The organism is Kineococcus sp. NBC_00420, assembly GCF_036021035.1.
GTDB lineage: Bacteria > Actinomycetota > Actinomycetes > Actinomycetales > Kineococcaceae > Kineococcus.
Genome location: NZ_CP107930.1, coordinates 1,151,078 through 1,265,145, shown reverse-complemented (window position 1 = coordinate 1,265,145; position 114,068 = coordinate 1,151,078). Strand labels below are relative to the sequence as shown.

Genomic DNA, 114,068 nt, shown 5'->3' with positions numbered 1-114,068 from the left:
CTGCCTCGTCCCGGTCGACGCCTGGTACGAGTGGCAGACCAGCGAGAGCGCGACGGGCGGGGACGGCAAACCGCTGAAGCAGCCGTTCGCCGTGGCCAACGCCGACGGGTCGGTGCTGTCGCTGGCCGGGATCTACGAGTTCTGGAAGGACGACACCAAGGCCGCGGACGACCCGACGCGCTGGCTGGTGTCCTTCGCCATCGTCACGACGGCGGCCGAGGCCGGTCTGGACCGCCTGCACGAACGGATGCCCCTCGTCGTCCCGCGCGACCTGCGCGACGCGTGGCTGGACCCCTCCCTCGACGACCCGGAGGAGGTGCAGGCCCTCCTCGACGCCGTCCCGCGCGATCTCTTCCTCGGCGGCACCCTCGACGCCCACCCCGTCTCGCGCCGGGTCGGCAACGTCCGCAACACCGACGACGACCTGCTCGCCCCCGTCCCGCCGGACGAGCTCGAGGGGGCGGTGGACCTGCGCACGGGTGAACTGCTCGGGGTGTGACGGAATGCTCACCCGGGTGCCCGCGTTGATCCGGACATGTCGTTCGCACCACCTCTCGAGCCTGCGCGCCGGGTCGAACCGCGCGTCAGGCAGCGCCCCAGTGCCGGTCCGCCGACGCGTCGTGACGTCCGTGGCCGCCGGGCCGCGAGCGGTGCCCCCGCGCAGGGCCTACCCTCGAACGCGATGACCGAACAGACCGATCGGGCTCCGTCCGAGGAGAGCACCGACGAACGCGCAGCGCGCTTCGAACGCGACGCGCTGCCCTTCCTCGACCAGCTCTACTCCGCAGCCCTGCGCATGACGCGCAACCCCGCCGACGCCGAGGACCTCGTCCAGGACGCCTTCGCGAAGGCCTACGGTGCCTTCCACCAGTTCACGCCGGGGACGAACCTCAAGGCGTGGCTGTACCGGATCCTGACGAACACCTACATCAACACGTACCGCAAGAAGCAGCGCGAACCGCAGCAGTCGCACGCCGACGAGATCGAGGACTGGCAGCTCGCGCGGGCCGAGTCCCACCAGTCGACGGGGCTGCGCTCGGCCGAGACCGAGGCGCTGGAGCACCTGCCGGACTCCGACGTGAAGCGGGCCCTGCAGCAGGTGCCGGAGGACTTCCGGCTGGCGGTGTACCTCGCCGACGTCGAGGGCTTCGCCTACAAGGAGATCGCCGAGATCATGGGTACCCCGATCGGGACGGTCATGTCCCGGTTGCACCGGGGCCGTCGACTGCTGCGGGAGCTGCTGCGCGACTACGCCGTCGGTCGTGGTGTGTCGGGTGCCGTACCGGAGACGGAGGGAGCGTCGTGAGCGCCTCGGAACCGAGCACGTCGGAACTCGGCCACTGCCGGGAAGTCCTCGAGCGGGCCTTCGAGTACCTCGACGGTGAGATGGCCGAGCTCGACTGCGCGCACCTGCAGGCCCACCTCGAGGAGTGCGCCAGCTGCCTGGCGCAACTGGCCGAGGACGAGAAGCTGAAGCAGGCCATCCGCGCCGGGTGCCCGTGCGAGGAGGCCCCGCAGGCCCTGCGCGCGAAGATCCTGGTGCAGATCACCGAGGTCAGCGTCCACTGACGCCCCGCCCGTACGACGAAGGCCCCGGACCGTTCGGTCCGGGGCCTTCGTCGTACGTGAGCTGCTCGCTCAGGCGTTGGGGCGCTTGCCGTGGTTCGCGCCGTTGCCCTTGCGCGAGCGGCGCTTGCGGCCTCGCTTGCTCATGAGCTCCTCCTCCATCGCTCGGTGGGTACCCGGCGAACCGGGCGTCTGTTCGTCGTCCATCGTCCCACGGGGTGAGGGGTGCTCAAGGTCGCGCCCGCGAGACCCGATGCCGCAACGGTGACGATCACGCAGGGGACCGACGCCGGCACGACGAGCGGGCCGGGGGCGGGCCACGTCGCGGCCCCCGTGGAGCCCCTCATCACGCCGTACCTGCGCGCCCTCGTCGACCTGCGCGGCTCCGACCTGCACTGCAAGGCCGGGTCCCCGCCCCGGATCCGCATCGACGGCCGGTTGCGGGCGCTGCAGGCCCCCGTCCTGACCCCGGACGTCACCGAGCGGATGCTCGAGCAGATCCTGCGCGCCGACCTCATCGAGGAGTTCGCCCGCACCAACGAGGCCGACTTCGCCTACAGCCTGCCCGGTGGTGCCGGCCGGTTCCGCGTCAACGCCTTCCGCCAGCGCGGCTCCGTCGGGCTGGTGCTGCGTCGCGTCGCGGCGCAGGCCGTCCCCCTGGCCGGGCTCGGCGTGCCGCCCGTCATCGAGCAGCTGGCCCTCGAGCACCGCGGGCTGCTGCTCGTCACCGGTCCCACCGGCTCGGGCAAGACGACCACGCTGGCCGGGATGATCGACCACATCAACAACGTGCGCGAGTCCCACATCGTGACCATCGAGGACCCGATCGAGGTCCTGCACACCGACAACCGCTCGATGATCAGCCAGCGCGAGGTCCGTCTCGACACCGCCGACTTCGGGACCGCGCTGCGGGCCGCGATGCGTCAGGACCCCGACGTCATCCTCGTCGGGGAGATGCGCGACCAGGAGACCGTGAAGGCGGCGTTGTCCGCGGCCGAGACCGGTCACTTCGTGATGTCGACCCTGCACACCATCGACGCGGCGGAGACGATCTCGCGCATCATCGACTTCTTCCCCCCGCACGAGCAGAAGCAGGTCCGCCTGGCCCTCGCGGGTTCGTTGCGCGGCATCGTCTGCCAGCGGCTGGTCCCGCGCGCCGACGGTGCGGGTCGGTGCGTCGTGATGGAGATCTGCGTCAACACCGGGCGCATCGCCGACGCCATCGCGGACCCGGACAAGACGAACCTCATCACCGACCTCATCCGCGAGGGGCAGTACTACCAGATGCAGACGTTCGACCAGCACCTCGTGACGCTGGTCCGCGACGGTGTCGTGACGCTGGAGGACGCCCAGATGGCCGCCTCCAGCCCGCACGACCTCGCGGTGGAGCTGCGCCGCCTGGGCCTGGTCGCCTAGTCCTCCTGCCGCTGCTGCCCGCTGCCCGGGGGGACGACGAGCCGCCGCGCGACGCGCCAGCCTCCCGCTTCCCGGCGCAGCACGTCGTGGTGCACGACGGCGGTCACGGTCCGGTCGGCCATGAGCATCAGCCCCTTGGAGTCCACGGCCACCTCGTCGCCGTCCTCGGCCCCGCTGTCCGCCCCGCTGTCCACGCCACCCCGGTCGAGCACGACCACGTTGCTCACGTGGTGGGAGATCGGGCCGTGGGCTCCCAGTTGCCGGGCCACCTCCCGCGCGGCCTCGATGCCGTGGATCACCGGCATCCCCACCGCACTCATGTCGTAGACGACGTCGGAGGTGAAGACGGTGTCGATCTCGTCCAGCCTGCCCTCGTCGAAGACGTGGCCCACCGAGCTCAGCGTCTCGGTGATCGCCCAACGGTCCTCGGTGTCCATGGTCCGTCCTCCCGTTCGTGCCGGTTCCCGATGACCCGACCTCCAGGATGGTACTCAGTACCAAACTGAACGCAACCCCTTCGGGAACGCGAGACCGTCAGGGTCCCGGTGCTCTACGCTGCGCCGATGACCTCGGCCCCCTCCCTCGTCGAGCGCAAGCAGCGCGCGGCCCGCGAACGCATCGTGCGTGCCGCGGCGGAACTCTTCGCCGAGCGTGGCTTCGACGACGTGTCGGTGTCCGACATCGCCGAGCGGGCCGAGGTCGGGCGGACGACGTTCTTCCGGCACTTCGGCGACAAGCAGGAGGTCGTCTTCGCGCGGGAGGAGGCGTTGCTCGACGCCCTCACCGCGGAGAACCTCGACCCCGCCCCTCCCGGCGGTCGGTCCGCGCGAGGTGCCGTCCAGGCGCTCCGGCCCCTGGTGCTGCGCCTGTGCGCGCACGTCTGCGAGGACCCGGAGGAGTACCGCCGCCACGAACGGCTGGTCGAGGGACACGTGGAACTGCGGGGACGCAGTGCGGTGAAGGCCCAGCTCATCGCCCGGCGGCTGGGGGTGCTCCTGGCGGAGAACGGGTGGAACGAGGACACCGCCGCCCTCGCCGGACAGCTCGCGTCGGCCTGCTGGGCGACGGCCCGCGCGTCCTCCGACCGCCCCGAGGACCTCGTGGAGGCCACCCGCGCGGCGTTCGAGCAGGTCCTCGGTCTCGGCGTGGACGCGCCCTGACCCCGTCGTGTCGTCGAGGTGGGGCCCGCGCGGCGACCTCAGGGCGTGAGGCGGCCGGCGAGGAGCTCCGTGGCCCGCGCGGCGTCGCCGGTCACGACGAGCCCGGCCCCTGAGAGGTCGCTCCGTCGCCACAGCAGCCGCAGGAGGTCGGCGTCGGCGCCCGCGACGGCGGCGACCAGCGGACCGTCGCCGAGCACCCAGCGCCGGGAGCCGAGCAGTTCGACGCTGACGTCGGGGCCGGGTGTCCGGCCGAGCCGGACCTGGCGCGGGTGCAGCGTGTCGAGGACCTCCTCGACGGCGTCGGCCACGACCTCCGGCGGCCCCCACCGGGGCAGGCCGCCGGCGTCGGCCAGGTCCCAGGTGTGGACCAGTGTCTCGTGCAGCTGACGACGGGCCCAGTCCCGCCGCCGCCCGGCTCCGGTGAGGGTGCGGCAGGGCCGGTCGGGATCCTCGTCCAGGACGGCGAGCAGGTCCGCGGCGGCTGCGCGGTACTCCTGCGCGGCATCGCGCGCCACCGGTGGGTCGGCGTCGTCGGGCACGTCGTCGGGCACGTCGTCGGTGCCGGGGGCCGTGCGCGACATGGCCGCGGCCCAGCGGTGGACGCCGGTCAGGTGGGCCGTGAGGTGCGCGGCGTCCCAGTCCGGGCAGCCGGGAACCCGGGCGGTGGGCTCGACGTGGCGGAACAGCGCCAGGAAGGTCGCCTGGGTCTGCGCCAGGGTGGCCCGGTGGTCCAGGGGCACGATCGTGTCGACGCTCATCGATCTGCACCGGGGTGGTCGGCACCGGGGTGGTCGAGGGGACCCTCCGGCGACCACTCCCGCGAGCGGCGGCTGTCGACACCCCAGCGGGGCGCCAGGACGGCGAGGGCGACGAGGACGAGGAGCACCACCAGGGCGGTGAGGTCGGTGGACACGGCTCCAGCGTGCTCGGCGCGACCGCAGCCGCCGAGTGGCAGCCCTGCCGACGTTCGTCCAGATCCTGCCAAGCCGTCCGAAGGCTGGCAGACTGCCCGCCATGGGTGCTCCGGGTGACCTCCACGACGTGGCCGTCGTCGTCGGCGAGGGGTTCTCGGCCTTCGAGTTCTCGGTGGCCTGCGAGGTGTTCGGCATCGACCGGACCGAGGAGGGCGTTCCCGCCTTCCGGTTCGCGGTGTGCACGGAGGGTGCCGGCCCGGTCGGTTCGCGACAGGGGTTCAGCCTCACCGCCGACCACCGCTTCGACCGTCTCGACACCGCCGACCTGATCATCGTCACCCCCACCAAGGCCCACCGCGGCCCGGCGGGGGAGGCGCTGCACGAGAAGCTGTACGCGGCGGTCGACCGCGGGGCGAGCGTCGCGAGCTTCTGCAGCGCGGCCTTCGTGCTCGCCCACGCCGGGTTGCTCGACGGGCGCCGGGCGACGACGCACTACCGCTACGCGGCCGAACTCGCGCAGCGCTTCCCGCTCGTCGAAGTGGTCCCCGACGTCCTCTACGTCGAAGACGGTCCGGTCGCGACGAGCGCCGGGACCTCCGCCGGCATCGACCTGTCGCTGCACCTGGTGCGACGCCACCACGGGAGCGCCGTCGCGACGGCGATCGCGCGCCGGATGGTCGTCCCGCCGCACCGCGACGGTGGCCAGGCCCAGTACCTCGAGGCTCCCGTCCGGGCCTGCGGCGACGAGTCGCTGCAGAACGCCCTGACCTGGGCCGTGGCACACCTCGACCAGGACATCGACGTCGCGGGCTGGTCGCGGACGGCGACGATGTCGGCCCGCACCTTCGCCCGCCGCTTCCGGGCCGAGACGGGAGTCACCCCGCACCGGTGGTTGCTGGAGCAGCGGGTCTCGGCGGCGCGGAACCTGCTGGAGGACGGCGACGAGACCATCGACGAGGTCGCCCGCCGCTGCGGGTTCGGGTCCGCGGCGATGCTGCGTCAGCACTTCCTGAGACTCGTCGGGACGACCCCCACGGCCTACCGGCGCACCTACCGCGGGTCCCGTTCGCCCGAAGCCGTCCGCCTCCTCCCGGCCGGCGCGTGAGGCGCTCCCGGGCGGGCAGCTGGCTGAGAGCGCTGTTCGCCGACGTCCACACGCGCCTGCAGGGCCACGACCTGTTCCTCATCTCGGCGGGCGCGACGTTCTACGCGTCGATGGCGCTCGTCCCCTCGCTCGTCGTCGTGGTGCGCCTGCTCGCGGCGCTGATCGGCGCGGACCGGGTCCTCGACCTCGCCGACTCCGTCGGACGTGCGCTGCCCTCGGCCCAGGGCGCCGGCGACGTGGTCCGCGGCCTCGCCGCGACCGCCGTCCACGTCGGGTGGCTGCCGGTGCTCGTCGCCCTCATCCCGGCGACGGTCTACGGAGAGGGGCTGCGCCGGGGTTTCGCCCGCGTCAGCGTCCGCTACCCCGAACCCGCCCCGCCGGCGGTGCGGGGCAGGACCGGGGCCTGGCGGATCAGGGTGAAGGCGCTGCCGCTGCTGCTGCTGGCGCCCGTGGGTTTCCTCGCGGTGCTCGAGGTCGCGCCGTTCCTGGTCCGGTTGTTCGGTGCCGGGATCCCGGGGTCGACGCTCGCGGTGTACATCGCGCTGAACGTCGACTGGCTCGTCGTGTCGCCCGTCCTGGTCTACGTCTACCGGGTGCTCGGCCCGGTGCGTCCCGGGTGGTGGGCGGCGGTGTGGGGAGGGTTCTCGACCGGGGCGTTCGTGTCGGGGTTCCTGCAGGGCTTCGTGCTGTTCCTGGCGATCCCGGTCGACCTGGGGTCGCCGTTCGGCGGCTACACCCAGGTCGGTGCGGCGGTGGCGGTGTGCCTGTGGTTGTGGGTGTTCACCGCGCTGACGATCTACGGCTACGCGCTCACGCTGGAACTCCAGCGCCGTCGCAGCCCGGAACTGGTCAGCGCAACGTGAACTGACGCACCTGCTCGTCCAGGGTCCCGGCGACCGCGGCGAGGTCGTCGACCTGGTTCCGGACCGAACGGACCTCCTCGGTCGTGCCCTGGACGGCCCCGGCGGTCCCCTCGAGCGCGACCGCGATCCCGCTGGACCGTTCCGCCGCGGCGTGCAGGGTCCCGCTGACCGAGGTGGTCGTCGCGAGCTGCTCGGCGACGGCCGCGGCGATGGTGGCCTGCAGTTCGTCGATGTGCGCGATCGTCTCGGAGATCCGGGCGATGTCGGAGCGGACGGCCGCCGCCTCCGCCTGCACGGCGTTCAGGGTCGGCGCGATCTCCTCGGTGGCCTGCGCGGTCTGGCGGGCCAGTTCCTTGACCTCGTCGGCCACGACCGCGAAACCGGCACCGGCCTCCCCGGCGCGGGCGGCCTCGATGGTCGCGTTCAGCGCCAGCAGGTTCGTCTGCGCGGCGATCGCGGTGATGGTGCGCAGGACGTCCGCGATCTGCTGCGAACTCGCCCCGAGCCGTTCGACGGTGCCGGTGGCGGCGTGCGCCAGCTGCACCGCGTCGGCCGCGACGACGGTCACGGTGCTCGTCGTCGCGGACACCTCGTCCGCGGCCGCACGCAGCTGCTCGACGGCGTCGGAGACCTCGTGGACCCCGGCGGAGACGGACGTGGCGTCCCCGGTGACCCGGACGATCTCCTGCGCGGTGGAGTCGGCCGCACCCGCCAGCCGGTCGCCGGCCCCGTCGAGGGCACCCGCGGCGCCGGTGACCCGGGCGGCGCCCGAACTCATCGCGCTCAGCGCGTCGCGGACGGCGCCGGTGGCCTCGTCCAGCGCCCGACCCATCGCGCCGAGTTCGTCGTCGGCGTGCTCGGTGCCGGGTTCGAGGACCTCGGCGGAGAGGTCGCGGCCGGCGACGCGGCGCAGGACCTCGGTGAGCCGGCCGATCCGGCGGACCAGCGTGCGGGCCATCGCCGCGATGACGCCGGCCATGAGCAGGGCCACCACGACGCCCAGCACGATGGTGTTGCGGACCAGGCTGTGCCCGCCCGCGGTGATGCGGTCGGTGACGGCGGCGGTGTCGGCGTCGGGCAGCCAGCTGGTGATGACCCAGTTGTAGGCCGGGTAGCGGGAGAGGCCGACGGTGTAGCCGCCGGAGTCCAGGGTCACGTGCTTCGTCGTGAACTCCCCGGCCGGCAACCCCTTCGCGGTCGCGAGCAGGTCCTTCACGTACGGCTCGCCGTCGGCGTCGGTCGCGTCGGCCATGGCGTCACCGTCCTGGCCGCCCTTCGGCGCGACGACCGCGGTGCCGCTCGAGGCGGCCCCGTCCGAGAACACCGCGTAGTAGCCGCTGGACCCGACCGTCGCGCCCGTGAGCGCCTTGCGCAGCTCGGCGGTGACGTCGGCCTGGGGGAGACCGACGAAGACCGCGCCGACGACCTCGTCGCCGACCTTCAGCGGCTCGTAGACGGTGACGTACGGCTTGTCGACGACGGTCGCGGTGCCGTGGTAAGTCTCGCCGGCCATCAGTGCCTTGACGACGGCGTTCTGGGCGCCGTCGGCGTTCGTGGCCGGGATGTACGTGCCGATGGCGCGGGACCCGCTGGTGCCGACGACGGTCGTGGCGACCCGCAGCATGTCCCCGGCGTCGTTCATCTTCTGGAACACCGTCGTCGCCGCACCCGTCAGGCGGGCCGCCTCGTCCAGACCCGGCACCGTGGCCGCCGGGTCTGCCTGCTGACCGAGCCACGTGCCGCCGAACTCCAGGCGGGGCAGCGTGACCGACGTCTTGTCCTTGGTGGTCTGGTTCGTGGCCGTCCAGGTGGCGGTGTCCACCAACGACGGCGCCCCGTGCTGCGCGAGCCGGTCGGTGGTGACGCGCAGGTCGGAGTCCAGCATCGACTGCACGGCCGAGGCCTGGGTCGCCACGGTGGTCTGGACCTGGGTCCCGGCGTCGTGCAGCGACTGCTCCGACAGCGTGCGCACGTCGGCGGCGGTGTCCCGCGACAGGCCACCGACCTGCACCGCCGACAGCGCGCTCATCAGACCGGCGGTGACGACGACGGCGCCCACGCCGGGGAGCAGGAGCTGGGAGCGCAGGGTTCGGGGTCGGAAGGAGAAGGCCACGTGGTCTGATCGGCGGCTGGCGTTGAGGACTTCAGTCCCGATTCAGGAGACGTCGGTGGTGAACTCCCGGTGATCGCCCGTCCGGCCGTCGACGAGTTCGCGGACGAGGTCGGCGTGACCGGCGTGGCGGGCGGTCTCCTCGATCATGTGGATCAGGACCCAGCGCATGGTCACGCGGTTCCCGTTCCAGGACGTCCCGCGTTCGGTGACCTTCAGCTCCCGGATGGCCTCGTCGGCCGCGGCACGGGCCCGCTCGTAGTACGACAGGACCCCCTCGGTGGTCTCCCACGGGTGGATCCGCCAGTCGGCCTGCGGGTCCTCGTCCAGCACCTCGGACGGGATCTCGTCGCTGGGGCGGTCGAACGTCGAGCAGAACCAGCTGTACTCCGTGGAGGCGAGGTGCTTCACCGTGCCGAGCAGCGTCATGTCCGAGCCCACGACCCGCCGTCGCAGTTGTTCGTCGTCGAGGCCTTCGAGCTTCCAGAGGACCGCCTCGCGGTGACGCTGCAGGCTGGCCACCAGACTCGGCTTCTCTCCCGCGGTGTAGGGAACGAGCGTCATGTCCAGGAATCTACGAGACGGCCCGGAGCTGGGCCACCGGTGCCGCGTCGGGGACCATGACGGGGTGGACGGACCCGCCGGGAGAGCGCTCGCGCACGTGCGCAGCCTCGCGCGCGGTGGACCGCTCGACCCCTCGGTCCGCGTGACGGTGCACTTCCACCCCGACCGCGACGCCGGTGGGCGCAGCACCCTGCAGGCGTTGCTCGACGAGGGGGCCTACCTGTCCCAGTTCGTCACGGGCACCTCCAACGGCGGGCTCACCGCTCACCCCGGCGGGGAGCGGTGGACCGGGGAGAGCCGCCTCTTCGGCGCCGCCTACGACGACGCGCCGCCCACCGCCCGACCGGTCTACGGATCGCTGAACCACCGTTCCCGCCCCGCGGGGGGATCCGTCCGGTTCGGGTCCGCGCACCTGCGGCTGAGGCCCGAGGTGCTGGCGCGCACCACCTTCTGCTTCCCCGACTCCGCCGCGGAACCGGTCGACGTCGGGGTGCGCGAACGGTGCGACCTCACGGCGCTCGCGGACACGTCCGGGCGCGACGTCCTCGACGACTACGTCGAGGCCCACGTGCACGGGGGTCTGCGCCTCGACCGCGACGTCGAGGCGCTGGTGCTCGACCCGTCGTTCACCGGCGAGACCCGCGGGTTCCCCGCACCCGTCGAGCGGCACCCGGGGTTCGCGCTGTCCCGCCGCGACTTCTCCCGTCCCGAGGTGCGTGCGTTCCGGGGCCCCGAGGTCGCGGCGGTGGGCGCGTCACTGGCGGCGGTGGTGGACCCGACCGTCATCGGTGCCGCGAGCTGGACGGGTGAGCACGACGGGCAGACCCTGAAACGGGTCTGGCACTGCGTCGCGCGGTTCGGGTACAACGGAGACCATGGCCGACCGGGCGCTGCCGAACCTCCCCTCCCGTGACCTCGACGCCACGGTGGCGTTCTACGGCGCGTTCGGTTTCGAGGTGGCGTTCCGCGACGAGGGCTGGTTGATCCTGCGCCGGGGCGAGGTGCAGCTGGAGTTCTTCCCGTTCCCCTCGCTGGTGCCTTCCGAGAGTTCGTTCATGTGCACGATGCGGGTGGCCGACGTCGACGCGCTCTGGTCGGCCATCGCCGCCTCCGGAGTGCCGCAGACCCGGCGAGGCATCCCGCGTCTGGTGCCCGTCGAGCAGCAGACGTGGGGGTTCCGCTCCGGGGCCCTCATCGACCTCGACGGGACCCAGTTGACGCTCATCGAGGACGCCGGGTAGGCCTCACGGCCAGAGCGCGTCGAGGAGAGGGGAGTGACGAGTTGGCCCTCGCAGCTCCCGATGAGCACCGCGCGGTCCCCGTCGACGAGGACCGCGTGTGCACCGCTGACGGGCACCTGCCCGTGGTCGTGAGGTTCGTCGTCGACGACGCTGATGAGGTGGAACGCCCCGTAGGCGCAGACCCACGCGTCCTCACCGTCGACGTTCAGCGCGTAGCGGTCCCAGATGGGTGGGAGTTCTCTCCGCTCCACCTGCGTCGGGTAGCGCCACGTCCGCGTGAGGTCCGGCGCGAACCGGGCCAGCCCGGCCGCCCCCGCCCCGAAGATCGCCTCGTCCCCGTACCCCGCCCAGAGCTCGTCCGCAGCGGTGGCCAGGACGCGGCTCGGGTTGCCGATCGAACCGCGGTGGACGACCTCGCCCGTTCCGGTGCGGACGCCGGCGTGCATCGGGTGCCGGCCGTCGTTCCACGTGACGAGCCAACGTTCGTCTGTGAGGGGGTGAACGCCCCAGACCCGTGGCCCGAGTTCGACCTGCGTGGTCGACTCGAGGCTGCCGTCGGGCGCGAACCTGGCGACGTCGGCGGCCTCCCCGTCGTCTTGTCAGACGGCCATGGGTTCCCCGGTCGTGCCGATCCCGACGCAGCGGGGAGCGCCCGTGCGGTGCGGGTGGGAGAGCTCGGATCGCCGCACGACCGGTCTCGCGCTTCTCGTCCCATCGACGCAGCATGGCCCGCTTGGCGTCCCGATCACCGCTGCGATGGACATCGCGTGACTCGTCGCTGCTGGTCTGGGCACGTCGTGCGTGCTCGGCGAACCACTCGGTCCACCGCGCGTCGCCCCAGCCCCGCATCTCCTCCCGTCACAGTTCCCACACCGTCCCATCGTGATCCACGGGCGGGTCGTCGGGAACGCCGGCCGGTGCCGAACGGGTGATCGTGGTGAGGTGTCGGGTCGCGGCTGCCGAAGAGGCGGGGTGAGTTACGACATCGTGCTCTCGGCGAAGCCCGAGGAGGACCCGGACGCCGGTAGTGTCGCGTTGAACGCTGAGCGACTCGCGCAGTGGGAGCGGATCCAAGCGGAACTCCGGGAGAGCCTCCCCGGTCCGGTCGAGTCGGGCGTGTCCGACACGGAGGCCCAGTTGACCTGTCTGGACCACGGGTTGCAGGTGAGCTTGTTCGCTGAGGAGGCCTTCGTCTCGTTCCCGTACTGGGAGCAGGAGGACTCCGCAGCTCTGCACGCGCAGGTGCGAGCAGCCGTGGCGGTGGTGTCGCGGATCACCGGGTGGCGTGCGTGGGACCCGCAGACGAATGCCCCCTTCAACGGGATCATCCATGACGGTGCCGGCTTGCGGGCGATCCAGGAGCTCGGGCTCAGCGCCGCGGAACGACGCAGCCTCCGGGGCCGCTTCTGGCGGTGGCTGGTGTGCGGCCTCGCCATCTTCTGCATCTCAGCCATCCTCGTCCTCGGTAGCGAGTTCTCCTGGCGGAGCCTGGGGGTCGTCCTGGGGCCTCTCTACGTTGCGAACGCCCTCCGGTTGCGCCGTCGACTCACGTCTCCACCCGGTAGGTGAGCGAGAGCTCGTCCCCCGGTCGGCCGCGGATCCCCCAGTCGTGGCGTGGGGTCTCGACGATGGTGATCTCGAGGTCCACGGGTTCGATGGCGAGGTGTTCGGCGAAGTCCGCGAACAACCGTCGGTAGAACGCCTTCTTGGTCTCGACCGTGCGGCCGGCGAACATCGTCACCTCGACGATGGTGTACCGCTCGCTGCGGCCCTCCGGCGTGGGGAAGTCCTCGGCCGACAGGGGGAAGAAGCGGTGGAACCGCTTGGTCACCGGGAGACCGAGCACGTCCACCGCTGCGGCGTGCAGGGTGTCGGACAGCGCGGAACGCAACGGGCGCAGCACGTCGTCGCGGCCGTAGACCGTGAACTGAGCCATGGGGATCCTTTCTCGGAGTTCAGGCGGCGACCACGAAGTCACTCGCCCGGCGGCCGGACGTCCGGCGTTCGGGCAGGGTGAGGTGCCCGAGGGCCGGTGGTGGTTCTCGACGGTACCGGTGGCCGGTGCGGGTGATGAACGTCGTCACTCGGGTCTCCGGGTCGTAGAGGGTTCTGAACCCGGGGAGGTCCTTGGTGTAGTTGCACCGGGCGCAAAGGCCTTGGCCGTTGTCGAGGGTGGTGCTTCCGCCCTGGGACCAGGGTTGGACGTGGTCGATGTGCTGGACGGGGGCGTCGCAGTAGGGGGTGGCGCAGCGTTGGTCGCGAAGCCGGATGAACCTGGCGAGGCCCTTGGTGAAGAGGCGCCTCGTGGAGTCCATCGCGAGGAGGGTGTTGTGGTCGGGGGTGGTGTAGACGCGCCGGATCCAGGCTTGGTCGCTGTCGGCGGCGTGGGCGACGAGTTCGCGGGCGTGGGCGGCGGCGAGGGGACCGATGCCGACGAAGGAGGCCGACGCGTTGCCGCCGCGGAGGAGGGTTTCCTCGGTCATGATGAGTTGGACCTCGACGGGGACGGCGTCGGTGACGATCTGGGCGCCGGTGACGCGTTCGTAGAGGAGGTCGGCCTTGATCTGGGATTCGGTGCGTTCCTCGTCGGGGTTCTCGAGGAGGGCGCGGGCGTCGCGGCGCAGGGTGATCTCGCAGGCGATGCCGCGGTCGACGGGGAGGACGGCGCGCAGGATGGTCATGGAGTCTTCGCCGGGGCTGAGGGTGACGCAGCGGTTGCCTTCGGCCCTGCGGCGGCGTTCGACGGCGGCGGCTGGGTCGAGTTGGTCGGCGAGGGCGCGGGCGGAGCCCCTGATGGCGTGGCGGGTAGCGCCGGCGCGTTGGAACTCCCTGGTGAGGGCAGCGTCGACGATCGCTCGGTGTCCGGCGCTGACGTGGGTGGTCTGGGCGACGACGTCGCGGGCGGTGAGTTCGCAGATCCTGCCGTCGCGCAGGGCTTGGACGGTGTGGGGCATCTCTGTGGTGAGGGCGTCGGCGACGCCGAGCCAGGTGCCGCCGGTGTGGGGTGAGCACTTGCGGGCGAGAGCGACCTCGCGCGAGATGGCGGCGGAGGTCTTGTCGCGGTTTTCCTCCGCGTCACGGACCTGGATGGCGTAGGCGGCGGTGGCCTTGGCCTGGAGGGCGGCGTGGGCGCGTTTGCTGTTCTCGAGGGCGGTGATGATGTCGATGAGTTCGGCGGGGGGCAGGCCGGAGTCGATGCGGGTCTCGAGGTCCGCGAGCGATTCCGTGATCCCGTCCACGGGGTCGATGGTACCCGAACCTGCATCGATGGACAAGGGTACATCCGTTGCAGTGCAACGGTAAAATCCTCGGAGAGCACCCGGATCAGTTCTACCAGCCACCACCGACACGACGCCGAGGTCTGCGCCGGGTCGTCCACAGGATCGCCGCCGCGGCGCTCAGCCCTCCGACCACCAGCGAGAATCCGGGCGAGGTGAACTGCGAGACGGCCCCCGTCCGGAGGTTCCCCAGGCCGGGTCCGGCGACCCCGACGACTCCCTCCAGCGCGCTGACCCTCCCCAGCACCTCGTCCGGCGCGTGCCGTTGCACGAGCGATCCGCGCGCGATGACCGAGACCGTGTCGGCGGCGCCGGCCACGACGAGCAGCAGCAGGGACGGTGCAGGGGAGTCGACGAACCCGAAACCGGCCAGGGCGAGACCCCACGCGACGCCGCCTGCGACGACGAAGCGCACCGGTCGCGGCGACGAGGTGATCCGGGAACTCAGCAGTCCGGCGGCGACACCCCCCACGGCCAGCGCGGTGAGGAAGAACCCGAACGCCGCGCCGTCGCCGAACCGTGCCGCGGCGACCTGGGGGAACACCGCCACCGGCATCGCCAGGACGGTGGCCAGCAGGTCGCACAGCAGGACGGCGCGCAGCACCGGACGTCGCCACACCTCGGAGACCCCTGCGAACGGAGAGCCCGCGGTGGAACCCGGCCGGCCGCGCGGCAGTCCCCGCAGGAACCCCAGCGCGAGGACGGAACTCGCGGCGTCGACCACGAACGCGGGCGTCGGTCCGTTCGTGGCGAGCAGGAGGGCGCCGACGGCGGGACCGCCGAGCAGGGCGATCTGGAACGAGAGGTGCAGCAAGGCGACCCCGGCGGGAACGAGGGGGTTGGGGAGGAGGCGCCGGAGGAACGTCCGTCGGGCCGGAGCTCCGCACGATCCCGCGAGGGTCTGCAGGAACACCAGGCAGAACAGGACCTCGATCCGTCGCCCGCTCGCCGCGGCGGCGATCCCCAGCGCGGCGAGCGCCGAGATCGACGTGGTCGCCAGCACGACGGTCCGCCGGTCGAAGCGGTCCGCCAGCGCCCCGCCCGCGAGGTTCCCCACCACGGTGGCCGTGGCCGTCAGGGCCCCCACCGAGCCCGTCAGGAGCGTGTTCCCGGTGCTCGTCTGCACCTGGAACAACAGCGCGGTGCCGGCCAGCTGGGCGGAGATCCCGGTGACCGTCGACGACACCCACAGCCGCCGGAACCCCGCGTGGCGCAGCGGGCGCAGGTCGATCACCGGTGGCTCACAACCGGCGGGCGATCCGCTCGCCGAACGAGGTGCGGGCCAGGGCCGCGTGCATCTCGTCGACGCTCTGCTGCAGGGGGTGCGCGATCTCGGCCTGCAGTTCGTCCCAGGCCGCCTCGGTGGCCCGCCACTCCGCGTCCAGGAAGTCCACGACGGAACGTGCCGCGTCGGTGAGGTCGACGGTCCGGGTCCGGGCGTCGGCGCCGGGGGAGGAGTGCACCAGACCTGCCGTCCGCATCGCCGCGACGGTCTGGCTCATCGCCGACTGGGTCACGTCGACGGCGCCGGCGAGGGCCCGCACCGTCATCGGTCCGGCGTGGTGCAACCGCAGCAGCGGGAGGACGAACCGTGGCCGGACGTGCCCCATCCCGCGCTCGACGTAGAGCCGGGCGATCTCGTCGTCCATGGCGGCCAGCAGCCGCAGGACGGGCTTCGGGCCGGAGGGTTCCAGGGTCGGGTCGGAAGGTGTCACAGCACTGATACAACAGCACTGTCACACCTGACGGCAACCCGCTGAACGGGAATTCCAGGTGTTACACAGATGAAACCTCCACGAAACCCGTCCTGGTATACCGTCCAGCTCGTGTCCTCCTCGTTCCGCCTCGTCGGGGTCTTGCACCTGCCGCCGCTACCCGGTGCCGTCAACTACGCCGGCACTCCCGTCCGCGAGATCGCCGCTCGCGCCGTCGAAGATGCCCTTGTCCTGCAACGGGCGGGCTTCACCCACGTGATGGTCCAGGACGCCAGCGACATGCCGCAGGCCGTCCGGGTCGACGCTCCCACCGTCGCCGCGCTCTCGGTGGTGGGTGCCGCCGTGACCAACTCGGTATACCTCCCTGTCGGGGTCGTCGTGGGCCACAACGACGGACCGAGCGCCGTCGCGATCGCCCACGCCGTCGGAGCCAGGTTCGTGCGGGTGAAGGTCCTCACCGGGGTCTCGATCGGCCCGACCGGCTGGATCGAGGGCTGCGCGCACGACGTCGCCGCGGTGAGGCGGCGGATCGGTGCCGACGTCGAGGTCTGGGCCGACGTCCACGAGGCCACGAGCCTCGCCCTCGCCTCCACCCCCGGGTGGGCCGCCCGGGAGGCCCGGGACTTCGGCCGCGCCGACGTCCTCGTCGTCACCCGCGACAGCGGCGTGCCCGACGCCCTCACCGACATCGCCGAGCTGCGCGCGCTCGTCCCCGACGTCCCCTTCGTCGTCGGCGGGCGCGTCTCCCTCGCCACCATCGACGCCACCGTGGCCGGTGCGGACGGCGCGATCCTCGGCAGCGCCATCAAGCGCTCCAGCGCCCCCGACGCCCGCGTCGACCCCGAGGTCGCCGCCCGCTTCGGCGCCGCCCTCCCGACGGGAACCCCGTGAACGACCGATCCAGCCAGACGGAGCCCCCTGTGACCAGCACGCCCCCCAGCCCCTTCATCGGCCCGAACAGCCCCCTCGACGCCCGTCAGCAGGAGGTCGTCCAGCGCGTCTCCGCCGCCGAGCACGCCTCGATCGTGGCCCTGCCCAGCGACCACCCGCTGGACCCGAAGCGGCGGGCCCGCGACGAGGCCACCTACCCGGAACTCCTGGCCCAGCCGGAGCGGATCCGGGAGACCCTCGCCGCCAACGACACGGCTCTCGCCGAGCTCGCCGGGCTGATCGCCGGGCACGACCTCGACCGCGTGTTCGTCACCGGTGCCGGGGACTCCCTCGCGGTCGCCATCGCCGCCCGCCAGACGCTCGAGCAGATGCTCGGCGTCCCCTGCGAACCCGCGCAGAGCCTCGACCTGGCCTACTACCTCGCGCCCCTGCTCACCCCGCGCAGCCTGGTCATCGCCCTCTCCAGCTCTGGTGAGACGACGCGGACCGTCGAGGCGGCCCTGGTCGCCCAGCACGCCGGCGCCCTCACGGTCGCGATCACCAACACCCCGGGCTCGACGCTGGACGCCGAGTGCGGCCGGACCCTGCTGCTCAAGGCCACGCGGGTCGGCTGGCCCACCCAGTCCTCCACGACGGCCCTGGCCCTGCTCCTCGACCTCGCCGTCCGGGTCGGTCGGACCACCGGCCGGCCCGGAGCGGAGGAACTCGCGGCACACCTCGAACGCGTCCCGGACCTCATGGAACGCGTCATCGCCGACGTCGAGGAACCCCTCGCGGTGATCGCCGAACGGGAACGGGACGCCGACACGTTCCTGTTCTCGGCGGCCGGCCCGAGCTGGGGTTCCGCCGTCATCGGCGCGGCCAAGGTCAAGGAGTGCACCCCCGACCACGCCGAGGCGGTCCAGGTCGAGGAGTTCCACCACTACAACTCCCTCAAGGCGGGGGAGCCGATCTGGATCATCGCGCCGGCCGGCCCGTCGGTGCCGCGCGCCGTGCACACCGCCGCCGAGGCCAAGCGGTTCGGGGGTCGCGTCTACGTCATCACGACCGAGGGGGTGACCGGGTTCGACGAGGTCGCGGACCGGGTGATCACCGTTCCGGCGGTCCCGGAGGCGCTCAGCCCGCTGCTGACCGTCCTCCCCGCGCAGCTCACCGGCTACCTCCTGGCCATGGCGCAGTTCCGCGCAGCGGAGAACCCCGGTGACTGACGCGTCGCTGCTCTGCGTCGGGAACCTCACGATCGACGACCTCGTCATCGACGGACGGGAGACGACCGCCCTCGGCGGCGACGCCCTCTTCGCCGCGCTCGCCGCGCGTCGCACGCTCACCGACGTGCGGATGCTGGCGCCGATGGGTTCCGACCTGCCGTCGACGTTGCTGGGAACCGTCGCGGAACTCGGCATCAGGGTGGAGACCAGCCGGCCGCGGACCATCCCGACCGTGCGCAACCGCGTCGAGTACGCCGCCGACGGGTCGCGCACCTGGCACCTGCTCAGCGGTGAGGAGGCCTTCGACGTCCTCTCCGTGTACCCCGCGGACGTCACGGGTGAAGCGCTGTCCGCGAACGGGATCCTCGTCTCGGCCATGAGCCTGCGTTCCCAGCTCACCCTGGGGCCGTGGCTGCGTGCGCAGACCGACGCGACGATCTACCTGGACCTGCAGGAGGACTACGTCGCGGGGAACGAGCGGGAACTCCTGGACCTGCTGGCGACCTGCGACGTCTTCCTGCCCAGCGAGGTCGAGGCCGTCGCCCTGGCCGGCACGACCGATCTGGAGCGGGCGGCGGAGATCTTCCGCGACGCCGGCCCGGACGTCGTCGTCGTCAAGACCGCCGAACGCGGCTGCGTGATCGCCACCGCCGACCGGACGGTCCTCCTGCCGACCGAGGCCGTCGTCCCCGTCGACTCCACCGGGGCCGGCGACGCGTTCTGCGGGGGTTTCGCCGCCGCGCACGTCGCCGGTGCCGATCCGGTCGAGGCGGCGGGCGCGGGTGCCGCCGCGGCCCGGGTCGCGATCGGCGGCCACGGCGTCGCCGGTCTCCTCGCCGACCTCGCCGATCTGGGGAGCCTCGCGTGAGCCACGTCCGGGTCCTGAACCCGAACACCAGCGTCGCCATGACGGAGGTCGTGCTCGCGGCCGCCCGTGCCGTCGCCCGCCCCGACACGCACGTCAGCGCCACCTGCTCCCGCCGCGCCCCCGCCACCGTCGAGACCCACGTCGACGAGGTGTTCGGCGCCGCCGGGATCCTCGAACAGGTGGAACGGGGTGAACGCGACGGCGTCGACGGCTACGTGATCGCCTGCTTCGGGGACACCGGTCTGCCGGCCGCCCGGGAACTCGCCCACGGACCCGTCGTCGGCATGACGGAGGCCGCGCTGCAGGCCGCCTCGCTGCTCGCGCACCGGTTCAGCGTCATCACCATGCCGCCGCGGACGATCGCCATGACGGACCGCGTCGTGCAGGAACTCGGGTTGGCGCACCGCTGCACCGTCCGTGCCGTCGACGTCTCCGTCGCGGAGATCGAGACCGGCGCCGGACCCGCCTTCGACGCCTTCGCCCGCGAGGCCCGCGAGACCCTCGTGGCGAAGCGCGCCGAGGCCGTCGTGCTCGGCTGCGCCGGCCTCACCGACCTCGTCGACGGTCTGCGCGCGGCCCTGGGGGTTCCCGTGATCGACGGCGTCGCCGCCGCGACCACGGCGCTCGAGGGGTTGCTCGCGCAGGGCCTCACGACCTCCCGGGCGAACACCTGGGCCGAACCCGTCGGTTCCCCGACCACGAGCGAGGTGTGGGGATGAGCGTCCTGTTCACCGATGTCCTGGTCTGGGCCCCCGCCCAGCCCTCGGCGATGGTCGGCCCCACCGACCTCCTCGTCGACGGCGACGTCATCGCCGCGATCGGGGAGCAGGCGCGGGGACTCGCCCCCGCCGACGCCCGCACCGTCGACGGCGCCGGTCACCACGTCCTCGTCCCCGGTCTGGTCAACGCGCACTTCCACTCGCCCGCGAACCACCTCAAGGGCGCGTTCCGCAGCCGTCCGCTCGAGACGTTCATGCTCTACGAGTCCCCCGCCGACCCGGCCCTGACGCCGACCCCGCGGGAGGCGTACCTGCGCACGATGCTCGGCGCGCTGGAGATGCTGCGCACCGGGACGACGAGCGTGCAGGACGACGCGTTCCTCATGCCGACCCCGGACCCCGAGATCATCGACGCGGTCATGCAGGCCTACGCCGACAGCGGGATCCGCGCCTCGGTCGCCCTGGACCAGCCCGAACTCCCGGACGCGGACAAGCTCCCGTTCCTGGCCGGGGCCGACGAGGGTTTCGCCGCGGCGTTGAACACCCCCGCCCCGGCCGCGGCCCCGGAACTCCTCGCGGCCTACGACCACCTCGTCGGGAACTGGCACGGGAGCCACGGCGGCCGGCTCACGGCCGCGGTGTCGATCTCCGCCCCCCAGCGGGTCAGCCCCGAGTACTTCGCGGCCCTCGACGACCTCAGCCGCCGTCACGACCTCCCGTTGTTCGCCCACTTCCTGGAGACCCGCGTGCAACGGGCGCTCTCGGTGCCAGGCACCGGGCAGGAACGCTTCGCCGGCCGCAGCCTGGTCCGCTACACGGCCGACCTCGGGCTGCTCAGCGAGCGGGTCAACGTCATCCACGCCGTCTGGGTCGACGACGACGACCTGGACCTCATCGCCGACGCGGGCGCCGTCGTGGCCCACAACCCCGTCAGCAACCTGCGCCTGGGTAGCGGGGTCATGCCGTTCCGGGCCATGCGCGAGCGGGGCATCCCGATCGCGCTCGGCGTCGACGAGGCGATCTGCGACGACACCGTGAACACCTGGGGCGTCGTCAAGGCCGCGGGGCTCGTGCACAACGTCTCGGGGCTCGACGCCGAGGACTGGCCCAGCACCACCGAGGTCCTCGAGGCCCTCTGGGAGGGCGGCGCGGCGGCCATGCGCCAGACCGGCCGGATCGGTCGCGTCGACGTCGGCGCCCAGGCCGACCTCCTCCTGCTCGACCTGCACGCCCCCGCGTTCACCCCCTTCAACGACCTCCGCGGCCAGCTCGTCTACTGCGAGAACGGGGGCAGCGTCGCCATGACCCTCGTCGCCGGTCACGTCGTCGCCGAGGCCGGCCGGGTGGTCTCCGTGGACGAGACCGAACTGCTGGCGGAGGCGCGTGAACTGCACGCCGCCCGTCTTCCCGCTCTCCAACGCACGTGGGCCGCGGCCGACGCCCTGCTCCCGGCCTACGACGCCGTGGTCCGCCGGGCCGCCCGCACCGACGTCGGAATGAACAGGTGGATCGCATGACGCACGACGAGAAGTCTCCCGGCCACGCCGTCTGGGAGTACCAGCCCATCACCGCCGCCCCCGGCCCGGACTGGCCGGACGGCCGCCGCCTGGCCGTCTACGTCGCCCTCGGTCTCGAGGAGTACCGGTTCGGCGCGGGCCGCACCGAGGACATCGTCCCCGAGGTCGGCGCCCCCGACCTCGTGAACACCTCGTGGCGCGACTACGGCAACCGCGTCGGTGCGTTCCGGTTGCTGGAACGCCTCGAGCGCGCGGGAATCCCGCCGACCGTCCTGCTGAACACCGCCCTCTACGACACCGCCCCGGAACTCCTCCAGGCCGCGCGGCGCCTCGGTGCGGAGTTCGTCGGCCACGGGATCTCCAACTCCGACTCCCTCGAGGGGATGTCCGCCGCCGGCGAGGCGGACTACCTCGCGGCCGTCGCCGCCCGCATCGCGGCGGAGGAGGGAACCGCGCCCGGCGGCTGGTCCAGCCCCTGGCTGACCCACACGACCTCGACGCTCGACAACCTCGTCGCCACCGGGTACCGGTACCTGCTCGACCTGCGCCTGGACGACCGGCCGGTGCCGATCGCGACGGTGTCCGGGTCGATCCTCGCCCTGCCCTACGCCCTGGAGGTCAACGACAGCACGACCGTCGTCGGCCGCGGCGCCTCGGCCGGGGAGTTCGCCGACATGATCGTCGACGAGTTCGACGAACTGCTGGAACGCTCCGAGGAGCAGCCCCTGGTCATGAGCGTCGTCCTGCACTCGTTCATCTCCGGTGCCCCGTTCCGGTTGCGCGCCCTGGACCGGGCGCTGCGGCACCTGAGCGCCCACCGCGACCGCGTCTGGTTCACCCAGCCCCGGGCGATCGCCGCGCACCTGCCTGCGGCGCAACGGGTCGGGGGAGGAGTCGCGTGAACCCCACGGCTACCGTGCGGGACCTGCACGTGTCCCTGGAACGCGACGGCGTGCGCTCGGAGGTGCTGCGCGGCGTCGACCTCGACATCGCCCGCGGTGAGATCGTCGGCCTCGTCGGGGAGTCCGGTTCCGGCAAGAGCATGCTCGCGCTGAGCGTCCTCGGGCTGCTGCCCGACGCCGCCCGCCCGCACGTCACGGGCGAGGTGCGGGTCCTCGACACCGACATGGCCCACGGCACGGAGACCGCACGACGCCAGGCCCGGCGCAGCGCGCTCGGGGCGATCTTCCAGGACCCGATGACCTCGCTGAACCCGACGATGCGCGTCGGCCGCCAGATCGTCGAAGCCGGTCAGGACCGTCCGGGGGCGATCGCCCTGCTGGGCGCGATGGGTGTCCCCGAACCCGAACTGCGGTTCCGGGTCTACCCGCACGAACTCTCCGGAGGTCTGCGCCAGCGCGTCATGGCCGCGATCGCGATGGCGGGCCGTCCCGCCCTCGTCGTCGCGGACGAACCGACGACGGCGCTCGACGTCACCGTGCAGGCCCAGCTGCTCGACCTGCTGCGCGAACTGCGCGACGACCACGGCTGCAGCGTCCTGCTCATCACCCACGACCTCGGCGTGGCCGCGCAGATCGCCGACCGCATCGCCGTCATGTACGCGGGCCGGTTCGCCGAGGTGGGCCCCACCGAGCAGGTGCTGAACGAACCCTCGCACCCCTACACGGCGGGTCTGCTGCGGTCGCGGCTCTCGCTGCAGGTCGCCAAGGACCGCCGGCTGCCCACGCTGACCGGCGACACCCTGACCCCCGCGGAACGTCTGCACGGCTGCGCCTACCGGGGCCGCTGCCCGCTGGCGGTGGCGCGCTGCACCACCGACACCCCGGACCTCGACGCCTCCCGGCCGAGCGCGGACCACGGCGCCGCGTGCTGGTTCCCGACCGAGGACGTGGCGCGGTCCGTGACCGTCGCGGCGACCGCCCCGGTGCGGGCCGCGCGGGTGTCGGACGACCTCGCGGTGCTCCTCGAGGACGTCGTCTGCACCTACACCGTCGGTCACGGGCGCCGGCGCCGCAGCGTCGAGGCCGTGCGCGGGGTGGGTTTCGGCGTCCCCGCGGGGGAGGCGCTGGCCATCGTCGGCGAGAGCGGCTCCGGCAAGTCGACGATCCTGCGAGCGATCGCGGGCCTCGTCCCCGTCCGCTCCGGGCGCATCACCGTCGCCGCGGGCGGCGCCCAGATGGTGTTCCAGGACGCCGGTTCCTCGCTCACCCCGTGGCTGAGCGTGGGGGAGACGCTGCGGGAACGCCTCGCCCCGCTGCGACTGGGGCGCGCCGAGGCCGACCGCCGGGTCGCGGCGGCCCTCGAGGCCATCTCGCTGCCGGCCTCGCTCGCCCGCTCACGACCCGCGGACCTCTCCGGCGGACAGCGTCAGCGGGTCGCCCTGGCCCGGGCGACCATCCTGCGCCCCGCCGTGCTGCTCTGCGACGAACCGACCAGCGCCCTGGACGCCTCGCTCGCGGCCACGACCCTGAACCTCATCCGGGACATGCGGGAGGAGCTCGCCATGACCGTCCTCTTCGTCACCCACGACCTCGCGGTGGCCCGGCTGATGGGGGACCGCATCGCCGTCGTCGAAGCGGGCCGGATCGTCGAGCTCGGCGACGCCGACGCGGTCATCGGAAACCCCCGCGAGCCCTACACCCGGGCGCTCGTCGCCTCCGTCCCCGAGATCGGGGTGGTCGCGTGAGCTCCGTCCTGGTCACCCGCCGGCTCACGGTCCCGGTCGTCACCGGCCGCGGTCGCAGCGGCCGCCGGCTCGCCTGGTTCCTCGTCGCCCTGCTGGGCGCGCTGACCGTCCTCGCGGTGTTCGCCCGCTTCCTCGCCCCGGCCGACCCGATCCAGCCGGTGGCCGCCCCGCAACTGCCCCTCGGGTCGGCGGGCAACCTGCTGGGCACCGACTCCATCGGCCGCGACATCCTCTCCCGCACCCTCTTCGGCCTGCAGACCTCGTGGTTCTCCGCCCTCGCCGTCGTCGCGATCGGGTTGCTCGTCGGTGGGGTCGTCGGGGTCGCGTCGGGGGTGGCCGGCGGCTGGGTCGACACGGTGCTGATGCGCCTCACCGACCTGTTCCTGGCGCTGCCCTCGACGCTGGTCGCCATCGCCCTCGTGGCGGCGCTCGGGCCGGGTCTGCGCAACACCCTGCTCGGGATGTCGATCGTCTGGTGGCCCTACTACGCCCGGTTGATCCGGTCCGAGGTCCGCTCGATCGTCACCCGTCCGCACGTCGAGGCCGCCCGCGTCGCCGGGGTGGGCCGGGCACGCCTCGTCCTGCGCCACGTCCTGCCGGGGGCGGTCCCCACCGCCGTCGTCACCGCCAGCCTGGACATCGGCAACGTCGTCCTGCTGCTGGCCGGACTCTCCTTCCTCGGCCTGGGACAACCCTCGCCCGCCGCGGAACTCGGGGCGGACACCGCCGCGAACACCCAGCTCCTGCTCAGCGCGTGGTGGGTCCCCGTCGTCCCCGGCGCGGCGGTCCTGCTGCTCAGCCTCGTCGCGAACCTCGCCGGCGACGGCATCCGCACCCTGCTCGGAACCCGGAGGTGAACCCCGTGCTGCGCTTCGTGGTCCGTCGGCTCGGTGCGCTGGTCGCCGTGCTCCTCGTCCTCAGCGCCGTCGTGTTCGCGCTGCAGCAGATCTCCCCCGGGGACCCGGCCCGGGCCGCGCTGGGGGCCAACGCCTCCCGCGCGGCCGTCGACGCCGAACGTCACCGGCTCGGCCTCGACGACCCGTGGCCCGTGCAGTTCCTGCGGTTCCTCGGGCACGCCGTCCGGGGGGACTTCGGCACCTCCTACCGGACGCACCGCCCGGTGGCGACCGACCTCGCGTCGGCGTTCCCGGCGACGCTGGAACTGGTGCTGGCCTCCTTCGTCGTCGCCCTGCTGCTCGCGACCCTCTTCGCGGCCTCGGCCGCGTTGCGCTGGCGGTTCGCCGGCGTCTACCGCGGGGTGCTGCTGGTGGCCGCCACGGCTCCACCGTTCCTGCTGGCGCTGGCCGGGATCATCCTGTTCTACGCCCGGCTGGACTGGCTCCCGGGGTCCGGGCGCGGTGAGGGCGGTCCCGGGTCGGAACTCCAGCACCTCGTCCTGCCGGCCACCGTGCTGGCCATCGCCCCGGCGCTGGCGATCGGCCGGATCCTGCGGTCGGGGTTGGAGACCACCCTGGCCGCCGACCACGTCCGCACCGCCCGGTCCAAGGGACTCGGGGAGGCGAGCGTCCTCGCGCGGCACGTGGTCCGCAACTCCATCGGCCCGTCGGTGTCGATGGCGGGCCTGCAGCTGGGTTTCCTCTTCGCCGGGACCGTCGTCGTCGAGAAGGTCTTCAGCTGGCCCGGGATGGGGAACTACCTCGCCAACAGCATCCCGACCTCGGACTACCCCGCCATCGCCGCCGTGACCCTCGTCCTCGGCGCCGTCTACGTGGTCGTGAACACCCTCGCCGACGTCCTCCAGACGGCGGCGGACCCGCGACTCGCCTGATTTCCCCCCTCACCCCCGAACTCCCCACCCCCCACCTGAGGAGAACCCATGAGGTTCAGCTCGTTCAGCCGGCGGACGCGCACGTTGCTGGCCACCGCCGCCGCCGTCCCGCTGATCGCCCTCTCCGCCTGTTCCGGCGGGAGCAGTGACGACCAGGGGGCCGCGAACGCCGCCCCCACCGACGGGACCCTGACCGTCGGTCTGCTCGGGGACATCGGCCAGCCGCCGGACCCGGACGTCTACTACGCCAACAACGGGCTCGCGATCGTCCTCAACACCTACGAGGGGCTGGTGCAGTACGCGAACGACAAGGACTCCGTCGAGATCGCGCCGCGGCTCGCCACGTCCTGGGACGTCAACGCGGACAACACCGTCTACACGTTCCACCTGCGTGACGGGGTGACCTTCCACGACGGGACCCCCTTCACCTCGGCCGCCGTGAAGGTCGCCTTCGACCGTCGCATCGCCGTCGAAGGCGGGGCGGCGTACATGGTCGAGGGCGTCCAGGACGTCGCGACCCCCGACGACCTCACCGCCGTCGTCACGCTCAAGGCGGCGAACTCCGCGTTCCTGGACTACCTCGCCTCGCCGTTCGGGCCGAAGATGGAGTCCCCGACCGCGTTGCAGAGCAACGCCGGGTCCGACGACGCGCAGACCTACCTGCAGACCCACGACGTCGGCACCGGGCCCTACACGATCTCCGACGCGCAGCCGGGGACGTCCTGGACGCTGAAGCAGTACGACGGGTACTGGGGCGACAAGTCGCCGTTCACCACGGTGAAACTCCCCATCTACTCCGACGTCTCGGCCCTGCAGCTGGCCTTCGACCAGGGGGACGTGTCGGCCGTCGTCGCCGCGCTGCCGTCCTCCAGCCTGAAGAAGTACGAGAAGTCCACCGACTACGCCAGCTACATGCTCCCGACCCTGCAGTCCGCGCTCGTGACGCTCAACCCCTCGAAGGACTTCTTCAAGGACCAGGACGCGCGACTGGCGTTCCTGCAGAGCATCGACCAGAAGTCCCTCGTCGACCAGGTCCTCGGCAGCCGGTCCGAACCGGCGACCACCCTGTACGCCAAGGGCATGATCCCCGGTGGGGCCGACAAGCAGGAACTGACCTACGACCCCAGCGTCCTCACCGCCTACGCCAAGACCCTGCCGGCGGGAACGGCCATGACCATCGGTTTCGCGAGCGGGAACACCAACGCGGAGCAGATGGCGAACATCCAGGCCGCGAAGCTCCAGGCGCTGGGCGTGAAGGCGACCGCGGTGTCCTACCCGACGTCGCAGGTCTTCGGCTGGATCAACGACCCCACGCAGGGGCCGGACGCGTTCTTCGACGGCAACAACGGCCCCGACGGTGGGTCCCCGTACATGTGGGGTCACGTGTTCTGGGACGCCTCCGGCGGGATCAACTACTTCGGCTGCGAGGTCGCCGACGTCAACGCCCAGCTCGACCAGGCGGTCGCCACCGGTGACGACGCCCTCTACGTCAAGGCCGCGGAGGAGTACGCCAAGACGGGGTGCTACTACAACCTCTCCTACAACAAGGACTGGGTCCTCGCCCAGAAGTGGCTCACCGGGGTGGCCGCATCGCACAACATCGGGGCCAACGAGCTCGACTTCAGCAAGCTCGGTCTCGAGAAGTAGTTCGTCGGGCCGCTAGGTTCGACGCGACGGCCCGGTCCGGTGGACCGGGCCGTCGCAGGCGCGAGGCCCTCGGAAGAACGACGACCCCGGAAGAACAAGGTTGATGACTGCCGCACCCAGTGAGCCGCCCTCGCTCTCCCGCCAGATCCACGCGCGGCTGCGCGAACTCATCATCCGCGGGGACTACCCCCAGGGCCACAAGCTCGTGGAACGCCGCATCGGCGAGGAACTGGGCGTGTCCCGGGTTCCGCTGCGCGAGGCCGTGCCGATGCTGGAGATGGAGGGTTTCGTCGTCACCTCTCCCCAGCGCGGGGCGGTGGTGACGACGTGGAGCACCCAGCTGGTCAACGACCTCTTCGACCTGCGGGAGGTGCTCGAGGTGGGTGCGGCCGGCCACGCCGCCCGGGCCGTCGCGGCGGGGGCGTCGACCGCGGCGCTGGAGGACGCCGTCGAGCACTCCCACCGCGTCGTCGAGGAGGGCGACCCCTACCGCATCGCCGAGGCGAGCACCCGCTTCCACGAGGTCGTCGTCGAGATGACGGGCAACGTGCTCATGCAGGCCTCCATGCGGTCGGTGTCGGGGCGGGTCCAGTGGCTCTTCCACCTGACCTCCGAGCTGGACGTCCACAACGCCTTCCAGGACCACGTCGAACTCGCAGCGGCGGTCGCCAGAGGTGACGTCCGGATGTCCGAGGCCCTGGCCTTCGCCCACATCGAGCGGGACCGGGAACCGTCGCTGGCCGTCCTGCGCCACGAGCGCTGAGGGGCGCCCCGGACACTCGCTACCCTGGGGCCGTGGCAGCGCGCGTCGAGGGACTCTTCGTCTACCCGGTCAAGGGCATGACGCCGCAGCCGCTCACCCACGTCGACCTGACCGCCGGGTGCGGGGTCCCCTTCGACCGCACGATCGCGCTGGCCCGGCCGGGCGGGGCCTACGAACCCGGGCTGGGTCACGGCATCTCCAAGCGGGAGTTCTTCGTCCTCGTCGCCGAGGCCCGCCTCGCGGGGCTGAGCACCCACCTGGAACCGACGTCGGGCGTCTACACCGTCGACGTCCGCGGCCACCGGGTCCTCACCGCGGACCTGGGCACCGACGGAGGACTGGCGGAGCTGCGGAGCTTCTACGCCCGCGTCCTCGACCTGCCGCCGGGCACCGAACCCGTGGTCGCCCGCGAACCGGGACGCCGGTTCACCGACACCGCGCACGGCTCCGACCGCGCGATGGAGTTCGTCTCCTTCGTCAACCTGGGATCGGTCCGCGACCTCGCCGCCCGCGTCGGGCACGACGTCGACCCGCTGCGGTTCCGCGCGAACGTCCACCTCGAGGGTCTGGCGGCGTGGAGCGAGTTCGACCTCGTCGACCGGGAGTTCACCCTCGGCGACGTCCGGTTCCGCGGTACCCAGCGGACCGTCCGGTGCGCGGCGACCGAGGTCGAACCCGGCACCGGGAAGCGCGACCTGCCCGTCCCGCAACTGCTCTCGACCACCTACGGCCACGAGTCCATGGGTTTCTACGCCGAGGTCCTCGACGGCGGGACCCTGCACGACGGGGCCGAACTCACCGTGGGAGAACGCGTTGCCTGACGTCCTGAACCTGCTCGTCGCCGAACGCGCCGACCTCACCCGCGACGTCACCCGGTTCGTCCTGCGCGATCCCGCCGGGGGAGCGCTGCCCGGCTACCGCGGCGGCGCCCACGTCACCGTGACCACCCCCGCGGGCCCGCGCCGCAGCTACAGCCTCGTCGACGCCGGTTCCCGGGCCCCGCGCGAGTACGCGATCTGCGTGCGTCGCGACGCGGGCGGCCGGGGTGGTTCCGTGAGCCTGCACGACGACGTCCGCGTCGGCGACGTCCTCGAGGTCACCTGGCCCGCCAACAACTTCGCGCTCAAACGGGCGAAGCGCTACCTGTTCATCGCCGGTGGCATCGGCATCACCCCGATCCGCGCGATGGTCGGGGAACTGCGGGCCCGCGGCGGCGCGGAGATCGAGGTCCTCTACCTCAGCCGCAGCGCCGCGGACACGGCGTTCCTCGACGAGTTCAGCGCCGACGGGTCGCTGCTGCACCACAGTTCCACCCACGGCCGCCTCGACCTGTGGCCGTACCTCGCCGACCCCCACGGCGGCGACGCGTCGGACACCCGCGTCTACTGCTGCGGGCCGACCGCGCTCATCGACGAGGTCCTCGCCCTGACGATGCACTGGCGCCCCAGCCGGATCCACGTCGAGGACTTCGCCGGTGTCGACGCCCTCGGCGCTCGCCCGGTCCCGTTCACCGCCGTCTGGGCCCCCACCGGAGCCCGGGTCGAGGTCCCCGCCGACCGGTCGCTGCTGAGCGCCCTGCGCGCCGAGGGGCTCGACGTCGACTCCTCCTGCGAGTCCGGTACCTGCGGCACCTGCCGGCTGGGTCTCGTGGCGGGGGAGGCCGACCACCGCGACCTCGTCCTGACCCAGGACGAACGTGCCCGCTCCGTCATGCCGTGCGTCTCTCGCGCGCTCACCGCGGAGATCACCGTCGCCCCCGCTTGACCTCCAGCGCGCTGGAGGGGGCAGGGTCGTCCGCATGGCGATCACGACTGGCTACACGCTTCCGGACCTTCCCTACGACTACTCCGCGCTCGAACCCCACATCTCCGGGGCGATCATGGAGCTGCACCACGACAAGCACCACGCCACCTACGTGGCCGGCGCGAACACCGCCCTGCAGAAGCTGGCCGAAGCCCGCTCCAGCGACGACTTCGCCACCGTGAACCTGCACGAGAAGAACCTCGCGTTCAACCTCGGCGGACACGTCAACCACTCCGTCTTCTGGCCCAACCTCAGCCCCGACGGCGGCGACAAGCCGGTCGGTGAGCTCGCCGCGGCCATCGACGACAGCTTCGGCTCCTTCGAGGGCTTCCAGAAGCACTTCACCGCCACCGCGCTGGGCATCCAGGGCTCCGGCTGGTCGATCCTGGCCTGGGACTCCATCGGGCAGAAGCTCGTCAACGTCCAGCTCTACGACCAGCAGTCCAACATCGCCCTGGGTCTGGTGCCGGTGCTGGTGCTGGACATGTGGGAGCACGCCTTCTACCTGGACTACAAGAACGTGAAGCCGGACTACGTCAAGGCCTGGTGGAACGTCGCGAACTGGGCGGACGCGGCCTCGCGCTTCGAGCGTGCGCGCAGCCGGACCGTGGGCCTCATCGTCCCCTGACCGCTGCGGTTCAGCGGGAGCGGCGCCAGGCCTCCAGGGCCTCGCGCTGCTCCTCCAGCGCCTGCCTGCCGCCGGCGGTGAACGTCGTGCGCATCGACGCGTCGATCGTGACCAGGCCGCCCGAGCGGTCGAGCACGGTCAGGACCTGCCCGAGCCGGGCCGGGTTCCCCGTGGGGCGCCCGACGCGGACGCTCTCGACCTGCGCGCGTTCCAGCCGGCGGGTGGAGAGGACGTTGTGGACGGTCAGCGTGGATCCCGACGCCGTGGCCCGGGCCCGCACCGAGCGCAGCACGAGGGCCTCGCCGACGAGGAACATCATGACGATCACCGCGACCCCGCCGGGCTGCCCGCCCCGGACGGCCTGGACGGCGAACGTCGACAGCAGGGCGAGCCAGACGACGCCGAACAACCCCAGGTAGAGACGCCAGCCGAGGGGCACGCGCAGGTGGACGGGGTGCGGGGAGGACGTCACGGGGGACATCTCAGCACGTCAGGCTAGGCTTCCCCGCCCTCGGAGTGGCACGCTCACTCGTGTGGACACGTTGACGACGGACCGCATCGCCGGCCTCGCCGTGCGCCGGACGGGAACCGGCGAACCGGTGCTCGCCCTGCACGGGTCGGGCGGTGGGTTGCACACCTTCGCCCCGCTCGCCCGGGCACTGCCCGACTTCGAGGTGTGGCGCTGCGCGCGGCGCGGGTACCCACCGAGTCCCGACGCCCGGGGCACCCGCACCTTCGTCCAGGAGGTGCACGACGTCCACGACCTGCTGGCCACGATCCGCGCGGTCACCGAGTCCGACGTCCACCTCGTCGGGGTCGGCTACGGCGCGAGCCTCGCCCTGCACACGGCCCTGGCGGAACCCGCCGGGATCCGCTCGCTGACGGTGATCGAGCCGCCGCTGCTGCTGGTCGGTCCGCACCTGCAGGGGGTCCTCACCCGCTACCGCGGCCTCGTCGCCGACCGCGACTTCCGCGCCGCCGCCGACCTGTTCGCCCGGGAGGTCACCCTGACCCCGGAACCCGTCCTGGCCGCGTTGTCGACGCTGGCCGACCCGGATCCGGTGGCCGCCGCCCGCGAGGCCGTGGGCTGGACCCACGACCTCGAGGCCCTAGCCGCCGACGAGGTCGACACCACCCGGTGGTCGGTGCTGGCCGACCTCGACCTGCCGATCCTGCTGGCGCAGGGGGAGCGGAGCCGTCCTCCGCTGCCCGCTGGGATGGACGCGCTCGCGGCGGCCCTCCCGCACGCCCGTCGGGTCGTGTGGGAGGACCGGTCGTCCGTCACCGGTGGAGTCGCCGGTGCCCCGGAACTCGTCGCCGCGAGCCTGCGGGAGTTCTTCCGGGTCCTGCCTCAGTCGTCCTGATGGGCGCGCATCCGGGCCAGGAAGGTCCGGGTGCGTTCCTCCTTCGGGTTCCCGATGACCTCGGCCGGGGTGCCGCGCTCCACCACGACCCCGCCGTCCATGAAGACGACCTGGTCGGCGACGTCGCGGGCGAACGCGACCTCGTGGGTCACGACGACCATCGTGGTCCCGTCGGCGGCGAGCTCCCGCATGACCTGCAGGACCTCGCCGACGAGTTCCGGGTCCAGCGCCGAGGTCGGCTCGTCGAAGAGCATGAGCTTCGGCTGCATCGCCAGCGCCCGGGCGATGGCGACCCGCTGCTGCTGCCCCCCGGAGAGCTGCGAGGGGTAGTTCTGCGCCCGGTCGGCCAGGCCGACCCGTTCCAGCAGGACGTCGGCGCGTTCGTGGGCCTGCTTCCGGCTCAGACCGCGGACCTTGATGGGGGCCTCGACGACGTTCTCCAGCGCGGTCAGGTGCGGGAAGAGGTTGAACCGCTGGAACACCATGCCGATGTCGCGGCGCTGGGCGGCGATCCGCTTGTCGGTGAGCCGGTGCAGCCGGCCGTTGCGCTCCTCCAGGCCGACGAGGTCGCCGTCGACCCAGATCCGGCCACCGTCGATGCGTTCCAGGGAGTTGATGCAGCGCAGCAACGTCGTCTTGCCCGAACCCGACGGGCCGAGCAGGCAGACGACCTCACCGGAGTTCACCTCGAGGTCGATGCCCTTGAGGACCTCGACGTGGCCGAACGCCTTCGAGACGTTCAGCGCCTTGACGAGCGGGGTGCTCACTTCGCACCCCCCGGCCCCAGCGAGACGCCCGCGGCGGCCGGGCGACGACGGGGCTGGCCGCCGTAGCCGCGACCGAACCGGCGTTCCAGGAAGTACTGGCCGACCATGAGGATCGACGTCGCGATGAGGTAGTACAGGACGGCCGCCATGTTGCCCGCCATCACCTGGTAGGTCTGGTTCTTGATCTGGCCGACCCGGAAGAACAGTTCGGCCTGGACGGGGATCGCCGCGAGCAACGAGGTGTCCTTGAGCATGGCGATGACCTCGTTGCCCGTGGGCGGCACGATGACGCGCATCGCCTGCGGGAGCACGATGCGCCGCATCGAGAGGCGCTTCGACATTCCCAGCGCCGCGGCCGCCTCGTGCTGGCCCTCGTCGACGCTGAGCAGCCCGGCCCGGGCGATCTCGGCCATGTAGGCGGCCTCGGACAACCCGAGTCCGACGATGCCGCCGAAGACGCTGCCGAACAGGGCGAAGAGCGTCGTCTGGCTGACGGTCAGCAGCCGCAGGTCCGGCGTCCCGAACCAGTGGGTCAGCAGGAAGTCGAAGGGGAACCCGATCGAGAACCCCGTCGCGAACAGCGCGCCGATGCCGCCGGTGATCGAGAGCAGCACGTAGCGCGGGATGGCCCGGTAGAACCAGGTGAACGCCCACGCGACGCCGGAGAGGACCTTGTTGTCCGAGAGTCGCAGGACCGCGAGCAGCACCCCGCCGAGCACACCGATGACCATGGCGCACACGGTGGTGAACAACGTCCCCACCAGGAAACCGCGGATGACGATGTTCTGGTTCATCACCTGCAGGGTGAAGGGCCAGTCGAACGAGTCGTTCGTCGCCAGCAGGTGCACCAGCATGAGCGCCAGGACGGCGACGACGGCGATCGCGACCCAGCGCCAGGGGTGCCGGACCTCGACGGCGTCGATCCGTCCGGGACGTTCCTCCGCGGAGTTCGTGCTCACGACACGGAGGGGTTGACCGGGAACTCCGTCACCGCACCCGAGGCGCCACCCCAGTTGTCCAGCGCGGCCTTGTAGCTGCCGTCGGCGGCGATCGCGGTGAGGGCCTTCGAGATCGCGTCGGCCTCGGAGGTCTGCTCCTTCGGGGTGACGATGCCGTAGGGCGCGGCGTCGTAGATGTCCCCGGCGAGTTCCAGCTTGTCACCGGTCTGCTTGACGGCGTAGGCCGAGATCGGGGAGTCGGCGAGCATGGCGGCCGCACGGCCCTGGACGACGGCGGTCGTCGCGTCCTCCTGGGAGTCGAAGGACAGGACGGTGATGGTCGGCTTGCCCGCGTCGGTGCAGGCCTTGATGCGGACCGGCAGGTCGTCGTCGGACTGGGTGGTGTTCGACTGCACCGCGACGGTCTTGCCGCAGGCGTTGGCGGGGTCGATGCCGTCCGGGTTGCCCTTGGCCACGACCCACTGGGTGCCGGCGTTGTAGTACTGGACCATGTTCACCTGCCCGAGGCGCTGGGCGTTGATGGTGAACGACGAGATGGCGATGTCGTAGCGGTTGCTCGTGACGCCCGTGATGAGGGAGTCGAAGCTCGCGTTGGAGTACTCCACCTTCACGCCCAGCTTGGCGGCCACGGCGTTGAGGACGTCGATGTCCATGCCCTTGACCGTGTCGCCGTCGAGGAACTCGTTCGGCGCGTACTCGGCGTTGGTGCCGACCCTCAGCGTGCCGGAGTCCTGCACCGACTGCGGCAGCATCGCCTTCAGCGCGGCGTCGGCGCTGCCGGTCGCGCTCGCGGCCGCGGAGCTGGTGGTGGAGGAGGAGGAGCCGCTGGGCGAGAGCGAGTCCGACCCGCAGCCGGTCGCGGTCAGACCGAGGACGGCCAGGGCACCGAGGGCCCCGAGGAACGGGCGGCGGGCGGTGGGACGAACGGGCACGGGAAACCTCCGTTGGCGGGTGTCGAGCGGACACAGTGTGGACCACGTGGCCGGGGGATGAAGCACCGTGTCCGGTGCCGCGCCCGTTCGTAACGCACTTGTCACACGGCGCGCAACGACCGGGTGAGCGTCCGGCGCAGGCGCGGCAGGCCCTGGCTGCGCCCGGCGTGGTCCACCTCGACCCCGGCGGGGCCGTCGGGGTCGAGCACGACGGTCATCACGCCGTTGTCGAACCACGGTCCGTGCTCGACGTCCCAGCGCACGTCGGGCTCGCGCACCCCGGCCAACAGGGCCAGCCCGCGGATGAACCCGCGGACGGGCGCGCGGTCGAGGATCCGGTTCGCGACCTTCATCCCGCGTTCCAGCGGGTTGCGGAACGGCGACATCACCAGCTGGTGGATCGCGGTGCGTCCCGCGTCCACCCCGGGGACGTGGACCTGCGCGGTGTAGCTGCAGTGCACGTCGCCGGAGAGCAGCAGGACGCTCGCGGGGGGCTGCTCGCGCCGGCCCACCTCGCCCAGCAGCGTCACCAGCTCGACGAAGGAGCGGTGGAAGGCGGCCCAGTGCTCCAGGTCGGCGGCCTGGCGCAGCTTCTCGCCCCACGCCGCGGCCCGGGCGCCCCAGCGGCCGTCGGCGACGGCCGCGTCGAACGTCTCGGCGTGGTGGATCCCGTGCAGCAGGAACGCGGGCAGCGTGGTGGCCAGCAGCAGGTGCTGCACCGGCTCCTCGCGGTCCACGCCGAGGGCCTGGGCGCGCACCCACTCCCACTCCTGGGCGTCGGTGATGTGCCGGTCGTCCGGGTCGAGGCGGCGCGCGCAGCGGGAGTCGATGGCCACCAGCCGGGTCGCGCCGAGGTCGCGCGAGAAGCTCCAGCGCGCGCTGGCGGGGTCCGCGTCGGCGGTCGCGGCGAACTCGTCGAGGACCGCGTCGCGCTCGGTGTCGTCCTCGATGTCGCGCAGCACGCGCCAGAGCCGGTCCTGCGCGAGGTCCTTCGGGGAGAGGTTGCCGAGGTGCTGGTAGATCCAGTAGCTCGCGAACGCGCCCTTGACCCGGTCCTCCCACCACGGCCGCTCGCTGACCTGGCGACGCCACACGTCGGAGGTGTTCCAGTCGTCGCGCAGGTCGTGGTCGTCGAGCAGCATGCAGGTCGGGACCGTCGAGAGCAGCCAGCGGACCGCCTCCGGGCCCCAGGTCTCGTGGTAGAGCCAGGTGTACTCCTCGAAGTCCCCGATCTCGTCGCGGACCTCGCGCGCCCCCTCGGGGCGGCCCTCGTTGCGCTCGCGCAGCCGGTCGACGATCCCGGGGTTGGGGTCGTCGGCGTAGACCTGGTCGCCGACGAAGAGCAGCAGGTCCGGGCGCGGCGTCTCGGGCTGGTCGACCATCCGCCGGGCCAGCGCGGAGAGCGCGTCGACCCCGACGAGGGCCGTGGACTCCTCCCCGTCGTCCCCGGCGCGGCGGCACGACCCGAAGGCGAGGCGCAGTTCGTCCCCAGGCGCGGGGGTGCTGATCCACGACGCGGGCCACGAGGACCCCACGAGCGGCCAGACGCCCACGTCGTCGACGCTGACGGTGTACGGCAGCGACTGGCCCGTCGGCAGCCCGTCGACCACGACGAGGGCGAAGTGGTGCCCGTGCAGGCTCAGCGTCCGGTCCCCGCCCCGCACGGTGGAGCCGTCGGGCAGGGTGACGTCGACGGTGACGGACCCGGGGGAGTCGACCTCCACCCAGACCGTGGCTCCCGTCGCATCGACGTGGCGCAGGATCGGTCCGAGCAGGAGTTGGGGCACCGGGCAATCTTGGACCATGCCGAGAGGTCCGCGACTCGTACGCCGTGTCCACCGTCGCCCGGATGCCGAGATCGACGGCACTGCGTGGCCGGACTCCATACCCGCTGTGACACAACTGCTCACCGAGGGCCTGGACCTGCCCGCCGGGGTGACGTTCCTCGTCGGGGAGAACGGGGCGGGGAAGTCGACGCTGGTCGAGGGGATCGCCGAGGCCCTCGAGGTCCACGCCGAGGGCGGGTTGCGCCGCCACGCCCCCGGTCGGGCGGAGGCCGCCGTGGACGCCTCGAGCCTCGGGTCCCGGCTGGAGGTCGTGCGCGGCGTCGCGAGGGCCCGGGAGGTGTTCTTCCTGCGCGCGGAGACGATGCACCGCTTCTACAGCTTCCTGCGCGACGCCGGGTCGCCGGCGCACTCGAACCTGCACGAGATGAGCCACGGGGAGTCGTTCCTCGACGTGGTCGGCGCCGCGTGGATGCGTCCGGTCGGGATGCTGCTGCTGGACGAACCCGAGTCGGCGTTGTCGTTCCGGAACTCCCTCGTCCTGGGCGCCGGGAGGTGCCCAGCGCCGCAGCGCTACTGGCGCCGGGTCCTGTGAGTCGTCGCGTGAGCCGTCACGGCTGCGGGACGCCCAGCCAGTCGTACCACCCGCTGTGCAGCACCAGCCACGCCAGCAGCCCGTAGCCGGCCTGGCCCGGGTGGATCCCGTCGGAGGCGGCGAGGTCGGCGTACCAGTCCTCGTGCTCGGCGAGCGGGGAGAAGGTGTCGACGTAGGAGATCCGGCGGCGCGCGCAGACGTCGGCGAAGGCGTCGGCGAGGTCACCGATGCGTTCGTTGCGCTCCGCGTCGGAGACCGGCGTCGGGCCGACGACGAGGGTCGGCAGACCGCGGGCCTCGCACTCGTCGAGGACGTTGGCCAGGTTGAGCCGGCTGCGGGCCAGCGTCGTCCCGGCGTCGAGGTCGGCGTGGCCGAGGCCGACGACGAGGCGGTGCTCGTCGCCGCCGACGAAGCGGCGCGAGGTCTCCTCGCGCCAGCGGTTGTTCAGGTCCGTCGTCGTCTCGCCCGGCACGCCGAGCGGGAAGAGGGTGATGTCGCGGTCGTCGCGCGGGGTGCGGGCCGACACGCGGCCGACCCAGCCGAGGGCGCGGGGGTCGCCCACACCGGTGACGAACTCGTCGCCGACGAGGCACACCCGCACGTCGTAGCGGCCGTTCACTTCAGGTCCTCGCTCACGCGGGTAGTGCTCCTCATCAGGGGGTCGTGCCACGAATGACTGGCGGGGCAGGCCGAGGATAGTCGCTGCCGGGGACCCCGCTGCGCTCACCGGGCACCACGCGGCGAACCCCGCCACCCGGAGGGGTGACGGGGTTCGCCGCGTGGTGCCGTGATCAGCGGTTGAACGCCTCTTCGACGATCTGGCGCTGCTCGGCCTGGTGACGCTTGGCCGAACCGGCGGCCGGAGAGGCGGAGGCGGGACGCGAGACGAGGCGGAGCTTCGCGTTCAGCGACGGGAAGAGACCCATCGCGACGTGCCACCAACCGCCCTGGTTCGCCGGTTCCTCCTGCACCCAGACCGCTTCCGCGTTCGGGTACTGCCCGAGCACGCGGACGGCCTGCTCGACCGGGAGCGGCGCGAGCTGCTCGAGGCGGACGATCGCTGTCGTCGTGTCCTGGCGCGCGGTGCGCTCGGCGAGGAGGTCCCAGTAGACCTTCCCCGAGCACATCAGCACCCGGGTCACCGCGGCCGGGTCGAGGCCGCCCTGGTCGTCGATGACCTCCTGGAAGGTCCCCGAGGTGAAGTCCTCCACGGAGGACTGCGCGGCCTTCAGTCGGAGCATCGACTTCGGGGTGAAGACGACCAGCGGGCGGCGCGGGCGGGCGTAGGCCTGACGGCGCAGCAGGTGGAAGTGGCTCGCCGGGGTCGAGGGGACCGCGACGGTCATGTTGTCCTCGGCGCACATCTGCAGGAACCGCTCGATGCGACCGGAGGAGTGGTCCGGGCCCTGACCCTCGTAGCCGTGCGGCAGCAGCAGCACGACGGAGGAGTGCTGGCCCCACTTCTGCTGGCCCGCGACGATGAACTCGTCGATGACCGTCTGCGCGCCGTTGAAGAAGTCGCCGAACTGCGCCTCCCACAGGACGAGCGCGTCGGGACGTTCCACCGAGTAGCCGTACTCGAAACCCATCGCGGCGTACTCGGACAGCAGCGAGTCGTAGATCCAGAACTTGCCCTGCTCCTGGCCCTCGCGGCCCAGGTAGAGCAGCGGGGTCCACTCGTCGCCCGTGACGCGGTCGGTGAGGACGGCGTGACGGGAGACGAACGTACCCCGGCGGGAGTCCTGGCCGGCGAGGCGGACGGGGGTGCCCTCCATGAGCAGCGACCCGAAGGCGAGCAGCTCGCCCCAGCCCCAGTCGATCCCGCCGTCGGTGGACATCTGCTCGCGCTTGTCGAGCAGCTGCCGCAGCTTGGGGTGGACGGTGAACCCCTCGGGCGGGTTCGACTGCACCTGACCGATGTGCTTGAGCACCGCCGCGTCCACCGCCGTCGGGTGGGTCTTGGCGGGGGTTCGCGCGTCGGCCTCCTGCGCGGCCGGCTTCTCCAGCCCACCGCGGCTGTCGCCGTCGACGGGACCGGACTTGGACTCCTTGGTCTCCGCGAACGCGCGCTCGAGCTGGGCGGAGTAGTCGCGCAACGCCTCCTCGGCGTCCTCGACGGAGATGTCGCCGCGGCCGATGAGCTGCTCGGTGTAGCCCTTGCGGACGCTGCGCTTCTTCTCGATGAGGTTGTACATCAACGGCTGCGTCATCGAGGGGTCGTCGCCCTCGTTGTGACCGCGGCGGCGGTAGCAGACCATGTCGATGACGACGTCCTTCTCGAACGTCTGGCGGAACTCGAAGGCCAGCTGCGCCACCCGGACGCAGGCCTCCGGGTCGTCGCCGTTCACGTGGAAGATCGGCGCCTGGATCATCCGGCCGACGTCGGTGCAGTACACCGAGGACCGCGAGGACGCGGGGGCGGTGGTGAACCCGACCTGGTTGTTGATGACCACGTGGACGGAACCGCCGGTGCGGTAGCCGCGCAGCTGGGAGAGGTTCAGCGTCTCGGCGACGACCCCCTGACCGGCGAACGCCGCGTCACCGTGGATGAGGACCGGCAGGACGGGGAAGGTCTTGCCCGCCATGTTGATCCGGTCCTGCTTGGCGCGCGCGACGCCCTCGAGCACGGGGTCGACGGCCTCGAGGTGGGAGGGGTTCGCGGCGACGTAGACCTTCGTCTGCTCGCCGTCCTCGCCCGTGAAGGTGCCCTCGGTGCCCAGGTGGTACTTCACGTCCCCGGAACCCTGGACGGTGCGCGGGTCCTGCATGCCCTCGAACTCGCGGAACACCTGCGAGTAGCTCTTGCCGGCGATGTTGGTCAGCACGTTGAGGCGACCGCGGTGGGCCATCCCGAGGCAGACCTCGTCCATGCCGTTCGTCGCCGCGCGGGACAGCAGCGCGTCCAGCAGCGCGATGACGGACTCGCCGCCCTCGAGGGAGAACCGCTTCTGCCCCACGTACTTCGTCTGCAGGAACGTCTCGAAGGCCTCGGCCGCGTTGAGGCGGCGCAGGATCCGCAGCTGCTCCGCCGCCGACGGCTTCGCGTAGGGACGTTCCACCCGGTCCTGGATCCACTTGCGCTGGTCCGGTTCCTGGATGTGCATGTACTCGATGCCGACGGTGCGGCAGTAGGAGTCGCGCAGCACCCCGAGGACGTCGCGCAGCTTCATGTGCGCCTTGCCGCCGAAACCCCCAGTGGGGAACTCGCGGTCGAGGTCCCACAGCGTCAGGCCGTGGGTCTCGATCTCGAGGTCGGGGTGGATGCGCTGCTCGTACGACAGCGGGTCGGTGTCGGCCATGAGGTGACCGCGCACCCGGTAGGCGTGGATCAGCTCGACGAGACGGGCCGTCTTGTTGATCTGGTCGTCGTGGCTGATCGAGATGTCCGGCGTCCAGCGGATCGGCTGGTAGGGGATGTGCAGCGCCTGGAAGACGCGGTCGTAGAACCCGTCCTCGCCCAGCAGCTTCGCGTGCACGATCCGCAGGAACTCACCCGAGCCGGCGCCCTGGATGATGCGGTGGTCGTAGGTCGAGGTCAGCGTGATGACCTTGCTGACCGCGAGGCGGGTCAGGGTCTCCTCGCTGGCGCCCTGGTACTCCGCGGGGTACTCCATCGCCCCGACGCCGATGATCGCGCCCTGGCCCTTCACCAGGCGCGGGACGGAGTGGACCGTCCCGATCGTGCCCGGGTTGGTGAGGCTGATCGTCGTGCCGGCGAAGTCGTCCGCGGTGAGCTTGCCGCCACGCGCGCGGCGCACGACGTCCTCGTAGGCGGTCCAGAACTCCGAGAAGTTCTTGCCCCCGGAGTCCTTCACCGCGGGAACCATCAGCTGCCGCGTGCCGTCGGGTTTGGGGAGGTCGATGGCGATCCCGAGGTTCACCTGGGCCGGCTGCAGCACAGCCGGTTTGCCCTTGGCGTCCGTGGTGTAGGCCGCGTTCATCGACGGCATCGTCGCCAGCGCCTCGACGACGGCGAACCCGATGAGGTGGGTGAAGGAGACCTTCCCGCCCCGGGCGCGCTTGAGGTGGTTGTTGATGACGATGCGGTTGTCGACCAGCAGCTTCGCGGGGATCGCGCGCACGCTCGTCGCGGTGGGGACCTCGAGGGAGTCCTCCATGTTGCTCACCACGCGCGCGGCGGGGCCGCGCAGCGGGGTCACCGTGTCGGTGCGGGGGGCTGCGGGTGCGCTGTCCGTGACGGACACGTCCTTGGTCACGACCTTCGGTTCGGTCTTCGTCGGCTGCGGGGCCGGCGCCACGACCGCCTTCTCGGGGGCCTTCGCCGCGGGTGCCGGCTCCGGGGCCTTCGCGGCGGGGGCCTTCGCGGCGGGGGACTGCGAGGTCTTCGCGGGAGCGCTCACCGCGGGGGTCGTGCTCGTGGCGCCGTTCGCGTGCCCGTTGCTCGTGCCGTTCGCGCCGGCCTGGGTGGTGCCTGCGGGGCTGTCCGCGGGGGAGTAGTCCGCGAAGAACTCCCACCACGCCTCGTCGACGGAGAACTTGTCGGCCAGGTACTGCTCGTACAGCTCGTCGACGAGCCACTCGTTCGGGCCGAACGTCGCTGCGATCTTGTCCTCGTGGTGCGAGGGCTGTGGAGGCACGGCGTTGTCGCCTTCTTCCTCAAGGTTGTCATCCGACTGCGGGCGCTACTCCACCCTATCCCCGTGTGGTATGCGCCCGCCGCCCGCCCTCAGCTCGACGCTGCGGCTTCGGTCACACCCGGTGACGCATTGATCACCCTGGGCAGGTTGACGTCGATCCGACACCCGCCCTCCTCGGGGGTCGGCGCCACCCGGATCGTCCCGCCGTGCAACTGCACGGCCCAGCGCGCGATGGCCAGCCCGAGTCCCGTCCCGCCGTCGGTGCGCGCGCTCCCGCGCTGGAACCGCTCGAAGACCCGCTCGCGGTCGGCGTCCGGGATCCCCGGCCCCTGGTCCTGCACGCTGATGCGCACGACCTGCCCCGCCTCACCCACCGGGTGGGCCGAGACGAACACCTTGCCGCCGGGCGGGGAGTGCCGCGACGCGTTGTCCAGCAGGTTCGCCACCACCTGGTGCAACCGGGCCGAGTCGACGTAGACGTCCAGCCCGCGCGGCTCGACGTCCAGGACGAACTGCACGTCGCGTCCCGTCATCGACATCGCCCGTGTCGCCTGACCCAGGAAGGGCTCCAGGGCCAGGTCCTCGCGGTCCAGCGACACCGCCCCCGCGTCGAGGCGGGACAGGTCCAGCAGCTGCTCCACCAGCCGGCCCAGGCGCTCGGTCTGGGCCAGCGCCGTGTTCAACGTCTCGTGGTCCGGCTCCGAGACCCCGTCCACGAGGTTCTCCATCACCGCGTGCAGCGCCGACACCGGCGTCCGCAGCTCGTGGCTCACGTTCGCGACGAGCTCCCGGCGCTCGCGGTCGACGGCCTCGAGGTCCTCGGCCATTCGGTTGAACGCGTCGGCGAGTTCGCCGACCTCGTCGTTGGAGGTGGAACGGACCCGCCGGGAGTAGTCACCCCCGGCCATCGCGCGCGCCGCGGCCGTCATGTCGCGCAGGGGGGACGTCATGCCCCGCGCCAGCACCTGGGTGAAGACGAGGGTCACGACGATGGCGATGGGCAGGGTGTAGCGGGGTCCGATGTGGATCTCGGCCAGCCGCAGCCCGCTCCACACCAGCAGGGCGGCCACCGTCACCGAGGCCCCCACCAGCACGGCCAGCTTCGTCTTGATCGAGTGGACCGGGTCGAGCGGACGCACGTCCGGCCACGGCCGGCGCGTCGCCGTCCGGGCCGCACCGGCGCGGGCGTCGTGCGCCGCGCCGGTGATCGGGATCGGACCGGTGAGACCGGTGCCCTGCAGGGGTTCGGGCGTCCGGGAGCTCACGAGGTCTCCTGACCGCCGGTGGGTTCGAAGGCGTAGCCGACACCGTGGACGGTGCGGACGAGGTCGGCGCCCAGCTTGCGGCGCAACGCCTTCACGTGGCTGTCCACGGTCCGGGTGCCCGAGGCGTCGGCCCAGTCCCACACCTCCTCGAGCAGCTTCTCGCGGGTCAGGACCGTGCGCGGGGACTCCGCCAGGCAGACCAGCAGGTCGAACTCCGTCGGCGTCAGGTGCACCTCCGCGCCCGCGCGGCGGACCCGGCGCTGCGCGCGGTCGATCTCCAGCTCGCCGTCGGAGACGGGGAAGCGCATGGCCTCCGCCGAAGGGACGGGGGCGCCGACGAGGGCGCGGGCCCGCTCCACCCGGCGGACCAGGCCGTTCACCCGGGCGACGAGCTCGCGCATCGAGAACGGCTTCGTCATGTAGTCGTCGGCCCCGACGCCGAGGCCGACGAGCTTGTCCGTCTCGTCGTCGCGGGCCGTCAGCATCAGCACCGGCACCGGCCGGGCGGCCTGCACGCGGCGGCAGACCTCGAGCCCGTCGAAACCGGGGAGCATCACGTCGAGCACGACGACGTCGGGGTTCACCCGCTCGCACAGCTCCACGCCGCTGGGGCCGTCCCCGGCGGTCTCGACGGTGTAGCCCTCCGCGCGCAGGCGGCGCGCGACGGCGTCGGCGATGGTGGGCTCGTCCTCGACGACGACGGCCGTCCGCGGCGGCTGCTGGCCCTGCCCGCCCTGGGGTGCGGACGTGGTTCCGATGCTCATACCGCTCAGGGTAGGACGGCCGGGCGCCGCCGAACCCGGACGCGGCCCGGACGCCCGCTGTGTGCACGAGGCCTGCACACGCTCTCCGCGAGGGAGGGGTCGGCCTAGGCTGTGCCCGTGCACTTCCTCGACGGCTCCCGGCCCGAGCACGACCTCACCTACAGCGACGTCTTCCTCGCCCCGTCGCGGTCCACCGTGACCTCGCGGCTCGACGTCGACCTCGCCACCGGTGACGGGACCGGGACGACGATCCCCGTCGTCGTCGCCAACATGACGGCCGTGTCCGGTCGCCGGATGGCCGAGACGATCGCCCGCCGCGGCGGGATGGCCGTGCTGCCGCAGGACCTGCCGCTCGACGTCGTCGCCGAGGTCGTGGCGTGGGTCAAGGCCCGCCACCCCGTCTTCGAGACCCCCGTCGTGCTGCACGAGCACGACACCGTCGCCGACGCGCTGAACCTGCTGCCGAAGCGCTCCCACGGTGCCGCCGTCGTGCTCGACGCCGACCGGCACGTCCTCGGGGTCGTCACCCCCGCCGACTGCACCGACGTCGACCGCTTCACCCAGGTCGGCACGGTCATGAGCACGAAACCCGTGAGCATCGAGGCCGCGGTGGCCGAGGCCGACCTCGAGGCCGCCTTCGCCACGCTGCACGACTCCCGCCGCAGGTTCGCCCCCGTCGTGCGCGACGGGGTCCTCGTCGGGGCCCTCACCCGGACGGGCGCGCTGCGCTCCACCGTCTACACCCCGGCCCTCGACGCCCACGGCCGGTTGCGGATCGCCGCCGCCGTCGGCATCAACGGCGACGTCGCGGCCACCGCGAAGGCGTTGCTGGACACCGGGATCGACACCATCGTGGTCGACACCGCGCACGGTCACCAGGAGAAGATGCTGGAGGCGCTGCGCGCCGTGCGCGGCCTGGACCCGCAGGTCCCCGTCGTCGCGGGGAACGTCGTCACCGCCCAGGGCGTCCGCGACCTGCTGGAGGCCGGCGCGGACATCGCGAAGGTCGGCGTCGGCCCCGGTGCGATGTGCACGACCCGGATGATGACCGGCGTCGGGCGCCCCCAGTTCTCCGCCGTCCTCGAGTGCGCCGCCGCGGCACGCGAGCTCGGCGGGCACGTCTGGGCCGACGGCGGGGTCCGGCACCCGCGCGACGTCGCCCTCGCCCTGGCCGCCGGGGCCAGCCAGGTCATGGTCGGCTCCTGGTTCGCCGGGACCCACGAGAGCCCCGGCGACCTCGCCCACGACGCCGCCGGCCGGGCCTACAAGGAGAGCTTCGGGATGGCCTCGGCCCGTGCGGTCGCCGCCCGCACCCGGGCCGACACGCCGTTCCAGCGCGCCCGCAAGGGACTCTTCGAGGAGGGCATCTCCTCCTCGCGCATGCACCTGGACCCCGCCCGCCCCGGCGTCGAGGACCTCCTCGACCAGATCACCTCCGGCGTGCGGTCCTCCTTCACCTACGTCGGTGCGCGCTCGGTGGCCGAGTTCGCCGAACGCGCCGTCGTCGGGATCCAGTCCTCCGCCGGGTACGACGAGGGTCGTCCGCTGCCTGCGGGGTGGTGACCTCCCCGTGATGCTCGAAGGCGTGCGGCGGGCGGACGGTTCGCCCGTCGACGTCGTCACCTCCGGCGCCGGACCGGGTCTCGTCCTCGTGCACGGCGCCCGCGGGTCGGGCGACTACGCGAAGCTCGCCGACCGCCTCGGCGCCCGGTTCACCGTGCACCGCTACGACCGTGAGGCCGTCGGCCGCGCCGGGGAGCGCTACGCCGTCGCCGACGACGTCGCCCTGCTCGGATCGCTGCTGACCCGCACCGGAGCGAGGCTCGTCCTCGGCCACGGCCTCGGCGGTCTCGTCGCCCTGCTCGCCACGGCCGGGCTGCTGGAACGCAACATCGACCGCGTCGCGGTCTACGACGCGGTCCTGCCCATCGACGGGTCGGTTCCCGAGGAAGCCCTCGAGCAGGCCGCCCGGGCGCTCGCGACCGGTTCCCCCGACCTCGCTCTCGCCCACCTGGACCGCCACCTGCGGTCCTCCTCGCAGGCCGTGCGGTCGGAGCGGGTGCAGCGACTGCTCGGCGGGGTGCTGGCCCGGACCGAGTGGGGACGCTCCACCGCGGCCCGGCTGCCGCAGGTCCTCGCCGAGACCCGCGCCGGTCTGCAGTTCGACGGCCCCGCCGACGTCTACGCCGGTCTTCCCGCCCGTGCCCTGCTGCTCTTCGGGGAGAGGAGCCCCGGGCACTTCGGCACCGCGGCGCTCGCGATGGCCGAGGCCGTCCCGACCGCGACCGCGCTCGTCGCGGGCGGCTGCGGCCACGACTCCCTGCTGCGCGCCGCGCGGCGCTGCGTCGCGCCGATCGAGACGTTCCTGCTGGGGGACACCCTCTTCTGAGCGCCGGAGGCGCGACCGGGCTTCTCAGCGCCGGAGGCGCGACCGGGCTTCTGAGCGCCGGAGGCGCGACCGGGCTTCTGAGCGCCGGAGGCGCGACCGGGCTTCTGAGCGCCGGAGGCGCGACCGGGCTTCTGAGCGCCGGAGGCGCGACCGGGCTTCTGAGCGCCGGAGGCGCGACCGGGCTTCTGAGCGCCGGAGGCGCGACCGGGCTTCTGAGCGCCGGAGGCGCGACCGGGCTTCTGAGCGCCGGAGGGGCGACGGCGCCGGAACCTCAGAACCAGTGCTTGCGGCCCGCGATCTCGCGCCCGGCCGCGCCGAGGATGGCCAGGACCGCGCCGATGACGAGCAGGACGACCCCGATGGTGGTGAGGATCGAGATCTTGGCGAGCAGACCGACGATGAGAAGGACGATGCCCAGGATGATCATGTGGTGCCTCCAGGTGGGGGATGAGCCTCGATCAGACCGCGTGGGCGTCGCATCGGCGAACTGAGACGACGCACAGACGTCTCCGAGCGCCGGATTCACCCCATCGCCCGGAACCGCGACGCGGGGTGATCGCCCGAGCACGGGGGATGCGTGGCGGTTCCCGTCGCGGGCGCGCGGGGCCCGTCGGCCGGAGGATGACTCCGGTGTCCCCGGTGAAGGAGTCCTCCGTGAGCCCGACCCCGTCCCCCTCGGTGATCGTCTTCGACGTCAACGAGACGCTCTCCGACCTCGCTCCGCTGGCCGAGCGGTTCCTCGCGGTGGGCGCTCCCGCGCACCGGGCCCCGCTGTGGTTCGCCACCGTGCTGCGCGACGGGTTCGCCCTGAGCGCGGTGGGGGACGCGCGGCCGTTCGCCCAGCTGGGGGCCGAGGCGTTGCGGACCCTGCTGCACGACGTCGACCTCCGGAAGGATCCGGCCGCGGGTCTGGACGGCAGTCTGGAGAGCGCGGTCGAGCACGTGCTGGACGGGATGGGCCGACTGCCCCTGCACCCCGACGTCGTCGACGGTGTCCGGGGCCTGCGGGCGGACGGCCACCGGCTCTTCACCCTGAGCAACGGCTCGGTCGGGGTGGGGGAGCAGTTGCTGACGGCGGCCGGCGTGCGGGAGGAGTTCGAGGCCGTGCTGTCGGTGGAGGACGTCGGGGTGTGGAAGCCGTCGCCCGCCGCGTACGAGCACTTCCTGCGCGTCAGCGGGGCCCGGGCGGAGGAGTCGCTGCTCGTCGCCGTGCACCCGTGGGACGTGGACGGGGCGGCGCGGGCGGGGCTGGGCACGGCCTGGATCGACCGCCGCGGCACCCCGTACCCGGCGTCGTTCACCTCCCCCCGGGTGCACGCGAGGGGTCTGGTGGACCTGCGGGCCCAGCTCGCCGCCGGGGAGCGGTGACTCACCCGGCGCTCGACGCCACCTCGACGGCCGCCGGGGAGCGGGTGGTGGACCCGTCGCGGTGGCTCAGGTACCGCGCGGCGAAGTCCGCGGCGGGGACGGGACGGGAGAAGAGGTAGCCCTGGGCGTAGCGGATGCCGAGCGCGAGGAGCTCGTCGCGCTCCGCGGTGGTCTCCACGCCTTCGGCGATGACCTGCAGCCCGAGGTGACCGGCCATGGCGGTGACGGCCGCCACGATCTCGGAGCGCTCCAGCACGTCGCCCTGCGGTGCTGCCCCGATCGCGTCGGCGTCCGGCCGGGGGGAGGCGCTGACGAGCGACCGGTCGAGCTTGAGGACCTGGATCGGGAAGCGGCGCAGGTAGTCCAGCGAGGTGTAGCCCGTGCCGTAGTCGTCGAGGAGGACGAGGATCCCGGCGTCGCGCAGTGCGCGCAGCGAGGCGGCGGCGGGACCGGCACCGGCGACCTCGTCCTGCTCGGTGATCTCGAGGCGCACCGAGCTGGTGGGCACCCCGGCGTCGGCCAGCACCGCCAGGACGCTGGTCGCCAGAGCGGGGTCGTCCAGGCTCGCACCGGTCATGTTCACGCTGACCGGCAGGACGGGGCGGCCCTCGTCCTGCCACCGGCGCAGGTGGTGGACGGTGGCGCGCAGGACCGCGGTGTCGAGCTGGGTGTCGAGGTCGTTGCTCCCGACCAACCCCAGGAAGGCGTCGGGGGCGAGCAGACCGTGCACCGGGTGGCGCCACCGGATCAGCGCCTCCGCGCTGACGGCGTCGCCGCTGAGCAGGTCGACGACCGGTTGGAAGTGGACCTCGAGGTGACCGACGTCGGGGTCCTGCGCCAGCAGCTGGCGGACGTCGTTGCTCAGGGCGTAGCGGGCGCTGACCTCGGCCCGCATGTCGGGGTGGAAGGTGGCGGCCCGTCCACCACCGGCGGTCTTGGCGGCGTACATGGCGATGTCGGCGTGGGTGAGCAGCTCGGCGAGGTCGGCGGTGGCGGGGAGCGCCCCGGTGGTCGCCGTCGTGGCGAGACCGATGCTCACCCCGATCCGGATCTGCAGGGCTCCCACGACCAGCGGGGCACGCAGGGCGTGCAGGAGCCGGTCCGCGACGGCGTCCAGGTGAGCGGGTGCGGTGAGGACGACGAACTCGTCGCCACCGAGACGGGCGGGGACGCCGTCACCCGCGGTGGCGGCCAGCAACCGGTCGCGCACGGCGAGGAGGAGCAGGTCACCGACGTCGTGGCCGTGGGTGTCGTTGACCTGCTTGAACTCGTCGACGTCGAGCAGCAGCAGGCCGACCGGTGTGCTCCGCTGCTGGTGGGCCCTGGCCAGCCCACGACGGTTCGCGAGGTCGGTCAGGGGGTCGCGTTCGGCGAGGTGCTCGGTGGCCCGCAGCACGCGGGCCGCGCGCACCAGGCAGAGGCCCGCCACGAGGGCGCCGGTCACCGGGATGACCCAGGGCGGCAGCCCCCGCGTCGCGCCGCCCGCACCGCCGTGGTGCGCGGTGGTGATCCAGGCGAGGGCGGCGGGGGCCAGGACCAGCGGGAGCAGGCCCAGCAGAGCGGTGGAGGCGGACCGGCGGCGGGTGAAGGTGGCGGGATCGAAGACCGCCCGCATGCTGGGGTGCGTCGCGGCGCACGCCGGCGCCAGCACCGCGAGGGTCCCCAGCAGCCCCTGCGCGCTGCCGGTCTCCGCCAGCCGGCTGTCGTGCACGGCGGTGGAGAGGTCGTAGGTCAGGGAGAACAGGCCCCCGGCGAGCAGCAGGTGCGAGGCCGGGCCCAGGCCGGTGCTCGAGACGATGAACTTCACGAGGGCACCCAGCAGGACGATGTCCACACCGGCGACCAGGACGAAGTACGGGGTCATCGTGCCGAGCGTGGCGAGCTGGGCGGCGACGGTGACCAGCACGGCCACCACGACGACGACGTCGAGCGCACCGCCCGGGCTGCTCGCGCCCGCGCGGCCCCGGTGGCGGGCGGCCAGCTGCGCCATGTGGGCGACGACGACGACGCCCAGGAGCTGACCCGTCCCCATGCAGACCAGGACCAGGGGGTGGTGCGGGCCGAGCACCTCCCCGGCCGTGAAACCCCCCGCCCAGGCGGTCAGCATCGCGGCGACGACCGTCCAGGGCCAGGCGCCCCGGTGGTGCCGGTGGCGACCCCGCAGGACCAGCAGGGGAGCGGTCCAGACGGCCACGAGCATCACGGGTGTGCGCAGCTGCGGCACGATCAGCGCCGCCAGGCTGACCGCCGCCACGACCACCAGCAGGAGCCGGGTCGTCCGATCCGCAGGCTGGCTCGCGTCACCGATCACCGTGGATCGTCGGCCGCCGGAGCAGGCTGCTGAAGCGTTTCGACCGGGAAGCCCCCGCGCGACGCCGGTCGGGGTCCCGCGGGGGGCCCCCCGTTCCGAGGCGTCGTCCTCACAGCGTGAACCGGGCGGCGAGGCGCTGCAGGTCGGCGGCCGAGCGGGACACCCCCGCGGCGGTCTGGGCCGTCTGGGCGGCGGCGTCGGTCGTCTGCTCCGCGGCGCCGGCGATGCCGGCGATGGTCGCCGAGATCTCCCGGCTGCCCACGGAGACCTCGGTGACGTTGCGGACCATCTCGCCCGTCGTGGCGGACTGCTCCTCGACGGCCGCGGCGATGGTGGCCTGCAGCGCGTCGATCCGCGTGATGACCTCCGTGATCTCGCCGATGGCCGCGGTCGCCTCGCTCACGTCGGCCTGGGTGGCCGCGACCCGCGCGGTGATCGACTCCGTCGCCTGCGCCGTCTGCTGCGCGAGTTCCTTCACCTCGCCGGCGACGACGGCGAAGCCCTTGCCGAGCTCGCCCGCCCGGGCGGCCTCGATGGTGGCGTTGAGCGCCAGCAGGTTCGTCTGCTGCGCGATGGAGGTGATGAGCTTGACGACGTCGCCGATCTCACGCGAGGACGCAGACAACCGCGCCAGCGTCCGTCCCGCTCCGTCGGCGGCGGCGACGGCCGCGGCCGCGGTCGTGGACGCCTCGGAGGTGGAACTCGCGATCTCGCTGATCGCCGCCGTCATCTCCTCACCGGCCGCGGCCACCGTGCCGATGTTCGCCGAGATCTCCTCCGTCGCCGCGGAGACGACGTGGGTCTGCGAGGACGTCTCCGCGGCCCCCGCGGAGAGCCGGGTGGCCACGCTGGACATCTCCTCGCTGGACCCGGCCAGCACCTGCGCGGTCGACGTGAGCTCGGTCATGGTCGTGGACAGCTGGTCCATGGTGCGGTCGACCGCAGCCGCCAGCTGGCCGATCTCGTCGGCGGCCTCGTAGCCGACCCGCTGGTCCAGACGTCCCTCCGCCAGGCCCCGCACGACGGCGGCGGTGCGGGCCAGCGGCCGGGTGATGGAGCGGGCGACGAGCGCGGCGACGACCATCGCCACCACGAGGGCCGCGACGCCCAACCCGATGAGGAGGGCGAGGGCCCGGCGGTAGTCCGCTGCACCCTGGACGGCGGTGGCGTTCGCGTTGTCGACCTCGGCCTTCTGGATCCGGTCGAGCGTCGTGTTGATCCGCGTGGCCAGCGGTGTGACGTCGCGGTCGCGGGTGGCGATGAAGCCGGCGGTGTCGTTGGCCTCCGCCGCGGTCACCAGGGCCTGGCGCTCGGCCCGGTAGGTGGCGAGGTCGGCCTGGAAGGAGTCCCGGTCGGCCTGCGTCGAGACGGGGAAGGTGTCGAGGTAGCCCTTCCACTCCGCGTCCAGCTCGGTGTCGTCGGCGGTCATGGCCGCCTGGGCCGCCGCGGTCGCGCTCGGGTCGACGGCCAGTGCCATCGCCGTCAGGTCCAGGCGGCTCTGCGCGAAGGAGTACTTGACCAGACCGCTGTACTTCACGCCCGGCACCACGACCCCGGACATCGCCGACACCGTGGACTGCGAGGAGTTCAGCGTCTTCAGACCCAGGCCGATCGCCGCGGCCAGGAGGAGGCACACCACCCCGAACCCGAGGACGAGCTTGCGGGTGATTGAGAGGTCACGCATCTTCGGCATGCTTGCTGTTCGGCAAGCTTCCCCGCGTCATGAAGCGTTCCCGGTCCCGGGTCGCCCGTTGAGCCCATCGACCCGCGCGCTGCGGCCCACGACCGGCCATCGGGGTGATCCGGCCGTCCCGCGCTCAACCGGGCGCCGGTTCCCGCCGAGATCACCTGGACGTCCAACCACTCGTGAGGTTCCCGTGCACCACCCGACCACCCCTCCCGACCACCCCGCGCGAACGATCCCGCCCCGGCGTGCCGGTTGCGTCGTGTCGAGCACGCCACCGAAGCCGGTGGTCACGGTGCCCGACGCGGCCGCCGTCCTGGCCCGGCACTGCGTCACCGAGGTCGGGGACCCGCACGGGCCGGTGCTGCTGCTGGCCCACGGGTTCGGTGCCGGGCAGCTGGCCTGGACGCGGCTGCTGCCCTTCTTCCAGGACCACCGGGTCGTCCTGTTCGACTACGCCGGCTCCGGGGGCACCCGGCTGGCCGACTTCGACCACGAGCGCCACGCCGAGCTGGGCGGGTACGCCCAGGACCTGCTGGAGGTCTGCGCGGCGCTGGACCTGCGCGACGTGCACGTGGTCGCCCACTCGGTCAGCGCGATGATCGCGCTGCTGGCCGCGGCCGCCCAACCGGACCGGTTCGCCTCCCTGGCCCTGCTCGCGCCCTCCCCCCGCTACGTCGACGACCCCGCGGGCGGCTGGGTCGGCGGTTTCAGCCTGGAGGACGTCCACGAACTGCTGGAGTCCCTGGACAGCAACTACTACGCCTGGTCCGCGGCGATGGCGCCGGTGGTCATGGGCACCCCCGGGTCCCCGGACCTCGAGGCCGAGCTGACCGAGAGCTTCCTGGGCACCCATCCGGACGCCGCCGCGACCTTCGCGAGCGCGATCTTCCTCAGCGACTCCCGGGACGTGCTGGGACGGGTGGACCAGCCGACGCTGGTGCTGCAGTGCCGCCACGACGCCCTGGCCCCGGAGGAGGTCGGGGCCGCGGTGGCCGCGGCGTTGCCGCGCGGTCACCTCGTGGCGCTGCAGGCCACCGGGCACTGCCCGCACATCAGCGCGCCGGCCGAGACCGCCGCCGCGCTCCGCGCGCACCTGGACCGCCACGCTCGCCACGACGCGTCCGGTGCGACCCGTTCCGGGCCGCCGTCGTGACCGACCGCGCGCTCGCGACCTGGATCGAACCGGTCACCGGGCCGGAAGCGCTGTGGTGGCGCCACTCCCCGTGCGCCCACCTCGTGCTGGACCCCGAGACCGGTCTCGTCCTGGCCGCGAACGACACCTTCACGGCGTGGTCGGGGCTGTCGCGCGAGGACGTCGTCGGGACGGTGTTCGCCCGGCTGCTGCCGGTCGGCGACCGCATCGTGTGGACCACGCACAGCCTGCCGAAGCTGACCACCACCGGACGCGTCGACGAGAGCGCCGTGCAGGTAATGGGCGCGGGGGGCGTCCGGCACGCGGCGTTCCTCAGCGCCACCTCCCTGGACCACGCAGGCGCCCCCGCCGCCGGCGCGGGGCCGGTCCTGATCGCCCTCTTCGCCGCCCGGGAACGCCGCCGCTACGAGCAGGAGCTGCTGGCCTCCAAGCGGACGGCGGAGACGTCCGAGGCCCGGCGGGCCGTCGCCGAACGCCACCTGCAGCACCTGGTCCACCACGACCCCGTGACCGGCCTGCTGAACCGCACCGGCTTGCAGGCGGTCCTGACCGACGCTCTCGCCAGCGCGGAGGCCGAGCCGGGTCGAGCGACGGTGCTGTTCCTGGACCTCGACGGGTTCAAGGCCGTCAACGACAGCGTCGGGCACGCCGGCGGCGACGAACTGCTGAAGGTGCTCGGTGCGCGGCTGCGGGCCGCGGTGCGCGAGAGCGCGGTCGTGGCGCGCTTCGCCGGGGACGAGTTCGTCGTCCTGGAACACCTGCGCGACGAGGACGAGGCGGTCGCCCTGTGCCGCCGCCTGCTGGCCGAGCTCGCGGCACCGGTCGTCGTCCACGGGGTGGAGGTCGTCCTCTCCGCGAGCGCGGGCATCGCCTTCGCCGACCCCCTGCCGACCGACGGGGACGCCGCGCGAGCCGCCGACGACGTCCTCCGCCGGGCCGACACCGCGATGTACCGGGTCAAGGACAACGGCCGCAGCGGCTGGGCCGTGCACGACCCGCAGGCCGGGGACGCGACCGCGGACCGCCTGCGGCTGCTCCAGGAGCTGCGTGCCGCCCTGGCCGAGGGCCAGCTGCGTCTGCACTACCAACCCCGCGTCCGCCTCGTCGACGGGGTGACCACCGGGGTGGAGGCGTTGATCCGCTGGGAGCACCCCACCCGGGGGCTGCTCGGCCCGGCCGCGTTCATCGACGTCGCCGAGAACGCCGGGTTGATCCGCGAGGTCGGTGCCTGGGTGCTCGACACCGCGGTCGCGCAGGCCGCGGTGTGGAACGCCGAGCCCACCGCCGAGTCCACGGCCGGGACCTCGAGCGGCGCGGGCGTCCAGATGAGCGTCAACATCTCGGCCCGGCAGCTGAGCGACCCCGACCTCATGCTCCTGGTGACCTCGGCGCTGGCTCGGCACGGTGTGCCGGCCTCGCAACTGGTCCTGGAGATCACCGAGACGGCGCTGATGACCGACCCGGTCGCGGCCGAGACCACGCTGAGCGCCCTGGCGGCCCTGGGCGTCCGGATCGCGATCGACGACTTCGGCACCGGCTACGCGAGCCTGACCTACCTGCAGCGCTTCCCGGTGCACGAGCTGAAGATCGACCGCTCCTTCGTCGAGTCCCTGGTCGATCGTCCCGCCGACCGGGCGATCGCGGGAGCCTGCGTGCACCTCGCGCGCGCCCTGGGGCTGGACTGCGTGGCGGAAGGGGTCGAGACCGCCGAGCAGCGCGACGTCCTTCTCGAGCTCGGCTGCGACCTGGCCCAGGGGTACCTGTTCAGCCGGCCCCGACCCGCGGGCGCCCACCCCTGAGCGGCGTCGACCACCGCGTCGAGCCTGGTCGGGGTCCCGTCGGGGGAGCCGGCGCCGCCGCGAGGTCGTCGCGACCCCGGGGCACGCCCCACACTGTCGTCATGGCGCGACGACCGTGGTGGCGGGCGACGAAGACCCTCGAGCAGTCCAAGCGGTCCGGGATCGTGTACCTGGCCCTCGCCGCGCTGGCGTGGACCGTGGTCCACGACGGCGGCTCCTTCATGCTGCTCGTCAAGATCGCCTTCACCGCCGCGGGGCTCTACTTCCTCGCCGCCTGGTACGTCCGGCGTTCCCGGGAGCCGGAGGACGCCGGTTAGCCGTCTCCGGGCCCCTCGGGTCCCGGCCGTGACCGCGAATCCGACCCGCCGCTCCAGCCGCGGGCCCGGGGTCCCTCGTCTACGCTTCGAGGTGCCATGAGTTCAGATGCCCGGGTCGATTCCGACCCTCCCAGTACCAGTCACCATCCACACCCGGCGTCGCCCGGAGAGCCGTGCGGGGACCACCCGTGCTGACCGAATGGCTCCTCCTGCTCGTCGGGGTCGTCCTCACCCTCGGCACCGCGGTCTTCGTCGCGGCCGAGTTCGCGTTCGTCACCCTCGACCGGTTCACCGTCGAGAAGGCCGTCGAGGACGGCGACAAGCGCGCGGCCGGTGTCCTCCCCGCGCTGCGCACGCTCTCCACCCAGCTCTCCGGCGCCCAGGTCGGGATCACCCTCACCACCCTGCTCGTCGGGTACCTCACCGAACCCTCGCTCGCCTCCCTGCTGAACGGGCCGCTGACCTCCCTCGGCCTCGGGGAGACGCTCGCCGACTCCGTCGCGGGCGTCGTCAGCGTCGTCGTCGCGGCGGCGTTCTCGATGGTCGTGGGGGAACTCATCCCCAAGAACCTCGCCCTCAGCGTCCCCCTCGCGACGGCCGGCGTCGTCGCCCCGCTCCAGCGCGGTTTCACCTGGGCGACCGGGCCGTTGCTCAAGGTCCTCAACGGCAGCGCGAACTGGTTCCTGCGCCGCATCGGGGTCGAACCCCAGGAGGAGCTGTCCGGCGCGCGGTCCGCGCGCGAGCTCGCGGCGCTCGTCCGCCGCTCGGCCGACATGGGGACCCTCGACGAGGGGACCGCGAACCTCATCAGCCGGTCCCTGCTCTTCGGGGACCAGACCGCGGCCGACGTCATGACCCCGCGGGTGCGGATGGAGGCGATCCGCCTCGACGAGACCGCCGCCGACGTCGTCTCCCGCGCCCGGACGACGGGCCACTCCCGCTTCCCGGTCACCGGGGACGACGACGACGACATCCGGGGCGTCGTGCACGTCAAGGCCGCCGTCGCCGTCCCGCCGGACCGTCGCCACGACGTCCCGGCCGCCGCGCTGATGGCCGACGCGCGCCGCGTCCCGGACTCCCTCACCCTCGAACCGCTGCTCGTGCAGTTGCGGCAGAAGGGGTTGCAGCTCGCGATCGTCGTCGACGAGTACGGCGGCACGGCCGGGGTCGTCACGCTGGAGGACCTCATCGAGGAGATCGTCGGTGACGTCTCCGACGAGCACGACCGCGACCGCGGTGGCCTGCGCCAGCACCGCGACGCGTCCTGGACCGTCCCCGGTCTGGCCCGACCCGACGAGGTCCGCGACGCCACCGGGGTCGAGGTCCCCGACGACCCCGCCTACGAGACCCTCGGAGGGTTCGTCATGTCCCGCCTCGGCCGGATCCCCACCGTCGGCGACGAGATCGAGCTCGACGGCGCCGTCCTGCGCGTCGCGCGGATGGAGGGCCGCCGCGTCGAGCGGCTGCGCCTGCGCACCCGCCAGATCACCCTGGCGGACGCCGTCCAGGCCGCCGACGCCGGCATCGCCGCGGGAGGTGCCCGGTGAGCGCCCAGGCCTCGCTGCTCCTCGCCGTCGTCCTGCTGCTGGGCAACGGGTTCTTCGTCGGCGCCGAGTTCGCCGTGCTCTCCGCCCGGCGCAGCCAGATCGAACCGCTGGCCCAGACCAGCGCCCGGGCCCGCTCGGCGCTGGTGGCCATGGAGCACGTCTCGCTCATGCTGGCCACCTGCCAGCTCGGCGTGACGTTGTGCTCGCTGGGCCTCGGTGCGGTCGCCGAACCGGCGCTCGCGCACCTGCTGGAGCCGCTGTTCCACGCGGTGCACCTGCCGGAGTTCCTGCTGCACCCGGTCTCGCTGGTCATCGCCCTCTCGATCGTGACGTACCTGCACGTCGTCGTCGGCGAGATGATCCCGAAGAACCTCAGCATCGCCGGTCCCGACCGCGCGGTGCTGCTGCTCGCGCCGCCGCTCGTGACCCTCGGGCGCGTCATCGGCCCCGTCATCCGGGCGCTGAACGGTCTGACCAACGCGGCCCTGCGGGCGCTGGGCGTGGAACCCAAGGACGAGGTCGCCAGCGCGTTCACCGTCGAGGAGGTGCAGTCCATCGTGGCCGAGAGCCGCCGCGAGGGGACCCTCGACGACAGCGGTGGTCTGGTGGCCGGGGCCCTGGAGTTCTCCGAGAGCACGGTCGGCGACATCGCCGTCCCGTTCGCGCAGCTGCGCACGCTCTCGCTCGGCGCGTCACCGGCCGACGTCGAGGCGCTCGTGGCCCGGACGGGGTACTCGCGCTTCCCGGTGCTGGACCACGACGGGGAGCTGCACGGCTACCTGCACCTCAAGGACATCCTCTACGCCGACCCCCACGAGCACCCGGAGCGGTACCACCAGGCCGTGCCGGAGAAGCGGATCCGTCAGCTCGGCACCCTGGGGGACGCCGAGGAGGTCGAGGACGCCCTGGCGTCGATGCGCCGCAGCGGCGCCCACCTCGCGCGGGTCGTGGACGCCGCCGGGACCGTCACCGGCATCGTCTTCCTCGAGGACGTCCTCGAGGAGCTCGTCGGCGAGGTCAGCGACGCCATGCAGCGCGCCCGGGTGTGACCCGGCCCGTGGTCTCGCGGTCGTTCACCGCGAGGCCACGGGCCAGGGGCGTCAGCGGCGGGCGAGGCGGCGGCCGCTGGGGGTGTCCAGCGGCACGTAGTCCATCCCGTAGTGGACGTAGATCTTCGGCTCGTCGTCGGGGCCGAGCTCCTCGTCGGTGCCGAACGACGGGGCGGCCTTGACGTTCTCCTTGGAGAAGGCGACGCGGATGTCGTGGCGGCCGACGGCCGCGCCCTCCAGCGGGATGAGGACGGCCTTCTTGAAGCCCATGAGGCCGGTCTCGACCGAGGCGAACAGCCACTCGTCGGTGGCCGCGTCGACGTAGACCGAGGCGAGGGTGCCGATCTTCGCGTCGCTGACGTCGAGGACGGGAGCGCCCTTCCACTGGTTCAGGTCCTGGACGAGGATGCTCATGGCCACACTCTGGCCGACGGCGATCACGACCGCTACCGGGGGGCGGGGCGAGCCTTCACAGGACTCACCCCAGGGCTTGCCAGGACCCACCGGAACCGGATGGGACGATGGCTCACGGCATGAGCGAACAGACCCCTGAGCGGACCACCCTGACCATCAACTGGGCGCAGATCGCCGGCGGCGCCCTCGCGGCCGTCACCTCGGCGTTCCTGCTGGCCGGGCTGAAGAGCCTCGGCTCCTACGGCACCCTCGTCGGCGCGGCGATGGGCAGCGTCATCGCCTCGACGGCCGCCGCGATCTACGGGCACTACCTCAACGCGAGCCGGCAACGGCTCGCCGAGGCCGCCCGTCGCGCCCGGGGTCGATCCCCCGGACCCTCCCCGGTCCCGCCGGCCCAGGATCAGCACCCCGACGACCCGGCCCCGCCCGTGCCCGGCGAGGACGACCCGACACCGCCCCCGGCGCCGGTTCCCCCGCCCCGCAAGCGGTTCCGGCCGGCCCACGCGGTGCTCCTCGGGGTCTCGGCGTTCGTGCTGAGCGTGGGCGGGATCTTCGCCTTCGAGCAGCTGAGCGGGCAGAGCGTCGCCGCGGAGCGTCAGGGGTCCACGGCCACGGTGAACTCCGGGATCGTGGGCAACGAGATCACCAGCACGCCCTCGACCCCCACCGAGACCTCGTCGCCGACCGAGACCGCGACGAGCACGGACACCGCGACCAGCACGGACACCGCGACGAGCACCGCGACGGCCACCGACAGCCCGACGAGCTCCGGGACGGCCACCGACGACCCGACCTCGAGGAGCACGGCGACGAGTTCCTCGTCACCGACCGGCAGCGGGTCGTCGTCCAGCAGTTCCTCGAGCAGTTCGTCCTCGGGCGAGGCGACCGCTCAGCAGGACGCCGCCGCCGTGGCGACACCGACCTCGGACAGTTCCGACGCCGCCCTCAGTCGGCCCAGCGGGATCCCCACGACCGACCCCACCGCCGGCTGATCCGGGCCGGGGAGGCTGCGGCGCGGGTCAGCGGGTCAGCGGGAACGCGTGGACTCGTTGGGCCGCATCTCCTTCGGGACGAGCTCGAGCATCTCGTCCGGGAGCAGCGGCAGGTCGAGCAGGCTGAGCTTCACCCGGGACCGGCGTCCGTGGCCCGCGGCGTCGAAGCGGATGACGTGCCCCGCGTCGCGCTCGGCGCGGACCTCGATGACCGACCCCGGCAGCAGCTCGCCGGAGGCGATCCCGTCGATCTCGACGACGGGCGGCCCGGAGGACTCCAGCAGTTCGATCCGGACGGTCTCCTCCACCCCGAGCACGATGGGCCGGGCGATGCCGGACATCGGCGCGACCGGCGTCACCAGCAGGGTGTCGGCTCCGGGGGAGACGACCGGACCGCCGGCGGCGTAGCTGTAGGCCGTCGAGCCCGTCGGGGTCGCGAGGACGATCGCGTCGCAGCGCAGGTAGCCGATGCGCTGGCCGGCGACCGACAGCGCGGCCGTCACCGTCCCCCGCCCCGGGGTGCGGGCCAGGGCGATGTCGTTGAAGGCGACGGCCTGCTCGAGGGTGTCGCCCGTGCGCAGTTCGGTGCGCAGGCACAGGTGGGGTTCGACGGTGAAGTCCCCGGCGGCGATGCGCTCCAGCGCGCCGGGCAGTTCGCGGGGTTCGAGCTCGACGAGGAACCCCAGGTGACCGAGGTTCACCCCGAGCACCGGCACCCCGCGGGCGACGACGAGGCGCAGCGCGCCCAGCATCGTGCCGTCCCCACCGAGGCTGACGACGGCGTCGACGGTGGAGGCGAACTCGTCCTCGCCCACCCCGAGGACTCCCGCGGGCAGCCGGGTGACGTCGGTCCGCAGCCCGACGACCTCCTTGCCGTGCTCCGCGGCCCAGGCCACCACGAGGTCGGCCTCGGCGGAGGTGTCGCGCACGGGGTGGACGACGAGGCCGAGTCGTCCGACCGTTGCGGGCTGCATCCCCGACACGCTAAACGCCTGCGCCCCCGACACGTCCGGCAGGGCGTGCCTGGGGCGACCCGGCGACGTGGCCGCGGGTGGCGGCGTCCTGGCCGAGCCGGCTCGTCCGGGCCCGGGGGACGACCAGCGGGGTGCCGGTCTCGGGGTCGGGGATGACGACGCAGGGCAGGCCGAAGACGTCCTCGATGAGCTCGCTGGTGACGATCTCGTGCGGGTCGCCCTGGGCCACGACCCGGCCCTCCTTCAACGCCACGAGGTGGGTCGCGTAGCGGGTGGCGTGGTTGAGGTCGTGCAGGACGGCGACCATCGTGCGGTCCTGCTCCTCGTGCAGGCGCGCGCAGAGGTTCAGGATCTCGATCTGGTGGGCGATGTCGAGGTACGTCGTCGGCTCGTCGAGCAGCAGGATGGGGGTCTCCTGGGCCAGGGCCATCGCGATCCAGACCCGCTGGCGCTGCCCGCCGGACAGTTCGTCCACGCTGCGCTCGGCGAGGTCGGTGACCTGGGTGGACGCCATCGCCGCGTCGACGGCGCGTTCGTCGTCCTTCGACCACTGCCGCAGCAACTTCTGGTGCGGGAAGCGGCCTCGGGCGACCAGGTCGGCGACGGTGATGCCGTCGGGGGCCGTCGCCGTCTGCGGCAGCAGCCCCAGCCGGCGGGCGACCTCCTTGCTGGGCAGCGAGTGGATCTGCTCGCCGTCGAGGAACACGGTGCCCTTCCGGGGTTTCAGCATCCGGGCCAGGGCCCGCAGCAGCGTGGACTTGCCGCAGGCGTTCGGGCCGATGATGACTGTGAAGGACCCGTCGGGGATCTCGATCCCGAGGTCCTCGGTGATGGTGCGATCGTCGTAGGCGAGGGTCAGGTTCTCGCCGCGCAGACGGTTCCGGGTCACGTCGTTCCGTTCTCTCGCAGTCGGAGTCATCAGCCGCGGCCCCGTCGCCACTGGGTGGCCAGCAGCCACGCCAGGTAGAGGCCACCGACGGCGCCGGTCACCACCCCCACGGGCAGCTGGGTCGGCGCGAAGAGGCGCTGCGCCACGAAGTCGCTGACCAGCACCATGAGCGCCCCGGTGAGCCCTGCGGCCACCAGTCCGGCCCCGACGGCGCGGGTCATCCGCCGGGCCACCTGCGGGGCGGCGAGGGCCACGAAGGCGATCGGGCCGGCGGCCATCGCGGCCAGCGCCGTCATGGCGGTGGCGACGACCAGGACGGTCGACCGGGTGCGGCCGACGTCCACCCCGAGGGCGCGCGACGCGTCGTCGCCGAGGTCGAGCATGGTCAGCGAGCGGCTGCTCAGCAGCGCGAGCGGGACCAGGACCGCCAGTCCGAGGCCCAACGGGGTCGCCTGCTCCCAGCCGCGGCCGTTGAGCGACCCCGTGATCCAGACCTGCGCCTGCTGGGCGTCCTCGACGCGGGAGCGGGTCAGCAGGTAGTCGTTGACGGCCTGCAGCACCGCGGTGACGCCGATCCCGACGAGGATCAGCCGGTAGCCCTGGACCCCGCCGCGGCTGGAGAGCAGGTAGACGGCGACGGCCGTCACCCCGCCCCCGATCAGGGCACCGAACGCGGTCTGGCTGCCGCCGCCACCGATCACCAGCAGGACGACGAGGGCCCCGGTCACGGCGCCTGAGGTGAAGCCGATGACGTCGGGGGAGCCGAGCGGGTTGCGCGTGACGAGCTGGAACACCGCACCGGCCATCCCGAGGGCGAGACCGACGAGCAGTCCCGTCACGACCCGCGGCAGCCGCAGACCCAGCACGATGAACCCGTCCGCCCGGCTGCCCTGGCCCAGGAGCGTGCGGACGACGTCCGGCACCGAGATCGGGTAGTCGCCGGTGGTGAGGCTGAGCGTCACCACGCCGGCGAGCGCCGCGAGCAGGCCGAGGCAGACGAGCAGGCTGCGTCCCTCGATGCGCAGCGAGATCCCGCGTCCGGCCCGGACGGTGCGACCCGTGCGGGCCTGGTCGGCGGTCCGCAGCGGGGGCACGCTCGCCAGTCTCTCCGACGTTCCCGCGCTCACAGCTGGGCCAGCCGACGACGCCGGACGAGCGCGACGAGGACGGGCGCCCCGAGCACGGCGGTCACGATGCTGACCTCCAGCTCCCCGGGCCGGACCACGATCCGCCCCAGGACGTCGCCGAACAGCAGCAGCGCCGGTGCGACGACGCAGGAGAGGGGGAGGACCCAGCGCTGGTCCGGTCCGGTCAGGGCGCGCACGACGTGCGGTACGGCGAGACCGACGAAGGCGATGGGGCCCGCGGTGGCCGTGGCGGCGCCGCAGAGCAGGGTGACGGCGAGCGCCGTGAGCACCCGGGTCCGGGTGACGTTCGCGCCCAGCGCCCGGCCCGAGTCCTCGCCCAGTGCGAGGGCGTTCAGGGCCCGGGACTGGGTGAGGGCCAGCAGGATCCCGACCGCGAAGAACGGCAGCATCTGCCAGAAGGTCGTCATGTCGTGCCCGGCCAGCGAGCCGACCTGCCAGAACCGGAACCGGTCGAAGGTCGTGGTGTCGAGCAGCACCTGCGCGCTGGTGTAGGCGTACAGCGCGGCCGAGACGGCGGTGCCGGCCAGGGCGAGGCGGACGGGGGTCGCCCCGCCGCGGCCGGTGGCGCCGAGCAGGTAGACCGCGACCGAGACGACCGCGGCGCCGAGCATCGAGGCCCAGACCAGCTGCAGGCGCGAGGTGAGGCCGAACACGGCGAGCGCCGTGACCATGGCGGCGGCGGCGCCGGAGTTCACGCCCAGCAGGCCCGGGTCGGCCAGCGGGTTGCGTGTCAACGCCTGCATGAGCGCCCCGGACAGGCCCAGGGCGGCGCCGACGACGATGCCGAGGAGCGTGCGGGGGATCCGCAGTTCCCGGACGACGAGGACGTCCTGGGAGCCGCCGCTGCCGTCGGTGAGGGCGCGCAGGACCGTGCCCAGCGGGATCTCGCGCGACCCGATCGCGAGGCTCGCGAGCACGGCCAGACCGAGCAGGGCGCAGGCGAGGAGCAGGGCGAGGGGGCGGTTCACCCGCCGCTTCGCCGGAGCCGGCCCGGTGCGCGCGGCCGCCGGCGGCGGTGCACTCGTGGAGGTGGACGAGGTGGACACAGAAGTGAGGTTAGCCTCTCCACCCTCCGATCCGGAACGTGTGTCCCCGACCCCGCGCGAACCCGGATCGTGACGCTTCCCTCCTGTGATCGCGGGGGGCGCTGCCGATGGGAGGGGGCGACGGTCGGTAGGATGGTCGTCGGCGGACGCCAGTGCGTCCGCGGTCGAGTGTTCAGCACCGAGCCCCAGGGGCCGGAGCGCAGGTCCCTCGCACGGCCTCCGGGCCGGCGGGTGTGGTCGGGCACCACGGCCACTTCCCGTCGTGTCCGTCCTCCGAGAGGCTCCTTGTGAACTCGTCCGCGTCCCGCGGCCCCCGCACGTCCAGCTCCACCCCCCGCACCGAGGGTTCGGTGCCGCCGCCGCGCCGGCGTCGTCGCGCCAGCGGTTCGGGCACCGCGACCGACCAGGCCGCGCAGCAGTCCCGCAGCCGCCAGAACCCGAACCAGAGCGCGAACCCGGCCCCGCGCCAGGCACCCGCCGAGCGCGTCCCGGCCCAGCGTCCGACCAGCGCCGAAGGCTTCTCCGACACGGCCGTGGAGATCGTCGAGGACGGGCGCAGCTTCGCCGACCTCTTCGTCCCCCAGCCCCTCGTCGACGTCCTCGCGAGCACCGGCGTGGTCAGCCCGTTCCCGATCCAGACCGCGACGCTGCCCGACTCGATGGCCGGTCGCGACGTCCTCGGTCGCGGTCGCACCGGCAGCGGCAAGACCATCGCGTTCGCGCTGCCGCTGGTGACCCGTCTCGCCGCCTCGACCCGCCCGCGCCGCAGCAAGCGCCCGCGCGCGCTCGTCCTGGTCCCGACCCGCGAGCTCGCCAACCAGGTCTCGGCGACCGTGACGCCGCTGGCCCACGCCCTCGGCCTCAGCACCACCGTCGTCTTCGGCGGCGTCGGGCAGAACCCGCAGGTCAACGCGCTGCGCGACGGTGTCGACGTCCTCATCGCCTGCCCCGGCCGGCTCGAGGACCTCATCCGCCAGGGGCACTGCCAGCTCGACGCCGTCGAGGTCACCGTCCTGGACGAGGCCGACCACATGGCCGACCTGGGCTTCCTGCCCGGCGTGAAGCGCCTGCTCGACGCGACCCCCGTGGTCGGTCAGCGCCTGCTGTTCTCGGCGACGCTGGACAACGGCATCGACGTCCTGGTCAAGCGCTACCTCTCCGAGCCCGTCGTGCACTCCGTCGACCCGGCCGTCGCGCCGGTCTCGACCATGGAGCACCACGTCCTCGAGGTCGCCGCCGACGGGAAGAACTCCCTGGTGCGCGAACTGGCGGCGGGGGAGGGCCGCACGGTCCTCTTCACGCGGACGAAGCACGCGGCCAAGAAGCTCGCGAAGCAGCTGACCGCGAGCGGGATCCCCGCCGTGGACCTGCACGGGAACCTCAGCCAGAACGCCCGCGAGCGCAACCTCGGTGCGTTCTCCGACGGCTCGGTGAAGGTCCTCTGCGCCACCGACATCGCCGCCCGCGGCATCCACGTGGACGACGTCAGCATCGTCGTGCACGTCGACCCGCCGACCGAGCACAAGGCGTACCTGCACCGCTCCGGGCGCACCGCCCGCGCCGGTGCCGGTGGTCTCGTCGTGACCGTCGCGACGCCCGACCAGCGGGGTGACGTCCGGACCCTGGCCCGCCAGGCCGGCATCTCGCCGCAGTGGACGAGCGTCTCCGCGCAGCACGAGCTCGTCGGCCGTCTCGTCGGCCCGGCCGCGGCGCACGTCGACCCGGCGGACTCGCCGGTGCCGACCGCCCCGGCCCAGCCCCAGGCGCAGCGTCGGGCCAAGACCCCGACGCGCCAGCCCGCGGCCCGTCGGGGCGCGGCACCCGCCGCGGAGGCGACCGGGGCTCCCCGCCGTCGCCGTCGTGGTGGTCAGGGTCGCGGGCCCGCCACGGGCGGCCCGGCGAACTGAGGCTTCCCGCCCTAGATTGCTGAGGTGGGCGGGGCGGGTGGGGTGGGCAGGCCGGGGTCGCCCAGCTGGTGGGGCTACAGTCACCCGCACAGCCGCGCCGCGGCCCACCTGTTCTTCTGGCTCCTCGTCGCGGGTGTCCTCGGGGCCCTCTGGTGGTGGTTCAAGGGCCGGCACGCGCCGGTCCGGCCGGCGGCGGTCCGCATCCTGCAAGGGGTCGTCGCCGGACTGGCCGTCACCTCGATCCTGCTCGGCACGGCCTGGCGCAGCGTCACCGACCTCGGTGCCGCTCCCGTCTGCGCCGCGCCGCCGGGGGAGGAGTGGGGCTCCACCGCCGACGTTCCCGACCTCACGCCGTCGCTGCTCGCGCAGAAGGTCGCGACCTGGCCCGAGACGGGTCTGGCCATGCTCTACGCCGACGCCCGCGGTCTCACCGTGTGCCGCTACGCGGCCGCCGACTACTACGTCGGGGTCGTCTCGAAGGCGGTGGCCGGCAAGCGCACGGTGAACTTCGGGGACATGGTGATCTCCCCGCGGTTCCCCACGGTCCCCTCCGACGCGGCGAACCTCGCCGAGCACGAGTCGCACCACCGACCGCAGTGGGCGGTCGCCACGTTGCTCGCCGGCCCGGCCGGCTTCCCGGTCGCCTACGGCGTCGACGACTTCTTCTTCCCCGGGGCCCGCAACCACTTCGAGCGCCTCGCCGGTCTCCGGCTCGGGGGCTACGTCGACGTCGGCCACGGACCCGTCCTGGGAGGCCGTCAGGTCGTCGCGCTCGTCGTCGTCGGGCTCGGCCTGGGGGCGGTGCTGCTCCGGCGGGTGCTGCTCCGAGGGGTGCGGTCACGGCGGGCAGGATGAGCGGGTGCCACCCCTCGTCCCGTCGATCCCCCACCACCTGCTCTCGGCCCTGCCCGTCGCGGCGGTCCTGCCCGACCTGATCGACGCGCTGCGCTCCCGGGGGACCGCCGTCCTGCAGGCCCCGCCCGGCACGGGCAAGACGACGCTGGTGCCCCTCGCGCTGGCCGACGCGCGCCCCGGGAAGGTCGTCGTCGCCGAGCCCCGCCGGGTCGCCGCCCGCGCGGCCGCGGCCCGGATGGCCTCGCTGCTGGGCGAGCCGGTCGGGGCCACCGTGGGCTACGCGGTCCGCGGTGAGCGCAAGGTCTCCGCGGACACCCGCGTCGAGGTCGTCACCACGGGACTGCTGCTGCGGCGCATGCTGCACGACCCCGAACTGCCCGGTGTCGCCACCGTCCTGCTCGACGAGGTCCACGAACGGCAGCTCGACGCCGACCTCGCCCTCGCCTTCGCCCTGCAGGCCCGGGACCTGCTCCGCGAGGACCTCTGGCTGCTGGCTGCCTCGGCCACCCTCGACGTGCCGCGCCTGGCCGCACTGCTGGACGGCCCCGTCGTGACCGCGACCGCACCCGTCCACCCGCTCGAGGTGTCCTGGTGCCCGCCGCCGCGGCCGGTGCGACCGCCCGAGGGCCTGCGCGTCGACCCGGCGCTGCTCGACCACGTCGGCGGGCTCGTGGGACGGGCCCTGGAACGCGACGGCGACGTGCTGGTCTTCCTGCCGGGGGCCGGGGAGATCCGCGCGGTGACCAACCGGTTGCAGCGCAGCGCCTTCCTCACCGACGTCGACCTCGTCGAGCTCAGCGGCGGCCGCTCCGGGGCCGAGCAGGACGCCGCGCTCCGGCCCGGTCCCCGGCGTCGGGTCGTGCTCTCGACCGCCGTCGCCGAGTCGTCGCTGACCGTCCCGGGGGTCCGGACCGTCGTCGACGCGGGGCTCGCCCGCGTCCCGCGCATCGACCACGCCCGGGGCTTCGGCGGTCTCGACACGGTCCGGGTCTCGCGCGCCTCGGCCGACCAGCGGGCCGGTCGCGCAGCCCGCGAGGCCCCCGGGACGGTGCTCCGCGCCTGGTCCGCCGCCGATCACGGACTGCTGCTCGCCCACACCCCGCCGGAGATCGCGACCGCGGACCTCACCGGGTTCGCGCTGCTCACGGCGGGCTGGGGCGACACCGACGGGCTGTCCCTGCTCGACCCGCCGCCCGCCGGCCCGCTCGCGGCGGCCCGGGAGGCGCTGGACCGGCTGGGGGCGCTCGCGGACGGCCGGATCACCCCCTCGGGCCGGGCGATGGCCGAGGTCGGGCTGCACCCGCGGCTGGCCCGGGCCCTGCTCGACGGGGCCGGGTGGGTCGGGCCCCGGACGGCGGCCGAGGTCGTCGCGCTGCTCTCGGAGGACTCGCTGCTGCGCGGCGGTGACGACCTCGTGGCGTCGTGGCGGGCGGCGGAGGGGGACCCGGTGTGGCGGCGGGAGGTGTCCCGGCTGCGCTCCTCGGTGCCCTCGATGCCCACAGTGCCCCCGGCGTCCGGGCGCGGCGGTTCCGCCGGTCTGCCCCGCGACCTCGCGGCGGCGGTCGTCGTCGCCCTCGCCCACCCGGAACGCGTTGCCCGGCAACGCACCCCGGACGGTGTCGCGTACGCGACGACGGGCGGGACGGGGGTCGAGGTCGCCCCGGGCAGCGGGTTGCGCGCCGCCCCGTGGCTCGCGGTCGCCGTCGCCGACCGCGCCCCCGGGCGAGCCGCCGCCCGCGTCCGCTCGGCGGCGCCGCTGACTGAGGACCTCGCCCGTTCCGTCGTGGGGGTCGAGGTCCGTGACGAGGTCGTCTGGCGCGACGGGGACGTCGTGGCCCGCCGGGTCGAGGGGGTCGGGGCGGTGGAACTGGCCGCCCGGCCGCTGCCGCACCCCCCGGCCGAGCTCGTGGCCGCGGCCGTCGCCGACGGGATCCGCCGGGAGGGGCTGCGTCTGCTGTCCTTCGGGGCGGGGGCGGCGTCGTTGCGCTCCCGGGTGGCGTGCTGCCGCGCCGCGCAGGGCGGTTCCTGGCCCGACCTCGGCGACGAGCACCTGCTCGCCACCCTCGACCAGTGGCTCGGAGCCCAGCTGACGGCTGTGCGTTCGCGGCGCGACCTCGCCCGCATCGACGTCGTCGCGGCCCTGCGGGCGCAGCTGCCCTGGCCGCAGGCCGCCCGCCTCGACGAGCTCGCCCCGGTGGACCTGCCCGTGCCGAGCGGTCGCTCGGTGCGACTCGACTACACCGACCCGGCCGCCCCGGTGCTCGCCCTGAAGCTGCAGGAGGCCTTCGGGTGGACGGCGACCCCGCGCCTCGTCGAGGGCCGGGTGCTCGTGGTGCTGCACCTGCTCTCACCCGCCGGTCGGCCGCTGGCCGTCACCGCCGACCTGGAGTCGTTCTGGCGCAACGTCTACCCGGCGGTCCGGGCCGAGAACCGGGCCCGCTACGCCAAGCACCCCTGGCCGGAGGACCCGCTCACCGCCGTCGCGACCGCGCGGACGAAACCCCGCTCAGGCTGACGCGGACCGCCGCGCGACCTCGGGGACCGGCCCCTCCGAGGACCACGGGAAGTCGATCCACCGGTCCGTCTCGCGCCAGGAGTACTCCGGCGCCAGCCGGGTGGTGGGCTTGCGGTAGACGACGACGGAACGGGCCCTGATCCCGGCGTCGGCGCACATCCCCACCACGACGGCGAGGGTCCGGCCGGTGTCGGCGACGTCGTCGACGACGAGGACCTCGCGGCCGGCCAGTTCGGCCAGGTCCACGGAGGGCGCCAGCACGACCGGCTCGGGCAGGCGGGAGTCGACGCCGGTGTAGAACTCGACGTTGATGGTCGCGGTCTCCTTGACCTCCAGCGCGTACGCCAGCCCGGCGGCCAGCGGCAGCCCGCCGCGGGCGATCCCGAGGATCACCTCGGGGCGGTAGTCCCCGTCGGCGGCGATCGTGGAGGCGAGTTCCCGCACGGCCTCCCCGAAGGTCGACCAGGTGAGCACTTCGCGGGCGGGGGCGTCGGACGTCACCCGGGGAGGCTAGTCGACCCCCTCGTCCCGCCCGGGCCCCGCTGCCCGGGCCGATGGCGAGCGCAGAACCGGCCCCGGCGCATACGATCACTGACTGTGACGACTCGAGACCGGGTGGGTGGCTCATGAGCCCCGCGCTGTCGACGGTCGACGTCGTCGTCATCGGTGCCGGACAGGGCGGTCTCTCGGCCGCCTTCTTCCTCGACCGGGCCGGGCTCGACCCGGGTCGCGGCTACGTCGTCCTCGACGCCGACGACGAACCGGGGGGCGCCTGGCGCCACCGCTGGTCCGGTCTGACGATGGACCGCGTCAACGGCGTCCACGACCTGCCGGGTTTCCCGCTGGGGGCCGTCGACCCGACCGCACCGGCCCGCGAGGTCGTCCCCGCCTACTTCGCCGAGTACGAGCTCCGGCTCGGGCAGCCGGTCCGTCGACCCGTCGCCGTGCAGGAGGTGCGACCGGCCGGGGCCCGCCTCGTCGTCGACTCCACGGCGGGCAGCTTCGCCGCCCGCGCGGTGATCAACGCCACCGGCACCTGGACGAAACCGTTCTGGCCCACCGCCCCCGGGCGCGAGACCTTCCGCGGCCGGCAGCTGCACACCGCCGACTACCCCGGCCCACGGGACTTCCTGGGGCAGCACGTCGTCGTCGTCGGCGGCGGGATCTCCGCCGTCCAGCACCTCGAGGACCTCTCCGGTCTGGGCATCGCCACGACCTGGGTCACCCGGCGCGAACCGGACTTCCGCGACGACTTCGACGTCGACGCCCGCCGGGCGGCCGTGGAGGTCGTGGCCCAGCGGGTGGCGGCGGGGGAGCCGCCCGGTTCGGTCGTCTCGGCGACCGGGTTGCTGCTCACCCCGGAGGTCGCGGCGCTGCGCGACCGCGGCGTCCTCAAGCGCCACCCCATGTTCGCCCGCGTCCTCCCCGACGGGGTCCGCTGGGCCGACGGCTCCGAGCAGGCCGCCGACGTCATCCTGTGGGCCACCGGGTTCCGGCCCGCGGTCGACCACCTGCGCCCCCTGAAGCTGCGGGAACCGGGCGGCGGGATCCTCGTCGACGGCACGCGCGCGGTCCGCGAACCGCGGCTGCACCTCGTCGGCTACGGACCCTCGGCCAGCACGATCGGTGCGAGCCGGGCGGCCCGCGAGGCCGTGCGCGAGGTCCTCGCCGGCCGGTGAGGTCCGGCGACCGCCGGCCGCGGGGTACGTTCCGGCCATGACCTCGCCGACCTCGCCCTTCGACACCCCCCTCACCTCGCTCACCGGTGGTGCGCTCGACACCGCCCAGTTCGCCGGCAAGGCCGTGCTCGTCGTGAACGTCGCCTCCCGCTGTGGTTTCACCCCGCAGTACGAGGGGCTGGAGAACCTCCAGAAGGAGTACGGCGACCGCGGGTTCACCGTGCTCGGGGTGCCCTGCAACCAGTTCAAGGGCCAGGAGCCCGGGTCGGAGGAGGAGATCGCGGAGTACTGCTCCGCGACCTGGGGCACGACCTTCCCGATGACCGGCAAGGTCGAGGTCAACGGCCCGGGCCGCGACGCGCTCTACACCGCGCTGGTCGACACCGCGGACGCCGAGGGTGCGGCCGGCGACGTGGCCTGGAACTTCGAGAAGTTCCTCGTCTCGCCCGCGGGTGAGGTCGTGGGTCGGTTCCGCTCGCGGACCACGCCGGAGGACGCCGCGCTGCGTTCCGCCGTCGAGGCCCAGCTCCCCGCCTGACCCCCTCCCTCACCGTCCCCGCACCGGCTGCGCCAGCGGGAACGGGACGGTGAGCACGCCGCCTCCGACCTGGACGTGGTAACGCGTCCGACCGAGCTTCACGATGCGGCCGGTGGCTCCGGCGAACCGCCCGGCGCCGCCGACCCGTACCACGGCACCCACCGGCAGGTGCTGGGGCGCAAAGACTCCGGAAGGACCGGACTGCAGACGGGCCCACTCCTGCCGGTAGCCGGGCGTCATCTCCGTCAGCGGGACCTCGCGGCCGCGGTGGCTCCAGCGCAGCACGTTGGCCGGGTCGAATCCCCCCGCGCACCTCCCGCACGCGACCACCCGGCTCGGCCGCTGGTGGCGGGTCACGACGTGTCCCGCCGGGCAGGTCCCCGACCAGGGGCCGTCGGGCCGGGGCGCGGAGGACAGTCGCCGGGCCGAGCAGCCGATGCGTCGGGCCGTCGCCCGCCACACCGCGTCGTGACCGTGGCGCGGGCCCACCAGGGCGTGCGCGATCTCGTGCAGGATCGTGTCCCGGACCTCCTCGGGCGAGTGCAGCGCGGTCAGCGGCGCGCTCAGCCAGATCTCGCGCCGGTCCGCCCGGCACACCCCCGCCCGCGTCTTCGCGCGGTCCAGCACGACGCTCCAGCCCGTCAGTCCGTGCTCGTCGAGCAGCCCTTCGGCCACCGCCACCGCGTCCCTCACGTCCACCCGCGCATCCTCTCCCTCGACCCGGGGAGGCATCCGAGCACGGAGCTCCGACACGACCGGCTCGGCGGCCGGAACGACGCCAGAACGACGAAGAGGACCCCGCACGTCAGTGCGAGGTCCTCTGCTGCTGTGCCCCCGGCAGGACTCGAACCTGCGCACACGCCTCCGGAGGGCGATGCTCTATCCGCTGAGCTACGGGGGCCCGCGGTGCGATGGAGACACTACCAGCGCCCACGCGCTCGTTCCGACCACCCGCTGCGCCGAACGGGAGGACGGGAGCGAGCTCGCACGCCGGTAGGCTTGTCCTTCGTGACTCCCGCCGAGCTCTCAGCTGCCCTGAGGGACGCCCTGACCGCGGCCGTGACCGCCGGAGAGCTGTCCCTCGACCCCGCCGACGTGCCGGCCGAGGTCCGCGTGGAGCGTCCGAAGAACCGCGACCACGGGGACTGGGCCACCAGCGTCGCCCTGCAGCTGGCCAAGAAGGCCGGCGTGCCCCCGCGCGACGTCGCCACGCTGGTCCAGCAGCGACTGCTCACCGTCGAGGGCGTCAAGGCCGTCGACATCGCCGGCCCGGGCTTCCTCAACATCACCCTCGACGCCGCGGCCGCCGGGGAACTGGCCCGCGGCGTCGTGACCGCCGGTGCGGCCTTCGGTCGGGCCGCCACCCCGAGCGGGGAGCGGATCAACCTCGAGTTCGTCTCCGCGAACCCGACGGGCCCCATCCACCTCGGCGGGACCCGGTGGGCCGCGGTCGGCGACTCCCTGGCCCGCGTCCTCGAGGCCGCCGGCGCGACCGTCACCCGCGAGTACTACTTCAACGACCACGGCGCCCAGATCGACCGCTTCGCCCGCTCACTGCTGGCCCGCGCCAACGGCGAACCGGCTCCCGAGGACGGCTACGGCGGCGGCTACATCTCCGACATCGCCGCCGCGGTGGTGGCGAAGGTGCCGGGGACGATGGACCTCCCGCGCGAGGAGCAGCAGGAGACCTTCCGCCGCGAGGGCGTGGAGCTGATGTTCGCCGAGATCCGGGCGAGCCTGGCCGAGTTCGGCGTCGAGTTCGACGTGTACTTCCACGAGGACTCCCTGCACGCCTCCGGTGCCGTCGACCGCGCCGTGCAGAAGCTGCGCGACCTCGGCCGAATCTACGAGTCCGACGGTGCGACCTGGTTGCGCACCAGCGACTTCGGCGACGACAAGGACCGTGTCGTCCTCAAGAGCGACGGCAACCCGGCCTACATCTCCGGGGACCTCGCCTACTACCTCGACAAGCGCGAGCGCGGGTTCGACCGCTGCGTGATCATGCTCGGCGCCGACCACCACGGCTACGTCAACCGGATGATGGCGATGTGCGCCGCGTTCGGGGACACCCCGGGCGTCAACCTCGAGATCCTCATCGGCCAGATGGTGAACCTCGTCAAGGACGGCGTCCCGCTGCGGATGAGCAAGCGGGCGGGGACCGTGGTGACGATGGAGGACCTCGTCGAGGTCGTCGGCGTCGACGCCGCGCGCTACTCGCTGGTGCGTTCCAGCGTGGACTCCAGCATCGACATCGACCTCGACGTCCTGACGAGGCGCAGCAACGACAACCCGGTCTTCTACGTCCAGTACGCTCACGCCCGGACGGCCAACGTCGCGGTCAACGCGGCCACCGCCGGGGTGCGTCGCGAGGACGCCTTCGAGCCCTCGCTGCTGACCGACGAGACCGAGTCCCTGCTGCTGGCCGCCCTCGCGGAGTTCCCCGCCGTGGTCGCCCGGGCGGGGGAGCTGCGCGAACCGCACCGGGTCGCGCGCTACCTCGAGGAGCTCGCCGGTCGGTTCCACAAGTTCTACGACGCGTGCCGGGTGACCCCGCGCGCCGACGAAGAGGTCACCGACGTCCACCGGACGCGGTTGTGGCTCAACGACGCCACCCGGCAGGTGCTGGCCAACGGCCTCACCCTGCTCGGTGTCTCGGCGCCGGACCGCATGTGATGGGGAGGATCTGAGTGGCGAACATCGCCGTCGTCCCGGCCTGGCTCACGCCGCCCGCGGACGTCAACGAACTGCTCCCGCAGCTGTGGGCGCGCACCGTCGGCCGCGACGAGGCGGGGACCCTGCACGTGGGGGGCACCGCGGTCGGTGACCTCGCCCGGACCTACGGGACGCCGCTCTACGTGGTCGACGAACTCGACTTCCGCTCCCGGGCGGTCGCCTTCCGCGACGCCTTCGCCGACGCCTTCGCCGACCTCTGCGGCGGTGCCGACGTCTACTACGCCTCGAAGGCGTTCATCGCGACGGGCATCGCCCGCTGGATCGCCGAGGACGGGCTGCACCTCGACGCCGCCTCCGCCGGAGAGCTGGACCTCGGCCTCCGGGGCGGGATCCTGCCCGGCCGGATCGCGTTGCACGGCAACAACAAGTCGCGCGCCGAGATCTCCGCCGCGCTCGAGGCCGGCGTGGGGCGCATCGTCCTCGACTCCCTCGCCGAGATCGACCTCGTGGCCGAGATGGCCCGCGAGCGCGGTGTCGTCGCGCCCGTCATGCTGCGCATCACGGTCGGGGTGGAGGCGCACACGCACTCCTACATCGCGACCGCCCACGAGGACCAGAAGTTCGGGTTGTCGCTGGCCTCGGGCCGGGCCGAGGCCGCGGTCGCGAAGATCCTGGCCCGTCCGGAGCTGCACCTGCTGGGTCTGCACAGCCACATCGGCTCGCAGATCTTCGACATGGGCGGGTTCGAGGTCTCGGCCCGTCGACTGCTCGAACTGCACCAGAAGGTCGAACGCGACCACGGGGTGGAACTGCCCGAGATCGACCTCGGTGGCGGCTACGGGGTGGCCTACACCTCCGAGGACAAACCGCTGCAGCCGGTGGAGATCGCCGGCCGCCTCGCCGAGATCGTCGCCCGCGAGTGCCTCGTGCAGGGCATCGCCGTCCCGCGCGTCTCGGTCGAACCCGGTCGCGCGATCGCGGCGCCGAGCACGTTCACCCTCTACGAGGTCGGCACGACCAAGGAGGTCGAGCTCGAGGGCGGCACCCGTCGTCGCTACGTCTCCGTGGACGGCGGCATGAGCGACAACATCCGCACCGCGCTCTACGACGCGGACTACTCCGCGACCGTCGCCTCGCGCGCCTCCACCGCCACGGGCGTGCTGTCGCGCGTCGTCGGGAAGCACTGCGAGAGCGGCGACGTCGTCGTGCGGGACGAGTTCCTCCCCGAGGACACCACGGCGGGGGACCTGCTCGCGGTCCCCGGCACCGGGGCCTACTGCCGGAGCATGGCCAGCAACTACAACCAGGTGCCCCGCCCGGCGGTCGTGGCCGTGCGCGACGGGGCCGCGAAGGTCCTGGTGCGCCGCGAGACGCCCGAGGACCTGCTCGCGCTCGATGCCGGGTGAGCGGCGGTCGCCCGGACCGCCCGGTCCGGCGCAGGTGAGAGGGTGGGGCCGGAACGTGCTGGACGAACTGAGGGGACTGCTGCGGTGGAGCCGGTGAAGGTCGCGCTGCTCGGGTGCGGTGTCGTGGGCACCGAGGTCGCGCGACTGCTGAGCACGCAGTCCGCCGAACTCGCGTCGCGCGTCGGGGCACCGCTGGAGCTGGTCGGGATCGCGGTGCGCCGCCTCGGCCGTGACCGCGGTCTGCCCATCGACCCGTCGTTGTTCACGACCGACGCGGAGGAACTCGTCACCCGCGCCGACGTCGTCATCGAGGTCATCGGCGGGATCGAACCCGCCCGCGGGCTCATCCTGCGCGCCATGGAGCACGGCGCCTCGGTCGTCACGGCCAACAAGGCGCTGCTCGCCGCCGACGGCCCCACGCTGTACGAGGCGGCGGCGAAGAACGGCGTCGACCTCTACTACGAGGCCTCCGTCGCCGGGGCGATCCCGCTGCTGCGCCCGATGAAGGAGTCGCTCGCGGGCGACCGCGTGACCCGCGTGCTCGGCATCGTCAACGGGACGACGAACTACGTCCTGGACCAGATGGACACCACCGGCATGGGCTTCGCCGAGGCCGTCGAGCAGGCGCAGGCCCTGGGGTACGCCGAGGCCGACCCGACCGCCGACGTCGAGGGCTTCGACGCGGCCGCCAAGGCCGCCATCCTGGCCTCGCTGGCCTTCCACACCCGCGTCAGCCTCGACGACGTCCACCGCGAGGGGATCACCGAGGTCAGCGCCGCCGACGTGCGGGCCGCCCAGCTCCAGGGCTGCGTCGTGAAGCTGCTGGCCATCTGCGAACGCGGCGTCGACGCCGAGGGCAACGAGGCCGTCTCGGTGCGCGTGCACCCGGCGATGCTGCCGCGCGGACACCAGCTCGCCGGCGTGCGCGGCGCGTTCAACGCCGTCTACGTCGAGGCCGAGTCCGCCGGTCAGCTGATGTTCTACGGGCCCGGCGCGGGGGGTCAGCCCACCGCCAGCGCGGTCATGGGCGACGTCGTCGCCGTGGCGCGGCACAAGGTCGTCGGGGGTCGCGGGCCGGGGGAGTCGGCCTACGCCCAGCTCCCCGTGCAGCCGATGTCCGAGACCGTGACCCGCTACCACGTGCGCCTCGACGTGGCCGACAAGCCGGGCGTCCTGGCCCAGGTGGCCGGCGTCTTCGCCAAGCACGACGTCTCCATCGAGGCCGTGCAGCAGCGCCAGGTGCCCACCGAGGACGGTGGTCGTGCCGTCCTGGTCGTGGTGACGCACAGCGCACCCGACGCCGCCCTGTCGACGACCGTCGACGAGCTCGAGCAGCTGGACATCGTGGACTCCGTGGCCGGCGTGCTGCGGGTCGAAGGAGGGGACGCCTGATGGCGCACGTGTGGCGGGGTCTGATCGAGGAGTACCGGGACCGGTTGCCGGTGACCGACTCGACCCCGGTGGTCACCCTCGGCGAGGGCGGCACACCGCTCGTGCAGGCGTTGGTGCTGTCGGAGAAGGCCAAGGGCCGGGTCTACCTCAAGGTCGAGGGCTGCAACCCGACGGGTTCCTTCAAGGACCGCGGCATGACGATGGCCATGACCCGGGCCAAGGAGCTCGGGGCCGAGGTCGTCGTCTGCGCCTCCACCGGCAACACCTCCGCCTCGGCGGCGGCCTACGCCGTCGCCGCGGGCATCCGCTGCGCCGTGCTCGTGCCGGACGGCAAGATCGCCCTGGGCAAGCTCTCGCAGGCCGTGGCCCACGGAGCGACCCTGCTGCAGGTGGACGGCAACTTCGACGAGTGCCTGACCCAGGCCCGCAAGCTCGCCGAGGCCTACCCCGTCGAGCTGGTGAACTCGGTCAACCCGTACCGCATCGAGGGGCAGAAGACCGGCGCCTTCGAGGTCGTCGACGTCCTGGGTGACGCCCCGGACATCCACGTGCTGCCCGTCGGCAACGCCGGCAACATCACGGCGTACTGGAAGGGCTACACCGAGTACGCCGCCGACGGCATCGCCACGAAGACCCCGAAGATGTGGGGCTTCCAGGCCGCCGGCGCCGCGCCGATCGTCAACGGTCACCCCGTCGACGAGCCCGAGACGATCGCGACCGCGATCCGCATCGGTCACCCCGCGTCCTGGACGGGGGCGACCACCGCCCGCGACAGCTCCGGCGGGCGCATCGGCGCCGTCACCGACGACCAGATCCTCGCCGCGCACCGCTGGCTCTCGGCCCGCGAAGGCGTGTTCGTCGAGCCGGCGTCCGCCGCCGGTGTCGCCGGCCTGCTCGCCGCGATCGAGGCCGGCGAGGTCGAGCCGGACCAGACCATCGTGATCACCGTCACCGGGCACGGCCTGAAGGACCCCCAGTGGGCCCTCGAGCTCGCCGGCGAGGGTGCCGACGGCAAGCGGCACGCCGTGCAGCCGGTCCGGGTGCAGCCGGACGCCGTCACCATCGCCCGGGCCATGGGCCTGGACGTCTGAGCGCGCGGGTGTCGACCTCCCGGCGGGTGTCCGTCCCCACCCGGACGCGTGCGCTCACCCCGTTGCCGGTGGGGACGGCCGTCCTCGTCGAGGTCCCGGCCACCAGCGCGAACCTGGGCCCCGGCTTCGACGCGTTCGGCCTGGCCCTGGACCTGTGCGACGAGGTGCGCGCCGAGGTGGGGTCCCCCGGGGTCCGGGTGCGCGTCGAGGGGCAGGGCGCCGAGGCCCTGCCCACCGACGGCCGGCACCTGGTGGCGCGGGTCCTGCTCGAGGAGCTGGCCGCCGCCGGCTTCTCCGCTCCCGGACTGGACCTGCTCTGCCGCAACGTGATCCCGCACGGTCGGGGTCTGGGCTCGTCGGCCTCGGCGATCGTCGCCGGCCTCGCCGCGGCCCGCGCCCTGCTGCGCGCCGCCGGGGTCGTGCAGGAGAGCGACGTCCAGACCCGGCAGCGGTTGCTGACCGAGTCGACGCGCCGCGAGGGACACCCCGACAACGCCGCTCCCGCCGTGCACGGCGGGTTCACCATCGCCTGGACGCGGGGTGAGGACCCGACGCACCCGGACGCCGTCTCCTCGGTCCGCCTGCCCGTGCACCCCGACGTGCGGGCCGTGGTCTGCGTGCCCGCCGAGGAGCTCGCGACGTCGCGGGCCCGGGCGCTGCTGCCCGCGACGGTGCCGCACGCCGACGCCGCGCTGACCGCGGGTCGTGCGGGGTTGCTGGTGCACGCCCTGACCTCGGACCCGTCGCTGCTCTTCGACGCGACCGAGGAACGCCTGCACCAGGCGCAGCGCGCACCCGCGATGCCGCGCACCGCCGAGCTCCTCGCCACCCTGCGCGCCGAGGGACTGGCGGCCGTCGTCTCCGGGGCCGGACCCAGCGCGTTGACGTTGACGACGGCCGACCGGGTGGCCGACGTCGAGCGCATCGCGGCGTCGCGGGGAGGCTGGGACGTGCACGACCGCCCCGTGCACCAGTGCGGCGTGCAGTGGCGCGAAGACTGAGACGCGCTGCGGGACAACGGGTGCAGGCGCCGGCTCGCTTCGTGCGCGCGACCCGCCGACGCGTCCGAACGGGGGACGTGGAACGTCCGGCGGCCCCACGGTGTTAGAGTCGTGGACAGCACTCACGGGCAGGGCACTGGAGTCGTACCCACTTCGCACCTCGTTGTCGGGTCGTCTGCAGTTTCATCTCCTCCCTGCTCTCGAGCGCGTCTCCACGTCTGATGTGCGCCCCTCCGCGCGACCGTGGATTCCCATTCCTGCCCGATCGGGCAGTCATCGCGACACCCCGGACCCGGTTCGGCCGGCTCTGCAGGTCAGTCGCTCCGACGAGGGGGAAGGACCTTCGTGACCGACACCACAGACATCGCTGCCACCGACGGCGCGACCGCCGACGCGCCTGCGCGCCGTACCGGCAGCCTCTCCGCCCTTCGACTGCCGCAGTTGCAGTCGCTCGCCGCGGAACTCGGCATCTCGGGCACCGCGCGGATGCGCAAGGTGGACCTGCTCGCGGCCATCCGCGAGCACCAGTCCGTCGTGCCGCAGCGCGGGGGCCGTCCGGCCGCCGCCGCCGAGACGAGCACCCAGGCCACCACCCAGACCGCTGAGGCCGGCGCGCCGCAGACCCCGGTCGCCGCTGCGGCACCCGAGGTCCCCGCCGCTGCTGCGGTCGAGGCCCCCGTGGCGGAGGAAGCCCCCGCCACCCGCCCGCCGCGGACCCGCTCCCGTCGTGCGAGCTCGTCCGCCGGCGCCCCGCCGGTCGCCGAGTCCGCTGCTCCCGTGCCGTCCGAGACGCCCGCGCAGCCGGCCGTCGAGGTGCCCGCCACGCGCAACGAGCCGACGCTGGACGACTTCGTCGGGTCCCGTGGCGAGAGCCGCCCGGAGCGCCAGGAGCGCACCGAGTCCCAGGACGGCACCCCGCGCCTGTCCCGCCGGGAGCGGGCCCGCCGTGACCGGGTGCGCGAGCCCGACCAGCAGGTCGAGCTGCCGAACATGCCCCGCCGCGGCGAGAACAGCGCCCCCGAGGCCGAGCAGCGCCCCGAGCGCGCCCGGTCCGAGGCCCGCACGGAACCGCGGGTGGACCGCGAGCCGCGCGAGAACCGCGAAGCCCGCGAACCGCGGGTGGACCGCGAGCCGCGCGTGGAGAGGACGGAGCGCCCCGAGCGCACCGACCGTCCGGAGCGCCAGGAGCGCACCGACCGTCCCGAGCGCACCGAGAACCGCCCCGAACCCCAGGCGGCGTCGACCAACGGCCCCAGCGCGGGCTACGACGACGACGAGGCCGGTGGCCGTCGTGGCCGTCGCAACCGCTACCGCGACCGCAAGGGTCGTCGGGGTGGCCGTGAGGGCGCACCCGGCGCTCCCGAGATCGACGAGCAGGTCAACGAGGACGACGTCCTGCTGCCCGTCGCGGGGATCCTCGACGTCCTCGACAACTACGCGTTCATCCGCACCTCCGGCTACCTCGCCGGTGCGAACGACGTGTACGTCTCGCTCGGCCAGGTGAAGAAGAACAACCTGCGCCCCGGCGACGCCGTCACGGGTGCTGTCCGTCAGCCCCGCGAGGGCGAGCAGACCGGCGCGCGGTCGAAGTACAACGCGCTCGTCCGCGTCGACACCGTCAACGGTGCCCCGCCCGAGCAGGCCCGCAACCGGCCGGACTTCGCCAAGCTCACGCCGCTCTACCCGCAGGAACGTCTGCGCCTGGAGACCGAGCCCAACGTCCTGACGACGCGCATCATCGACCTGATGTCGCCGCTCGGGAAGGGCCAGCGCGGCCTCATCGTGGCCCCGCCGAAGGCCGGCAAGACGATGGTCATGCAGGCCATCGCCAACGCCATCACGACGAACAACCCCGAGTGCCACCTCATGGTCGTGCTCGTGGACGAGCGTCCTGAAGAGGTCACCGACATGCAGCGGACGATCAAGGGTGAGGTCATCGCCTCCACCTTCGACCGTCCCGCCGCCGACCACACCGCGGTCGCCGAACTCGCCATCGAGCGGGCCAAGCGCCTCGTGGAACTCGGCAACGACGTCGTCGTGCTGCTCGACTCGCTGACCCGCCTGTCCCGCGCCTACAACATCTCGGCGCCCGCCAGCGGCCGGATCCTCTCCGGTGGTGTCGACGCCTCGGCGCTGTACCCGCCGAAGCGCTTCTTCGGTGCGGCCCGCAACGTCGAGAACGGCGGCTCGCTGACGATCCTGGCCTCCGCCCTGGTGGAGACGGGTTCGAAGGCCGACGAGGTCATCTTCGAGGAGTTCAAGGGCACCGGGAACATGGAGGTGCGCCTCTCCCGCCAGCTGGCGGACAAGCGCATCTTCCCCGCGGTCGACGTGCCGGCCTCCGGTACCCGTCGCGAGGAGATCCTCATGTCCCGCGAGGAGCTGGCGACCGTCTGGAAGCTGCGTCGCGTCGTCACCGCGCTCGACGCGCAGGCCTCCATCGAGCTCCTGCTCGACCGCCTCAAGAAGACCCGCAGCAACCTCGAGTTCCTGCAGCAGGTCCAGAGCTCGACCCCCTTGGTGAACAAGGACTGATCGGGAATGCTCTCCGGAGCCGCCGGGTTCCACTACCCGGCGGCTCCTGTGGGAGACTGCTTCGACACCGCAGGTACCGGCTCACGCCAGCACGAACGGCGACCCGGCACCGACTGAGCGCTATGAGGAGATCACCATGAAGGCCGGAATCCACCCGGACTACGTCGAGACCCAGGTCACCTGCACCTGCGGCGCGACGTTCACCACCCGCAGCACCGAGAAGAGCGGCGAGATGCGCGCCGACGTGTGCAGCGCCTGCCACCCCTTCTACACGGGCAAGCAGAAGATCCTGGACACCGGTGGCCGCGTGGCGCGCTTCCAGCAGCGCTACGGCAAGAAGGACGCCAAGTAGCATCACCTCAGCGCCGGTCCCACCGCTTCCACGAGACGCGGAGGGGCCGGCGCTGTCGCGTTCCCGTCCGCACCTGACCCCTGGAGCTCCTGCGTGTTCGAAGCCGTGATCCCACTGCTCGACGAGCACGCCGAGCTCGAACGCCGGCTGGCCGACCCGTCCGTGCACGCCGACGCCGGACTGGCCCGCACGCTCGGGCGCCGCTACGCGGAGCTGGGGGCGGTCGTGCAGGCGCACGTCACCTGGCGCGCAGCGCTCGACGACGCCGAGGCCGCCCGCGAACTCGCCGCCGAGGACGCCGCCTTCGCCGCCGAACTGCCCGCGCTGCAGGAGGCCGCGGACGAGGCCGCCGAGCGGCTGCGCCGGTTGCTGCTGCCGAAGGACCCCGACGACGCCCGCGACGTGATCCTCGAGATCAAGGCGGGGGAGGGTGGGGAGGAGTCGGCGCTGTTCGCCGCCGACATGCTGCGGATGTACCTGCGCTACGCCGAGAAGCACGGTTGGGTGACCGAGGTCATCGACGGCACCCCCAGCGACCTCGGGGGGTGGAAGGACGTCTCGGTGGCGCTGAAGACCCGCGGCGCGGCGGCCGAGGGGGTCTGGCGCCGGCTGAAGTACGAGGGCGGGGTCCACCGCGTCCAGCGCGTCCCCTTCACCGAGTCCCAGGGTCGCGTCCACACCTCCGCCGTCGGGGTCCTCGTGATGCCGGAGGCCGAGGAGGTCGAGGTCACCATCGACGCCAACGACCTGCGCATCGACGTCTTCCGCTCCTCCGGCCCGGGTGGGCAGAGCGTCAACACCACCGACTCCGCCGTACGCATCACGCACCTGCCGACGGGGGTCGTCGCCAGCTGCCAGAACGAGAAGTCGCAGCTGCAGAACAAGGAGTCCGCGATGCGGATCCTGCGGGCCCGCCTGCACGCCGCGGCCCAGGAGGCCGCCGACGTCGAGGCCTCCGCGGCGCGCCGGTCCCAGGTCCGCACCGTCGACCGCTCCGAACGCATCCGGACCTACAACTACGGCGAGAACCGCATCGCCGACCACCGGACGGGCTTCAAGGCCTACAACCTCGACACCGTCCTCGACGGCGACCTCGACCCGGTCATCCAGTCGGCCATCGACGCCGACGAAGCCGCGCAGCTCGCCGTCTCCGACGTCTGACGCCCTCACGAACACTCAGGCTACGGATCTCTTGAACTGAGTACGGAAGTGCGTAGGATGTGCGCATGGACGACGAACGGTGGGACGTCCTCGAGAAGCGCATCGCGGCCCTGGAGGCCCGGGCGGCCGACGGGGCGGACCTGCGCGAGACCGACGAGTTCTGGGCGCTGCACGAGCTGAAGCGGCGGGCGGAGGGACGGTCCCACGTCCTCTTCACCGGCAGCCTCACGCTGCCCACGGGTGCGCACTACGAGTGGCAGGAGACCGTCGAGGTCTCCTCCCTGCTCGCGGCGGACCCCACGGGGGCCGTCGCCGTGCTGTCCGCGCTCGCGCACCCCGTCCGCCTGCAGCTGCTGCACCGGGTGCTGCACGGCGGACGCACCGTCGCGGAACTCTCCGAGGGGCTCGGCACGTCCGGGCAGCTGTACCACCACCTGCGTCAGCTGGTCGCCGAAGGCTGGCTGGCCACCTCGGGGCGGGGCGTCTACGACGTCCCGCCGGCGCGCGTCGTCCCGCTCGTGACCCTGCTCGCCACGGCCGGATTGAGGTAACCCCATGCCCGTCAACGTGTCACGCCGTCCTAGGCCCACCCTCCTCGTCGTCCTCGCGGCGGCGCTCGTCGCCGGCCTGAGCGCCTTCACCCCCGCGACACCACCGACGCCCACGGCCGACAGCACGGGGGATCCCGCGCTCGCCCGGCGGTTGCGGCTCGCCGTCGGGGACCTCCCCGGTCAGGGGTTCGCCGTGGCCGCGGGGGACGGGTCGACGTCGGCGCAGGCAGCGATCGGTGAGGCTTCGCCGGGTCGTCCCCTCAGCGCCACCACGCCGCAGGAGATCGGCTCGGTCACGAAGTCGATGACGGGTCTGCTGTTCGCCGACGCCGTCGAGCGGGGGGAGGTGACCCCGGCGACGACGCTGGGGGAGGTCTACCCCGGTCTCCCGGGAGAACTGGCGGTCACGACCCTGACCGAACTCGCCACCCACACGTCGGGCCTGCCGCGCCTGAGCACCCGTGCGCAGCTGCGGAGCCTCGTCACGAACCTCACCTACGGAAATCCGTACGAGTGGGACACCCCCGGGTCGTTGCTGTCCGACGCCGGTTCCACGTGGCTGCGGACGCCGCGCGGGGAGTTCTCCTACTCCAACCTCGGGTACGCCCTGCTCGGGCAGGCGCTGGCCGTGCGGGCGGGTGTCCCGTACCCGCAGCTGCTGACCGACCGCGTCCTCGCGCCGCTGGGGATGACCGCCACCGTCGCCGCGCCGGACCCGCTACCCGCCGGTCGGGCGCTGGAGCGGGGTGCCGACGGGCGGGCGACCACGCCCTGGAGCTCCACGGGCAGCGTCCCGGCGGGGATCGGCGTCTACTCCACCGCCGCGGACCTGGGGCGCCTCGCCGCCGCGGCGGTCTCCGGCGACGTGCCCGGCGCGGCTGCGTTGGCCGGGTGGGGCTGGTTCCCGGCGGAGGTCGACGGTCGGACGCTGCTCGGCAACAACGGGGCGACCTACGGGGTGCAGAGCTCGATCTGGCTCGAACCCGCCTCCAGCCGCTGGGTCGCGGTCACCTCGCCCAGCGGGTCGGCCGGCGTGGACACCCAGACGACCGCGTTCCGACTGCTCGGGATCGACGTCTGACCTGCCCGTAGGGTCGGGACGTGCCGAGCGACGTGAGGGAACTGCTGCGCGACGCCGAGCAGCGACTGGCCACCGCGGGGGTGGTGTCCGCCCGCGCGGACGCCGAGGTCCTCCTGGCCCACGCGCTGCGCGTCGACCGCTCCCGCCTCGGGGTCCTCCTCGCGCTGCGCGAGAGCGTCGAGCCGGGGACCTTCGAGCACCTGCTCGACCAGCGCGAGCAACGCGTTCCGCTGCAGCACCTCACGGGCCGCGCCGGGTTCCGCGAGCTGGACCTGCACGTCGGGCCCGGGGTGTTCGTCCCGCGCCCCGAGACCGAGACCGTCGCCCAGCTCGCCGTCGACGAGACGAGGCGTCTGGTGGCGGCGGGGGAGTTCCCCACCGTCGTCGACCTCTGCACCGGGTCCGGCGCGATCGCCCTGGCCGTCGCGACGGAGGTGCCGCGGTGCGCCGTGCACGCCGTCGAGCTCGATCCCATGGCGCACGCCTGGGCGCGGCGCAACGTCGACGAGTTCGCCCCGCGGGTGGACCTGCGCGAAGGCGACGCCGCCACCGCCTTCGCCGACCTCGACGGCGAGGTGGACGTCGTCGTGAGCAACCCGCCCTACGTCCCGCCGGGTGCGGTCCCCGTCGACGCCGAGGTGGCGCACCACGACCCGGAGATCGCGCTCTACGGCCTCGGTGACGACGGGCTGCTCGTCCCGCGCCGGGTCGTGGCGGCCGCGGCCCGGTTGCTGCGGCCCGGGGGCTACGTGGTGGTCGAGCACGCCGAGGTGCAGGAACGCTCGGCGCGGGAGATGTTCTCGGCGTCGCTGTGGCAGGACGTCGGCAGCCACCGTGACCTCACCGGCCGTCCTCGCACGACCACGGCCCGTCGTCGCTGAGCGTCGACACCCCGCCGATCCCGCCGCTGTCGTCCTCCCCGTGGCCGACAGTGGGAGACTCCTGCGTGTGAGGCCCCCGTTCGATTGCGCCGACCCCGTCATCCGAGAGCGCGGTCTGTCCGCAGCGCACAACGCCGTGAAGCGCGGTGAGGTGGTCGTGCTGCCCACCGACACCGTCTACGGCATCGGCGCCGACGCGTTCAACCCCGCCGCGGTGCAGCGCCTGCTCGAGGCCAAGGGACGTGGACGCAACATGCCGCCACCCGTCCTCGTGCCCGAGACCCGGACCATCGACGGCCTGGCGTCGTCCATCCCGTTCGCGGTCCGCGAGCTGATCGACGCGTTCTGGCCCGGTGCCCTCACCATCGTCTGCCGCGCCCAGCCCTCGCTGAGCTGGGACCTGGGCGACACCAACGGCACGGTCGCGCTGCGGATGCCGCTGCACCCCGTCGCCCTGGAGCTGCTCAAGCGCACCGGCCCGATGGCCGTCTCGAGCGCCAACCTCTCCGGCCACCCCGCCGCGAACCTCGTCACCGAGGCCGTCGAGCAGCTGGGGGAGTCCGTCCGGGTCTACCTCGACGGTGGTCCGGCGACGAAGGGGGCGCCCTCGACGATCGTCGACGCCTCCGACGGACCGCTGCGGGTCCTGCGCGTCGGGGCGATCTCGGAGGCGGAGCTGCGCGCCGCGGTGCCCAAGGGCTGGGTCGAGCTCGACGAGCCCGACGTCGATCCCGAGGCTGACCCCGAGCCTCAGCTCGAGACCGAGGGAACCGGAGCGAGCGCACCGCAGACGAGCGGATGAGGGCCTACCTCCTCGTCATCGTCGTGGCCGCGGCCGTCACGTACCTGACGACACCCCTGGTGCGGCGCCTCGCCCAGCGCGTCGGCGCGATCACCCCGCTGCGCGACCGCGACGTGCACTCGGTGCCCGTGCCGCGGATGGGCGGGGTGGCGATGTTCTTCGGGATGGTCGCCGCCCTGGTCGTGGCGAGCCAGGTGCCGTTCCTCTCCCGCGTCTTCCACGCCGACCCCGGACCGCTGTGGGTCCTCGTCGGCGCCGGGGTGGTCTGTGCCGTCGGCGTCGCCGACGACATCGTCCAGCTCGACGCCGTCACCAAGCTGGCCGGGCAGGTGCTCGCCGCCGGGATCATGGGCTGGCAGGGCGTGAGCCTGCTGCAGCTGCCGATCGGCGGGGTCACCCTGCTCTCCGGCCGGACCATGATGATCATCACGATCCTCGTGGTGCTCGTGTCGGTGAACGCGGTGAACTTCGTCGACGGTCTGGACGGTCTCGCCGCCGGCATCGTCGGGATCGGCTCGATCGCCTTCTTCGGCTACTCCTACGCCCTGCAGCGGGGCAGCGCGCCCGACGACTTCTCCTCCCTCGCCACGCTCATCGCGGCGATCACGGTGGGGGTGTGCCTCGGCTTCCTGCCGCACAACTTCCACCCGGCCCGCATCTTCATGGGCGACTCCGGGTCGATGATGCTCGGTCTGCTGATGGCGAGTTCGACCATCGCGGCGACGAGCACGGTCGATCCCGAGGCCGTGGCGAGCGAGAAGATCGCGCCCGCGTTCTTCCCGTTGCTGCTGCCCATCGCGGTCCTGCTGGTCCCGTTCAGCGACATGGTCCTGGCCGTCGTCCGCCGCACGAGGGCGGGCAAGGCGTTCTGGCACCCCGACAAGAAGCACCTGCACCACCGGTTGCTGCAGCTCGGCCACTCCCACCGCGTCGCCGTCCTCGTCATGTACTCGTGGGCGGCGTTCCTGAGCTTCGGGGTGGCCTCCTCGGCGTTCCTCCCGCTGACCCAGGCCTTCGCCGTGGCCTTCGCGGCCGGCTGCGTCGTGCTGGCCCTGACGTTCCTGCCCGTGTACTGGCGACGCAACCGGCGGACGGTGGACCCTGTGAACCCGACGGTGAGCGACGAGGAACCCACGCAGAGTGCCGTTGCGGCACCCACGTCCGAGACTTCCCGCACGTGAGCCCGGACGGTCCACGACGTGACGTAGGAGACCCTTCCGCTCGTGATAGCTTTCACGAAGTCTCCCCGGAACGTGACCAACATCCCGGGGTTGCCGCCAGTGAGCCTGTCCCACCGGACGACCCGCCGACGACGGAAGAGAAACCTTTGAGCACCAGCACCGACGCAGGAGTCCAGGCCGCCGAGGCCTTCGGCATCCTGCTCCGCCGCGCGTCCGCGGTGTCGGGTGCGGTCGCTCTGGTCTGCGTCGTCGTCGCCTGGATCTGGCGGGGAAGCGCCTCGGGGCTCTCCGCGCTGATCGGCGGGGCCATCGTCGTCGCGTTCTTCGGAGCCCGCCTGGTGGTCATGGCCAAGGTCACGCGGGCGCGGCCCCAGCTGATCATGATGACCGCGATGGTCGTCTACTCGGTCAAGGTGGTCCTGCTCGGGATCGCGATGCTGCTGCTCACCCGGGTCGACGGGATCTCCGGTCCCGCGCTGGGGTTCACCGTCATCATCACGGCGGTCGTGTGGCTGGCCGCCGAACTCCGCGGCTTCATGAAGCTGCGGATCCCCATCTTCATGACGGACGAGGTCCAGAAGTGAGCCTCGCCAAGCCGTCCGATGCTCCGTCGGCCATGCCGACGGACGCGGGCAACGGCATCACCGAGAAGATCGCCTGGAGCATCACGTCGTACCTGATCTCCGGTGCGCTCATGGGCGCGATGGCGGGTTGGGGTCTCGACCACCTGCTCGGAACCCACTTCATCGTGGGGATCGGTCTCGTCGTCGGCAAGGCGTTGACTTTGTACTACGTGTGGCTCCGGTACGGTACGCACTGACCGCGAGACGCCCGATCACTGTTCAGGGGGCCACGCGGCCGGCACTCCGGCCCCGTACCCACGATGAAGTTCGCACGGAGGAGTTGACGTGAGCCTGCCCATGCTGGCTGCCGCGGAGGGCGGGTTCACCCCGCCCGACGCAGAGATGTTCTGGCAGCCCCTCATCGGGAGCGGTCCGTTCGCGATCACGCGTCCGGCCATCGTCTTCGCGCTGTCGGCTGTGCTGATCATCTGGTTGCTGCTCGCCGGCACCAAGCGCCTCGCGGTCGTGCCGGGCAAGAAGCAGATGGTCGTCGAAGCCGCCTACGGTTTCGTGCGGAACTCGATCGCCCGGGAGTGGATCGGCAGCAAGGACTTCCGCAAGTACGTCCCGCTGCTCTTCACCTTCTTCTCGATCATCCTCGTCAACAACCTGTTCGGCGTCATCCCGCCGATCCAGTACCCGACGATGTCGCGCGTCGCCTTCCCGCTGGCGCTCACGATCATGCTCTACCTGACTTACCACGTCGTGGGCATCCGCAAGAAGGGCTTCGCCGCCTACTTCGCCGGCGTCGTGCCGCACGGCCTGCCCAAGCCGATCATCCCGCTGGTGTTCTTCCTCGAGGTGCTGTCCATCCTCGTGATCCAGCCGGTGACGATCACGCTGCGACTCTTCGGGAACATGTTCGCCGGCCACCTCATCCTGGTGCTCTTCATCTCCGGCGCGGAGTACATGTTCATCGACGGCGGGATCGGGCTGAAGATCGTCGGCATCCCGACCATCGTGATGGCCTTCGTCCTCACCCTCTTCGAACTCTTCGTCGAGTTCCTCCAGGCGTACGTCTACACGATGCTCGCCGCCTCATTCATCGCCAGCGCCCTCGCTGACGAGCACTGACCCGCCCCACCCAGACCTCCGGGGCGCGGCGTGCGCACCGGCTACGAAAGGAAGACGCAGGACCATGACTGGCTCCCTCGCCATCGTCGGCTACGGCCTCTCCGCCATCGGCCCGGGCATCGGCATCGGCCTGATCTTCGCGGCCTACATCAACGGCGCTGCGCGTCAGCCCGAAGCTCGCGGCATGCTCCAGAGCATCGCCATCCTCGGTTTCGTCCTCGCGGAAGCGCTCGCCATCTTCGGCATCGCCCTCGCCTTCGTCTTCCAGTGATCGGTTCGATCCCGATCGCTCACTGGTCCTAGTCCGAAGGAGGAATCGTGCTCGTAGCAGGCTTCGCCATGGCTGGTGAAGAAGTTGCCGGCGACCCGATGTACCCGATCCTTCCTCACCTCGGTGAGCTGATCGTCGGCATCATCTTCGCGATCATCATCTACGCGGTGGTCGCCAAGAAGGTCGTCCCGCGCCTCGAAGCGATGTACGAAGAGCGTCGTGCCGCCATCGAGGGCAACGTCGAGAAGGCGGAGCGGGCGCAGGAAGAAGCTGCCGCCGCTCTCGCCGAGTACAAGGCTCAGCTCGCCGACGCCCGCGTCGAGGGCAACCGCATCCGTGAGGAGGCGCGCCAGCAGGGTGCGCAGATCCTCGCCGAGATGCGTGAGCAGGCTCAGGCCGAGTCCGAACGCATCACCACCGCGGCGCGCGCGACCATCGAGGCCGAGCGCGTCCAGGCCACGGCGCAGCTGCGCGCGGAAGTCGGTCGCCTCGCGACCGACCTCGCGGGTCGCATCGTCGGGGAGTCGCTGCAGGACACCGCTCGTCAGAGCGGCGTCGTGGACCGGTTCCTGGCCGACCTCGAGCGCAACGAGTCGGGAGTGACCTCCCGATGAGCGGTGAGCTCGACTCCGGCGTCGCGAAGGCGAGCCTCGCCGCCGCGCAGCAGGTGCTCGACCAGCAGTTGGCGGCCGAGGGGGCCGACGCGGGCAAGACCGGTGAGGACCTCTTCGCCGTCACCAGCCTGCTCGACTCCTCGGTCGGCCTCCGCCGGGCGCTGACCGACCCCTCCCGCGAGGGTTCGGCCAAGGCGGACTTCGTCCGCCGCACGCTGTCCGGCCGGATCACCCCGGCTGCTCTCGAGACCGTCGTCGCGCTGGCCTCGGCCCGCTGGACGGCGGGTCGCGACCTGTCCGACGCCACCGAACGGCTCGCCGTCGTCGCGGTCGTCACCCAGGCCGAGAAGTCGGGGCACCTGGACGCGCTGGAGGACGAGCTCTTCCGGTTCTCGCGGACCATCGCCGGCAACGCCGGCCTGCGCGACGCGCTGGCCGACCGCACGGCCCCCGACGCCAACCGCGCGTCGCTGGCCTCGCGGTTGCTGCTCGGCAAGGCCTCGCCCGAGACCGTCCAGCTGGCCCGTCGGGTCGCGACCTCCCCGCGGGGTCTGCGCGCGGAACGGCTGCTGGAGGACTGGGTCGAGATCGTGGCCAGGCGTCGCGAGCAGCTCGTGGCCCACGTGGTCTCGGCCGTCTCGCTGAGCGAGAACCAGCGTGAGCGGCTCGCCGCCTCGCTCTCGCGCCAGTACGGCCGGGCGATCCGCATCAACGTCGACGTCGACCCCCACCTGGTGGGGGGCCTGCGCGTGAGCGTCGGCGACGACGTCATCGACGGGTCGATCTCGACCCGCCTCGACGAGGCCCGTCGCCGCCTGGCCGGCTGACCACCCGTCGAACACCCCTCCCGCTCCAGGCGGGGGACAATGGACTTCGAGAACCGCACGATCGACCGCACGGTCGACACCGCACGACCGACAAGGAGAGCAGGGCTTCCATGGCCGAGCTGACCATCCGCCCGGAGGAGATCCGGGACGCTCTCGACGCCTTCGTGGCGTCGTACGACCCCGGAACCGCCGCGCGTGAGGAAGTCGGCCGCGTGACCGACGCGGGCGACGGCATCGCCCACGTCGAGGGCCTGCCCTCCGTCATGGCGAACGAACTGCTGCGCTTCAGCGACGGGACCCTGGGCCTGGCCCAGAACCTCGACGTGCGCGACATCGGTGTGGTCGTCCTGGGCGACTACGCCGGCATCGAGGAGGGCCAGGAGGTCCACCGCACCGGAGAGGTCCTCTCCGTCCCCGTCGGTGACGACTTCCTGGGCCGCGTCGTGGACCCGCTGGGTGCCCCGATCGACGGTCTCGGCCCGATCGAGGCCGAGGCGCGCCGTGCGCTGGAACTGCAGGCCCCTTCGGTCGTCCAGCGCCAGGAAGTGCGGGAGCCGCTGCAGACCGGCATCAAGGCCATCGACGCCATGATCCCCGTCGGCCGTGGTCAGCGTCAGCTGATCATCGGTGACCGCCAGACCGGCAAGACCGCGATCGCGATCGACACGATCATCAACCAGAAGTCCAACTGGGCCTCGGGCGACCCGAAGCAGCAGGTCCGCTGCATCTACGTCGCGATCGGCCAGAAGGGCTCCACGATCGCTTCCGTGAAGCGCTCGCTGGAAGAGGCCGGCGCGATGGAGTACACGACCATCGTCGCGGCCCCCGCGTCCGACCCGGCCGGCTTCAAGTACCTCGCGCCCTACACCGGTTCGGCCATCGGCCAGCACTGGATGTACGCCGGCAAGCACGTCCTCATCGTCTTCGACGACCTGTCGAAGCAGGCCGAGGCCTACCGCGCCGTGTCGCTGCTGCTGCGTCGTCCGCCGGGCCGCGAGGCCTACCCCGGTGACGTCTTCTACCTGCACTCCCGCCTGCTGGAGCGTTGTGCGAAGTTGTCCGACGAGCTCGGTGCCGGGTCGATGACGGGTCTGCCGTTCATCGAGACCAAGGGCAACGACGTCTCGGCGTACATCCCGACCAACGTCATCTCCATCACCGACGGTCAGATCTTCCTGCAGTCGGACCTGTTCAACGCGAACCAGCGTCCGGCCATCGACGTCGGCATCTCGGTGTCGCGCGTCGGCGGTGCCGCGCAGACGAAGGCCATCAAGGGCATCTCCGGCACGCTGAAGCTGGACCTCGCGCAGTTCCGCGCGATGGAGGCGTTCGCCATGTTCGCCTCCGACCTCGACCAGGCCTCGCGCAACCAGCTCGCCCGTGGTGCGCGTCTCGTCGAGCTGCTCAAGCAGCCGCAGTACACGCCGTTCTCCCTCGAGGAGCAGGTCGTCTCGATCTGGGCCGGCACCACCGGTCAGCTCGACTCCGTCGAGGTGTCCGACGTCTCCCGGTTCGAGCGCGAGTTCCTCGAGTACGTCAAGCGTCAGCACGCCGAGCTCATGCAGGGCATCCGCGAGACGAAGCAGTTCTCCGACGGGGCCAAGGAAGAGCTGAAGAAGGCCGTCGACGCCTTCAAGCCCCAGTTCTCCGCGGGCAAGCAGGACGCGGCCGTCCCCGGCGACGAGGACCACGGCGCGACCGACGCGGACGACATCTCGCAGGAGCGGATCACCACCCAGAAGCGCTGACGCGCTCCTGGCAGATCACGCAGCACGACCCCAGCAGGGACCGAGCGGAGCAAGGAAGAGGAGCAGGACATGGCAGGCCAGTTGAGGGCCTACCGGCGGCAGATCCGCTCGGTCCAGGCGACCAAGAAGATCACCCGCGCGATGGAGCTCATCGCGGCGTCGCGCATCATCAAGGCGCGGGCGAACGTCGCCGCGTCGACGCCCTACGCCCGGGCGTTGACCCGCGCGGTGTCGGCGGCGGCGTCGAACTCCTCGCTCGACCACCCGTTGATCACCGAGAAGTCCGAGGTGAAGCGCGCGGCGGTGCTCGTGTGCTCCTCCGACCGCGGTCTCGCCGGTGCGTACTCCTCCAACGTCCTGCGCGAGGGGGAGCGGCTCACCGCGGCCCTGCGGGCCGAGGGCAAGGAGATCGCCCCGTACCTCGTCGGGCGCAAGGCGGCGTCGTTCTACAACTTCCGTCGTCGCTCGGTCGTCGAGGCCTGGGCCGGGTTCACCGACTCGCCCAGCTACGAGGACGCGAAGAAGATCGGTGACCGCCTGGTGGCCGACTTCGCGAAGGAGTTCGCCGACGGCGGCGTCGACGAGATCCACGTCGTCTACACCCACTTCGTCAGCATGGTCACGCAGGAACCCCGGGTCATCCGGCTCCTGCCGCTGGAGGTCGTCGAGGGTGTCGAGGCGCCCGCCGAGGGTGACCTGCAGCCGCTGTACGAGTTCGAGCCCAGTGCGGACGCGGTCCTGGACGCCCTGCTCCCGCAGTACGTCAACAGCCGCATCTACAACTGCCTCCTGCAGGCCGCGGCCTCCGAGCTCGCCGGTCGTCAGCGGGCCATGAAGAGCGCGACGGACAACGCGGACGAGCTCATCAAGAAGTTGACCCGGCTGGCCAACAACGCCCGTCAGGCCGACATCACCCAGGAGATCAGCGAGATCGTCGGCGGCGCCGACGCGTTGGCCTCCTCCGGCTCGCGCGCCTGACCTCGCGCTCTGCCCCCACCCACTCCAGCCAGAACTCACGCGACGAAGGAAGCCCGAGGAGCGACATGACCGCCACCGTCAACGAAGCGCCGAGCAGCACCAGCAAGGGTGCGACAGGTCGCATCGCCCGAGTCATCGGCCCCGTCGTCGACGTCGAGTTCTCGGCCGACACGATGCCCGAGCAGAACAACGCCCTCACCACCCAGGTGACCATCGGGGGTGAGACCCAGACCGTGACGCTCGAGGTGGCCTCCCACCTCGGCGACAACATGGTCCGGGCCATCTCGCTCAAGCCCACCGACGGCATGGTCCGCGGTGCGGCCGTCGTCGACACCGGCGCCCCGATCTCGGTGCCCGTCGGCAACGTGACCCTGGGCCACGTGTTCAACGCCATCGGCGAGTGCCTCAACCTCGAAGAGGGCGAGAAGCTCGAGGTCACCGAGCGCTGGCCGATCCACCGCAAAGCTCCGGCCTTCGACCAGCTCGAGTCCAAGACCACGATGTTCGAGACCGGCATCAAGGTCATCGACCTCCTCACCCCCTACGTCCAGGGCGGGAAGATCGGCCTCTTCGGTGGTGCGGGCGTCGGCAAGACCGTCCTCATCCAGGAGATGATCCAGCGCGTCGCCCAGAACCACGGTGGTGTGTCGGTGTTCGCCGGTGTCGGCGAGCGCACCCGTGAGGGCAACGACCTCATCGGCGAGATGGCCGAGGCCGGCGTCTTCGACAAGACGGCCCTCGTGTTCGGCCAGATGGACGAGCCGCCGGGCACGCGTCTGCGCGTGGCCCTGTCCGCCCTGACGATGGCGGAGTACTTCCGCGACGTGCAGAACCAGGACGTGCTGCTCTTCATCGACAACATCTTCCGGTTCACCCAGGCGGGTTCGGAGGTGTCGACCCTGCTGGGCCGCATGCCCTCCGCCGTGGGCTACCAGCCGACGCTGGCCGACGAGATGGGCACCCTCCAGGAGCGCATCACCTCGACCCGCGGTCACTCGATCACCTCGCTGCAGGCGATCTACGTCCCCGCCGACGACTACACCGACCCGGCGCCGGCCACGACGTTCGCGCACCTCGACGCCACGACCGAGCTCTCCCGCGAGATCGCGTCGCGCGGTCTGTACCCGGCCGTGGACCCGCTGACCTCCACGTCGCGCATCCTGGACCCGCTCTACATCTCGAGGGACCACTACGACACCGCGGTGCGCGTGAAGCAGATCCTGCAGCGCAACAAGGAACTCCAGGACATCATCGCCATCCTCGGTGTCGACGAGCTGTCGGAGGAGGACAAGCTGACGGTGAGCCGTGCTCGCCGCGTCCAGCAGTTCCTCTCCCAGAACACCTACATGGCCGAGAAGTTCACCGGCGTCGAGGGTTCGACGGTTCCGCTGAAGGACACCGTCGAGAGCTTCAAGCGCATCGCGGACGGCGAGTTCGACCACGTCGCCGAGCAGGCCTTCTTCAACGTCGGTGGCCTCGAGGACGTCGAGCGCAAGTGGGCTCAGATCCAGAAGGAGAACTGACCGTGGCGCTGCAGGTCGAACTGGTGGCCGCCGACCGCTCCGTGTGGTCGGGCGAGGCCTCGCTGGTCCGCGCCCGCACGGCCGAGGGTGAGATCGGCATCATGGGCGGCCACGAGCCGTTGCTGGCCATCCTCGCCCCCGGCGACGTGGCCATCACCGGCTCGGGCTCGGAGGGGATTACCGCCACCGTCAGCGGCGGGTTCTTCTCGGTCGACCACGACAAGGTGACGATCGTCGCCGAATCCGTCGAGGTCGGCGCCGGAACGCGCTGAGAACGACCGAGGACGACGCGTGCACGAGTTCCTGCTCTCCCTGGAGATCGCAGGAGCCTGTGCCGTCCTCCTCCTGGTCGTCCTCGTCGCGGTCGTCCTGCGGCGGCGTCGGCTGACGTCGCGGCTCGGCACCTTCGACTGCTCCATCCGCCAGCCCAGGGGTTCCCACCGTCGGTGGGCCCTGGGTGTGGCGCGGTACGAGACCGACCGTCTCGACTGGTACCGCACGTTCTCGTTGTCCCCGCGCCCGTCGTGCACCTACGCACGACGGGCGCTCGGCGTGACCCTCTTCCGCGAGGCCGAAGGTTCCGAGCTGATCGCCGTGCAACCCGGCGCGATGGTCGTCGAGTGCCGCCACGAAGGCGTGGAGATCGAACTCGCGATGTCGCACGACGCCTACACCGGCTTCGCGTCCTGGCTGGAGTCCGCCCCACCCGGGCAAGGCGTGAACGTCGCCTAGGGCGCTACCGCTCGCCAGTGCGCGGACCCTTGAGGATCTGGCGCGCCAACCCCGCCTCGTTCGGGAACACCATGACCCGCGGCCCCTCGGTCGTGGGGGCGAGCGTCGCCCGGATCCCGGCGTCCACGAGGGTGCGGCGCTGCACCTCGGCCTCGACGAAGGTGCCGGGGGAGGAGACCACCTCGAGCAGGCCGTAGTCGTCGCTGGCGCCCTGTTGGGGACGACGTTCGACGAGCGAACGGCCGTGCGAGAACGTCCACCGCAGCAGCAGCACCAGCACCCCGACGACGACCAGGGCGACGCTCGGCCCGAGGGCGTAGTGGTAGCTGGTCAAGTTCACCCCCCCATCATCCCCGTCGTGTCCAGCGCCGGGGTCCCGCCGTGCGCCCCCGCGTCCGCGGAAGGTCACCGTCTGGCAACGGCGGAGGAATTGACCACTCAGCGGTACCCATTGGTGGCAGAGTGTGTTCGCGGGATGCTCGTTCGTCCCGGTGGCCCCAGGAGTCACACACGCGTTCCTCGTGAGCGCCGGGTGTGACTTCGCACCTGGGTGCAACCGGAGAGCGACGTCCTGCGTCAGACCGGTGACGATCACGACGAACACGACGATGATCACGACCGGCGTCCTCGGGGGAGGAACACATGGCGATCGGAATCGCGACAGCGCCCAGTGCGGCGGACGACGTGGCAGCCCGCAGGGCGGCCCGTTCGGCACCCGGCCTGGGGGCCAGCGTGCGGGAGGAAGTCCACGGCCAGGTGGTCCACGTGGTGGGCCGCCTCGACGTGCACACCGTCCCGGACGTGCGCTCCGCCCTGCACGCGGCGGTCGACGCCGGTGCGGGTGAACTCGTCGTCCACGTGGACGGCATCGTGGTGGCCGACGCCACCGGCCTCGGCGTCTTCGTGGGAGCGCACCGCCGCGCCCTGCGGGTCGGACGCCGCCTGGTCCTGCGCGACGTCCCGCTGCCGGCCCTGCGCCTGCTGCGGGTCACGAAGCTGCACCTGGTCCTGCAGGTCGACGACGAGGTCCTGAGCGCCCAGGAACGCGCCGCGCTCCGTCGAGCCCGCGCCGAGGCGATCCTGCGCCCGCAGGAGGCTGCTCAGAACAGCCGCGAGTCCACGTCGTCGATGCCGCGCAAGGCGTCGTAGTCCAGGACCACGCACCGGATGCCGCGGTCGCTCGCCAGGGTGCGGGCCTGCGGCTTGATCTCCTGCGCCGCGAAGACCCCGGTCACCGGGGCGAGCAACGGGTCGCGGTTCATGAGCTCGAGGTAGCGGGTGAGCTGCTCGACGCCGTCGATCTCGCCGCGACGCTTGATCTCGATCGCCACCGCGGTCCCGGCGCCGTCGCGGGCCAGGATGTCGACGGGACCGATGGCGGTCATGTACTCGCGCCGGACGAGGCGGTAGCCCTCGCCGAGCGTCGTGATGTGCTCGGCCAGCAGCTTCTGCAGATGGGCCTCGACCCCGTCCTTGACCAGGCCGGGGTCCACCCCGAGCTCGTGCTCGCTGTCGTGCAGCACCTCGTGGATCGACACGATCAGGCGGTCGTCGGTCTTGGCGTGCTGGACCGTCCACGTCTGCGTGACGCCGATCTCGCGGGCGTCCTCCTCCGGCACGGAGAAGGTCAGCCTGGCCGGGGGGCTCATCCAGTTCAGCGGTTTGTAGGAGCCCCCGTCGGAGTGGACCAGGACGCTGCCGTCCGCCTTCACGAGCAGGAGCCTCGTGGCCAGGGGCAGGTGGGCGGTGAGCCGGCCCGCGTAGTCGACGGAGCACCGGGCGATGACGAGACGCACGAGGAGCGAGCTTACGAGACGCGATGGCCCCCGCCCGACGGGTCGCTGCTCCCGCCGGCGACCCGTCGCGGGTGTGGGTGTAACGAATCGGGGCGCTCGCGCGACTACCCGTCGAACCGAGCGTGGCCACGGTGGTGTGGAGGGGACACCACCGCGGCATCGCCCGGTCCGCAGCGAGGAGGCTCACCTCCGGGGGAGTCCGCGGGTTTGAGACGATGTCGTCCGTGCCCCGCTCGAACCGCCGCCGGCCCGATCCGCCGCCGCGCACCCCGCTCGGCGCGGGAGTCGACCGCACCGTTTCGGGCAGCGACGGCGACTGGGTCGTGCGCGAGCTCCGCGGGACGTCCTCCACGAAGACCTACCGGTGTCCCGGCTGCACCCAGGACATCCCGCCGGGGGTCCCGCACCTCGTGGTCTGGCCCTCCCGCGGAACGTTCAGCCCGGCCGACGGGGCCACCGAACGGCGGCACTGGCACCGCGCCTGCTTCGACGCCCGTGGACGCCGCGGCAGCTGGTGACGAGCGCCGGGTACCGTGCCAGCGTGATCCCCCTCCACGACCCCGCCGTCCGTGGTTTCGCCAGCGACAACGCCGCCGGCATGCACCCGGAGGTCCTGGCCGCGCTGAGCAGCGCCAACGGTGGCCACGTCGTCAGCTACGGCGGTGACCCCTACACCCTCGCCCTGCAGGAGAGCCTGCGCGGCCACTTCGGCCCCGACGTCGTGAGCGCCGTCGTCCTCACGGGCACGGGCGCCAACGTGACGGCCCTGCAGGCCCTCACCCAGCGCTGGGAGTCCGTCCTCAGCTCCGACCAGGCCCACGTCCTGCACGACGAGGCCGGTGGTCTCGAGCACGTCGGTGGGACCAAGGTCATCGCCCTGCCGACCCGCGACGGTCTCGTGGACCCCGCCGACGTCGAACGTGCCGTCAGCGTGGCCGACAGCCTCATGCGCGCGCCCGTCGGTGCCCTGACGTTGACGCAGAGCACCGAACTGGGTACGGCCTACTCGCTGGAGCACCTCGGCGACCTCGTGGCCGTCGCGCACCGGCTCGGGGTCAGGGTCCACGTCGACGGCGCCCGGCTCTCCAACGCGGCCGTCTCCCTCGGGGTCGGTCTGGGCGAGACGACCACCGCCCTCGGGGTCGACGCGGTGTCGCTGGGCGGGACGAAGAACGGCGGGGGTTTCGCCGAGGTCGTCGTCGTCCGCGACGCCGCGACCGCGCCCGGCCTCGCGCGGCTGGTGAAACCCAGCATGCAGCAGTCCTCCAAGACCCGGTTCGTCTCGGCGCAGCTGCTCGCGCTGTTCGGCACCGACCTCTGGCAGCGCACCGCCGCGACGGCCAACGCCGCCGCCGCCCGGCTGGCCGCGGCCGTCACCGCGACGGGGGTCGTACTGACCCGGCCGGTGCAGGCCAACGCCGTCTTCGCGGAACTCCCGGCCGCCGTCGCCGCCCGTGCCGCGGCGCGGATCCCCTTCCACGTCTGGGACCCGGAGTACTCCGAGAAGGGGGTGGAGGTGCGTCTCGTCGCGAGCTTCGACACCACCGACGGCGACGTCGAGGACTTCGCCGCGGTCCTCACCGAAGAACTCGCGCGTGACTGAGATCCGTTCCGAGACGGTCCTCCCCGCGCGTCGCGAGGACGTCGAGCTGCACACCGCCGACGGGCTGACCCTCGTCGGCGAACTCGCCCTGCCGCTGGACCGCGACCCCGTCGCGACCTTGGTGACCCTGCACCCCCTGCCCACGGCGGGGGGTTTCATGGACAGCCACGTGCTGAAGAAGGCGTCCTACCGGTTGCCCGCGCTGGCCGACCTCGCCGTGCTGCGCTTCAACACCCGCGGCACCACCAGCCCACGGGGGACGAGCGAGGGCCACTTCGACGCGGGCGACGGCGAGCGGTTCGACGTCGCGGCGGCGCTGGAGTTCGTGGAGTTCCGCGACCTGCCGCACGTGTGGCTGCTGGGCTGGTCCTTCGGGACGGACCTGGCCCTCGTCCACGGTCGTGACCCGCTCGTCGAGGGGTTGATCCTGCTGTCCCCGCCGCTGCGCTGGTCCACGCCGGGCGACCTCGAGGCCTGGGCGGAGTTCGGCCGCCCGGTCACGGCGCTCGTCCCGGAGTTCGACGACTTCCTGCGTCCCGAGCAGGCGCGGGAGCGGTTCGCGCCGCTGCGGCAGGCCGAGATCGTCCCCGTCGACGGTGCGAAGCACCTGTGGGTGGGGGAGAAGTCGGTCCGCCGCGTGCTGGACGAGGTGGTCGCGCGGGTCAACCCCGCGCGCTCACCCCTGCCCACCGACTACTGAGCCGGCGCTTCGACCTCGCGCACGTCGACGGCGTGGGCGTCGGTCTTGGGGCCCAGGCCCAGCAGACCCCGCAGGTCGTCGAGCTGGTCGGTGATCTGGTCGCGCTGCTGCATGAGCTCGTCGACCTGCATCTGCGCGCTGGTGCGGCTCTGCTCGGCGTGCTCGCGGGCGGAATCCACCATGTGCTGGGCCCGTGAGCGCGCGTCGGCCAGGAGTTCGTCGGACTCCCGGCGTGCCGTCTCGGCCCGCAGGGCGGCCTGGGCGATCGCGTCGGCGCGGATCGACTCGGCCGCCTCGACGGCCTCGTGCGCCCGTTCCTCGGCCTCGACGGCGCGCTGCTCGGCTTCGGCGATGCGGGCCGCGGTGCGCGCGGCGGCGACCTCGAGGCGCATCCGGTCCTCCTCGGCGCCCTGTTCGCGGGCCGCGGCCAGGGCGAGTTCCTGCTCGCGCACGGCGGCGTCGGTCGAGGAGCGCAGCTCGATGACCTCCCGCTCGACCTGCGCGCGCAGGGCGGCGACCTGGCGTTCGGTGGCGGCGAGCGCCTCGGCGGCCTCGTGCTGGGCGCTCGCGGTGACCTGGTCGGCCGTGCGGTGCGCCGAGGCGGTGAGTTCGGCGGCGGTGCGCTGGGCGGCCTCGACCATGCCGTCGGCCTGGTGCTTGGCCCGGGACACGATCTCCTCGGCGTCCCGGCTGGCCTCGCCGGTGCGGCGGCGTGCGTCCTCGTCGGCCTGGTTGCGCGTCGAGGACGCCTCGGCCCGGGCCTCTTCGCGCAGCCGGTCGGCGTCGCGGCGGGCCGAGCGCAGGATCTCCGAGGACTGGTCCTCGGCGAGGCGCAGCAGCTTCTCCATCCGGGAGCCGAGGCCCGCGTAGGAGGGCTTCTCGTGCTCGCGGATCTCCTTGAGGGCGTCGGCGAGCTGTTCCTCGGCCGAGCGGAGCTCGTGGTCGCGCTGGGCGACCCGGGCTCGGGCTTCGGCGAGGGAGTCGTCGAGGTGCTGCAGGCGTGCGTCGACCTGACTGCGGTCGTAACCGCGGACGACGATGCTGAACGCCTCGTGGGAGTCGGTGGACACCGTGGGGACCTCCGGCCGGATCGGAAAGGACGTCCGCAGCGTAACGGCGGGACGTCCCGCTGCGGGCGGGACACGGCGGGTCTAGGTTGCCCAGGGTGATCGTCGCCTTCTCCGTCGCCCCGTCCGGTGGTCCCGCCCCGCTGGGAGGTGAACCGGACTCCGTGAGCGCGGCCGTGGCCGACGCCGTGCTCGTCGTGCGCAACTCCGGTCTGCCGCACCGCACCGACTCGATGTTCACGAGCATCGAGGGGGACTGGGACGAGTGCATGGACGTCGTGCGCCGGGCCTGCGAGGCCGTCGGCAAGCACGGTCCCCGGGTCTCGCTGGTGCTCAAGGCCGACATCCGTCCCGGGCACACGGGGGAGATGACGTGCAAGCTCGACCGCCTCGAGGCGGCCGTGGAACGTGCCGAGGGGGAGGCCGGCCGCGGTCAGTGACCGCAGCCGGCCCGTGATCCTCAGCGGCGGCGGAACACCGCTGCGTCGAGGCTGAACCGGCCCGCGCCGGTGAAGACGAACATCAGGCCGAGGGCGGCGAAGAGCAACGCGTTCTCGCCGTTCACCTGGCCGTCGACGAGGAAGCCCTGCGGGGCGTGCGCGAGCACCCAGACCCCCACCATCTGCACGAGCAGCAGGGTGCCCGCGGCCCGGGTGAGCAGACCGAGGACCAGCAGCGAGCCGAGACCGACCTCGCCCAGGATCATCAGCCAGCCCGCGACGTCGGGTGCGGGGACGTCGAGCGAGGCGGCCATCCCGGTGGCCGTCCCGGGGTCCGACAGCTTCGGGACGCCGTGGACGAGGAGCAGCACGCCGGCGGCGAGCCGCAGGGCGAGCAGGCCGATCGAGACGGCGGCGGTGGTGCGCACGACCTGGGGACGGTCGGTGCGGGCGGCGGTGGACGTGGTGGTCATGAGTCGTTCCTCTGCGTCGGGAGGGAGTCGTTCGGGCTGAGTGGCTCAGTCACTGGTTCCGGCTCTTCGGGCGGGCACGAGGTCGTGGTGCACTCCCGTCACGACGGGGCAGGCCCCGGGGTTCACCGCGTCGGGAGTGGTCTGGACCACACCGCGTCGGCGGTGGCCGGGGTCGCTCACGGGCACGGAGCACCGGTGCCCGACCCGTAGGGTGGCGCAGGCCCCCACCCTCGACTCCTCGACCCGATCCGCTCCGCCACGACGAAGGACCCGACGTGAGACGCCTGCTCGCCTGGCTCCTGCTCGCCCTGGGACTCGCCTGCGGTGTCGCCGGGGCCCTGGTCCTGACCGTGTTCGCCCCGGCCGACCGGATCGACGTCACCCGCACCGGCGACGATCCGGGCGTGGCGATCGTCAGCGCCCCCGGCCTGCTCGACCTCAGCGGCTCCGACGTGCGGCTCGGCGCGTCCGGCGGGAAGGACGTCTTCCTCGCCGTCGCCCGCGCCGACGACGTGACCGCCTGGCTCGCCGACGCGGCCCACACCGAGGTGACGGGGGTCGGGGGTGACCTCGATGACCCGACGGCCGTGGCCGCCACGTCGGGCACCGGAGCGGCGACCGACCCCCGCTCCGCCGACATCTGGCTGGCCAGCGCGAGCGGCACCGACTCCGCGCGGCTCACCTGGTCCACCGCGGCCGACCGTGACTACGCCGACGCCGGGGGAGTCGTCGTGTTCGCCGCGACGGACGGCACCTCCGCTGCCCCGCAGCGGGTCTCGTTCAGCTGGGCGGCCGAGGGCCGGGCCGCCGAGAACCCCTCGGGAGTTCCCCTCGTCATCGCGGGGTGCGTCCTCGTGCTGCTCGGCGCGATCGGAGCACTGCTCCGTCCCCGCACCACCCGACCCCGAGCCCGGAGGCGCGCGTGAGGACCCGAGGTCGACCCCCCCTCCGCGGCGCGCTGTCCGTGGCGCTGTCCGTGGGGCTGCTCGCCGGCTGCGCCCAGTTGCCCGCCGTGACCGCGCCGGCCGGCAGCGACCGGGAGCCCCTCGTCGTGCAACCGGTGCAGGCCAACCGGATCGTCGAGGCCGCCGGGACCGTCCTGGCCGCGGCCGCCGACCCCGCGACCGTCGACCTCACCGCGCTCGCCACCCGCGTCAGCGGCCCGGAACTGGACCTCCGCACCGCCGCGCACACCATCGCCGTCGCCGGTGCGACGCCGCCGCCGAGCGGAGGGGCGGACGAGTTCAGCGCCCTCACCTCGATCCTGCCGCGCCAGGAGGCCTTCCCCCGCTGGTTCGCCACCGTCACCGACGCCGGCGCCGACCAGTCCCCCTCGCTCGTCGTCTTCCGCTCGCCCTCCGCGCGCGAGCCCTACACGGTGTGGGCGACGCCGTCGCTGCTCCCGGGGGCCTCGCTGCCGACGCTGGCCGCACCCGCCGGCGGCGTGGCCGCCGTCGCCGCCGGCGAGACGACGAACCTCCCGCTCAGCCCGCAGGCCGCGGCCGAGCACTACGCCGACGTCCTCACCCACGGCGGCGACAGCCGGTACGCCCCCGAGTTCGCCGACGACGCCTACCGCGGCGAGGTGGCGAACGCGGCGCGGACCGAGTCCGCGGCCCTCGACGCCGCCGGCGGCAGCTTCACCCAGGAGCGTTCCGTCCTGCCCGACGGGGTCCTCGGGGTGCGCACCCGCGACGGCGGCGCCCTCGTCGTCGCCGCGTTCTCCTGGTCCACCACGTCGGCGGGTCCCGCCGACGGACGCAGCGGGACGCTGGAACCGGCGCTCGCCGCCCTGGCCGGGACGAAGGACGCGCTGAGCGCCACGGTCGTGCACCGCGAGGTCGTCGTCCTGAGACTCCCACCGGGACAGGGACAGGCGCTCGCCCTGGCCGCCGAGAGCGGTCCCGTGTCGGTCACCGTCCGGTGACTTCGGCCCGGTGAGGGCCTCGTGAGAAGGTGACCGGCATGACTCAGCAGCCGACTCCTCCCGGCGCCCAGCTCAACCTGCGCGGAGCGGTGGACCTCGGTGCCCTGGCCGCTCGCAACACCCGTCGCGAGGAGGTCGCCCGGCGTGCCGCCACCGACCCCGACGCCGTGGCCCCCCGGTCCTCCTTCGTCGTGGACGTGACCGAGGAGACCTTCACCGACGTCGTGCAGCGCTCCGTCGAGGTCCCCGTGCTCCTCGACCTGTGGGCCGAGGGCTACGACCAGGGCTCGGAGGCCCTGCAGACCCTGGTCGAGGAGTACGCCGGGGCGTTCCTGCTCGGCCGCATCGACGCCCAGGCCGAACCCCAGCTGGCGCAGTCCCTGGTGCAGTCGTTGCAGGCCAAGGCCATCCCGCTCGTCGCGGCCATCGTCAAGGGCCAGCCGATCCCGTTGTTCACCGGTTCCTACCCCAGCGCCGAGGAGATCCGCCCGGTGCTGGAGGAGGTCCTGCGCGTCGCCGAGGCGAACGGGGTGACCGGTCGTCTCGAGGGCGACGTCGAGGTGGCCGAGGAGCCCGCCGCCCCGCCGCTGCCGCCCCTGCACGCGGAGGCGCTCGCCGCCGTCGACGCGGGCGACTACGACGCCGCGGCCGCCGCGTGGCAGAAGGCGCTCGCGAACGACCCGCGCGACACCGCGGCGACCGAGGGCCTGGCCCGGGTCGGCGTGCTGCGCCGGGTCCACGGGGTCGACCTCGCCTCCGCCCGCGCCGGGGCCGCCGCGGCCCCCGACGACGTCGCCGCGCAGCTGGTCGTGGCCGACCTCGACCTCGTCGGCGGCCACGTCGAGGACGCCTTCGACCGCCTGCTCGGGATCGTCCAGCGGACCGTCGGCGAGGAACGCGACCTCGCCCGCACCCACCTCGTGGAGCTCTTCGCCGTCGTCGGCCCCACCGATCCCCGTGTCGTCAAGGCGCGGCAGGCGCTCACCCGCGCCCTCTTCTAGTCCCCAGGCAGTCCCGCACCCACGTCTCCACGGCGTCGGCCACCGCCGACGCCGTGAGCGTGGAGGTGTCCAGGACGGTCGGACGCCACGGCCGCCCGGTGAGCCGTTCCGCGGCCAGGCCGTCCCAGCCCGTGTCGGTGAGCACGTCGCGCCGGTACCCGGCGTCGTGGACGTGCCCGCGGAACCAGGTGGCGAACGCGACGTGGTGCACGAGGTCGCCGTCGACGGGGCCGCGGCCGGTGAGCCGGGTCCGCTGCACCTCCTCGTCGGCGTCGAGCAGCAGGACGTCGAACCCCCCGAGTGCGGGGCCGGAGGGTGCGGCCACGATCTCGCCGGGCGGCAACGGGTCTCCCGCCATCAGGAGGTGTCGCCCGAGCGCTGCGAGGTCGAGGGCACGTCGGACGACGACCTCGGCGCTGCGCTGGCGCCAGGCGGTGTCGGGAACGGCCGGGAAGTCCACGAGGTCGCTGAACTCCACGGCCTCGACCCCGAGGGCCTCGACGCGAGGTCCCACCCTGCGCCGCACGGTCGACTTCCCGACGCCGCTCGCACCGGTCCCTAGCAGCAGCATCAGTCGACCTTTCCCACGTCCAGGACCTGACCGCGGAACGTCGCGCGGAACCGCCGGTCGTGACTCACCACGACCACCGCGCCGGCGAAGGCGTCGATCGCGGCCTCGAGCTCCTCGACCAGGTGCGGGGCGAGGTGGTTGGTCGGTTCGTCGAGCAGCAGGACGTCGTGGCGGTCGGCCAGCAGGCGCGCCAGGTCGAGGCGGCGGCGGCCCCCGGTCGACAGCTTCCCGACCGCGACCCCGAGGCGTTCCCGGTCGAAGAGCCCCATGTCCAGGAGTCGGTGTGCGTTGTCCTCGGGAGTCCCCGGGCGGCCGGTCGCGAACGTCGCGAGCACCGAACGGTCCAGGTCCGTGTCCGCGGGGTCCTGGCGGAGCAACCCGATCCGGCCCCGCCGTCGCACCGTTCCCGTCGCCGGCGCCAGCACCCCGGCGAGGACGTCGAGCAGGGTCGACTTCCCGCTCCCGTTCGGGCCGGTGATCAGCAACCGGTCGCTCCGTCCCAGGTGGACGTCGACGCTCGCCAGCCGCCCGGGGACGGAGAGCCCCTCGGCGTGCAGCGAACCCCGCGCCGACGCGGCACCCGGCGGCGCCGTGAACCGCAGCGGGTCGGGGGGCCGGGGGACCTCGTCCTCGTGCAACCGCCGCAGCTTCTCGGCGTTGGCGCGGACCCGCGACGCGAGCGCCTCCTGCACCCGGCCACCCTTGAAGTCGTACTGCATCTTGTCGTTGTCGGTACGTGCACGCTGGTGGTTCACGGTGCGCGCGACCGCGTCCCCGGTGGTGCCCAGCCGCTCGACCGCGGTCTCCCACTCGGCCCGGGCCTGGTCCCAGCGCCGCCGTTCGGCGGCTTTCGCCACGAGGAACTCGGCGTACCCGCCGGGGTAGCGCTTCACCCCGTCCTCGTGGTGCGGGTCGACCTCGACGAGTTCGCGCGCCACGGCGTCGAGGAACTCCCGGTCGTGGCTGACCACGACGGTCGTCCCCTTCCGGGACCGGAGGTGGTCCTCCAGCCAGCGGGCGGCGCCGTCGTCGAGGTGGTTGGTCGGCTCGTCCAGCAGCAGGACCTCCGGCGCCGCGGCCAGCAGCGCGGCCAGGTGCAGCCGGGACCGCTGCCCGCCCGACAACGTGGCGAGTTCGCGGGCCCGGTCGAGGAACGGCAGACCCAGCCCGGCCAGCGACTGTTCCACCCGGACGTCGGCGTCGTAGCCGCCGCGGAGTTCGAAGGCCGTCTGGACCTCGCCGTACTCGGTGAGGACGTCGTCGAGGTCACCGCCCGCGGCCATCCGTCCCTCGAGGTCGACCATCCGACGTTGCAGGGAGCGCAGGTCGGCGAGGGCCGCGTCGAGCACCTGTCCGACGCTCGTGCGCGAGGGGGCGCCGGCGTCCTGGGGGAGGTGGCCGATACCGCCTTCCGCGGTCGTGACGACCCGGCCGGAGTCGGCGGGTTCGGCACCGGCGAGGACGCGCAGCAGGGTGGACTTGCCGCAGCCGTTCTCGCCGATCACCCCGGTGACCCGGCCGGGGGAGAAGGCGAGGGTGAGGGAGTCGAGCACGACGACGTGGTCGTAGCTCTTGGTGACCTCGCGCAGGGCGAGGGAGGTCGTGGTGACGAGAGGCACGGGGGCTCCAGGGACGTACGCCGAAGGAGGACCCGCGCGACGGCAGCGGGTCCGGGGGATCGGGCACGTCAGACGAGCACCGCAGAGGCTCCTCGGGTCGGCAGCAGGACGAGGCCGATGCTGCCCCCGCCCGGTCGCCGGTCGCAACCTCTTTTCGGGAGGTCCGGGGGCGATCGGGGAGGTGCGGGGCCGAGTCGTAGAGTCGCCTCGTGAGCACCGAGGCCACCACCGTCCGCCCCTCCGAGGGTCCCTCCGCAGGTTCCACGTTGCCGCGGACGTCGCCGTCCGCCCAGGGGGTCGACGCACGCGGCATCGCCGCCTTCGTCGACGCCCTCGAGAACACCCCCGGCGTCGAACCGCACAGCCTGCAGGTCCTGCGCCACGGCGCGGTCGTCGCGGAGGGGTGGTGGGCGCCCTACGCGCCGGAACGGCCGCACCTGCTGTACTCCCTCAGCAAGAGCTTCACCTCCACCGCCCTGGGTTTCGCCGTCGCCGAAGGGCTCGTGGACCTCGACGCCACGGTGCTCTCCTACTTCCCCGAGTTCGACGCCGAGGTCACCGACGACCGGGCCCGGCGGATCCTCGTCCGCCACGTCGCGAACATGGCCAGCGGCCACCGCGAGGAGACCCTCGAGCGGGCCCTGCAGCACCCGTCGGGCGACATCGTCCGCGGCTTCCTGCAGATCCGGCCGGACGAGGAACCGGGCACGCTGTTCTGCTACAACCAGCCCTGCACCTTCTCGGTGTCGGCCATCGTGCAGCGCCAGGCCGGCCAGGGGCTGCTGGAGTTCCTGCGCCCGCGGCTGCTCGAACCCCTCGGCATCGACCCCGCCGGTGTCGGCTGGTTGCTCGACGGGCAGGACCGCGAACTCGGGTTCTCGGGTTTCCACGCCCAGACCGAGGCGATCGCGAAACTCGGCCAGCTCTACCTGCAGCGCGGGGTCTGGAACGGTGAGCGGTTGCTGCCGGAGGCCTGGGTCGCCGAGGCGACGCGCTCGCACATCGACAACTCTTCCTTCAACGACAACCCGGACTGGCGGCAGGGGTACGGGTTCCAGTTCTGGATGGCCCGCCACGGCTACCGCGGGGACGGGGCCTACGGGCAGTTCTGCGTCGTGCTCCCCGAGCAGGACGCCGTCGTGGCGGTCACCTCGCAGAGCCCGGACATGCAGGCCGTCCTCGACGCCCTCTGGGAGCACCTGCTGCCGGCCCTGGACGCCGCGGAACTCCCCGGGGCCGACGTGGAAGACCAGCTGGTGCAACGGTTGTCGAACCTCGCGTTGCCCACCGCGGGCGGGACGCCGATGACGGGGGAGTTCACCCCGGCCGCCGGGAACCAGCAGTCGACACTGACGGGGGTCGTCGTCACCGACGGCGAGGTCGTCCTACACGACGCGGGATCGGAACTGCGGGCCGCGATCGGCGAGGGTGAGTGGGCCGTCACCGGGCCGCTGGCCGTGACGTCGACGCCGGGCGGGATCGACGTGGTCTTCGTCGAGACCCCGCACCGGTTGCACCTGGGTCTCCACGGTGCGGAGTTCACCGCGACCTGGGAGACCGTCCCGCTGCACACCTCCGCGCTCTCGATCCTGCGCAAACCCGTCCGTGACTGATCCGGTCCGCCGACGGTGATCCGGCTGCGCCGGGCCGGGGACCTCGGCCGCGACGCCGTGCTGGCGATCGCGGCCGGGGCTCCCGTGGAACTCGCCCCCGAACTCCGCGAGTCCCTGGTGTCCTCCCGGGCGGCCGTCCTGGCCGCGCTGGAGGGATCGGGGCCGGTCTACGGGGTGACCACCGGCATGGGCGCGATGGCCGGGATCACCCTCGACGCCCGGGCCCGGGCGAGGCACCAGGCGAACCTCGTCGTGGGCCGCGCCGTGGGGTCGGCGCCGTGGTTGCCGGAGCCCGCCGCGCGGGCGGTGCTGGCCGTCCGGTTGCGGACGTTCCTGCACCCCGAGGCCGGCGTCTCCCCGGAGTTGTGCGAGCGGTTGGTGGAGTTGCTGAACTCCGGGATCCACCCGCAGGTCCCGTGGCGCGGCAACGGCGCGGCGGGGGAGATCATCCCGCTCGCCCACGTCGGGGCCGTCGTGCTCGGGGGTCCGGGAACCCTCGACGGGCGCTCGCTGCCCCCCTTCGCGTTCGGGACCAAGGAAGGGGTGGCGTTCCTCGAGGGCGTGCCCGTCGCCACCGCGCTCGCCACCCTGCACGAGGCCGAGGCGGCGACCCTGCTGGCTCAGGCGGAGCTCGTCCTCGCGGCCTCGAGCGAGGTCCTGCGCGCGAGCTACGACCCCGTGCGGGAGGGGGTCGCGCGCGGTGACGACGTCCTGGCCGGGGTGCTCGGGCGGTTGCGGTCGCGTCGGCCGGTCGGTGACGTCCACGCCCTGCAGGCCCCGCTCTCGGTCCGGGTCGGGGCGGCCGCGTGCGCGCTGGTGCACCGCCGTCGTGTTGCCCTGGAGGACGCCGTCGACCGGGCGCTGGACGGGGTGACCGACTCGCCCGCGTTCCTCGACGGCGAGTTCACCGGCACCGCCGGGTTCGCCGGGACCGACCTGGCCGCCGACTCCGACGCCCTCACCGCGGCCCTGGTCCACCTCGCGGACACCGGTGCCGCGCGCACCCACCGGATGCTCGACACCCGCCAGACCGGTCTGCCCCCGCAGCTCTCACCGCAACCGGGGGTCGAGGCGGGGCTCGTCGCCGTCCACAAGCGTGCGGTCGGGGTCGTGCACCGGCTGCGCCGCTTCGCCGTCCCCGCGGCGCTGGGGTCGGTCGAGACGTCGCTGGGGCAGGAGGACGTGCAGAGCTTCGCGCTGGAGTCCGCGGAGTGCCTGGCCGAGGGCCTCGCCGGGGTGCGCGAGGTCCTGGCCGTGGAACTGCTCGCCGTGCACCGTGCCCGGTTGCTGCGCGGGGGTCTGCCGGGGCTGTCCGGCGAGCTCGTGGCCGCCCTCGACGAGGTCGCCGCCGCGCTGGGTGAGGACGTGCGCGACCGTCCCTACGGACGCGACCTCGACCGGCTCACCGAGCTGCTGAACCACGGCTGGGGAACCGCCGGCGCGCGGTGACCTCGCACCGGGACCCTTTCCGCCCGTCCGGCCGCCGCCGGGCCGGAGGTCAGGCGCCCAGCGCCGCCGTCGAGGCGCGCACGACCAGCTCGGGCCGGAACGTTACGGGCTCGGGCACCTCGCCGTCTCCCTCGAGGGCCAGCAGCTGCTCCACCGCCGCGGCGACGATGGCGTCCTCGTCCCACGCCATCGTCGTCAGCCCGGGGGCGACGAGACCGGCGAGCTGGTGGTCGTCGAACCCGACGACGGAGAGGTCGTCGGGGATCCGCAGCCCGAGGTCGCTCGCCGCGCGGTAGACGCCGAAGGCCAGGGAGTCGGAGAGGCAGAACACCGCGGTCGGGCGGTCCGGGACGGACAGGAGCAGCGCGGCGGTCCCGGCGGCCCGTGCAGGCGACGCCGGGGCGGGGACGACGAGCAGGTCGAGGCCGAGGTCCCCGGCGACCTGCACGGCCAGCAGTTCCGAGGGACGTCCCGGCGTGGAGGGCAGCGACGGGGTCAGCAGGGCGATCCGTCGGTGGCCGAGCGCCCGCAGGTGCTCCATCGCGGTGGTCACGCCGACGCGGTTGTCGAAGAGGACCGCTCCGCTGGCGGGGCGGCCGGGGAGCGCGTCGCCGATCGACACCACGGCCGTCGAGAGCGGCAGCAGGGACCAGTAGTCGGCGGAGGGGTCCACGGGGGAGACGAGCACCCCGTCGACGCGCTGGGCGGCGAACCGCTGCACCACACGGCGTTCCGCCGCGGGGTCGGCGTCGGCGTCGGCGATCGTGGCGTCCCGGTCGGCGGTGCGCAGGGCCCGGGTCAGCATCACCGAGAGGTCCTGCTGCCACAGGTCGCGCAGGGAACCGCTCACGCCGATCGTCCCGGTGCGACCGCTCGCGAGCGCCCGGGCGATGGGGTCGACGTGGTAGCCGAGCTCGACGGCGAGGGTCTGGACCCTGGCGATGGTCGCGGCGGAACCGCGGGTCCCGCGCAGGGCGTAGGAGGTGGCGGCGAGGGAGAGTCCGGCCGCGTCGGCGACGTCCTGCAGGGTGCGGCGCGCTTCCTTCGGCACGGACTGGAGAGTAGTCGTGCCCGGCCGCGCCGCACGGTGAGCTCGCTCCCGGGGCAGGGACCCGACTTGACGAACGCTTGAGTGAAGCGCTTCACTCGTCGATGGGAGTGAAGCGCTTCACGGAACGAACCGAGGAGGGGCCGTGCGCACCGACTGCCACCAGCACCTGTGGCCCGCACGACTGCTCGACGCCCTCCGCGAACGCACCACCCCGCCCTTCCTCGACGGCTGGACCCTGCACCTGCCGGGCGAGCCGCCCTGCCGGATCGACCCCGCCGCCCACGACGTGGCGACGCGCGCGACCGCCGAGACCGCCGACGGCACCGGACGGGCGCTGGTCTCGCTGTCCTCCCCGCTCGGTCTCGAGCACCTGCCGGGGGAGGACGCCGACCCGCTCCTCGCGGCCTGGAACGACGGTGCGCTGGAGCTGCCCGACCCGTTCCAGGTCTGGGCCGCTGCGGGGGTCACCGACCTCGACCCCGGGTCGCTGGCCAAGACCCTGCGCCAGGACCGCGTCGTCGGCCTGCAGCTGCCCGCCACGGCGTTCAACGACCCGCGGGCCGTCGCGCGGCTGGAACCCCTGCTGGCCGAGTGCGAACTGGCCGACAAGCCCGTCCTGATCCACCCGGGTCCCGCCCCGGTCTGCGACACGAGCGACCTCCCCGCCTGGTGGCCGGCGCTGGTGCCCTACGTGCAGCAGCTGCACGCGTCCTGGCTGGCGTGGCACGTCGGGGGCCGGGAACGACACCCGACCCTGCGGATCGCGTTCGTCGCGCTCGCCGGACTCGCTGCGCTGCACCACGAACGCCTCGCCGCCCGGGGTGGTGCGCTGGGCCGCCTGGACCCCCTCGTGCACTACGAGACGAGTTCCTACGGACCGCGCGCGATCGACGCCCTCGTCCGCGTCGTCGGGATCGACCCGTTGGTGCTCGGGACCGACCGGCCCTACGCCCAGCCGTTCGACGCCACCGACCTCCCGGGTTTCGGCGCGGCCTTCGCCCACGCCCTGACCCGTTCCAACCCCGCCCACCTCCTCGAAGGGACACCCCGGTGACCATCGCCCTTGAAACCCCGACCGCCCACGAAACCCCGACCGCCCCCGGCTCCACCGGTCTACCCGCCGCACCGGGGCGCACCCTCTCCCCCCGCGAGCTCGAGGACTGGGTCGAGCGGGCGGCGGCCACCCCGCAGGCCTGGGAGCACCTCGTCCGCCACGACACCGGTGGCCGCCACTTCGTCTCGCTCTACCGCGACGGTGACGTCGACGTCTGGCTGCTGTGCTGGAACACCGTCGACGACACCGGCTGGCACGACCACGACACCTCCTCCGGAGCCGTCGCCGTCACCCGCGGCGCCGTCGTCGAGGCCAACCCACGGATGGGCGGGGAACCCTTCGTGCGCACCGTCGAGGCCGGCCGGTCCTTCGCCTTCGGCCCCGACCACATCCACCGCATGTCCGGTGCCGTCGACGGTTCCGTCTCGATCCACGCCTACTCCCCGCCGTTGTGGCGGATGGGCCAGTACTCGATCAGCCCCTCGGGCGTGATGCGCCGGATGTCGGTCAGCTACGCCGACGAGCTGCGCCCCCTGGACGCCTAGCCTGCTCCCGTGCCCGCACTGGACCTCGACGTCGTCTGGAACTCCGGAGCCTCCGGAGCCCCCGAACCGCCCGTCCAGATCCACCGGGCCCGGGCGGACACGGTCGTCCTGCGCCAGAGCATCGCCACCCACTTCGAGGCGCCGTTCCTGTACCTGCTGTTCGGGTCGGACCGGGCGCTCCTGCTCGACACCGGGGCCGTCGCGGACCCGGCCGCCTCCCCGGTGCGCGAGACCGTCGACGGGTTGGTCGCGGAGTGGCTCACCGAGCACCCGCACCCCGGCTACGGACTCGTCGTGGCCCACACGCACGCCCACGGCGACCACGTCGCCGGTGACGCGCAGTTCCGCGGCCGGCCCTCGACGCTCGTCGTCGGCCACGACGTCGCCGCCGTGCACGCGTTCCTCGGGATCGAGCGGCCGGACGGTTCCGGGCGTCTCGACCTGGGTGGACGCGACCTCGTCGTGCTCCCGATCCCGGGCCACCACCCGACGTCGATCGCCGTGCACGACCCCGCCACCCGCACGGTCCTCACCGGCGACACGCTCTACCCGGGCCGCCTGTACGTCGACGACTTCCCGGCGTTCTCCCGGTCGCTGGCGCGGCTGCAGCGCCTCGTCCGCGACGCCGGGGTCGAGTACCTGCTCGGAGCCCACGTCGAGATGTCCGACGTCGCCGGCGTGGACCACCCCCGCGGCTCGACCCGCCACGACGGCGAGGCCCCGCTGCCCATGACCCCCGCCCAGCTCGACGCCGTGGTGACCGCCGCCGCGAGCACCGGCGGGGTCCCCGGACGCCACGTCTTCGACGACGTCGCGATCTGGATCGACTAGCTGGACCGATCAGCTCGGCGGCACCCGCACCAGCAGCGCCAGGTCGGCGACCCGCGCCACGACGGCCTCCACGTCCGGCCCGATCGGCATGTCGCGGGAGTCGTGCTCCAGGAACTCGTCGAACACCGCGAACAGCGCCGAAGCGCCGGGGGAGAGCCGGTCCGGTGCGGCCCGCAACGCCCGCACCGCCGCGAGCGCCTCGATCGCCAGCACCACCGGAGCCAGCTCCGCGGTCTGGCGCAACGCCCGCGCGCCCTGGGTCGCGAAGCTCGCGTGCTCCTCCAGGCCCAGGGAGATGCTGACCGTCCCCGACGTCGAGGGCGCCGTCGCCGGGCGCAGCTCGGCCAGCACGTCCTGCACCACGTACTCGCCGATCATCAACCCCGACGATCCGCGCGGGCCCGCCGCGAGGAACGCCCGCAGGCCGGTGTGCTCGGGACGCAGCAGCAGTGCGAGCCGCGCGGCGGACAACGTCAGCACCCCGAAGGTGGTCGCGCGCAACGTGTCCAGGGTCGTCGCCAGCGACGCGGCGTGGAACTGGCCGTGGTGGAACACCCCGTGCGGGGAGACGAGCGGGTTCTCCCCGGGCGTCGAGGCCTCCAGAAGCAGCACGTCCTCGAGGGCCTGCGCCGCCGTGAACGCGGGCGCGAGGACCTGCGGCGCGGTGCGCAACGCGAACGGGTCCTGCAACCGCACCGGCGCGGGACCGTCCGCGACCAGCGCGGACAACGTCGCCGCCACCCCCCGCTGACCCGGGTGCGCGCGGGCCGCGTGCACGGGGGAGGCCCACGCCTCCGGGTTCCCGCGCAGCGCGAGGAACGACAGCGCCGAGATCCCCACCCCCGCCGCCAGCAGCTGGCGCAATCGGGCCAGCGCCAGCGACGCCGTGGCCAGGGTCAGGGCGTGGGAGGAGATGAGCGGCAGCGCGTCGGCCGCCCCCAGCGCGACGGGCGCGACCCCGCCGCGGGCCCACGGCCGCTCCCCGACCAGGGTCAGCCCCAGCTCGGCCAGCGACGCGAGGTCGGAGGTCCCGATCCCGCCGAAGCGGTGCATCGTCGGCAGCGCGTCGGACTCGACCGCGTCGGCCAGGGCCCCCAGGACCGGCGGGCTGATCCCCGCCCCGAGCTGGGCGTGCGCCCCGGCCAGCAGCTGGTTCAACCGGATCAGCAGCGCGGCGCGCGTCGTCGCCTCGTCCTCCACCGGACCCAGCGAGGCCGCGTGCGAACGCAGCAACCGCAGCCCGTGCGCCCGCGGGTGCTCGGCCTGCTCCTCGTCGACCTCGACGTCCTTGTTGGCGCCCACGCCCGTCGTCGCGCCGTAGACGGCTCCGCGGTCACGGGCCGCACCCATCGCCTCGTGCAACGCCTCCAGCCGGCCGAGCACGACCCGGTCCACGACCGGCCGTGCGCGGCCCGACGCCAGGTCGGCGAGGTCCTCCAGCGACAGCGTGTGCCCCGCCACCGGGACCCCGCGAGTCGCGGGCGGGACGGCCTCGTGCTCCACTCTTCCTCCGCGGCCGGTTCGATCAGGTGCAGGTTGCGATCAGGTGCAGGTTGCGATCAGGTAAAGCCTGGTCGCGCCTGGCCGTGCCTGGTTGACCCGACCACGACCACCGCCAACCATGTACCCGCCCGAGACCGCAGCACCGCAGGCGCGCCCCGTGGGCTCGTCGGTTCAACCCAGGAGCCGCCCGTGATCACGTTCGAGGCCGTCCGCAAGCAGTTCCCCGACGGGACGGTGGCGGTCGAACAGCTCGACCTCGAACTGCCCACGGGCCAGATCACGGTCTTCGTGGGGCCCTCCGGATGTGGCAA

Annotated in this window: 114 protein-coding genes, 1 tRNA gene and 1 pseudogene (2 of these 116 running past the window's edge); 78 read left to right on the top strand and 38 right to left on the bottom strand. The window is 72.9% G+C overall.

Going from position 1 to position 114,068, the window contains the following annotated elements; genetic code table 11:
* The 3 genes in view from OG218_RS06180 to rsrA are tightly spaced (at most 36 nt apart) and all read left to right on the top strand, a layout consistent with a single transcriptional unit that may run on beyond the window.
* Nucleotides 1-499 carry the 3' portion of an SOS response-associated peptidase gene (locus OG218_RS06180; protein ID WP_328292328.1) on the top strand. The gene continues 329 nt to the left of window position 1, outside the view, so 499 of the gene's 828 nt are visible here — the last part of the coding sequence; its start codon lies beyond the left edge, outside the window; its stop codon occupies nt 497-499.
* 36 nt (nt 500-535) lie between these two features.
* On the top strand, nt 536-1,306 hold the full coding sequence (locus OG218_RS06175) for a sigma-70 family RNA polymerase sigma factor (protein ID WP_380161411.1): 771 nt from the start codon (nt 536-538) through the stop codon (nt 1,304-1,306).
* Nucleotides 1,303-1,569 carry a mycothiol system anti-sigma-R factor gene (gene rsrA / locus OG218_RS06170; protein WP_328292326.1) on the top strand — a complete coding sequence of 89 codons (267 nt, stop codon included), beginning with the start codon at nt 1,303-1,305 and terminating at the stop codon, nt 1,567-1,569. Before OG218_RS06175 ends, rsrA begins: the two co-directional genes overlap by 4 nt.
* 69 nt (nt 1,570-1,638) lie before the next feature.
* Here the strand turns inward: rsrA and OG218_RS26595 are convergent, their stop codons facing one another.
* Nucleotides 1,639-1,713: a 50S ribosomal protein bL37 gene (locus OG218_RS26595; protein ID WP_375791718.1), complete on the bottom strand. Its 75-nt coding sequence runs from the start codon at nt 1,711-1,713 to the stop codon at nt 1,639-1,641.
* A 186-nt stretch (nt 1,714-1,899) separates the two neighbouring features.
* On the opposite strand from OG218_RS26595, the gene OG218_RS06160 reads away from it, so the two are divergent.
* Nucleotides 1,900-2,982 (top strand): type IV pilus twitching motility protein PilT, encoded by a 1,083-nt coding sequence (locus tag OG218_RS06160; RefSeq protein ID WP_442906464.1) that lies wholly within the window; start codon nt 1,900-1,902, stop codon nt 2,980-2,982.
* Here the strand turns inward: OG218_RS06160 and OG218_RS06155 are convergent.
* Nucleotides 2,979-3,419, bottom strand: a complete 441-nt coding sequence (locus tag OG218_RS06155; RefSeq protein ID WP_328292323.1) for a nuclear transport factor 2 family protein — start codon at nt 3,417-3,419, stop codon at nt 2,979-2,981. The genes OG218_RS06160 and OG218_RS06155 overlap by 4 nt on opposite strands.
* A 126-nt stretch (nt 3,420-3,545) precedes the next feature.
* Here OG218_RS06155 and OG218_RS06150 point away from each other — a divergent pair, with 126 nt between their 5' ends.
* The gene (locus OG218_RS06150; protein ID WP_328292322.1) at nt 3,546-4,142 is read left to right on the top strand and encodes a TetR/AcrR family transcriptional regulator; all 597 of its coding nucleotides are present in this window, start codon (nt 3,546-3,548) and stop codon (nt 4,140-4,142) included.
* Nucleotides 4,143-4,180: 38 nt separating this feature from the next.
* Here OG218_RS06150 and OG218_RS06145 read toward each other — a convergent pair whose 3' ends face one another.
* A complete protein-coding gene (locus OG218_RS06145) occupies nt 4,181-4,900 on the bottom strand; it encodes a maleylpyruvate isomerase family mycothiol-dependent enzyme (RefSeq protein WP_328292321.1) in 720 nt (239 codons plus the stop codon).
* Nucleotides 4,897-5,055 carry a hypothetical protein gene (locus OG218_RS06140; protein ID WP_328292320.1) on the bottom strand — a complete coding sequence of 53 codons (159 nt, stop codon included), beginning with the start codon at nt 5,053-5,055 and terminating at the stop codon, nt 4,897-4,899. Before OG218_RS06140 ends, OG218_RS06145 begins: the two co-directional genes overlap by 4 nt.
* 101 nt (nt 5,056-5,156) lie before the next feature.
* On the opposite strand from OG218_RS06140, the gene OG218_RS06135 reads away from it, so the two are divergent.
* Together OG218_RS06135 and OG218_RS06130 are read left to right on the top strand one after the other, a co-directional pair.
* Nucleotides 5,157-6,161, top strand: coding sequence for a GlxA family transcriptional regulator (locus OG218_RS06135; protein ID WP_328292319.1), 1,005 nt, complete (start codon nt 5,157-5,159; stop codon nt 6,159-6,161).
* On the top strand, nt 6,158-7,024 hold the full coding sequence (locus OG218_RS06130) for a YihY/virulence factor BrkB family protein (protein ID WP_328292318.1): 867 nt from the start codon (nt 6,158-6,160) through the stop codon (nt 7,022-7,024). Before OG218_RS06135 ends, OG218_RS06130 begins: the two co-directional genes overlap by 4 nt.
* Here OG218_RS06130 and OG218_RS06125 read toward each other — a convergent pair.
* Together OG218_RS06125 and OG218_RS06120 are read right to left on the bottom strand one after the other, a co-directional pair.
* The gene (locus OG218_RS06125) at nt 7,011-9,137 is read right to left on the bottom strand and encodes a methyl-accepting chemotaxis protein (protein ID WP_328292317.1); all 2,127 of its coding nucleotides are present in this window, start codon (nt 9,135-9,137) and stop codon (nt 7,011-7,013) included. The genes OG218_RS06130 and OG218_RS06125 overlap by 14 nt on opposite strands.
* A 42-nt stretch (nt 9,138-9,179) precedes the next feature.
* Nucleotides 9,180-9,698 carry a DinB family protein gene (locus tag OG218_RS06120; RefSeq protein ID WP_328292316.1) on the bottom strand — a complete coding sequence of 173 codons (519 nt, stop codon included), beginning with the start codon at nt 9,696-9,698 and terminating at the stop codon, nt 9,180-9,182.
* 64 nt (nt 9,699-9,762) lie between these two features.
* Here OG218_RS06120 and OG218_RS06115 point away from each other — a divergent pair, with 64 nt between their 5' ends.
* The 3 genes from OG218_RS06115 (at nt 9,763) to OG218_RS06105 (ending at nt 12,508) form a co-directional block, all read left to right on the top strand.
* Nucleotides 9,763-10,611, top strand: coding sequence for a DUF3626 domain-containing protein (locus tag OG218_RS06115; RefSeq protein WP_328292315.1), 849 nt, complete (start codon nt 9,763-9,765; stop codon nt 10,609-10,611).
* Nucleotides 10,574-10,939 carry a bleomycin resistance protein gene (locus OG218_RS06110; protein WP_328292314.1) on the top strand — a complete coding sequence of 122 codons (366 nt, stop codon included), beginning with the start codon at nt 10,574-10,576 and terminating at the stop codon, nt 10,937-10,939. Before OG218_RS06115 ends, OG218_RS06110 begins: the two co-directional genes overlap by 38 nt.
* A 972-nt stretch (nt 10,940-11,911) precedes the next feature.
* Nucleotides 11,912-12,508 carry a hypothetical protein gene (locus OG218_RS06105; RefSeq protein WP_328292313.1) on the top strand — a complete coding sequence of 199 codons (597 nt, stop codon included), beginning with the start codon at nt 11,912-11,914 and terminating at the stop codon, nt 12,506-12,508.
* On the opposite strand, the gene OG218_RS06100 is transcribed toward OG218_RS06105, so the two are convergent.
* From OG218_RS06100 to OG218_RS06085, 4 genes are all read right to left on the bottom strand, one after another.
* Nucleotides 12,486-12,875, bottom strand: coding sequence for a tautomerase family protein (locus OG218_RS06100; protein WP_328292312.1), 390 nt, complete (start codon nt 12,873-12,875; stop codon nt 12,486-12,488). The genes OG218_RS06105 and OG218_RS06100 overlap by 23 nt on opposite strands.
* 19 nt (nt 12,876-12,894) lie before the next feature.
* On the bottom strand, nt 12,895-14,178 hold the full coding sequence (locus OG218_RS06095; protein WP_328292311.1) for an HNH endonuclease: 1,284 nt from the start codon (nt 14,176-14,178) through the stop codon (nt 12,895-12,897).
* A gap of 91 nt (nt 14,179-14,269) precedes the next feature.
* On the bottom strand, nt 14,270-15,451 hold the full coding sequence (locus OG218_RS06090) for an MFS transporter (protein WP_328292310.1): 1,182 nt from the start codon (nt 15,449-15,451) through the stop codon (nt 14,270-14,272).
* 7 nt (nt 15,452-15,458) lie between these two features.
* Nucleotides 15,459-15,932, bottom strand: a complete 474-nt coding sequence (locus OG218_RS06085; RefSeq protein WP_328292309.1) for a MarR family winged helix-turn-helix transcriptional regulator — start codon at nt 15,930-15,932, stop codon at nt 15,459-15,461.
* Between the two features lie 111 nt (nt 15,933-16,043).
* Here OG218_RS06085 and OG218_RS06080 point away from each other — a divergent pair, with 111 nt between their 5' ends.
* From OG218_RS06080 to OG218_RS06015, 14 genes are all read left to right on the top strand, one after another.
* The gene (locus OG218_RS06080; RefSeq protein ID WP_328292308.1) at nt 16,044-16,823 is read left to right on the top strand and encodes a BtpA/SgcQ family protein; all 780 of its coding nucleotides are present in this window, start codon (nt 16,044-16,046) and stop codon (nt 16,821-16,823) included.
* Nucleotides 16,824-16,852: 29 nt separating this feature from the next.
* The gene (locus OG218_RS06075; RefSeq protein ID WP_328292307.1) at nt 16,853-18,031 is read left to right on the top strand and encodes an SIS domain-containing protein; all 1,179 of its coding nucleotides are present in this window, start codon (nt 16,853-16,855) and stop codon (nt 18,029-18,031) included.
* A complete protein-coding gene (locus OG218_RS06070) occupies nt 18,024-18,899 on the top strand; it encodes a carbohydrate kinase family protein (RefSeq protein WP_328292306.1) in 876 nt (291 codons plus the stop codon). Before OG218_RS06075 ends, OG218_RS06070 begins: the two co-directional genes overlap by 8 nt.
* The gene (locus OG218_RS06065) at nt 18,896-19,618 is read left to right on the top strand and encodes an aspartate/glutamate racemase family protein (RefSeq protein WP_328292305.1); all 723 of its coding nucleotides are present in this window, start codon (nt 18,896-18,898) and stop codon (nt 19,616-19,618) included. The genes OG218_RS06070 and OG218_RS06065 overlap by 4 nt, the downstream gene beginning before the upstream one ends.
* Nucleotides 19,615-21,135 (top strand): amidohydrolase family protein, encoded by a 1,521-nt coding sequence (locus tag OG218_RS06060; RefSeq protein ID WP_328292304.1) that lies wholly within the window; start codon nt 19,615-19,617, stop codon nt 21,133-21,135. Before OG218_RS06065 ends, OG218_RS06060 begins: the two co-directional genes overlap by 4 nt.
* Entirely contained in the window at nt 21,132-22,037 is a 906-nt protein-coding gene (locus OG218_RS06055; RefSeq protein WP_328292303.1) for a polysaccharide deacetylase family protein, read from the top strand. Before OG218_RS06060 ends, OG218_RS06055 begins: the two co-directional genes overlap by 4 nt.
* Entirely contained in the window at nt 22,034-23,782 is a 1,749-nt protein-coding gene (locus OG218_RS06050; protein WP_328292302.1) for an ABC transporter ATP-binding protein, read from the top strand. Before OG218_RS06055 ends, OG218_RS06050 begins: the two co-directional genes overlap by 4 nt.
* On the top strand, nt 23,779-24,639 hold the full coding sequence (locus OG218_RS06045) for an ABC transporter permease (RefSeq protein WP_328292301.1): 861 nt from the start codon (nt 23,779-23,781) through the stop codon (nt 24,637-24,639). Before OG218_RS06050 ends, OG218_RS06045 begins: the two co-directional genes overlap by 4 nt.
* A 5-nt stretch (nt 24,640-24,644) precedes the next feature.
* The gene (locus tag OG218_RS06040) at nt 24,645-25,571 is read left to right on the top strand and encodes an ABC transporter permease (RefSeq protein ID WP_328292300.1); all 927 of its coding nucleotides are present in this window, start codon (nt 24,645-24,647) and stop codon (nt 25,569-25,571) included.
* A gap of 48 nt (nt 25,572-25,619) precedes the next feature.
* Nucleotides 25,620-27,218 carry an ABC transporter substrate-binding protein gene (locus OG218_RS06035; RefSeq protein ID WP_328292299.1) on the top strand — a complete coding sequence of 533 codons (1,599 nt, stop codon included), beginning with the start codon at nt 25,620-25,622 and terminating at the stop codon, nt 27,216-27,218.
* A 103-nt stretch (nt 27,219-27,321) separates the two neighbouring features.
* Nucleotides 27,322-27,981, top strand: a complete 660-nt coding sequence (locus tag OG218_RS06030; RefSeq protein WP_328292298.1) for a GntR family transcriptional regulator — start codon at nt 27,322-27,324, stop codon at nt 27,979-27,981.
* Between the two features lie 32 nt (nt 27,982-28,013).
* Nucleotides 28,014-28,802 (top strand): MOSC domain-containing protein, encoded by a 789-nt coding sequence (locus tag OG218_RS06025; RefSeq protein WP_328292297.1) that lies wholly within the window; start codon nt 28,014-28,016, stop codon nt 28,800-28,802.
* Entirely contained in the window at nt 28,795-29,745 is a 951-nt protein-coding gene (locus OG218_RS06020) for a PDR/VanB family oxidoreductase (RefSeq protein WP_328292296.1), read from the top strand. Before OG218_RS06025 ends, OG218_RS06020 begins: the two co-directional genes overlap by 8 nt.
* A gap of 34 nt (nt 29,746-29,779) precedes the next feature.
* Nucleotides 29,780-30,412, top strand: a complete 633-nt coding sequence (locus OG218_RS06015) for a superoxide dismutase (protein WP_328292295.1) — start codon at nt 29,780-29,782, stop codon at nt 30,410-30,412.
* A gap of 10 nt (nt 30,413-30,422) precedes the next feature.
* On the opposite strand, the gene OG218_RS06010 is transcribed toward OG218_RS06015, so the two are convergent.
* Complete coding sequence (locus OG218_RS06010; protein WP_328292294.1) at nt 30,423-30,884, bottom strand: hypothetical protein; 462 nt, start codon at nt 30,882-30,884, stop codon at nt 30,423-30,425.
* 61 nt (nt 30,885-30,945) lie between these two features.
* Between OG218_RS06010 and OG218_RS06005 the strand changes: the two genes are divergently transcribed.
* Complete coding sequence (locus OG218_RS06005; protein WP_328292293.1) at nt 30,946-31,776, top strand: alpha/beta fold hydrolase; 831 nt, start codon at nt 30,946-30,948, stop codon at nt 31,774-31,776.
* Here the strand turns inward: OG218_RS06005 and OG218_RS06000 are convergent.
* From OG218_RS06000 to OG218_RS05985, 4 genes are all read right to left on the bottom strand, one after another.
* The gene (locus OG218_RS06000) at nt 31,764-32,543 is read right to left on the bottom strand and encodes an amino acid ABC transporter ATP-binding protein (protein ID WP_328292292.1); all 780 of its coding nucleotides are present in this window, start codon (nt 32,541-32,543) and stop codon (nt 31,764-31,766) included. The two genes, OG218_RS06005 and OG218_RS06000, sit on opposite strands and share 13 nt — an antisense overlap.
* Nucleotides 32,540-33,502, bottom strand: a complete 963-nt coding sequence (locus tag OG218_RS05995) for an amino acid ABC transporter permease (RefSeq protein WP_328292291.1) — start codon at nt 33,500-33,502, stop codon at nt 32,540-32,542. The genes OG218_RS06000 and OG218_RS05995 overlap by 4 nt, the downstream gene beginning before the upstream one ends.
* Nucleotides 33,499-34,434, bottom strand: coding sequence for an ABC transporter substrate-binding protein (locus OG218_RS05990; protein WP_328292290.1), 936 nt, complete (start codon nt 34,432-34,434; stop codon nt 33,499-33,501). Before OG218_RS05990 ends, OG218_RS05995 begins: the two co-directional genes overlap by 4 nt.
* A 101-nt stretch (nt 34,435-34,535) precedes the next feature.
* Nucleotides 34,536-36,221, bottom strand: coding sequence for a DUF7800 domain-containing protein (locus OG218_RS05985; RefSeq protein WP_328292289.1), 1,686 nt, complete (start codon nt 36,219-36,221; stop codon nt 34,536-34,538).
* 106 nt (nt 36,222-36,327) lie between these two features.
* On the opposite strand from OG218_RS05985, the gene OG218_RS05980 reads away from it, so the two are divergent.
* Nucleotides 36,328-36,813: an ATP-binding cassette domain-containing protein gene (locus OG218_RS05980; RefSeq protein WP_328292288.1), complete on the top strand. Its 486-nt coding sequence runs from the start codon at nt 36,328-36,330 to the stop codon at nt 36,811-36,813.
* 16 nt (nt 36,814-36,829) lie between these two features.
* Here the strand turns inward: OG218_RS05980 and OG218_RS05975 are convergent, their stop codons facing one another.
* From OG218_RS05975 to OG218_RS05960, 4 genes are all read right to left on the bottom strand, one after another.
* Nucleotides 36,830-37,432 carry a GDSL-type esterase/lipase family protein gene (locus tag OG218_RS05975; RefSeq protein WP_328292287.1) on the bottom strand — a complete coding sequence of 201 codons (603 nt, stop codon included), beginning with the start codon at nt 37,430-37,432 and terminating at the stop codon, nt 36,830-36,832.
* Between the two features lie 172 nt (nt 37,433-37,604).
* Entirely contained in the window at nt 37,605-41,411 is a 3,807-nt protein-coding gene (locus tag OG218_RS05970; protein ID WP_328292286.1) for a multifunctional oxoglutarate decarboxylase/oxoglutarate dehydrogenase thiamine pyrophosphate-binding subunit/dihydrolipoyllysine-residue succinyltransferase subunit, read from the bottom strand.
* An 89-nt stretch (nt 41,412-41,500) separates the two neighbouring features.
* Entirely contained in the window at nt 41,501-42,676 is a 1,176-nt protein-coding gene (locus OG218_RS05965) for a HAMP domain-containing sensor histidine kinase (RefSeq protein ID WP_328292285.1), read from the bottom strand.
* Nucleotides 42,673-43,440, bottom strand: a complete 768-nt coding sequence (locus tag OG218_RS05960; RefSeq protein ID WP_328292284.1) for a response regulator transcription factor — start codon at nt 43,438-43,440, stop codon at nt 42,673-42,675. The genes OG218_RS05965 and OG218_RS05960 overlap by 4 nt, the downstream gene beginning before the upstream one ends.
* A 117-nt stretch (nt 43,441-43,557) precedes the next feature.
* On the opposite strand from OG218_RS05960, the gene OG218_RS05955 reads away from it, so the two are divergent.
* Entirely contained in the window at nt 43,558-45,003 is a 1,446-nt protein-coding gene (locus OG218_RS05955; protein ID WP_328292283.1) for a GuaB1 family IMP dehydrogenase-related protein, read from the top strand.
* A gap of 10 nt (nt 45,004-45,013) precedes the next feature.
* Nucleotides 45,014-45,829 (top strand): alpha/beta fold hydrolase, encoded by an 816-nt coding sequence (locus OG218_RS05950; RefSeq protein ID WP_328296220.1) that lies wholly within the window; start codon nt 45,014-45,016, stop codon nt 45,827-45,829.
* 271 nt (nt 45,830-46,100) lie between these two features.
* Here the strand turns inward: OG218_RS05950 and OG218_RS05945 are convergent, their stop codons facing one another.
* The gene (locus OG218_RS05945) at nt 46,101-46,256 is read right to left on the bottom strand and encodes a hypothetical protein (RefSeq protein ID WP_328292282.1); all 156 of its coding nucleotides are present in this window, start codon (nt 46,254-46,256) and stop codon (nt 46,101-46,103) included.
* A 227-nt stretch (nt 46,257-46,483) separates the two neighbouring features.
* Here OG218_RS05945 and OG218_RS05940 point away from each other — a divergent pair, with 227 nt between their 5' ends.
* On the top strand, nt 46,484-47,197 hold the full coding sequence (locus tag OG218_RS05940) for a haloacid dehalogenase type II (protein WP_328292281.1): 714 nt from the start codon (nt 46,484-46,486) through the stop codon (nt 47,195-47,197).
* Between the two features lies 1 nt (nt 47,198).
* On the opposite strand, the gene OG218_RS05935 is transcribed toward OG218_RS05940, so the two are convergent.
* Both OG218_RS05935 and OG218_RS05930 read right to left on the bottom strand, forming a co-directional pair.
* Complete coding sequence (locus tag OG218_RS05935; RefSeq protein ID WP_328292280.1) at nt 47,199-49,508, bottom strand: putative bifunctional diguanylate cyclase/phosphodiesterase; 2,310 nt, start codon at nt 49,506-49,508, stop codon at nt 47,199-47,201.
* A 109-nt stretch (nt 49,509-49,617) separates the two neighbouring features.
* Nucleotides 49,618-51,192 (bottom strand): methyl-accepting chemotaxis protein, encoded by a 1,575-nt coding sequence (locus tag OG218_RS05930; protein WP_328292279.1) that lies wholly within the window; start codon nt 51,190-51,192, stop codon nt 49,618-49,620.
* Nucleotides 51,193-51,454: 262 nt separating this feature from the next.
* On the opposite strand from OG218_RS05930, the gene OG218_RS05925 reads away from it, so the two are divergent.
* The 5 genes from OG218_RS05925 to OG218_RS05905 all read left to right on the top strand — a co-directional run bounded on the left by OG218_RS05925 (nt 51,455) and on the right by OG218_RS05905 (nt 57,060).
* On the top strand, nt 51,455-52,348 hold the full coding sequence (locus OG218_RS05925; RefSeq protein ID WP_328292278.1) for an alpha/beta fold hydrolase: 894 nt from the start codon (nt 51,455-51,457) through the stop codon (nt 52,346-52,348).
* Nucleotides 52,345-54,147, top strand: coding sequence for a putative bifunctional diguanylate cyclase/phosphodiesterase (locus tag OG218_RS05920; RefSeq protein ID WP_328292277.1), 1,803 nt, complete (start codon nt 52,345-52,347; stop codon nt 54,145-54,147). Before OG218_RS05925 ends, OG218_RS05920 begins: the two co-directional genes overlap by 4 nt.
* Before the next feature lie 101 nt (nt 54,148-54,248).
* Nucleotides 54,249-54,464, top strand: a complete 216-nt coding sequence (locus tag OG218_RS05915) for a hypothetical protein (protein ID WP_328292276.1) — start codon at nt 54,249-54,251, stop codon at nt 54,462-54,464.
* Nucleotides 54,465-54,652: 188 nt separating this feature from the next.
* Nucleotides 54,653-56,011, top strand: a complete 1,359-nt coding sequence (locus OG218_RS05910) for a hemolysin family protein (protein WP_328292275.1) — start codon at nt 54,653-54,655, stop codon at nt 56,009-56,011.
* The gene (locus OG218_RS05905; protein ID WP_328292274.1) at nt 56,008-57,060 is read left to right on the top strand and encodes a hemolysin family protein; all 1,053 of its coding nucleotides are present in this window, start codon (nt 56,008-56,010) and stop codon (nt 57,058-57,060) included. Before OG218_RS05910 ends, OG218_RS05905 begins: the two co-directional genes overlap by 4 nt.
* Nucleotides 57,061-57,111: 51 nt before the next feature.
* Here the strand turns inward: OG218_RS05905 and OG218_RS05900 are convergent, their stop codons facing one another.
* A complete protein-coding gene (locus OG218_RS05900) occupies nt 57,112-57,474 on the bottom strand; it encodes a PRC-barrel domain-containing protein (protein ID WP_328292273.1) in 363 nt (120 codons plus the stop codon).
* A 119-nt stretch (nt 57,475-57,593) separates the two neighbouring features.
* Here OG218_RS05900 and OG218_RS05895 point away from each other — a divergent pair, with 119 nt between their 5' ends.
* Nucleotides 57,594-58,466, top strand: a complete 873-nt coding sequence (locus OG218_RS05895; protein ID WP_328292272.1) for a hypothetical protein — start codon at nt 57,594-57,596, stop codon at nt 58,464-58,466.
* 35 nt (nt 58,467-58,501) lie between these two features.
* Here the strand turns inward: OG218_RS05895 and OG218_RS05890 are convergent, their stop codons facing one another.
* Genes OG218_RS05890 through OG218_RS05875 form a run of 4 tightly spaced genes read right to left on the bottom strand, consistent with a single transcriptional unit; the run spans nt 58,502 to nt 62,523 of the window.
* Nucleotides 58,502-59,440 carry an NAD(+)/NADH kinase gene (locus OG218_RS05890; protein ID WP_328292271.1) on the bottom strand — a complete coding sequence of 313 codons (939 nt, stop codon included), beginning with the start codon at nt 59,438-59,440 and terminating at the stop codon, nt 58,502-58,504.
* Nucleotides 59,441-59,450: 10 nt separating this feature from the next.
* On the bottom strand, nt 59,451-60,359 hold the full coding sequence (locus OG218_RS05885) for an ABC transporter ATP-binding protein (protein WP_442906369.1): 909 nt from the start codon (nt 60,357-60,359) through the stop codon (nt 59,451-59,453).
* Complete coding sequence (locus OG218_RS05880) at nt 60,359-61,432, bottom strand: FecCD family ABC transporter permease (RefSeq protein ID WP_442906463.1); 1,074 nt, start codon at nt 61,430-61,432, stop codon at nt 60,359-60,361. The genes OG218_RS05885 and OG218_RS05880 overlap by 1 nt, the downstream gene beginning before the upstream one ends.
* A 20-nt stretch (nt 61,433-61,452) precedes the next feature.
* Complete coding sequence (locus OG218_RS05875; protein ID WP_328292268.1) at nt 61,453-62,523, bottom strand: FecCD family ABC transporter permease; 1,071 nt, start codon at nt 62,521-62,523, stop codon at nt 61,453-61,455.
* A gap of 287 nt (nt 62,524-62,810) precedes the next feature.
* Here OG218_RS05875 and OG218_RS05870 point away from each other — a divergent pair, with 287 nt between their 5' ends.
* From OG218_RS05870 to hrpB, 3 genes are read left to right on the top strand one after another with little or no spacing between them, the layout of a single operon-like run.
* Nucleotides 62,811-64,430, top strand: a complete 1,620-nt coding sequence (locus OG218_RS05870) for a DEAD/DEAH box helicase (protein WP_328292267.1) — start codon at nt 62,811-62,813, stop codon at nt 64,428-64,430.
* A 24-nt stretch (nt 64,431-64,454) separates the two neighbouring features.
* A complete protein-coding gene (locus tag OG218_RS05865; RefSeq protein WP_328292266.1) occupies nt 64,455-65,285 on the top strand; it encodes a hypothetical protein in 831 nt (276 codons plus the stop codon).
* Nucleotides 65,286-65,289: 4 nt separating this feature from the next.
* Nucleotides 65,290-67,800, top strand: a complete 2,511-nt coding sequence (gene hrpB / locus OG218_RS05860; protein ID WP_328292265.1) for an ATP-dependent helicase HrpB — start codon at nt 65,290-65,292, stop codon at nt 67,798-67,800.
* Here hrpB and OG218_RS05855 read toward each other — a convergent pair.
* Nucleotides 67,792-68,301: a phosphoribosyltransferase gene (locus OG218_RS05855; RefSeq protein WP_328292264.1), complete on the bottom strand. Its 510-nt coding sequence runs from the start codon at nt 68,299-68,301 to the stop codon at nt 67,792-67,794. The two genes, hrpB and OG218_RS05855, sit on opposite strands and share 9 nt — an antisense overlap.
* A gap of 125 nt (nt 68,302-68,426) precedes the next feature.
* Between OG218_RS05855 and OG218_RS05850 the strand changes: the two genes are divergently transcribed.
* Together OG218_RS05850 and OG218_RS05845 are read left to right on the top strand one after the other, a co-directional pair.
* Nucleotides 68,427-69,479: an FAD-dependent oxidoreductase gene (locus tag OG218_RS05850; RefSeq protein ID WP_328292263.1), complete on the top strand. Its 1,053-nt coding sequence runs from the start codon at nt 68,427-68,429 to the stop codon at nt 69,477-69,479.
* Nucleotides 69,480-69,516: 37 nt separating this feature from the next.
* Nucleotides 69,517-70,017 (top strand): glutathione peroxidase, encoded by a 501-nt coding sequence (locus OG218_RS05845; protein ID WP_328292262.1) that lies wholly within the window; start codon nt 69,517-69,519, stop codon nt 70,015-70,017.
* Between the two features lie 9 nt (nt 70,018-70,026).
* Here the strand turns inward: OG218_RS05845 and OG218_RS05840 are convergent, their stop codons facing one another.
* A complete protein-coding gene (locus tag OG218_RS05840; RefSeq protein WP_328292261.1) occupies nt 70,027-70,716 on the bottom strand; it encodes a SprT-like domain-containing protein in 690 nt (229 codons plus the stop codon).
* Nucleotides 70,717-70,846: 130 nt separating this feature from the next.
* Nucleotides 70,847-70,918 (bottom strand) — tRNA-Arg (locus OG218_RS05835).
* Between the two features lie 107 nt (nt 70,919-71,025).
* On the opposite strand from OG218_RS05835, the gene argS reads away from it, so the two are divergent.
* From argS to OG218_RS05715, 24 genes are all read left to right on the top strand, one after another.
* Nucleotides 71,026-72,690: an arginine--tRNA ligase gene (argS, locus tag OG218_RS05830; RefSeq protein WP_328292260.1), complete on the top strand. Its 1,665-nt coding sequence runs from the start codon at nt 71,026-71,028 to the stop codon at nt 72,688-72,690.
* A gap of 14 nt (nt 72,691-72,704) precedes the next feature.
* Entirely contained in the window at nt 72,705-74,096 is a 1,392-nt protein-coding gene (lysA, locus tag OG218_RS05825) for a diaminopimelate decarboxylase (protein WP_328292259.1), read from the top strand.
* Between the two features lie 84 nt (nt 74,097-74,180).
* On the top strand, nt 74,181-75,488 hold the full coding sequence (locus OG218_RS05820) for a homoserine dehydrogenase (RefSeq protein ID WP_328292258.1): 1,308 nt from the start codon (nt 74,181-74,183) through the stop codon (nt 75,486-75,488).
* A complete protein-coding gene (gene thrC, locus OG218_RS05815) occupies nt 75,488-76,579 on the top strand; it encodes a threonine synthase (protein WP_328292257.1) in 1,092 nt (363 codons plus the stop codon). The genes OG218_RS05820 and thrC overlap by 1 nt, the downstream gene beginning before the upstream one ends.
* A gap of 26 nt (nt 76,580-76,605) precedes the next feature.
* Nucleotides 76,606-77,580: a homoserine kinase gene (gene thrB, locus OG218_RS05810; protein WP_328292256.1), complete on the top strand. Its 975-nt coding sequence runs from the start codon at nt 76,606-76,608 to the stop codon at nt 77,578-77,580.
* 345 nt (nt 77,581-77,925) lie between these two features.
* Nucleotides 77,926-80,115 (top strand): transcription termination factor Rho, encoded by a 2,190-nt coding sequence (gene rho, locus OG218_RS05805; protein WP_328292255.1) that lies wholly within the window; start codon nt 77,926-77,928, stop codon nt 80,113-80,115.
* 136 nt (nt 80,116-80,251) lie between these two features.
* Nucleotides 80,252-80,467 carry a 50S ribosomal protein L31 gene (gene rpmE, locus OG218_RS05800; RefSeq protein WP_328292254.1) on the top strand — a complete coding sequence of 72 codons (216 nt, stop codon included), beginning with the start codon at nt 80,252-80,254 and terminating at the stop codon, nt 80,465-80,467.
* A gap of 93 nt (nt 80,468-80,560) precedes the next feature.
* Nucleotides 80,561-81,628, top strand: a complete 1,068-nt coding sequence (prfA, locus tag OG218_RS05795) for a peptide chain release factor 1 (protein WP_328292253.1) — start codon at nt 80,561-80,563, stop codon at nt 81,626-81,628.
* A gap of 65 nt (nt 81,629-81,693) precedes the next feature.
* A complete protein-coding gene (locus OG218_RS05790; protein ID WP_328292252.1) occupies nt 81,694-82,179 on the top strand; it encodes an ArsR/SmtB family transcription factor in 486 nt (161 codons plus the stop codon).
* Nucleotides 82,180-82,183: 4 nt separating this feature from the next.
* A complete protein-coding gene (locus tag OG218_RS05785) occupies nt 82,184-83,260 on the top strand; it encodes a serine hydrolase domain-containing protein (protein ID WP_328292251.1) in 1,077 nt (358 codons plus the stop codon).
* A gap of 20 nt (nt 83,261-83,280) precedes the next feature.
* Nucleotides 83,281-84,141 (top strand): peptide chain release factor N(5)-glutamine methyltransferase, encoded by an 861-nt coding sequence (gene prmC / locus OG218_RS05780; protein WP_328292250.1) that lies wholly within the window; start codon nt 83,281-83,283, stop codon nt 84,139-84,141.
* Between the two features lie 67 nt (nt 84,142-84,208).
* A complete protein-coding gene (locus OG218_RS05775; protein ID WP_328292249.1) occupies nt 84,209-84,943 on the top strand; it encodes an L-threonylcarbamoyladenylate synthase in 735 nt (244 codons plus the stop codon).
* The gene (locus OG218_RS05770; protein ID WP_328292248.1) at nt 84,940-86,124 is read left to right on the top strand and encodes an MraY family glycosyltransferase; all 1,185 of its coding nucleotides are present in this window, start codon (nt 84,940-84,942) and stop codon (nt 86,122-86,124) included. Before OG218_RS05775 ends, OG218_RS05770 begins: the two co-directional genes overlap by 4 nt.
* Nucleotides 86,125-86,270: 146 nt before the next feature.
* On the top strand, nt 86,271-86,708 hold the full coding sequence (locus tag OG218_RS05765; RefSeq protein WP_328292247.1) for a hypothetical protein: 438 nt from the start codon (nt 86,271-86,273) through the stop codon (nt 86,706-86,708).
* A gap of 32 nt (nt 86,709-86,740) precedes the next feature.
* Nucleotides 86,741-86,944, top strand: coding sequence for a hypothetical protein (locus OG218_RS05760; RefSeq protein WP_328292246.1), 204 nt, complete (start codon nt 86,741-86,743; stop codon nt 86,942-86,944).
* Between the two features lie 88 nt (nt 86,945-87,032).
* A complete protein-coding gene (atpB, locus tag OG218_RS05755; RefSeq protein WP_328292245.1) occupies nt 87,033-87,821 on the top strand; it encodes a F0F1 ATP synthase subunit A in 789 nt (262 codons plus the stop codon).
* Nucleotides 87,822-87,885: 64 nt separating this feature from the next.
* A complete protein-coding gene (gene atpE / locus OG218_RS05750) occupies nt 87,886-88,092 on the top strand; it encodes an ATP synthase F0 subunit C (protein WP_328292244.1) in 207 nt (68 codons plus the stop codon).
* A 47-nt stretch (nt 88,093-88,139) separates the two neighbouring features.
* A complete protein-coding gene (locus OG218_RS05745) occupies nt 88,140-88,706 on the top strand; it encodes a F0F1 ATP synthase subunit B (protein ID WP_328292243.1) in 567 nt (188 codons plus the stop codon).
* Nucleotides 88,703-89,533 (top strand): F0F1 ATP synthase subunit delta, encoded by an 831-nt coding sequence (locus OG218_RS05740; RefSeq protein WP_328292242.1) that lies wholly within the window; start codon nt 88,703-88,705, stop codon nt 89,531-89,533. Before OG218_RS05745 ends, OG218_RS05740 begins: the two co-directional genes overlap by 4 nt.
* Before the next feature lie 110 nt (nt 89,534-89,643).
* Nucleotides 89,644-91,281, top strand: a complete 1,638-nt coding sequence (atpA, locus tag OG218_RS05735) for a F0F1 ATP synthase subunit alpha (RefSeq protein ID WP_328292241.1) — start codon at nt 89,644-89,646, stop codon at nt 91,279-91,281.
* A gap of 69 nt (nt 91,282-91,350) precedes the next feature.
* The gene (locus OG218_RS05730; RefSeq protein ID WP_328292240.1) at nt 91,351-92,259 is read left to right on the top strand and encodes a F0F1 ATP synthase subunit gamma; all 909 of its coding nucleotides are present in this window, start codon (nt 91,351-91,353) and stop codon (nt 92,257-92,259) included.
* 65 nt (nt 92,260-92,324) lie between these two features.
* Complete coding sequence (gene atpD / locus OG218_RS05725; protein WP_328292239.1) at nt 92,325-93,782, top strand: F0F1 ATP synthase subunit beta; 1,458 nt, start codon at nt 92,325-92,327, stop codon at nt 93,780-93,782.
* 2 nt (nt 93,783-93,784) lie between these two features.
* Complete coding sequence (locus OG218_RS05720) at nt 93,785-94,054, top strand: F0F1 ATP synthase subunit epsilon (RefSeq protein ID WP_328292238.1); 270 nt, start codon at nt 93,785-93,787, stop codon at nt 94,052-94,054.
* Nucleotides 94,055-94,073: 19 nt separating this feature from the next.
* Entirely contained in the window at nt 94,074-94,514 is a 441-nt protein-coding gene (locus tag OG218_RS05715; protein WP_328292237.1) for a DUF2550 domain-containing protein, read from the top strand.
* Between the two features lie 4 nt (nt 94,515-94,518).
* Here the strand turns inward: OG218_RS05715 and OG218_RS05710 are convergent, their stop codons facing one another.
* Nucleotides 94,519-94,854: a hypothetical protein gene (locus OG218_RS05710; protein ID WP_328292236.1), complete on the bottom strand. Its 336-nt coding sequence runs from the start codon at nt 94,852-94,854 to the stop codon at nt 94,519-94,521.
* Between the two features lie 392 nt (nt 94,855-95,246).
* On the opposite strand from OG218_RS05710, the pseudogene OG218_RS26590 reads away from it, so the two are divergent.
* Nucleotides 95,247-95,534: pseudogene (locus tag OG218_RS26590) on the top strand (STAS domain-containing protein); the annotation flags it as partial.
* 80 nt (nt 95,535-95,614) lie between these two features.
* Here the strand turns inward: OG218_RS26590 and nucS are convergent.
* Entirely contained in the window at nt 95,615-96,310 is a 696-nt protein-coding gene (gene nucS, locus OG218_RS05700) for an endonuclease NucS (protein WP_328292234.1), read from the bottom strand.
* Between the two features lie 215 nt (nt 96,311-96,525).
* Between nucS and OG218_RS05695 the strand changes: the two genes are divergently transcribed.
* The 3 genes from OG218_RS05695 to OG218_RS05685 are packed head-to-tail and all read left to right on the top strand — an operon-like array spanning nt 96,526 to nt 98,613.
* Entirely contained in the window at nt 96,526-96,828 is a 303-nt protein-coding gene (locus tag OG218_RS05695) for a hypothetical protein (protein WP_328292233.1), read from the top strand.
* Nucleotides 96,829-96,851: 23 nt separating this feature from the next.
* The gene (locus OG218_RS05690; protein ID WP_328292232.1) at nt 96,852-97,913 is read left to right on the top strand and encodes a threonine aldolase family protein; all 1,062 of its coding nucleotides are present in this window, start codon (nt 96,852-96,854) and stop codon (nt 97,911-97,913) included.
* On the top strand, nt 97,906-98,613 hold the full coding sequence (locus OG218_RS05685) for an alpha/beta hydrolase (RefSeq protein ID WP_328292231.1): 708 nt from the start codon (nt 97,906-97,908) through the stop codon (nt 98,611-98,613). Before OG218_RS05690 ends, OG218_RS05685 begins: the two co-directional genes overlap by 8 nt.
* On the opposite strand, the gene OG218_RS05680 is transcribed toward OG218_RS05685, so the two are convergent.
* On the bottom strand, nt 98,607-99,683 hold the full coding sequence (locus tag OG218_RS05680; protein WP_328292230.1) for a hypothetical protein: 1,077 nt from the start codon (nt 99,681-99,683) through the stop codon (nt 98,607-98,609). The genes OG218_RS05685 and OG218_RS05680 overlap by 7 nt on opposite strands.
* A 95-nt stretch (nt 99,684-99,778) precedes the next feature.
* Between OG218_RS05680 and OG218_RS05675 the strand changes: the two genes are divergently transcribed.
* On the top strand, nt 99,779-100,120 hold the full coding sequence (locus tag OG218_RS05675) for a thiamine-binding protein (protein ID WP_328292229.1): 342 nt from the start codon (nt 99,779-99,781) through the stop codon (nt 100,118-100,120).
* Nucleotides 100,121-100,140: 20 nt separating this feature from the next.
* On the opposite strand, the gene OG218_RS05670 is transcribed toward OG218_RS05675, so the two are convergent.
* Nucleotides 100,141-100,593 (bottom strand): DoxX family protein, encoded by a 453-nt coding sequence (locus OG218_RS05670; protein WP_328292228.1) that lies wholly within the window; start codon nt 100,591-100,593, stop codon nt 100,141-100,143.
* 275 nt (nt 100,594-100,868) lie between these two features.
* On the opposite strand from OG218_RS05670, the gene OG218_RS05665 reads away from it, so the two are divergent.
* From OG218_RS05665 to OG218_RS05655, 3 genes are read left to right on the top strand one after another with little or no spacing between them, the layout of a single operon-like run.
* Nucleotides 100,869-101,519, top strand: a complete 651-nt coding sequence (locus tag OG218_RS05665) for a hypothetical protein (protein ID WP_328292227.1) — start codon at nt 100,869-100,871, stop codon at nt 101,517-101,519.
* Nucleotides 101,520-101,557: 38 nt separating this feature from the next.
* Nucleotides 101,558-102,520, top strand: coding sequence for a hypothetical protein (locus OG218_RS05660; RefSeq protein ID WP_328292226.1), 963 nt, complete (start codon nt 101,558-101,560; stop codon nt 102,518-102,520).
* Between the two features lie 38 nt (nt 102,521-102,558).
* Nucleotides 102,559-103,521 carry a co-chaperone YbbN gene (locus OG218_RS05655; protein WP_328292225.1) on the top strand — a complete coding sequence of 321 codons (963 nt, stop codon included), beginning with the start codon at nt 102,559-102,561 and terminating at the stop codon, nt 103,519-103,521.
* Here the strand turns inward: OG218_RS05655 and OG218_RS05650 are convergent.
* A complete protein-coding gene (locus OG218_RS05650; RefSeq protein ID WP_328292224.1) occupies nt 103,502-104,092 on the bottom strand; it encodes a hypothetical protein in 591 nt (196 codons plus the stop codon). The two genes, OG218_RS05655 and OG218_RS05650, sit on opposite strands and share 20 nt — an antisense overlap.
* The gene (locus tag OG218_RS05645) at nt 104,092-105,711 is read right to left on the bottom strand and encodes an ABC-F family ATP-binding cassette domain-containing protein (RefSeq protein ID WP_328292223.1); all 1,620 of its coding nucleotides are present in this window, start codon (nt 105,709-105,711) and stop codon (nt 104,092-104,094) included. Before OG218_RS05645 ends, OG218_RS05650 begins: the two co-directional genes overlap by 1 nt.
* Before the next feature lie 209 nt (nt 105,712-105,920).
* Between OG218_RS05645 and OG218_RS05640 the strand changes: the two genes are divergently transcribed.
* Together OG218_RS05640 and OG218_RS05635 are read left to right on the top strand one after the other, a co-directional pair.
* Complete coding sequence (locus OG218_RS05640; RefSeq protein ID WP_328292222.1) at nt 105,921-107,324, top strand: serine hydrolase domain-containing protein; 1,404 nt, start codon at nt 105,921-105,923, stop codon at nt 107,322-107,324.
* A gap of 15 nt (nt 107,325-107,339) precedes the next feature.
* Nucleotides 107,340-108,773, top strand: coding sequence for an aromatic amino acid ammonia-lyase (locus OG218_RS05635; protein WP_328292221.1), 1,434 nt, complete (start codon nt 107,340-107,342; stop codon nt 108,771-108,773).
* A gap of 49 nt (nt 108,774-108,822) precedes the next feature.
* Here the strand turns inward: OG218_RS05635 and OG218_RS05630 are convergent, their stop codons facing one another.
* Nucleotides 108,823-109,824: a LacI family DNA-binding transcriptional regulator gene (locus OG218_RS05630; RefSeq protein ID WP_328292220.1), complete on the bottom strand. Its 1,002-nt coding sequence runs from the start codon at nt 109,822-109,824 to the stop codon at nt 108,823-108,825.
* A gap of 142 nt (nt 109,825-109,966) precedes the next feature.
* Here OG218_RS05630 and OG218_RS05625 point away from each other — a divergent pair, with 142 nt between their 5' ends.
* The 3 genes from OG218_RS05625 to OG218_RS05615 are packed head-to-tail and all read left to right on the top strand — an operon-like array spanning nt 109,967 to nt 112,254.
* Nucleotides 109,967-110,878 carry an amidohydrolase family protein gene (locus OG218_RS05625; RefSeq protein WP_328292219.1) on the top strand — a complete coding sequence of 304 codons (912 nt, stop codon included), beginning with the start codon at nt 109,967-109,969 and terminating at the stop codon, nt 110,876-110,878.
* 2 nt (nt 110,879-110,880) lie between these two features.
* Nucleotides 110,881-111,423 carry a cysteine dioxygenase gene (locus OG218_RS05620; protein ID WP_380162454.1) on the top strand — a complete coding sequence of 181 codons (543 nt, stop codon included), beginning with the start codon at nt 110,881-110,883 and terminating at the stop codon, nt 111,421-111,423.
* 9 nt (nt 111,424-111,432) lie between these two features.
* Nucleotides 111,433-112,254: an MBL fold metallo-hydrolase gene (locus OG218_RS05615; RefSeq protein ID WP_328292217.1), complete on the top strand. Its 822-nt coding sequence runs from the start codon at nt 111,433-111,435 to the stop codon at nt 112,252-112,254.
* Nucleotides 112,255-112,263: 9 nt separating this feature from the next.
* On the opposite strand, the gene OG218_RS05610 is transcribed toward OG218_RS05615, so the two are convergent.
* Nucleotides 112,264-113,757 (bottom strand): aromatic amino acid lyase, encoded by a 1,494-nt coding sequence (locus OG218_RS05610; RefSeq protein WP_328292216.1) that lies wholly within the window; start codon nt 113,755-113,757, stop codon nt 112,264-112,266.
* 189 nt (nt 113,758-113,946) lie between these two features.
* On the opposite strand from OG218_RS05610, the gene OG218_RS05605 reads away from it, so the two are divergent.
* Nucleotides 113,947-114,068, top strand: partial view of an ABC transporter ATP-binding protein gene (locus OG218_RS05605; RefSeq protein ID WP_328292215.1) — the 5' end (the start) only. The gene runs 859 nt beyond the window's last position; only the first 122 of its 981 coding nucleotides appear in the window; its start codon is at nt 113,947-113,949; its stop codon lies off the right edge, out of view.

What these genes read in the sequence shown, in the direction of transcription:
- OG218_RS06175 (WP_380161411.1), top strand. Translation starts at nt 536, where the DNA reads ATGTCGTTCGCACCACCTCTCGAGCCTGCGCGCCGGGTCGAACCGCGC.
- OG218_RS06155 (WP_328292323.1), bottom strand. Translation starts at nt 3,419, where the DNA reads ATGGACACCGAGGACCGTTGGGCGATCACCGAGACGCTGAGCTCGGTG.
- OG218_RS06150 (WP_328292322.1), top strand. Translation starts at nt 3,546, where the DNA reads ATGACCTCGGCCCCCTCCCTCGTCGAGCGCAAGCAGCGCGCGGCCCGC.
- OG218_RS06145 (WP_328292321.1), bottom strand. Translation starts at nt 4,900, where the DNA reads ATGAGCGTCGACACGATCGTGCCCCTGGACCACCGGGCCACCCTGGCG.
- OG218_RS06135 (WP_328292319.1), top strand. Translation starts at nt 5,157, where the DNA reads ATGGGTGCTCCGGGTGACCTCCACGACGTGGCCGTCGTCGTCGGCGAG.
- OG218_RS06120 (WP_328292316.1), bottom strand. Translation starts at nt 9,698, where the DNA reads ATGACGCTCGTTCCCTACACCGCGGGAGAGAAGCCGAGTCTGGTGGCC.
- OG218_RS06110 (WP_328292314.1), top strand. Translation starts at nt 10,574, where the DNA reads ATGGCCGACCGGGCGCTGCCGAACCTCCCCTCCCGTGACCTCGACGCC.
- OG218_RS06100 (WP_328292312.1), bottom strand. Translation starts at nt 12,875, where the DNA reads ATGGCTCAGTTCACGGTCTACGGCCGCGACGACGTGCTGCGCCCGTTG.
- OG218_RS06060 (WP_328292304.1), top strand. Translation starts at nt 19,615, where the DNA reads ATGAGCGTCCTGTTCACCGATGTCCTGGTCTGGGCCCCCGCCCAGCCC.
- OG218_RS06055 (WP_328292303.1), top strand. Translation starts at nt 21,132, where the DNA reads ATGACGCACGACGAGAAGTCTCCCGGCCACGCCGTCTGGGAGTACCAG.
- OG218_RS06035 (WP_328292299.1), top strand. Translation starts at nt 25,620, where the DNA reads ATGAGGTTCAGCTCGTTCAGCCGGCGGACGCGCACGTTGCTGGCCACC.
- OG218_RS06030 (WP_328292298.1), top strand. Translation starts at nt 27,322, where the DNA reads ATGACTGCCGCACCCAGTGAGCCGCCCTCGCTCTCCCGCCAGATCCAC.
- OG218_RS06015 (WP_328292295.1), top strand. Translation starts at nt 29,780, where the DNA reads ATGGCGATCACGACTGGCTACACGCTTCCGGACCTTCCCTACGACTAC.
- OG218_RS05960 (WP_328292284.1), bottom strand. Translation starts at nt 43,440, where the DNA reads ATGAGCATCGGAACCACGTCCGCACCCCAGGGCGGGCAGGGCCAGCAG.
- OG218_RS05950 (WP_328296220.1), top strand. Translation starts at nt 45,014, where the DNA reads ATGCTCGAAGGCGTGCGGCGGGCGGACGGTTCGCCCGTCGACGTCGTC.
- OG218_RS05945 (WP_328292282.1), bottom strand. Translation starts at nt 46,256, where the DNA reads ATGATCATCCTGGGCATCGTCCTTCTCATCGTCGGTCTGCTCGCCAAG.
- OG218_RS05930 (WP_328292279.1), bottom strand. Translation starts at nt 51,192, where the DNA reads ATGCGTGACCTCTCAATCACCCGCAAGCTCGTCCTCGGGTTCGGGGTG.
- OG218_RS05915 (WP_328292276.1), top strand. Translation starts at nt 54,249, where the DNA reads ATGGCGCGACGACCGTGGTGGCGGGCGACGAAGACCCTCGAGCAGTCC.
- OG218_RS05900 (WP_328292273.1), bottom strand. Translation starts at nt 57,474, where the DNA reads ATGAGCATCCTCGTCCAGGACCTGAACCAGTGGAAGGGCGCTCCCGTC.
- OG218_RS05895 (WP_328292272.1), top strand. Translation starts at nt 57,594, where the DNA reads ATGAGCGAACAGACCCCTGAGCGGACCACCCTGACCATCAACTGGGCG.
- OG218_RS05890 (WP_328292271.1), bottom strand. Translation starts at nt 59,440, where the DNA reads ATGCAGCCCGCAACGGTCGGACGACTCGGCCTCGTCGTCCACCCCGTG.
- OG218_RS05885 (WP_442906369.1), bottom strand. Translation starts at nt 60,359, where the DNA reads ATGACTCCGACTGCGAGAGAACGGAACGACGTGACCCGGAACCGTCTG.
- OG218_RS05850 (WP_328292263.1), top strand. Translation starts at nt 68,427, where the DNA reads ATGAGCCCCGCGCTGTCGACGGTCGACGTCGTCGTCATCGGTGCCGGA.
- OG218_RS05845 (WP_328292262.1), top strand. Translation starts at nt 69,517, where the DNA reads ATGACCTCGCCGACCTCGCCCTTCGACACCCCCCTCACCTCGCTCACC.
- thrC (WP_328292257.1), top strand. Translation starts at nt 75,488, where the DNA reads ATGGCGCACGTGTGGCGGGGTCTGATCGAGGAGTACCGGGACCGGTTG.
- rpmE (WP_328292254.1), top strand. Translation starts at nt 80,252, where the DNA reads ATGAAGGCCGGAATCCACCCGGACTACGTCGAGACCCAGGTCACCTGC.
- OG218_RS05790 (WP_328292252.1), top strand. Translation starts at nt 81,694, where the DNA reads ATGGACGACGAACGGTGGGACGTCCTCGAGAAGCGCATCGCGGCCCTG.
- OG218_RS05785 (WP_328292251.1), top strand. Translation starts at nt 82,184, where the DNA reads ATGCCCGTCAACGTGTCACGCCGTCCTAGGCCCACCCTCCTCGTCGTC.
- OG218_RS05770 (WP_328292248.1), top strand. Translation starts at nt 84,940, where the DNA reads ATGAGGGCCTACCTCCTCGTCATCGTCGTGGCCGCGGCCGTCACGTAC.
- OG218_RS05760 (WP_328292246.1), top strand. Translation starts at nt 86,741, where the DNA reads ATGCCGACGGACGCGGGCAACGGCATCACCGAGAAGATCGCCTGGAGC.
- atpE (WP_328292244.1), top strand. Translation starts at nt 87,886, where the DNA reads ATGACTGGCTCCCTCGCCATCGTCGGCTACGGCCTCTCCGCCATCGGC.
- OG218_RS05740 (WP_328292242.1), top strand. Translation starts at nt 88,703, where the DNA reads ATGAGCGGTGAGCTCGACTCCGGCGTCGCGAAGGCGAGCCTCGCCGCC.
- atpA (WP_328292241.1), top strand. Translation starts at nt 89,644, where the DNA reads ATGGCCGAGCTGACCATCCGCCCGGAGGAGATCCGGGACGCTCTCGAC.
- OG218_RS05730 (WP_328292240.1), top strand. Translation starts at nt 91,351, where the DNA reads ATGGCAGGCCAGTTGAGGGCCTACCGGCGGCAGATCCGCTCGGTCCAG.
- atpD (WP_328292239.1), top strand. Translation starts at nt 92,325, where the DNA reads ATGACCGCCACCGTCAACGAAGCGCCGAGCAGCACCAGCAAGGGTGCG.
- OG218_RS05695 (WP_328292233.1), top strand. Translation starts at nt 96,526, where the DNA reads ATGTCGTCCGTGCCCCGCTCGAACCGCCGCCGGCCCGATCCGCCGCCG.
- OG218_RS05670 (WP_328292228.1), bottom strand. Translation starts at nt 100,593, where the DNA reads ATGACCACCACGTCCACCGCCGCCCGCACCGACCGTCCCCAGGTCGTG.
- OG218_RS05655 (WP_328292225.1), top strand. Translation starts at nt 102,559, where the DNA reads ATGACTCAGCAGCCGACTCCTCCCGGCGCCCAGCTCAACCTGCGCGGA.
- OG218_RS05650 (WP_328292224.1), bottom strand. Translation starts at nt 104,092, where the DNA reads ATGCTGCTGCTAGGGACCGGTGCGAGCGGCGTCGGGAAGTCGACCGTG.